The 109,713-nt window shown below is 68.6% G+C and carries 114 protein-coding genes, 1 tRNA gene and 1 pseudogene (1 of these 116 cut by a window edge); 62 read left to right on the forward strand and 54 right to left on the reverse strand.

Translation table 11 applies throughout. The features are described from left to right. From NO889_RS09975 to NO889_RS10000, 6 genes are all read left to right on the forward strand, one after another. Nucleotides 1-1,037, forward strand: partial view of a vWA domain-containing protein gene (locus NO889_RS09975; protein WP_256412104.1) — the 3' portion only. 763 nt of this gene lie to the left of the window's left edge; the window shows 1,037 of its 1,800 coding nt (coding positions 764-1,800); its start codon lies off the left edge, out of view; it ends in the stop codon at nt 1,035-1,037. Between the two features lie 326 nt (nt 1,038-1,363). Continuing rightward, nucleotides 1,364-2,158, forward strand: coding sequence for a hypothetical protein (locus tag NO889_RS09980; RefSeq protein ID WP_256412105.1), 795 nt, complete (start codon nt 1,364-1,366; stop codon nt 2,156-2,158). After that, on the forward strand, nt 2,155-3,663 hold the full coding sequence (locus NO889_RS09985) for a DUF7467 domain-containing protein (protein WP_256412106.1): 1,509 nt from the start codon (nt 2,155-2,157) through the stop codon (nt 3,661-3,663). The genes NO889_RS09980 and NO889_RS09985 overlap by 4 nt, the downstream gene beginning before the upstream one ends. Then, complete coding sequence (locus NO889_RS09990; protein ID WP_256412107.1) at nt 3,660-4,820, forward strand: signal peptidase I; 1,161 nt, start codon at nt 3,660-3,662, stop codon at nt 4,818-4,820. The genes NO889_RS09985 and NO889_RS09990 overlap by 4 nt, the downstream gene beginning before the upstream one ends. Next, nucleotides 4,817-5,905 carry a hypothetical protein gene (locus NO889_RS09995; protein ID WP_256412108.1) on the forward strand — a complete coding sequence of 363 codons (1,089 nt, stop codon included), beginning with the start codon at nt 4,817-4,819 and terminating at the stop codon, nt 5,903-5,905. Before NO889_RS09990 ends, NO889_RS09995 begins: the two co-directional genes overlap by 4 nt. After that, nucleotides 5,889-6,080 (forward strand): hypothetical protein, encoded by a 192-nt coding sequence (locus tag NO889_RS10000; protein ID WP_256412109.1) that lies wholly within the window; start codon nt 5,889-5,891, stop codon nt 6,078-6,080. Before NO889_RS09995 ends, NO889_RS10000 begins: the two co-directional genes overlap by 17 nt. 39 nt (nt 6,081-6,119) lie before the next feature. On the opposite strand, the gene NO889_RS10005 is transcribed toward NO889_RS10000, so the two are convergent. Both NO889_RS10005 and NO889_RS10010 read right to left on the reverse strand, forming a co-directional pair. Then, nucleotides 6,120-6,824: a 6-hydroxymethylpterin diphosphokinase MptE-like protein gene (locus tag NO889_RS10005; RefSeq protein ID WP_256412110.1), complete on the reverse strand. Its 705-nt coding sequence runs from the start codon at nt 6,822-6,824 to the stop codon at nt 6,120-6,122. A gap of 177 nt (nt 6,825-7,001) precedes the next feature. After that, entirely contained in the window at nt 7,002-8,207 is a 1,206-nt protein-coding gene (locus NO889_RS10010; protein ID WP_256412111.1) for a dihydropteroate synthase, read from the reverse strand. 467 nt (nt 8,208-8,674) lie between these two features. Between NO889_RS10010 and NO889_RS10015 the strand changes: the two genes are divergently transcribed. The 5 genes from NO889_RS10015 to NO889_RS10035 all read left to right on the forward strand — a co-directional run bounded on the left by NO889_RS10015 (nt 8,675) and on the right by NO889_RS10035 (nt 11,767). Continuing rightward, a complete protein-coding gene (locus NO889_RS10015) occupies nt 8,675-9,139 on the forward strand; it encodes an SHOCT domain-containing protein (RefSeq protein WP_256412112.1) in 465 nt (154 codons plus the stop codon). A 111-nt stretch (nt 9,140-9,250) separates the two neighbouring features. After that, nucleotides 9,251-9,862: a DUF8114 family protein gene (locus NO889_RS10020; protein ID WP_256412113.1), complete on the forward strand. Its 612-nt coding sequence runs from the start codon at nt 9,251-9,253 to the stop codon at nt 9,860-9,862. After that, complete coding sequence (locus NO889_RS10025) at nt 9,859-10,719, forward strand: RNA methyltransferase (RefSeq protein WP_256412114.1); 861 nt, start codon at nt 9,859-9,861, stop codon at nt 10,717-10,719. Before NO889_RS10020 ends, NO889_RS10025 begins: the two co-directional genes overlap by 4 nt. A 5-nt stretch (nt 10,720-10,724) precedes the next feature. Beyond that, complete coding sequence (locus NO889_RS10030) at nt 10,725-11,414, forward strand: AzlC family ABC transporter permease (protein WP_256412115.1); 690 nt, start codon at nt 10,725-10,727, stop codon at nt 11,412-11,414. Further along, nucleotides 11,411-11,767, forward strand: coding sequence for an AzlD domain-containing protein (locus NO889_RS10035; protein ID WP_256412116.1), 357 nt, complete (start codon nt 11,411-11,413; stop codon nt 11,765-11,767). Before NO889_RS10030 ends, NO889_RS10035 begins: the two co-directional genes overlap by 4 nt. 12 nt (nt 11,768-11,779) lie before the next feature. Here NO889_RS10035 and NO889_RS10040 read toward each other — a convergent pair whose 3' ends face one another. The 3 genes from NO889_RS10040 to NO889_RS10050 all read right to left on the reverse strand — a co-directional run bounded on the left by NO889_RS10040 (nt 11,780) and on the right by NO889_RS10050 (nt 14,547). Then, complete coding sequence (locus NO889_RS10040; protein ID WP_256412117.1) at nt 11,780-12,151, reverse strand: DUF8147 domain-containing protein; 372 nt, start codon at nt 12,149-12,151, stop codon at nt 11,780-11,782. A 48-nt stretch (nt 12,152-12,199) separates the two neighbouring features. Next, complete coding sequence (locus tag NO889_RS10045) at nt 12,200-12,553, reverse strand: DUF8066 domain-containing protein (protein ID WP_256412118.1); 354 nt, start codon at nt 12,551-12,553, stop codon at nt 12,200-12,202. 68 nt (nt 12,554-12,621) lie between these two features. Beyond that, the gene (locus tag NO889_RS10050; protein ID WP_256412218.1) at nt 12,622-14,547 is read right to left on the reverse strand and encodes an aldehyde ferredoxin oxidoreductase family protein; all 1,926 of its coding nucleotides are present in this window, start codon (nt 14,545-14,547) and stop codon (nt 12,622-12,624) included. A 292-nt stretch (nt 14,548-14,839) separates the two neighbouring features. On the opposite strand from NO889_RS10050, the gene NO889_RS10055 reads away from it, so the two are divergent. The 3 genes from NO889_RS10055 to NO889_RS10065 all read left to right on the forward strand — a co-directional run bounded on the left by NO889_RS10055 (nt 14,840) and on the right by NO889_RS10065 (nt 16,967). After that, a complete protein-coding gene (locus NO889_RS10055) occupies nt 14,840-15,343 on the forward strand; it encodes a VanZ family protein (RefSeq protein ID WP_256412119.1) in 504 nt (167 codons plus the stop codon). Next, the gene (locus tag NO889_RS10060; protein WP_256412120.1) at nt 15,325-15,783 is read left to right on the forward strand and encodes a DUF8162 family protein; all 459 of its coding nucleotides are present in this window, start codon (nt 15,325-15,327) and stop codon (nt 15,781-15,783) included. The genes NO889_RS10055 and NO889_RS10060 overlap by 19 nt, the downstream gene beginning before the upstream one ends. 89 nt (nt 15,784-15,872) lie before the next feature. Continuing rightward, nucleotides 15,873-16,967, forward strand: a complete 1,095-nt coding sequence (locus NO889_RS10065) for an archaeosine biosynthesis radical SAM protein RaSEA (RefSeq protein WP_256412121.1) — start codon at nt 15,873-15,875, stop codon at nt 16,965-16,967. A gap of 38 nt (nt 16,968-17,005) precedes the next feature. Here NO889_RS10065 and NO889_RS10070 read toward each other — a convergent pair whose 3' ends face one another. Beyond that, a complete protein-coding gene (locus NO889_RS10070) occupies nt 17,006-18,370 on the reverse strand; it encodes an MFS transporter (RefSeq protein ID WP_343217970.1) in 1,365 nt (454 codons plus the stop codon). Between the two features lie 207 nt (nt 18,371-18,577). Between NO889_RS10070 and NO889_RS10075 the strand changes: the two genes are divergently transcribed. From NO889_RS10075 to thiE, 11 genes are all read left to right on the forward strand, one after another. Further along, nucleotides 18,578-18,928 (forward strand): DUF2209 family protein, encoded by a 351-nt coding sequence (locus tag NO889_RS10075; protein ID WP_256412219.1) that lies wholly within the window; start codon nt 18,578-18,580, stop codon nt 18,926-18,928. Further along, on the forward strand, nt 18,925-20,295 hold the full coding sequence (gene hflX / locus NO889_RS10080) for a GTPase HflX (RefSeq protein ID WP_379787275.1): 1,371 nt from the start codon (nt 18,925-18,927) through the stop codon (nt 20,293-20,295). The genes NO889_RS10075 and hflX overlap by 4 nt, the downstream gene beginning before the upstream one ends. A 145-nt stretch (nt 20,296-20,440) precedes the next feature. Then, nucleotides 20,441-21,205 carry a response regulator gene (locus NO889_RS10085; protein ID WP_256412123.1) on the forward strand — a complete coding sequence of 255 codons (765 nt, stop codon included), beginning with the start codon at nt 20,441-20,443 and terminating at the stop codon, nt 21,203-21,205. 64 nt (nt 21,206-21,269) lie between these two features. Then, the gene (gene fen / locus NO889_RS10090; RefSeq protein ID WP_256412124.1) at nt 21,270-22,247 is read left to right on the forward strand and encodes a flap endonuclease-1; all 978 of its coding nucleotides are present in this window, start codon (nt 21,270-21,272) and stop codon (nt 22,245-22,247) included. Between the two features lie 164 nt (nt 22,248-22,411). Beyond that, entirely contained in the window at nt 22,412-23,308 is an 897-nt protein-coding gene (locus NO889_RS10095; protein WP_256412125.1) for a complex I NDUFA9 subunit family protein, read from the forward strand. 178 nt (nt 23,309-23,486) lie between these two features. After that, entirely contained in the window at nt 23,487-24,665 is a 1,179-nt protein-coding gene (locus tag NO889_RS10100) for a tubulin/FtsZ family protein (RefSeq protein ID WP_256412126.1), read from the forward strand. Nucleotides 24,666-24,676: 11 nt separating this feature from the next. Next, nucleotides 24,677-25,333: a 2-phospho-L-lactate guanylyltransferase gene (gene cofC, locus NO889_RS10105; protein WP_256412127.1), complete on the forward strand. Its 657-nt coding sequence runs from the start codon at nt 24,677-24,679 to the stop codon at nt 25,331-25,333. Between the two features lie 114 nt (nt 25,334-25,447). Continuing rightward, nucleotides 25,448-26,185 (forward strand): DUF6498-containing protein, encoded by a 738-nt coding sequence (locus NO889_RS10110; protein ID WP_256412128.1) that lies wholly within the window; start codon nt 25,448-25,450, stop codon nt 26,183-26,185. A 116-nt stretch (nt 26,186-26,301) separates the two neighbouring features. Further along, on the forward strand, nt 26,302-27,474 hold the full coding sequence (cofG, locus tag NO889_RS10115; RefSeq protein ID WP_256412129.1) for a 7,8-didemethyl-8-hydroxy-5-deazariboflavin synthase subunit CofG: 1,173 nt from the start codon (nt 26,302-26,304) through the stop codon (nt 27,472-27,474). Nucleotides 27,475-27,577: 103 nt separating this feature from the next. Beyond that, the gene (locus NO889_RS10120; protein WP_256412130.1) at nt 27,578-28,435 is read left to right on the forward strand and encodes a mechanosensitive ion channel family protein; all 858 of its coding nucleotides are present in this window, start codon (nt 27,578-27,580) and stop codon (nt 28,433-28,435) included. 91 nt (nt 28,436-28,526) lie between these two features. Then, entirely contained in the window at nt 28,527-29,162 is a 636-nt protein-coding gene (gene thiE, locus NO889_RS10125; RefSeq protein ID WP_256412131.1) for a thiamine phosphate synthase, read from the forward strand. 239 nt (nt 29,163-29,401) lie between these two features. Here the strand turns inward: thiE and NO889_RS10130 are convergent, their stop codons facing one another. Then, nucleotides 29,402-30,175 (reverse strand): SDR family oxidoreductase, encoded by a 774-nt coding sequence (locus tag NO889_RS10130; RefSeq protein ID WP_256412132.1) that lies wholly within the window; start codon nt 30,173-30,175, stop codon nt 29,402-29,404. An 88-nt stretch (nt 30,176-30,263) separates the two neighbouring features. On the opposite strand from NO889_RS10130, the gene NO889_RS10135 reads away from it, so the two are divergent. The 5 genes from NO889_RS10135 to NO889_RS10155 all read left to right on the forward strand — a co-directional run bounded on the left by NO889_RS10135 (nt 30,264) and on the right by NO889_RS10155 (nt 34,820). Further along, the gene (locus NO889_RS10135; protein ID WP_256412133.1) at nt 30,264-31,763 is read left to right on the forward strand and encodes a phytoene desaturase family protein; all 1,500 of its coding nucleotides are present in this window, start codon (nt 30,264-30,266) and stop codon (nt 31,761-31,763) included. A 5-nt stretch (nt 31,764-31,768) separates the two neighbouring features. Then, a complete protein-coding gene (locus NO889_RS10140) occupies nt 31,769-32,689 on the forward strand; it encodes a prenyltransferase (protein WP_256412134.1) in 921 nt (306 codons plus the stop codon). Continuing rightward, complete coding sequence (cruF, locus tag NO889_RS10145; RefSeq protein ID WP_256412135.1) at nt 32,686-33,567, forward strand: bisanhydrobacterioruberin hydratase; 882 nt, start codon at nt 32,686-32,688, stop codon at nt 33,565-33,567. Before NO889_RS10140 ends, cruF begins: the two co-directional genes overlap by 4 nt. Nucleotides 33,568-33,729: 162 nt before the next feature. Then, the gene (locus NO889_RS10150) at nt 33,730-34,287 is read left to right on the forward strand and encodes a diadenylate cyclase (RefSeq protein ID WP_256412136.1); all 558 of its coding nucleotides are present in this window, start codon (nt 33,730-33,732) and stop codon (nt 34,285-34,287) included. A 107-nt stretch (nt 34,288-34,394) separates the two neighbouring features. Next, nucleotides 34,395-34,820 (forward strand): universal stress protein, encoded by a 426-nt coding sequence (locus NO889_RS10155; RefSeq protein ID WP_256412137.1) that lies wholly within the window; start codon nt 34,395-34,397, stop codon nt 34,818-34,820. A gap of 353 nt (nt 34,821-35,173) precedes the next feature. On the opposite strand, the pseudogene NO889_RS10160 reads toward NO889_RS10155, so the two are convergent. The 3 genes and pseudogenes from NO889_RS10160 to NO889_RS10170 all read right to left on the reverse strand — a co-directional run. Beyond that, nucleotides 35,174-36,028: pseudogene (locus NO889_RS10160) on the reverse strand (SDR family oxidoreductase); the annotation flags it as partial. Continuing rightward, entirely contained in the window at nt 36,025-36,438 is a 414-nt protein-coding gene (locus NO889_RS10165; protein ID WP_256412138.1) for a DUF6069 family protein, read from the reverse strand. The gene NO889_RS10165 and the pseudogene NO889_RS10160, both read right to left, overlap by 4 nt. After that, nucleotides 36,435-37,145, reverse strand: a complete 711-nt coding sequence (locus NO889_RS10170) for an NAD(P)-dependent oxidoreductase (RefSeq protein WP_256412139.1) — start codon at nt 37,143-37,145, stop codon at nt 36,435-36,437. The genes NO889_RS10165 and NO889_RS10170 overlap by 4 nt, the downstream gene beginning before the upstream one ends. A 117-nt stretch (nt 37,146-37,262) precedes the next feature. Here NO889_RS10170 and NO889_RS10175 point away from each other — a divergent pair, with 117 nt between their 5' ends. The 4 genes from NO889_RS10175 to moaA all read left to right on the forward strand — a co-directional run bounded on the left by NO889_RS10175 (nt 37,263) and on the right by moaA (nt 40,742). Further along, nucleotides 37,263-37,670: a winged helix-turn-helix transcriptional regulator gene (locus tag NO889_RS10175; RefSeq protein ID WP_256412140.1), complete on the forward strand. Its 408-nt coding sequence runs from the start codon at nt 37,263-37,265 to the stop codon at nt 37,668-37,670. Between the two features lie 416 nt (nt 37,671-38,086). Next, nucleotides 38,087-38,872 (forward strand): MBL fold metallo-hydrolase, encoded by a 786-nt coding sequence (locus NO889_RS10180; RefSeq protein ID WP_256412141.1) that lies wholly within the window; start codon nt 38,087-38,089, stop codon nt 38,870-38,872. A 54-nt stretch (nt 38,873-38,926) separates the two neighbouring features. After that, a complete protein-coding gene (gene tenA / locus NO889_RS10185) occupies nt 38,927-39,670 on the forward strand; it encodes a thiaminase II (RefSeq protein ID WP_256412142.1) in 744 nt (247 codons plus the stop codon). Nucleotides 39,671-39,737: 67 nt separating this feature from the next. After that, entirely contained in the window at nt 39,738-40,742 is a 1,005-nt protein-coding gene (gene moaA, locus NO889_RS10190) for a GTP 3',8-cyclase MoaA (RefSeq protein ID WP_256412143.1), read from the forward strand. Between the two features lie 418 nt (nt 40,743-41,160). Here the strand turns inward: moaA and NO889_RS10195 are convergent, their stop codons facing one another. Further along, on the reverse strand, nt 41,161-41,865 hold the full coding sequence (locus tag NO889_RS10195) for an SDR family oxidoreductase (RefSeq protein ID WP_256412144.1): 705 nt from the start codon (nt 41,863-41,865) through the stop codon (nt 41,161-41,163). Nucleotides 41,866-42,035: 170 nt separating this feature from the next. Here NO889_RS10195 and NO889_RS10200 point away from each other — a divergent pair, with 170 nt between their 5' ends. Further along, nucleotides 42,036-43,079: a hypothetical protein gene (locus NO889_RS10200; RefSeq protein ID WP_256412145.1), complete on the forward strand. Its 1,044-nt coding sequence runs from the start codon at nt 42,036-42,038 to the stop codon at nt 43,077-43,079. A 155-nt stretch (nt 43,080-43,234) separates the two neighbouring features. On the opposite strand, the gene NO889_RS10205 is transcribed toward NO889_RS10200, so the two are convergent. Beyond that, nucleotides 43,235-43,627 (reverse strand): DUF1648 domain-containing protein, encoded by a 393-nt coding sequence (locus NO889_RS10205; RefSeq protein ID WP_256412146.1) that lies wholly within the window; start codon nt 43,625-43,627, stop codon nt 43,235-43,237. Between the two features lie 707 nt (nt 43,628-44,334). Between NO889_RS10205 and NO889_RS10210 the strand changes: the two genes are divergently transcribed. Next, entirely contained in the window at nt 44,335-44,817 is a 483-nt protein-coding gene (locus NO889_RS10210) for a hypothetical protein (RefSeq protein WP_256412147.1), read from the forward strand. Between the two features lie 15 nt (nt 44,818-44,832). On the opposite strand, the gene NO889_RS10215 is transcribed toward NO889_RS10210, so the two are convergent. The 4 genes from NO889_RS10215 to NO889_RS10230 all read right to left on the reverse strand — a co-directional run bounded on the left by NO889_RS10215 (nt 44,833) and on the right by NO889_RS10230 (nt 47,986). Continuing rightward, entirely contained in the window at nt 44,833-45,525 is a 693-nt protein-coding gene (locus NO889_RS10215; RefSeq protein WP_256412148.1) for a hypothetical protein, read from the reverse strand. Continuing rightward, nucleotides 45,525-46,511, reverse strand: a complete 987-nt coding sequence (locus tag NO889_RS10220) for a DUF8098 family protein (protein ID WP_256412149.1) — start codon at nt 46,509-46,511, stop codon at nt 45,525-45,527. The genes NO889_RS10215 and NO889_RS10220 overlap by 1 nt, the downstream gene beginning before the upstream one ends. A 348-nt stretch (nt 46,512-46,859) precedes the next feature. Continuing rightward, nucleotides 46,860-47,474, reverse strand: coding sequence for a DDE-type integrase/transposase/recombinase (locus NO889_RS10225; RefSeq protein WP_256412150.1), 615 nt, complete (start codon nt 47,472-47,474; stop codon nt 46,860-46,862). A 437-nt stretch (nt 47,475-47,911) separates the two neighbouring features. Further along, nucleotides 47,912-47,986, reverse strand: a tRNA-Arg gene (locus tag NO889_RS10230). 111 nt (nt 47,987-48,097) lie between these two features. On the opposite strand from NO889_RS10230, the gene NO889_RS10235 reads away from it, so the two are divergent. Together NO889_RS10235 and NO889_RS10240 are read left to right on the forward strand one after the other, a co-directional pair. After that, nucleotides 48,098-48,718 carry an AAA family ATPase gene (locus NO889_RS10235; RefSeq protein WP_256412151.1) on the forward strand — a complete coding sequence of 207 codons (621 nt, stop codon included), beginning with the start codon at nt 48,098-48,100 and terminating at the stop codon, nt 48,716-48,718. Continuing rightward, nucleotides 48,715-49,167, forward strand: coding sequence for an RNA-binding domain-containing protein (locus NO889_RS10240; RefSeq protein WP_256412152.1), 453 nt, complete (start codon nt 48,715-48,717; stop codon nt 49,165-49,167). The genes NO889_RS10235 and NO889_RS10240 overlap by 4 nt, the downstream gene beginning before the upstream one ends. 38 nt (nt 49,168-49,205) lie before the next feature. Here NO889_RS10240 and NO889_RS10245 read toward each other — a convergent pair whose 3' ends face one another. Together NO889_RS10245 and NO889_RS10250 are read right to left on the reverse strand one after the other, a co-directional pair. Further along, nucleotides 49,206-49,787: a DUF7978 family protein gene (locus NO889_RS10245; protein WP_256412153.1), complete on the reverse strand. Its 582-nt coding sequence runs from the start codon at nt 49,785-49,787 to the stop codon at nt 49,206-49,208. Nucleotides 49,788-49,885: 98 nt separating this feature from the next. Next, a complete protein-coding gene (locus NO889_RS10250) occupies nt 49,886-50,701 on the reverse strand; it encodes an endonuclease III domain-containing protein (protein ID WP_256412154.1) in 816 nt (271 codons plus the stop codon). Between the two features lie 133 nt (nt 50,702-50,834). Between NO889_RS10250 and NO889_RS10255 the strand changes: the two genes are divergently transcribed. The 3 genes from NO889_RS10255 to NO889_RS10265 all read left to right on the forward strand — a co-directional run bounded on the left by NO889_RS10255 (nt 50,835) and on the right by NO889_RS10265 (nt 52,693). After that, nucleotides 50,835-51,209 (forward strand): YlbF/YmcA family competence regulator, encoded by a 375-nt coding sequence (locus NO889_RS10255; protein WP_256412155.1) that lies wholly within the window; start codon nt 50,835-50,837, stop codon nt 51,207-51,209. A gap of 63 nt (nt 51,210-51,272) precedes the next feature. Then, complete coding sequence (locus NO889_RS10260) at nt 51,273-51,983, forward strand: MinD/ParA family ATP-binding protein (protein ID WP_256412156.1); 711 nt, start codon at nt 51,273-51,275, stop codon at nt 51,981-51,983. A gap of 83 nt (nt 51,984-52,066) precedes the next feature. Continuing rightward, nucleotides 52,067-52,693 (forward strand): RAD55 family ATPase, encoded by a 627-nt coding sequence (locus tag NO889_RS10265; protein WP_256412157.1) that lies wholly within the window; start codon nt 52,067-52,069, stop codon nt 52,691-52,693. 68 nt (nt 52,694-52,761) lie between these two features. Here the strand turns inward: NO889_RS10265 and NO889_RS10270 are convergent, their stop codons facing one another. Next, on the reverse strand, nt 52,762-53,019 hold the full coding sequence (locus tag NO889_RS10270; RefSeq protein WP_256412158.1) for a DUF8049 family protein: 258 nt from the start codon (nt 53,017-53,019) through the stop codon (nt 52,762-52,764). A gap of 104 nt (nt 53,020-53,123) precedes the next feature. Next, entirely contained in the window at nt 53,124-54,083 is a 960-nt protein-coding gene (locus NO889_RS10275; RefSeq protein WP_256412159.1) for an FKBP-type peptidyl-prolyl cis-trans isomerase, read from the reverse strand. A gap of 90 nt (nt 54,084-54,173) precedes the next feature. On the opposite strand from NO889_RS10275, the gene cyaB reads away from it, so the two are divergent. Continuing rightward, nucleotides 54,174-54,749 (forward strand): class IV adenylate cyclase, encoded by a 576-nt coding sequence (gene cyaB, locus NO889_RS10280; protein ID WP_256412160.1) that lies wholly within the window; start codon nt 54,174-54,176, stop codon nt 54,747-54,749. Here the strand turns inward: cyaB and NO889_RS10285 are convergent. Further along, nucleotides 54,746-55,312 carry a MaoC family dehydratase gene (locus NO889_RS10285; protein WP_256412161.1) on the reverse strand — a complete coding sequence of 189 codons (567 nt, stop codon included), beginning with the start codon at nt 55,310-55,312 and terminating at the stop codon, nt 54,746-54,748. The genes cyaB and NO889_RS10285 overlap by 4 nt on opposite strands. 78 nt (nt 55,313-55,390) lie before the next feature. Here NO889_RS10285 and NO889_RS10290 point away from each other — a divergent pair, with 78 nt between their 5' ends. Both NO889_RS10290 and NO889_RS10295 read left to right on the forward strand, forming a co-directional pair. After that, nucleotides 55,391-56,269 carry an HpcH/HpaI aldolase/citrate lyase family protein gene (locus NO889_RS10290; RefSeq protein WP_256412162.1) on the forward strand — a complete coding sequence of 293 codons (879 nt, stop codon included), beginning with the start codon at nt 55,391-55,393 and terminating at the stop codon, nt 56,267-56,269. A gap of 74 nt (nt 56,270-56,343) precedes the next feature. Then, nucleotides 56,344-57,597 (forward strand): Glu/Leu/Phe/Val family dehydrogenase, encoded by a 1,254-nt coding sequence (locus tag NO889_RS10295; RefSeq protein ID WP_256412163.1) that lies wholly within the window; start codon nt 56,344-56,346, stop codon nt 57,595-57,597. A gap of 33 nt (nt 57,598-57,630) precedes the next feature. Here NO889_RS10295 and NO889_RS10300 read toward each other — a convergent pair whose 3' ends face one another. The 6 genes from NO889_RS10300 to NO889_RS10325 form a co-directional block, all read right to left on the reverse strand. Next, complete coding sequence (locus NO889_RS10300) at nt 57,631-58,098, reverse strand: hypothetical protein (RefSeq protein ID WP_256412164.1); 468 nt, start codon at nt 58,096-58,098, stop codon at nt 57,631-57,633. 94 nt (nt 58,099-58,192) lie between these two features. Continuing rightward, on the reverse strand, nt 58,193-58,906 hold the full coding sequence (locus NO889_RS10305; protein ID WP_256412165.1) for a diphthine--ammonia ligase: 714 nt from the start codon (nt 58,904-58,906) through the stop codon (nt 58,193-58,195). 120 nt (nt 58,907-59,026) lie between these two features. Next, complete coding sequence (locus NO889_RS10310) at nt 59,027-59,596, reverse strand: DUF7110 family protein (protein WP_094534063.1); 570 nt, start codon at nt 59,594-59,596, stop codon at nt 59,027-59,029. A 147-nt stretch (nt 59,597-59,743) separates the two neighbouring features. Beyond that, nucleotides 59,744-60,088 (reverse strand): glutaredoxin family protein, encoded by a 345-nt coding sequence (locus NO889_RS10315; protein ID WP_256412166.1) that lies wholly within the window; start codon nt 60,086-60,088, stop codon nt 59,744-59,746. 79 nt (nt 60,089-60,167) lie between these two features. Further along, complete coding sequence (gene gfcR / locus NO889_RS10320; protein ID WP_256412167.1) at nt 60,168-60,800, reverse strand: transcriptional regulator GfcR; 633 nt, start codon at nt 60,798-60,800, stop codon at nt 60,168-60,170. Next, entirely contained in the window at nt 60,787-61,857 is a 1,071-nt protein-coding gene (locus NO889_RS10325) for a glucose 1-dehydrogenase (RefSeq protein ID WP_256412168.1), read from the reverse strand. The genes gfcR and NO889_RS10325 overlap by 14 nt, the downstream gene beginning before the upstream one ends. Nucleotides 61,858-61,985: 128 nt before the next feature. On the opposite strand from NO889_RS10325, the gene NO889_RS10330 reads away from it, so the two are divergent. Both NO889_RS10330 and NO889_RS10335 read left to right on the forward strand, forming a co-directional pair. Further along, a complete protein-coding gene (locus NO889_RS10330) occupies nt 61,986-62,759 on the forward strand; it encodes an NRDE family protein (RefSeq protein ID WP_256412169.1) in 774 nt (257 codons plus the stop codon). A 25-nt stretch (nt 62,760-62,784) separates the two neighbouring features. Then, nucleotides 62,785-63,138: a helix-turn-helix transcriptional regulator gene (locus NO889_RS10335; protein ID WP_256412170.1), complete on the forward strand. Its 354-nt coding sequence runs from the start codon at nt 62,785-62,787 to the stop codon at nt 63,136-63,138. Nucleotides 63,139-63,199: 61 nt separating this feature from the next. On the opposite strand, the gene NO889_RS10340 is transcribed toward NO889_RS10335, so the two are convergent. The 13 genes from NO889_RS10340 to NO889_RS10400 all read right to left on the reverse strand — a co-directional run bounded on the left by NO889_RS10340 (nt 63,200) and on the right by NO889_RS10400 (nt 78,012). Beyond that, complete coding sequence (locus NO889_RS10340) at nt 63,200-64,060, reverse strand: purine nucleoside permease (RefSeq protein WP_256412171.1); 861 nt, start codon at nt 64,058-64,060, stop codon at nt 63,200-63,202. 8 nt (nt 64,061-64,068) lie between these two features. Further along, nucleotides 64,069-65,847 (reverse strand): Na(+)/H(+) antiporter subunit D, encoded by a 1,779-nt coding sequence (locus tag NO889_RS10345; protein ID WP_256412172.1) that lies wholly within the window; start codon nt 65,845-65,847, stop codon nt 64,069-64,071. Then, nucleotides 65,844-67,916 carry a proton-conducting transporter transmembrane domain-containing protein gene (locus NO889_RS10350; protein WP_256412173.1) on the reverse strand — a complete coding sequence of 691 codons (2,073 nt, stop codon included), beginning with the start codon at nt 67,914-67,916 and terminating at the stop codon, nt 65,844-65,846. The genes NO889_RS10345 and NO889_RS10350 overlap by 4 nt, the downstream gene beginning before the upstream one ends. Next, nucleotides 67,913-69,493 carry a proton-conducting transporter transmembrane domain-containing protein gene (locus NO889_RS10355; protein ID WP_256412221.1) on the reverse strand — a complete coding sequence of 527 codons (1,581 nt, stop codon included), beginning with the start codon at nt 69,491-69,493 and terminating at the stop codon, nt 67,913-67,915. The genes NO889_RS10350 and NO889_RS10355 overlap by 4 nt, the downstream gene beginning before the upstream one ends. Further along, nucleotides 69,486-70,019: a cation:proton antiporter subunit C gene (locus NO889_RS10360; protein WP_256412174.1), complete on the reverse strand. Its 534-nt coding sequence runs from the start codon at nt 70,017-70,019 to the stop codon at nt 69,486-69,488. The genes NO889_RS10355 and NO889_RS10360 overlap by 8 nt, the downstream gene beginning before the upstream one ends. Next, the gene (locus NO889_RS10365; protein WP_256412175.1) at nt 70,016-70,711 is read right to left on the reverse strand and encodes an MnhB domain-containing protein; all 696 of its coding nucleotides are present in this window, start codon (nt 70,709-70,711) and stop codon (nt 70,016-70,018) included. Before NO889_RS10365 ends, NO889_RS10360 begins: the two co-directional genes overlap by 4 nt. Continuing rightward, a complete protein-coding gene (locus NO889_RS10370; RefSeq protein ID WP_256412177.1) occupies nt 70,708-71,274 on the reverse strand; it encodes a DUF4040 domain-containing protein in 567 nt (188 codons plus the stop codon). The genes NO889_RS10365 and NO889_RS10370 overlap by 4 nt, the downstream gene beginning before the upstream one ends. Then, nucleotides 71,271-71,597 carry a monovalent cation/H(+) antiporter subunit G gene (gene mnhG / locus NO889_RS10375; RefSeq protein ID WP_256412222.1) on the reverse strand — a complete coding sequence of 109 codons (327 nt, stop codon included), beginning with the start codon at nt 71,595-71,597 and terminating at the stop codon, nt 71,271-71,273. The genes NO889_RS10370 and mnhG overlap by 4 nt, the downstream gene beginning before the upstream one ends. Continuing rightward, nucleotides 71,597-71,902, reverse strand: a complete 306-nt coding sequence (locus tag NO889_RS10380) for a cation:proton antiporter (protein ID WP_256412178.1) — start codon at nt 71,900-71,902, stop codon at nt 71,597-71,599. Before NO889_RS10380 ends, mnhG begins: the two co-directional genes overlap by 1 nt. Further along, complete coding sequence (locus tag NO889_RS10385) at nt 71,899-73,095, reverse strand: monovalent cation/H+ antiporter subunit E (RefSeq protein ID WP_256412179.1); 1,197 nt, start codon at nt 73,093-73,095, stop codon at nt 71,899-71,901. The genes NO889_RS10380 and NO889_RS10385 overlap by 4 nt, the downstream gene beginning before the upstream one ends. Before the next feature lie 115 nt (nt 73,096-73,210). Then, on the reverse strand, nt 73,211-74,404 hold the full coding sequence (gene coaBC / locus NO889_RS10390) for a bifunctional phosphopantothenoylcysteine decarboxylase/phosphopantothenate--cysteine ligase CoaBC (protein WP_256412180.1): 1,194 nt from the start codon (nt 74,402-74,404) through the stop codon (nt 73,211-73,213). A gap of 48 nt (nt 74,405-74,452) precedes the next feature. Further along, on the reverse strand, nt 74,453-75,538 hold the full coding sequence (locus NO889_RS10395; protein ID WP_256412181.1) for a DNA topoisomerase IV subunit A: 1,086 nt from the start codon (nt 75,536-75,538) through the stop codon (nt 74,453-74,455). After that, nucleotides 75,535-78,012: a DNA topoisomerase VI subunit B gene (locus NO889_RS10400; protein WP_256412182.1), complete on the reverse strand. Its 2,478-nt coding sequence runs from the start codon at nt 78,010-78,012 to the stop codon at nt 75,535-75,537. Before NO889_RS10400 ends, NO889_RS10395 begins: the two co-directional genes overlap by 4 nt. 138 nt (nt 78,013-78,150) lie before the next feature. Here NO889_RS10400 and NO889_RS10405 point away from each other — a divergent pair, with 138 nt between their 5' ends. The 5 genes from NO889_RS10405 to NO889_RS10425 all read left to right on the forward strand — a co-directional run bounded on the left by NO889_RS10405 (nt 78,151) and on the right by NO889_RS10425 (nt 82,180). Further along, nucleotides 78,151-78,618, forward strand: a complete 468-nt coding sequence (locus NO889_RS10405) for a desampylase (RefSeq protein ID WP_256412183.1) — start codon at nt 78,151-78,153, stop codon at nt 78,616-78,618. Nucleotides 78,619-78,682: 64 nt separating this feature from the next. After that, the gene (locus NO889_RS10410; RefSeq protein ID WP_256412184.1) at nt 78,683-79,486 is read left to right on the forward strand and encodes a creatininase family protein; all 804 of its coding nucleotides are present in this window, start codon (nt 78,683-78,685) and stop codon (nt 79,484-79,486) included. A 520-nt stretch (nt 79,487-80,006) separates the two neighbouring features. Further along, nucleotides 80,007-80,951, forward strand: a complete 945-nt coding sequence (gene speB, locus NO889_RS10415) for an agmatinase (protein WP_303653118.1) — start codon at nt 80,007-80,009, stop codon at nt 80,949-80,951. A 94-nt stretch (nt 80,952-81,045) separates the two neighbouring features. Continuing rightward, nucleotides 81,046-81,747: a YqjF family protein gene (locus NO889_RS10420; RefSeq protein WP_256412186.1), complete on the forward strand. Its 702-nt coding sequence runs from the start codon at nt 81,046-81,048 to the stop codon at nt 81,745-81,747. Nucleotide 81,748: 1 nt separating this feature from the next. Then, nucleotides 81,749-82,180 (forward strand): thiol-disulfide oxidoreductase DCC family protein, encoded by a 432-nt coding sequence (locus tag NO889_RS10425; RefSeq protein ID WP_256412187.1) that lies wholly within the window; start codon nt 81,749-81,751, stop codon nt 82,178-82,180. 109 nt (nt 82,181-82,289) lie between these two features. Here the strand turns inward: NO889_RS10425 and NO889_RS10430 are convergent, their stop codons facing one another. Together NO889_RS10430 and NO889_RS10435 are read right to left on the reverse strand one after the other, a co-directional pair. After that, the gene (locus tag NO889_RS10430; protein ID WP_256412188.1) at nt 82,290-83,003 is read right to left on the reverse strand and encodes a type 1 glutamine amidotransferase; all 714 of its coding nucleotides are present in this window, start codon (nt 83,001-83,003) and stop codon (nt 82,290-82,292) included. A 36-nt stretch (nt 83,004-83,039) separates the two neighbouring features. Further along, nucleotides 83,040-83,633 carry a DJ-1/PfpI family protein gene (locus NO889_RS10435; protein WP_256412189.1) on the reverse strand — a complete coding sequence of 198 codons (594 nt, stop codon included), beginning with the start codon at nt 83,631-83,633 and terminating at the stop codon, nt 83,040-83,042. Nucleotides 83,634-83,896: 263 nt separating this feature from the next. Here NO889_RS10435 and NO889_RS10440 point away from each other — a divergent pair, with 263 nt between their 5' ends. Beyond that, nucleotides 83,897-84,943, forward strand: a complete 1,047-nt coding sequence (locus NO889_RS10440) for a hypothetical protein (RefSeq protein WP_256412190.1) — start codon at nt 83,897-83,899, stop codon at nt 84,941-84,943. Between the two features lie 55 nt (nt 84,944-84,998). Continuing rightward, nucleotides 84,999-85,988 (forward strand): oxidoreductase, encoded by a 990-nt coding sequence (locus tag NO889_RS10445; RefSeq protein WP_256412191.1) that lies wholly within the window; start codon nt 84,999-85,001, stop codon nt 85,986-85,988. A gap of 125 nt (nt 85,989-86,113) precedes the next feature. Here NO889_RS10445 and NO889_RS10450 read toward each other — a convergent pair whose 3' ends face one another. Continuing rightward, nucleotides 86,114-86,308, reverse strand: coding sequence for a cold-shock protein (locus tag NO889_RS10450; RefSeq protein WP_066415948.1), 195 nt, complete (start codon nt 86,306-86,308; stop codon nt 86,114-86,116). Nucleotides 86,309-86,421: 113 nt separating this feature from the next. Further along, on the reverse strand, nt 86,422-87,882 hold the full coding sequence (locus NO889_RS10455) for a M20/M25/M40 family metallo-hydrolase (protein WP_256412192.1): 1,461 nt from the start codon (nt 87,880-87,882) through the stop codon (nt 86,422-86,424). A gap of 185 nt (nt 87,883-88,067) precedes the next feature. Here NO889_RS10455 and NO889_RS10460 point away from each other — a divergent pair, with 185 nt between their 5' ends. Continuing rightward, nucleotides 88,068-89,516, forward strand: coding sequence for an MATE family efflux transporter (locus NO889_RS10460; protein WP_256412223.1), 1,449 nt, complete (start codon nt 88,068-88,070; stop codon nt 89,514-89,516). Between the two features lie 16 nt (nt 89,517-89,532). Here NO889_RS10460 and NO889_RS10465 read toward each other — a convergent pair whose 3' ends face one another. The 7 genes from NO889_RS10465 to acs (NO889_RS10495) form a co-directional block, all read right to left on the reverse strand. Then, nucleotides 89,533-89,790, reverse strand: a complete 258-nt coding sequence (locus tag NO889_RS10465) for a DUF8119 family protein (protein WP_256412193.1) — start codon at nt 89,788-89,790, stop codon at nt 89,533-89,535. A gap of 145 nt (nt 89,791-89,935) precedes the next feature. Then, on the reverse strand, nt 89,936-90,397 hold the full coding sequence (locus NO889_RS10470; protein ID WP_256412194.1) for a universal stress protein: 462 nt from the start codon (nt 90,395-90,397) through the stop codon (nt 89,936-89,938). Nucleotides 90,398-90,400: 3 nt separating this feature from the next. After that, a complete protein-coding gene (locus tag NO889_RS10475) occupies nt 90,401-92,155 on the reverse strand; it encodes a VC_2705 family sodium/solute symporter (RefSeq protein ID WP_256412195.1) in 1,755 nt (584 codons plus the stop codon). Beyond that, nucleotides 92,152-92,592 carry a DUF4212 domain-containing protein gene (locus NO889_RS10480; protein ID WP_256412196.1) on the reverse strand — a complete coding sequence of 147 codons (441 nt, stop codon included), beginning with the start codon at nt 92,590-92,592 and terminating at the stop codon, nt 92,152-92,154. The genes NO889_RS10475 and NO889_RS10480 overlap by 4 nt, the downstream gene beginning before the upstream one ends. A 111-nt stretch (nt 92,593-92,703) precedes the next feature. Further along, nucleotides 92,704-94,698 carry an acetate--CoA ligase gene (acs, locus tag NO889_RS10485; RefSeq protein WP_256412197.1) on the reverse strand — a complete coding sequence of 665 codons (1,995 nt, stop codon included), beginning with the start codon at nt 94,696-94,698 and terminating at the stop codon, nt 92,704-92,706. A gap of 103 nt (nt 94,699-94,801) precedes the next feature. After that, the gene (locus NO889_RS10490; protein WP_256412198.1) at nt 94,802-96,508 is read right to left on the reverse strand and encodes a bacterio-opsin activator domain-containing protein; all 1,707 of its coding nucleotides are present in this window, start codon (nt 96,506-96,508) and stop codon (nt 94,802-94,804) included. A gap of 168 nt (nt 96,509-96,676) precedes the next feature. Further along, the gene (gene acs, locus NO889_RS10495) at nt 96,677-98,635 is read right to left on the reverse strand and encodes an acetate--CoA ligase (protein WP_256412199.1); all 1,959 of its coding nucleotides are present in this window, start codon (nt 98,633-98,635) and stop codon (nt 96,677-96,679) included. A gap of 130 nt (nt 98,636-98,765) precedes the next feature. Here acs (NO889_RS10495) and NO889_RS10500 point away from each other — a divergent pair, with 130 nt between their 5' ends. Then, nucleotides 98,766-99,080 (forward strand): DUF7999 family protein, encoded by a 315-nt coding sequence (locus tag NO889_RS10500; RefSeq protein ID WP_321169285.1) that lies wholly within the window; start codon nt 98,766-98,768, stop codon nt 99,078-99,080. 44 nt (nt 99,081-99,124) lie between these two features. Here NO889_RS10500 and NO889_RS10505 read toward each other — a convergent pair whose 3' ends face one another. Continuing rightward, nucleotides 99,125-99,589, reverse strand: coding sequence for an MGMT family protein (locus NO889_RS10505; RefSeq protein WP_256412200.1), 465 nt, complete (start codon nt 99,587-99,589; stop codon nt 99,125-99,127). A gap of 125 nt (nt 99,590-99,714) precedes the next feature. Here NO889_RS10505 and trpC point away from each other — a divergent pair, with 125 nt between their 5' ends. The 4 genes from trpC (at nt 99,715) to NO889_RS10525 (ending at nt 103,670) form a co-directional block, all read left to right on the forward strand. After that, a complete protein-coding gene (gene trpC / locus NO889_RS10510; protein ID WP_256412201.1) occupies nt 99,715-100,575 on the forward strand; it encodes an indole-3-glycerol phosphate synthase in 861 nt (286 codons plus the stop codon). Continuing rightward, the gene (gene trpB, locus NO889_RS10515; RefSeq protein WP_256412202.1) at nt 100,572-101,876 is read left to right on the forward strand and encodes a tryptophan synthase subunit beta; all 1,305 of its coding nucleotides are present in this window, start codon (nt 100,572-100,574) and stop codon (nt 101,874-101,876) included. Before trpC ends, trpB begins: the two co-directional genes overlap by 4 nt. Continuing rightward, on the forward strand, nt 101,877-102,770 hold the full coding sequence (gene trpA, locus NO889_RS10520; RefSeq protein ID WP_256412203.1) for a tryptophan synthase subunit alpha: 894 nt from the start codon (nt 101,877-101,879) through the stop codon (nt 102,768-102,770). It abuts the gene before it with no gap. Nucleotides 102,771-102,878: 108 nt separating this feature from the next. Then, on the forward strand, nt 102,879-103,670 hold the full coding sequence (locus NO889_RS10525) for a 2-amino-3,7-dideoxy-D-threo-hept-6-ulosonate synthase (protein ID WP_256412204.1): 792 nt from the start codon (nt 102,879-102,881) through the stop codon (nt 103,668-103,670). A 13-nt stretch (nt 103,671-103,683) separates the two neighbouring features. On the opposite strand, the gene NO889_RS10530 is transcribed toward NO889_RS10525, so the two are convergent. Then, nucleotides 103,684-104,262: an NADPH-dependent FMN reductase gene (locus NO889_RS10530; RefSeq protein ID WP_256412205.1), complete on the reverse strand. Its 579-nt coding sequence runs from the start codon at nt 104,260-104,262 to the stop codon at nt 103,684-103,686. Nucleotides 104,263-104,415: 153 nt separating this feature from the next. On the opposite strand from NO889_RS10530, the gene NO889_RS10535 reads away from it, so the two are divergent. Both NO889_RS10535 and NO889_RS10540 read left to right on the forward strand, forming a co-directional pair. Further along, a complete protein-coding gene (locus NO889_RS10535; RefSeq protein WP_256412206.1) occupies nt 104,416-105,588 on the forward strand; it encodes a 3-dehydroquinate synthase II in 1,173 nt (390 codons plus the stop codon). A gap of 167 nt (nt 105,589-105,755) precedes the next feature. Beyond that, complete coding sequence (locus NO889_RS10540) at nt 105,756-106,832, forward strand: NAD(P)/FAD-dependent oxidoreductase (RefSeq protein WP_256412207.1); 1,077 nt, start codon at nt 105,756-105,758, stop codon at nt 106,830-106,832. A 35-nt stretch (nt 106,833-106,867) separates the two neighbouring features. Here the strand turns inward: NO889_RS10540 and NO889_RS10545 are convergent, their stop codons facing one another. Next, nucleotides 106,868-108,394 (reverse strand): carboxypeptidase M32, encoded by a 1,527-nt coding sequence (locus tag NO889_RS10545; RefSeq protein ID WP_256412208.1) that lies wholly within the window; start codon nt 108,392-108,394, stop codon nt 106,868-106,870. Between the two features lie 134 nt (nt 108,395-108,528). On the opposite strand from NO889_RS10545, the gene NO889_RS10550 reads away from it, so the two are divergent. Further along, on the forward strand, nt 108,529-109,641 hold the full coding sequence (locus NO889_RS10550) for an acyltransferase family protein (protein WP_256412209.1): 1,113 nt from the start codon (nt 108,529-108,531) through the stop codon (nt 109,639-109,641). Nucleotides 109,642-109,713: the final 72 nt, after the last annotated feature.

The raw sequence follows: 109,713 nt of genomic DNA on the forward strand, positions 1-109,713 counted from the left end.
CCGGCCCCGTCGACATCGCGGTCGTCGTTGACGTCTCGGGTTCGATGACCTACGAGATCGGCGATCCGGGCCCGGACAACGTCGTGGGCGACGGACAGGGTCCGAACTCGCGGATATACCAAGCGGTATCCGCGATCGAATCCCTCACTGACAACCTTCGAACGAACGTGAACGGATCCGGCGACGACGACAGGCTCGGAATCGTCCAGTTCGGCGGGATAGACGAGGAACTCCTCGCGCTCACGGATGCGAGTAGCACGTCAACCATCGACGGTGCCATCGACCAGATCGAGGCCTACCAGTACGGCGACGCTCCCCGAGCCGGGACGAACATCGGTGCGGGGCTCTACGGCGGTCGGCAGGTGCTCGAAGCGAGCAACTCCGGTCGTCGGAAGGTCATGATCGTCATCGGCGACGGTGCGCCCACGTGGACCTACCGGGACGGTTCCGACTTCCCGTCGTACTCCACCTGGCAGTCGTGGAGCGACTCCGACAAGGAGGCTGCGGCGGACGACGTCAGCGTCTCGAACGCACAGGACGACGTGGAGGACGTCGCCGACGAGATCAAAGACGAGACCGACGTCGTTATCTACGCGATCGGCTTCGGGCTGGAGGGCGTCCCGAACACGGCTCCCGCACGGCAGACCCTCGTCAACATCGCTTCGGAGGATACCAGTGGAACACAGCCGACGCTGTTCTTCGAGGCACCCGAGGAGATCGAACTGGTACAGATCTTCGCACAGATCGCACAGATCCTCTTCGGAGAGACGGTAATCGCCGACGGCACCCTCAGAGAGGTGCTTGAGACGCTCGCGGAGGGATATGCGCTGGACGCCAATCGATTCGGCGACGGTACGGCGTGTTATCCCGCCGGTCTGACGCGGTGTGTCGGCTTCGAGTGGTGGCTCCCGGCCGACGTCGGAAACGAGGTTCAGACGGATCTCGTGGAGTTCGATATCGACTTCCACGCCGAACAGTGCCGCCACAACGACGGCGAGACGAACCCGTTCGCCGGCGAGAACGCAGAACCCGTATAGCGACGCAACCGACCGCGGACAGCACGACCGTGCTGCCCGCCTCCCACTCGAAGCCCGTACGGGCGGTCGAGACGGCGGTTCGACTCCGTCGGTGGGATTCCCGTACCGGATCGCAACGGACGCGGCCGACGACGGGACTCGGAGACGGATCGACGGCGAGATCGGGGGAACGGCCTGCCTGACAGGCACACCCTGCCGGTCGTTCAATGGCCCAATCAACGCGGTTCGGTGTCCGAACCGTTTGGGTAGGAGACGCATACATACGTACCGAGGACGCGTGGAGACGATCGACGAACCGGCCGTCCGGAGCCGAAAACGAGACACGAATGACGAAACGAGACATACATCTGACTCGGCGGCAGGCACTCGCGGGCATCGGAGCCGTCGGCTTCGCCACCCTCGGGATGGCCGGAGGACGGTCCACGGGCAGCTGGGACCAGTACACGAGCTACACCTACGCGCAGTCGGACGTTCCGACCAACCTGCTCGTCGGCTGGCGGAGCAGATACAACGACCAGCTCGTCCGAGAGAGCCCGACCGACGAGGTCACCGAGGTCGACGAGATCGGTTCGCCGGTCCGCCTCATCGACCAGGAGAACGTCCTCCCGATGGATACGGGCTCCACGAGCGTCGGCCTCCGGATCGACGATCCGGGCGAGAACGTCCCGGACGGCGTCCGGGTGTGGATGAAGATCGACCCGGAGATCGGCTCCGACCCCGCGAGCCAGGCGCTCGCGGAACGGATCGACGTCTCCGTTCGCTACGACACCGGATTCCTCGGCGTCGGCGGCTGTGCCGGCGCGGAGAGCGTCGAGGACCTCCCGACCTTCGGCGACGGCATATTCGCCGGGACGCTCGCGGAGCTCGACGGCGACGACCTGACGGAGGGGATCGAGGTCGATCCCGGAATACTCGACAACGGCTGTCTGACTCCCGACGAGAGCCGCTGTCTCGCGTTCAACTGGGCGTTCCCGATCGGCGAGGGCGGCAACGCCGGGAAGGGCGGCTCCGTCGACTTCGACGTCCGATTCTACGCGGTCGACTGCGCGTGGGACGGCAACCCGTTCGAGGAATCGGTGCCGGACCGGGATGAATCGGCGGACTCGGAGGTGGCGGAATGACCGCCGACGGGAGCGGACGAAAGGGCCCCGGACCGGCCGACTTCAGTCGTCGTCGGCTCCTCGCGGGGCTCGGCGGACTGGGTGCGATCGGCGCCGCGAGCGGCGCGGGAACGTTCGCGTACCTCTCCGACGGGGAGACGCTGCCGCGCAACGAGATCGGTGCCGGCGAGGTCGCACTCGACGTGTCGTGTTCCGACTCGAACGGCAACTCGGGGTGTACCGTCTCGAACGGGACCGTGAGCTACGCGCCCGCGGAGCCGATCGACCGCGGCGACCGGGGGGACGTGACGTTCGACGTCTCCGTCCGGAGCAACCCGGCGAGGCTCTGGTTCGCGACGACCTGTCCCCCGACGCAGGACCCGCTCGGCGACGCACTGAAGGTATCGCTCAAGGTCGGCGACGACTCGGTGTTTCCGTCCGGGTCGCTCTCGGAGCTCCGCCGCGAGTTCGTGAACGGACTCCGGGCTGACGACCTCGACGGCGACGCGTGTCTCGATCCGGAGGGAGACGCTCTCGAGATCGAACTCGCCTGGGAGCTTCCCGAGGACGCGCCGGCCGCCGCGGCCGGGAAGACGACGGCGTTCGAGTTCCAACTCTACACCGAGCAGTGCCGGCACGTCTCAGAGGACGATGCTGACACCGGATCGAATCCCTACGCGGAGTTCGGACCGTGTGACGAACCCGAACCGGAGTGTGTGGACTGCGACGACGGCGGCAAGGCGGACGGGATCAACGGAAACGTCGACCTCAGCGACCCGAACGATATCTCGACGTGGTTGACGATCGACGAGGGTCCGCTCGCCGGCGACGCGTACCTCTTCGTCACCGAGGTCGACAAGGACGGCAACGAGGCCGTCGGCGTCAGATTCGAGCTCGTGGACGCGAACGGCGACCCGGCCGAACGGCTCTGTGAGGTCCGGATCAAGGGCGGAAACGACACGAAGACGTACCCGATCAAACCCCCGAGCAACGACACGGGTGAGATACTGTACTCGCCCGAAAATAACGGCGGGAATCTCGCCGGAATCAGCAACATCCAGATCGACGTCTGTGTGGACGAGGACGGCGAGAACGGCGATGACGACGACGATTCGGGCGACTGCGAGTGCGGCGGAAACGTCCGCTACCGCGACCTGACGTTCCGGTACGACGGCGAGTCCGACGCCACGATACGGGTCATCACGCAGCAGACGGGTGGCGGAAACGGGGTCGTGTTCGGGGACGCGACGATCGCGTCCGGTGGGACGTTCACCGCCGACGGCAGCGACGTCCCCCAAACGTGGGGGAACGTCGGAACGAGCCTCGGACAGAACACGACGATCGAGATCGTCGACGGCGGCGATGAAGGTGCCTCGGAGAGCGTGGAGATCCACACCAGCTGCTCCGAGGTCCTTACGATCGGAGACACGTTCGGCTCCGACGGATCCGGGGGAACGCTCTATGAACTCGTCGACGGGACGTTTACCGACGAAAACGCGCTCTGCGACTCGGAGGACCTACAATGAACTCACCTATCACGTTCAAACGATTTGCCAACCTGCTCGGGATCGCCCTGCTGATCGCGGTCGTCGCGCCCTTCGTGGTGTACGCGGTGCCGGCGGTCGTCGGGGCGGAGTACAGCTTCGTCGTCCTGACGGCGAGCATGACGCCCGCGATCGCCCCCGGCGACGTGGTCGTCGTCGACGAACGCGACCCGGCGGCGATCGGCGAGGGCGACGTGATCACGTTCGTCCGCGGCGAGAGCGAGGTGCCGGTGACCCACCGCGTGATCGGGGTGACGGAGACGGGCGGCGAGGTGGCCTTCGAGACGAAGGGCGACGCCAACGAGGACCCGGACTCGGCGCCGGTGCCCGCCTCCAACGTCCTCGGCGCGGTCGCGTTCTCGATCCCGTACATCGGGTACGTGATCCAGTTCGCCGACTCCTCGACGGGCTTCGTCCTGCTCGTCGTCGTGCCGTTCGCCCTGCTCGCGGTCTCGGAGCTCTGGAGCCTCTACCGCTCCCGGACCCGGAGCGGCGAGGACTCGACGGCGGCCGATCCGGACACGGTCGACGCCGACGCGGAGGCGACGGACGGGGAAGCGATGGACACGGAGACGACGGCCACGACCGCCGCGGCCGCGACCGAATCCGCCGAACCCGAGTCCGCCGCCGACGATCCGGGGTTCGTCGTGACGAATCGGACGGTGGAGGGGGCCGTCGGCGTCCTCCTGTTGTTCGTTCCGTACGCGGCGTACACGGCGTACACGCTCCAGACCGCCCTGACCATCGCGGTCGCGGTCGGAACGGGCATGACGCTCCTGATGGCCGGCGTGCTCCTCGTCACGGCCGGCGGCGGTGAGAGGTCGGCCGACGACGCGTCCCGTTCGGCGGACGACGACGGCGGAGATGGCGACGGTGGAGACGACGGAGACGGCAGGGACGACGGAGGTCTCGACGCCGATCGCGACGCCCCTACCGAGGGAGACGACGGCGGAGCGGCCGTCGACGACGACCGCGAGGACTTCGACGGCCACGAGGACGGTCACGTCGACGGACCGAGCGGAATCGACGACGGAAATCCGATGGGGATCTTCGAGCGGCCCGTGATCGCGTCCGCCACGGACGGGGGATCGGAGGCGATCGAGGAGGCCGCCGAGGTCGCCGACGAGGAGGGCCGATGACCCGACCCGCGTCGGTCGTGATGGTCGCCGCCCTCGTGTTACTCGCGGGATTCGGCGGCGGAGCCGGGACGCTCGCGGTGTTCTCCGACGAGGTCACCGTCCAGGGGAACTTCGCGAGCGTCGACGAGTTCGAGCAACTCGAATCCGAGGAGGCGGGCTCCACGGAGAACGGATCGACGACGAACGGCTCGTCGTTCGAGACCCAGGCGAACGAGAGCGACGACGAGAACGACACCAGCCGGGGCAACGGAAACGGGTCCGATCGGGGTGAAAAGAACGGCGTCGGCCAGGGCGACGGCGTCGGGATCACCCGAACCTCCGTCGATGAAGACGGTGAGACGCCCGAGACCGGCGGTGAGGACGGCGGAGACGGCGGTAAGAGCGTCGACGGCGACGACGCCGACGACGAACCGGCGAACGAGACGGACGCCGAGCCGAAATCCGACCAACCGACGAAGCCGGATAACGGCACGGAAAGCGACGAGAACGGCGACGTCGAGAACGGCGACGTCGAGAACGACGAAAAGACGGCCGGAAGCGACGACGGAGCCGCCGATGACGACGGCGAAGACGGACCCGAAGACGCTGACGACGCCGACGACAATGACTCCGACGACGCTGACGATGCCGACGAGAGCGGCGAAAACGACGAGAGCGACGGAGAGGACGCTGGCGACGAGACGGACGGCACCGACGACGCGCAGAACCCCGAAACCGAAGACGACTCCGACGAGACCGACGGCGGGGACGACGCGAACGGTGACGAGGAGACGACGGGTACCGAAGACGATGGAGCCGGAGAGACCGACACCACCGACGACGGTGACGAGAGCGGTGAGGACGAGAGCGGTGAGGACGAAACGGCGAAGTCCGAAGACGGGAACGACGGCGGCGACGGTGGAACCGACGATGGTGACGACGGCAACGACGACACTGACGACTCGGGCGAAGACGAAACCGACGACGGCACCAGCAACGGCGACGACACCGACGAGGACGAAAGCAGCGACGAGGACGAAAGCGGCGACGACACCGACGACGACACCGGCGACGAAACCGGAGGTGACGATGGGCGATCGACGTGAGAAGTGCTGCGTTCCGAAGGGTCGTCGAACCGCCTTTCGACGGCGGAACGGCCACCGACCCAGGCGACTGTCGTCGCTCGGGACGCGACCGTGGATCACGAAGCGTCGCGTGCTCCTGGCGCTTTTCGCCGGGCTCCTGGCGGTCTTCGGCTACGGACTCCTGTTCGAGTTCTGAGACGACTTTCGGCCCGAACGACTCACTGCTCGAGAGGGCTCACTCCTCGAGGAACGCGTCGAGCTCGCGACGGACCCGCCCGCGCCGGTCGGCGAGAACGGCGAACCGCTCGCCGCGGAGCCGCTCCAGCCAGCCCAGCAGCCGGGCTGCCCACTCCAGTTTTCGCGCCTTCATCGGGCCCACGTCCGGGTCGTCGAAGTCCCATCCCGGAAAGGTCAGCCGACCGGCACCCGCGTGGTCCGCGAGGAACGCGGCGCGGTCGCCGTCGGTGAATCCGCCGACGTTTCGGACCGGACCGGCGGGGGCCGCCTGGGTCGTCGTCAGGGTGTGATCGGCGTCGAACCGCGGGAGCCACTCGCGGACCGCGAGAACGTTGTCGCCGTGGGCGTGCGCCGCGACCGGCACGCCGCGCTCGGTCAACTCGACGGCGGTCTCCGGGTTCTTGTCGAGGTCGGTGACCAGACAGTCGACGGCCACGCCCGCCTCGAGGAGGATGTCCGCCGCCGTCGACGCGGCGACGACGACCTCGGCCTCGCGAGCGAGGCGGATCTCCGCGTCCTCGCGGAGACGCGGCGCGCCCCCCGCGACGGCGACGGTCCGCCCCGCCCAGTCGTCGAACCGGGAGAGGTCGAACGGCGTCGACAGCGTCGCTGCGACGTCGCGGGCCTCCTCGTCCGCGGCACGGGCGAACCCGAAGTCCGCCAGTATCGCCTCGTAGACGGGTTCGAAGGTCTCGAAGTTCACGGAGTCACCCTCGGCGTCGCGTCGAGCGGTCGAGGCTCCGGTCCGTCGGGACGGCGCTGCCGCTCGCGGTGGTGAATATGGTATGGGCCGAAGTGGCACAGAGTACCCCTACCCGCGTGCCCCTTCGGCGTCCGGTTGATGCGTTGTCCACACGGCGGCATAAACTTTCTCTTACTTCTAGGTGTCGCCGATCGCCGCGAGGGCGGCATCGAGCGCCTCCGAAACGCCGGAAGCGGCCGATACGACGGACGAGATCCCGTCGGCCGTGCCGACGAGGACGCCGTGGGTCCCCTCTCCGAGCGGATCGACGTCGCTCTCGTCGTGTTTGCCGTCGTCGCCGACCCCGCCGTCGTCACTTCCCCGACCGACCGCGAAGGCGGCGTCACACTCCGTCGTGGCCGCCCGGAGCGCGCCGACGGCCTCCCCCGGCAGTCCCGACAGCTGGTAGGTGTGGACGACGGTTTCGTCGGCGACGTCGCGGGGAGTACCGAGCCGGTCGAGGTGACGCTCGGCCTCGCGGACCGTGGTCACGTCGAGCTCCTCGACCGACACCCGGCCGTCGTGACTGTGACGGTTCCGGGCGAACGCCTCGCCGATCAGCGCCGCGTCCCGCGTCTCGGCCACGTCGTGGGTGCGGATCACGTGCGCGCCGCGCTCGACGGCCATCGAGGTGGCCGCGAGCGACACCGGGAGCGCTTCCTCGGTGCTTCGTCCCGCGATGGTCTTCAAGAAACTCTTGCGGTTGATCGAGACAAGAAGCGGGCGGCCGTAGCCGCGGAACTCCCGGAGCCGGCGGAACGTCTCGCGGTCGTCGGCGTGGGTCTTGGCCGCCGACCAGCCGCCGAAGGCGGGGTCGAGGATCGTCTTGTCGGTGAAGCCGTTCATCGAGAGCGCGTCGTATATCTCGTCGACGTCCTCGATCGCGCCCGGCCGCTCGAGATCCGGCGGCGAGGCCATCTTCGAGACGGCGGCGTCGTGGTCGCGACACACCCGCGGCATCTCCGGGTCGGCGAACCCGCAGACGTCGTTGACCATGTCGAAGCCGCGCGCGAGCGCCTCGTCGGCGACCTCGTGGTACCGCGTCTCGATCGACCAGACCGCGTCGCGGGAGGTCGACTCGAGCGTCTCGACCGCGACGTCGAGCCGCTCCAGTTCCTCCTCCGCGGAGAGCACGTCGAGGTCCTTGTTCGCTGATTCGAGCCCCACGTCGACGATGTCGGCCCCTTCGTCGATCAGATCCTCGTCGACGTACTCCGCCGCCTCTCCCGGATCGTCGTACACGCTCGGGTCGTACGGCGACTCCGCCGAGACGTTCAACACGCCCATGATCCGGGGCGGGTGGTCGTCGCCGATCCCGAGCCCCGCGGCGTCCACGTTTCGCATACCGGATCGAGGGGCGCGACTCTTAAATCCCGCCCGAAACCGGCGGGCGAGGGGACGGAGGACCCGCCGGAACGATCGTTCCGGTCGGCGCGCCTGCGAGCGCCCGGAAGGGCGCGAGCAGCCCGCGAGGGAGTCGGCCGGCCGGAGCAACGCGGAGGGCGGCCGACGAGGCTGGGGAGGCGTGAGGTGCGGCTGCGGTGCTGTGGGGTGGGACTCAAAGGGGCAGTCGCGAGGACGACGGCGGCCGAAGTAAGCACTGGAAGGAGTGAGCGGAGCGAACGACTGAAGCGCGCAGCGAGGCCCCCGAGTCCTCGCGACTGGGGCTTTGGAGACGTTCTCCGCAGTCACGTTTTCAGCAGCGTACAGCCGAAAGACTGCGGTTTCGGACGTGTTCATCGCGTCAACAACGACGCCCACCTACGGATCCGACGGCAGCGTTTTGTACGACTCCGGTGAAACGCGATAGTATGACCGACTCGTCCCCGCTCGAGCGCGCGAGGGAGAACGCGACCGAGATCGCCTCCACCGTGGTCACGGGCGTCTGGCTGGCCGCGCTCCTCCTCGAGTTCGAGTGGTGGCTCCCGCTCATGCTGTTCGGCTACGTCGTGGTCGTTCCGGTGGTCTCGGTACTCTTCGACGAGGAGGAAGAAGAGGAAACGGACGAATCGGCGGAGAGTGGACCCGAGGGACGAACCGCGCGTGAGAACACGCAGGCGCGGAAGACGGATCACACCGAGGACGCCGGCGAGGGCAACGCCGACGCGATCGACCGCCTCAGAACCCGATACGCCGAGGGCGACCTGACCGACGAGCAGTTCGAGCGCAAGCTGGACAAACTGCTGGAGACCGAAACACCCGAGGACGCTGCGGAGTGGCGGGAACGGAAGCAGGAACGCGACCGAGAGCACGCGCTCGACCGCGACCGATCCTGAGGACTCCGGAACCGCTCGATGCGAATTCTCGATCGACCGCGGATCCGCCGGGTATCGGAACCGCGGCCCCGGAAGGACGCGCTTTTATCCGCGCCGCGACAAGCCGTGGACATGGCGAAAGTGAGCATCGGCCTCCGCGGCTGGCGGTTCGACGAGGAGGAGATCATCTCCGAGGACGGGGAGTTGAAACCCCTCGAGGAGATCCCCGAGGAGCCGAGAGAGCGGCTCGTACGGCTCGTGGGACTCGTCGAGGAGCCGTGTGACGTCTGTTATCTCGAGTACGGCGAGGAGGAGGTTCACCGCAGCAGGGAGGCGGAGATCGTGTACGGCGAGCCGGGCGGGGAGGTCCTGCTCTGTGCCGAACACGAGCCCGACTTCATCTACTGGTTCCGCGAGGCCGGCGGCAGCGAGCACAAGGGGAGCCAGGAGTTCGGCGACCGGTTCCACGAGTGGGTCGCCGCCGGCAACGAGGCCCCCGACGGCTACGCGTCCGTCGAGCACGTCGAGGAGGACCCCGAGGGGCTCCCCGAACTCCCGGACCAACACGAGGTCCAGAAGCGACTCGAGGAGAACTTCGAGGGCGACCGGATCGACATCCGCGCGCTCGCCGGCGAGAAGTCGTCCGACCGGGGCGACGGGGACGCCGAGGACGACCGCCTCAGCGAGGAGGAGCTGGCCGACTCCGACGTCGACCTCTCGACGGAGTACCCATCGGACCGATGAGCGGGAGAGACGCGGGCGACGCGGGCGACGGGGGGAACGCGAGCGACGCCGATTCCGACTCCGCGGAACCGAAACCGGAGCCGTCGACCCGCCGGAAGCCGGTCGTGGTCGTCGTCGAGCCCGAGACGCCGGGCAACGTCGGCACCATCGCGCGGGCGATGAAGAACTTCGGCCTCCGCGACCTCAAGCTGGTCGATCCCCCCGAACTGGACGAGGACGGCGAGGCGTACGGCTTCGCCGGCCACGCCCGCGAGGACGTGCTCCCGAACGCAGACGAGGTGACCTTCGAGGAGGTCGTCGAGCGCTACCACACGGTCGGCACCACCGCGATCACCGGCGAGGACGACCGCAGCCACGAGCGGTGGCCGTTCAAGACGCCCGTCGAGCTGCGGGAGTCGCTCGCGACCGTCAACGCCCCGACCGCGATCGTCTTCGGCAGGGAGGGTCGGGGGCTCAACAACGAGGAGCTCTCGCGGCTCGACGAGGTGTGTTCGATCCCCGCGGCCGACGACTACCCCGTGCTCAACCTGGGACAGGCGGCGACGGTGCTCCTCTACGAGCTCCGCGACCTCACCGTGGAGGAGACGCAGCTCCCCGACACCGCGGTCACCCGCGCCCCCGAGGCCGACGTGGAGCGGCTCCACGACCTCTTCGGCGACTTCCTCTCGGCGACGGGCCAGCGCGAGCACCGCCGCGAGAAGAACGCGCTGTTGATGCGCCGGCTGCTCGGCCGCGCGCACCCGACCGAGCGGGAGGTCCACTCGCTCCTCGGAACCGTGCGGAAGGCGACGACGAAACTGGAACACGCCGACTACCTCGCCGCCAAACACGACGAGCCGACCTACCCCAGCGAATGACTCGCATGGACGGGGACGTGCTCCACGAGGACCTGGCGGCCGGCGTGCGCGACGTGACGCCGCTCATGTTGGGGATCGTCCCGTTCGCGCTCGTCGCCGGGATCGCCGCCGTCGACGCCGGGCTCACGCTCGCGGAGGCGGTCGGCCTGTCGGTGATCGTGTTCGCCGGCGCGTCACAGCTCGCCGCGATCGATCTCCTCGGGTCGAACGCGCCGCTCGCGGTCGTGATCGGCACCGCTGCCGTGATTAACCTCCGGATGATGATGTACTCGGCGTCGATCGCGCCGTACTTCGCCGACTACGCCCGCCGGACGCGGGCGGGCCTCGCGTACCTGCTCACCGACCAGGCGTACGCGCTCTCGATCGCCGAGTACGAGCGGAACGACGGCCGCAGTCGGTGGCGCTACTACCTCGGCGCGGCGGCGTCGCTGTGGATCGTCTGGCAGATCGGGACGGTCGTCGGCGTCGTCGTCGGCGCGGGCGTCCCCGACGCGTGGGGGCTTACCTTCGCCGTGCCGCTCGTGTTCCTCGCGCTGTTGGTCCCCGCGATGAAGGACCGACCGACGACGGCCGCGGGGATCGTCGGCGGTGCGGTCGCGGTCGTCGCCGCCGGACTCCCGCTCAACCTCGGACTGCTGGTCGGCGCGGTGTGCGGGATCGCCGCCGGGATGGCGACGGAGGTGACGGCGTCGTGACGGGCGGGATCGGCACCGTCGTCAGCGACCCGCGGGTCTGGGCGGCCATCCTCGTGATCGGAGCGCTCACCTACGGGATCCGGCTCTCGTTCATCCACCTGTTCGGCCGGATCGACGAGGTTCCGGCGCGCGTCAGGCGACCGCTTCGGTACGTCCCGCCCGCGGTGTTGGCGGCGCTCGTTCTCCCCGATCTGGTGACGGTGGGTCCCTCGCTCGCCGGGACGGTCGTCGACGAACGGTTGCTCGCCGGGGTCGTCGCCGGTGCGGTCGCGTGGCGAACGGAGAACGTGTTCGCGACCATCGCGGTCGGCATGGGTGCGCTGTGGCTGCTCCGGTTCGTCGTCCTCGCGTAACCCTCCTCGGTTTTACCCGGCGATCCGCTCCGGATATCGCCGGGCGAGCAGGAGGGCGGCGACGCCGCAGCCGACCGCGAATCCGACCGCGCTCGAAGCGCTCACGAACGGACGCGCCGGCGGGACGGCGTACGACACCGCGGCCGCGGCGAGCAGCGCGTAGCCGACCGCCGAGCCGCCGAGGAGGACGGGACGAAGGCCGGCCCGCCTCCAGAGGCGAACCCAGGTCGCGACCCCCGCGACCGCGCCGGCGACGACGCCGATCGGGAGCGCGACGATCGCGGAGAAGGCGATCCTCGCGGAGAGCAGCTCCGTGAGAAGCACGGTGACGACGAGGAACGTCGTCAGCGCGATTCCCAGCGTCGCGACGGGGCGTCCGGTCATACCGCCGGATTCGACGTGATCGGATATAAACCGACCCGCCGGGGCCGGCTATCGCTCGCGCTCCGTGGGACGGGTCGAGCCCACTCCGGCCGACGCGTTGCGAGCGTCGTCGTCGCGAGCACTGCGAGCGCCGCGGGCGCCCCGACCACCGGATTCCGTGCCGGCCTCGCGTTCCGTCGCCTCGGCGAACCGCTGGGCTGCGTCGGCGATCGAGTCGAGGACGGCGAACGTTCGGTACCAGAGGTACGCGCCGATCGTCAGGGATCCGGCGATCAGCACGGAGAGAAGCAGTTCCGCGACGATCAGGACGCCGTACACGAGCGCGAAGAGGCTCACGGCGGCGAGAACCGTCCCGACGCGGGTGCGCAGCGCCTCGGAGGGAGAGAGCGGGTCGTGGACCATGCCGGCGGCTACCGCGGCCGGCTACTTAAAAGATGAAGGCGGACGGTCCGGTCGTCCGGCCGGGGCGTTCAGTCGTCGGCGGGTGCCGCCGAGTCGCCGGCGGAGACGCCCGTGCCGGGACCGACGTCGATCCCGAGCTCGTCGAGCTTCTCGTCGGGGACGACGCCGTCGACCCAGCCGCGGTGTTCGTAGTACTCTTCCTTCATCAGGTCCAGTTCGGCGAGCTCGCCCTCGCTCGCGCCCTGGCCGGGGATCGCGTCGGGATGACCCTCCACGAACCGGCCGGGGAGGCTGTCGTCCTCGCCGTCGAAGCCCGCGAGGTTGTTGAAGTAGCGTTCGAGGTTGTAGATCCGCTCGCCCGCCTCGAACAGCTCGTCCTCCGTCACGTCGCGGCCGGTCATCCCGCTGTACTGGAGCACGTACTCCTCTATCCCCTCCGCGAACGCGTTGAACTTACAGATGTCGAAGGAGTCGGAGATCGCGTGGAGGTCCTGGAAGGTGGCGGTGAGCTCGCCTTTCCCCTCCCACTCGTAGGGATCGACCTTCTCCGGGATCCCGAGGATCTCCGCCGCGGGCGTGTAGCCCCGGAGGTGACACGCGCCGCGGTTCGAGGTGGCGAACGCGATCGCCATCCCCTTCATACAGCGCGGGTCGTACGCCGCGATGCTCTGGCCCTTGACCGAGAGCTTGTTGTCGTGGGCGTCCTTGCGCTCGCCGACGCGGTCGGGACCCTCCGCGAGGAGGTCGCCGAGCTCGGTGGAGCGGTTGCCGATCTCGTCGATGAGGTCGATCATGCGCTCGGAGTCGCCCCAGTCGATGCCGGCGTCGAGTTTCCCCTCCTCGGTCATCTCCATCGCCATCGCCATCGTGTTGCCGACCTCGATGGTGTCGACGCCCACGTCGTTACAGCGCTCGAGCATCAGGGCGATCTCGTCGCGGTCGGTGTGTCCGGAGTTCGGGCCGAGCGCCCACGCGGACTCGTACTCGTACGACTCCGTGCGGACGTTCATGTCCTGGCCCTTGTGGTGGAGTTGGACCTCGACCTCCTTCTTACACGCCACGGGACAGGAGTGACACGTCGGCTCGTCGACGAGGATGTTCTCGCGGACGTTCTCGCCGGAGACGCGCTCGGCGTCGACGTCTATCCCCTCGGTGCCGTTGTACGCCTCCGTGGAGGTGTACTTCGCGTTCTTCGTCGGCAGGCCGTCCATCTCCTCGGTCGCGTTCATCAGGACGTTGGTGCCGTACATCGAGAGCCCGCCCTCGTTGGGCGCGGTGACGTCGGACTCCCGGATGACCTCCATCGCCTGCTGGTACCCCTCCTTGAACGTCTCGGGGTCCGCCGGCTTCGGCATGTCGGTGCCGCTCTTCACGACGACCGCCTTCACTCCCTTCGAGCCCATCACCGCGCCGGTGCCGCCGCGGCCCGAGGCGCGGTCGTCCTCGTTCATCACGCAGGCGTAGCGGACGCCGTTCTCGCCGCCCTGTCCGATCGCCATCACCGAGAGGTTCTTGCCGACCGATCCCTCGACCTCCTCGCCGAGCTCGTCGATGGTGTCGTGGACGCCCTTCCCCCAGACGTGGGAGGCGTCGCGGACCTCCACGTCGCCGTCCTCGACGACGAGGTAGACGGGGTCGTCGCTCGCGCCGTCGAGCAGGATGCCGTCGAGCCCGCCCCACTTGAGCCGCGCGCCCGACCAGCCGCCGTGGTGCGAGTCGGTGACCGTCCCCGTCAGCGGGGACTTCGTCACCAGCGCGATCCGCCCGCTCATCACGGTCTGCGTGCCCGTCAGCGGACCGGTCATGAACGCCAGCCGGTTGTCCGGGCCCATCGGGTCGACGTCGGGGCCGGCGTCGAAGACGTACTTGACGCCCAGCCCGCGCGCGCCGATGTACTTCTCGGCGTCCTCGTCGTCGATCCCGCGGTACTCGACGGCCCCGTCTGTGAGATCGACCTGTGCAACTCGGTCCCTGTAGCCACCCATTTCAGTCATGTAATGCTCTATCATTATAGACGGCCCGCAGCGTGTTAGATGTTCACGTTATTTCGAAACCGATATCGATTACACCGAGATCGATCGGCGGGCCTCCCCGCGCTCGGGGGACGAGTGCGAGACTCGGGCCGCTCCCTCGACCTCGGGAGACCGATCGGAGCGAACGGTCGGCGAGACGTGACGTTCCCACGGCCGGTTTCGCCGCGGGATCGGTTCGTCGGACGCCACGGAACGCCGATCTCGCGGCGATCGGCTCCGAAGAGCTAACCGACCCGCGGTCGAACGAGTTCCCGTGAGTGACCCCGATCGCGACGGTTCGACCGCCGACGGAGCGGCCGATGGCGGAGCGGCCGCCGACGGATCGATCGGGCTCGAGGGCACTCGGGAGGGAGACCCGCCGCGAGCGCGCTGGCGACCCGCCGCCGCGTTCGCCGTCGTCGTGCTCGTCGCGTCCGTCCTCCCCGTGCCGGGGGGCGGAACCGGAGGGGAGGGGATCGGCCGGCTTGCCGCCGACGTGATCTCCCCGACGGACCCGTTCCATCTCGTCGGCTACGCGGTCCTCGCCGCGCTGTCGGCGCGCGCGACGGGTCGCGGCATCCGTGGGTCGCTCGCCGCCGCGACGGTCGCGGTTGCCTTCGGATTCGGCGTGGAACTGGTCCAGACGGCGATCCCCTGGCGGACGTTCGCGTGGCGGGACTCCCTCGTCAACGCGATCGGCGCGACGGCGGGCGTCGTCGTGGGATGGATATTTGGGCCGTCCCGACGAGACGCCGACGCATGGTCCCCACCGAACTGACCGTCCTCTCCGCGTTCGCCGCCGTCGTGTTGTTCGCCTGGTCGCCGCTTCTGGCCGTGGATCGGCTCCGCGCGCTGTTCGTCTGGCCGACGCGAACTCTCCTCGCGAACTACCTCGTCGTCGGGGCGGGCGTGGTCGTGATTCAGGTCCTGTCGTACTTCGGCGCCGTCCTCCTCGTCGCCGGCACCGGCTCCGTCACGGGGGGCGAGGCGGCCGGGATCGTCGCCGGCGTGGTCGCCGCGAACGTCCTCGTTCCGGGGCTGGCCGCGCTCGCGTGTCTGCGGCTCCTCCCCGAGCGCGGCGTCTGGTCGCCCGAGTCGCCCTCCGGTCTCGGCGGCCGCGTCGCGCTCGCGGTCGGCGTGGGCTGGTACGCCGTCGTCGCGTCGGCCACGTTCGTCGCCTTCGCGCTCGGGATCATGTTCGCGAACCTGCCGACGTGATCGCGAACCTGCCGACGTGACCGCTCGACGGTCACGCGACGCTCCGCCGTGACGACACGGCTTTACGCGCTCGGCCGCTTTCCCCGACAATGAGCCAACCGAGCCCCGAAGCCTACGAGCAGGGGCGCGGCATGGACGCGCACAACGCGGTCATGCGCGACATCCGCGCCGAGCGCTCGGAGACGTACGATCCGACGGAGCCGACCAGGGTCTGGATCGACGAGGACAACACCCCCGACGGGGTGGTGAACTCGCTCACGATCATCCTGAACACCGGCGGCTGCCGGTGGGCCCGCGCCGGCGGCTGTACCATGTGCGGCTACGTCGCCGAGTCCGTCGAGGGCGGCAGCGTGAGCCACGAGGACCTCACGACCCAGATCGAGGCCTGCTTGGAACACGAGCGCGAGAACGCCGAGGAGCCCGCCGAGCTGATCAAGATCTACACCTCCGGTTCCTTCCTCGACGAGCGCGAGGTCCCCGCGGAGACGAGACGGGCGATAGCCGAGACGTTCGCCGACCGCGAGCGGATCGTCGTCGAGTCGCTGCCGGACTTCGTCGACCGCGAGAAGGTCGGGGACTTCGCCGACCACGGGATCGCGACCGACGTGGCCGTCGGGCTCGAGACCGCGACCGACCGCGTCCGCCGCGACTGCGTGAACAAGTACTTCGACTTCGCCGACTTCGAGGACGCCTGCGCCGAGGCGGCCGCCGCCGACGCCGCGTTCGACGCCGACGTGGGCGTCAAGGCGTACCTCCTCCTGAAGCCGCCGTTCCTCGCGGAGCCGGAGGCCGCCGCGGACATGGTGGACTCGATCCGGCGCTGCGCCGCCGTCGACGGGTGTCACACCGTCTCGATGAACCCGACGAACGTCCAGCGGTACACGATGGTCGACGAGCTGTTCTTCGAGGGGGGCTACCGGCCGCCGTGGCTCTGGACGGTCGCGCACGTGCTCGAGGAGACCGCCGACGTCGACGCCATCGTCGTCTCCGACCCGGTCGGCCACGGCTCCGACCGGGGCGCGCACAACTGCGGCGAGTGCGACGACCGGGTCCAGACCGCGATCAAGGACTTCGACCGCCGGCAGGACCCGAGCGTCTTCGAGCAGGTCTCCTGTGCATGCGAGGACACCTGGGAGGTCGTCATGGCGGAGGAGACGAGCTACAACATGCCGCTGGCGCGGTAGGGGATCCGGAGACCCGTCCGGGCGGAGATCGCCCGAACTCACCCGTCGTCCGTCGGCGTCTCGGTCGACCGTGGCGGGTCGGACGGCGGCCCCTCGGCCGGGTCGGTCGCGGTCGTCGCGGAGTCGGCGTTCCGACGCGTCCATCGCCCGAGCAGGTGGACGAGGGCCGCGCCGACGAGCACCAGCGCGCCGGCGGCGGCGAATCCCCACGCGTAGCTCGTCGCGGCGAGTCGCCCCCCGATCACGCTCCCGACGGTCCCGGCGAGCGCGCTCAACGCGGCGTACACGCCGAGCGCCTCGCCGCGGACGGAGAGGGGCGCGAGCCGGGTCACGAGCGTCCCGGCCGTGACCGCGATCACCGCCCACGTGAGCCCGACGACCCCGAACACGACGGTCATACCGAGGTAGCCGAGCGCCGACACGCCGAGTGCGCCCCCGACGACGAAGACCAGCGGGAACGCGATCCCCCGCGCCGAGAGCCCCAGCACCTGGAGCGACATCGGGTCGCGCCGGCCGGAAGCCTCCCCGACCCGCTCGAAGACCGCCGCCGAGGCGACGCTGCTGACCAGGTAGAGGGCGAACGCGCCGTCCGAGCCGACGCCGATGTCGGTGAGATACGCCGGAAGCGGCGCGAAGAAGGCGGCGAAGCCGGTGAAACACAGCGTGATCGCGCCGAAGTAGAGCGCGAGCGTCGGGGTGAACCGCTCGGCGAGCCGCTCCGGGTGGAGCCGCCGGAAGTCCGCGCGTCCGACCGCGAGCGGGAACGTCGCCGCCCGGACGCTGAAGCGGTTCGCCCGCCTGAGGGCCCGCCGGAGCCGTCGGGGCGACACCTCGGCCGACTCGGCGTCGGCCGGGAGCCACCGGATCGAGGCGAGCAGTCCGCCGCCCGCGAGGGCGGCGAGCGCGAGGAGCAGACCCCCGATCCCGCTCGCGTCTCCGAGGCGGGTCGCCGCTCCCGTCCACGCCACGCCGAGCAGGAGCCCGAGCGCCCAGCCGGTCCCCTGGTACTCGTTCAACTCGCCGATCCGCGCGCTCCACTCCGCTTCGGGCGCGCCGGCGACCGCGAGCAGCGTGACGACCGGCGTGGCGGCCGCGAACGCGAACCAGACGACGCCGTTGACGGCGATCACGGCGGGGATCGACTCGAGGACGGGCAGGACCGCAAGCGAGACGACGAGCAGCGCGAGCGTGCCCAGCACGAGCCCCCGTCGCCGCCCCGTTCGGTCGGCGAGCCGACCGAAGACGAGCGCGCCGGGGACGCCGACGGCGGCGGCGACCGCGGCGAGCGTGCCGAGGGTGGCCGCCGATCCGCCGAGCTCGACGACGTACAGCGGGACGACGAGCGACGCCCCGCCGAAGGCGACCCCGGCGAGCCCCCACGCGTACAGCCACGACTTCGACATACGAACCATCACGCGGTCGAGGACACATAACTCGGGCGGGACGGACGGGGCGACGAGCGGGGAGGGGTGACGATCGGGGATCCGGACCGCTCGGGCGGGAACTTCAAGCCGAGGGGGAACCTACGCCACGTATGGTTCCAGGGCGCGCGGGCGGAACGCGCACAACCGGGGTGGACGGCGCCCGCCCCTGAGGTCGTCGGCGTCGACATCAGCGGCCGCCACGAGGAGGAGGGCGAGTACCTGATGGTCGCGGCCGCGGTCCACGCCATCGTCGACTCCAGCCGGATCCGCTCGGTCGAGGGGATCGGGTTCGCCAGCGTGCGGGAGGGGCCGACCCTCGAGGCGACGGTCGACCTCGTCGCCGAGGCGGTGGGGAACCTCCCCGAGCCGCCGGCGTGTCCGATCGTCTCCGAGCACGGGGAGTTCTACGAGGAGCCCGCGGAGCGGATCGGACTGAGCTTCCAGCCCGAGTTTAAATACGTCGAGAGCATAGGCGAACGCGAAACAGTGCAGGCCGCACATCACGCCGCGTACGCCGCTCGGGGGCTGCTCCTGTGACGGGGAGTCCCGACCGGCCTGGCCCGACGGATCGAGCGGACCGAGGAGCCGACGGCGGAGGGACCGGCGACCGCCGGGCGATCGTCGCGAAGCGCGTCGACGCCGGCGACGCCGACCTGACAGAGATCTCCCGGCTCGCGGAGGCCGCGGGCTACGAGGTCGTCGGCGGGCTCACCCAGACCCGCACCGAGGACGCCGCGTTCATGTTCGGCGAGGGGAAGGTCGCGGAGCTTCGCGACCTCGTCCGCGAGCGCGACGCCGACTGCGTCGTGATCGACAACGACGTGGGGCCCTACCAGACGTTCAATATCGGCGGAAAACTGCCAGAGGGCGTCGAGGTGATAGACCGGTTCACGCTCATCCTCGAGATCTTCGGCCAGCGCGCGGAGACGCGGAAGGCCCAGCTCCAGGTCGAGCTCGCGGAGCTGCGGTACGAGCTCCCGCGCGCGGAGGCGAAGGCCAGCCTGGCGAAACGCGACGAGCGCCCCGGCTTCATGGGGCTCGGCGAGTACGACGAGAGCGTCGAGCGCGACATCAAACGGCAGATCTCCGAGATCCGCGACGAGCTGGAGTCGATCGCGGAGAAGGAGCAGGCCCGCCGCGAGCAGCGCCGCGACTCCGGGTTCGACCTGGTCGCGCTCGCGGGCTACACCAACGCGGGGAAGTCGACGCTGATGCGGCAGCTGGCGGCCGAACTCGACGTCGACGAGAACGAGGACCGCCACCCGGACCTCGCCCGGACCGCCGAGTCGGAGGACATGCTCTTCACCACGCTCGGCACGACGACCCGCCGGGCGGAGATGGAGAAACGGGACGTACTGTTAACGGACACGGTCGGGTTCATCGCGGACCTTCCCCACTGGCTCGTGGAGTCGTTCGAGTCGACGCTCGACTCGGTGTACCGCGCGGACCTCGTCTTGCTCGTGGTGGACGCGAGCGAGCCGGTGCCGGAGATGCGCGAGAAGCTCGTCACGAGCCACGACACGCTGTACGAGCGCAACGAGGCCCCCATCGTCACCGTCTTCAACAAGATCGACCGGCTCGAGCCCGGCGAGCTGGCGGACAAGCGCGCCGCGCTCTCGGGGCTCGCGCCGGACCCGGTCGCCGTCTCGGCGCGGACGGGGGCGGGCGTCGCGGAGCTTCGCGACCGCGTGGAGGCCGAGCTCCCGGAGTGGGAGCGCGAGCGGCTGATGTTGCCCGTCTCCGACGACGCGATGAGCCTCGTCTCGTGGATCCACGACCACGCGTACGTCGACGAGGAGACGTACGCCGACGAGCACGTCACGCTCGCCTTCGAGGCCAAGCCGTCGATCGTCTCTCGCGCGCGTTCGAAGGCGGCGGAGCTGGCCCCGACCAGTTCGACGTAGTCGATCTCGTTCCCTCCGATCGCTCGGAACTCATCCGGCATCAGCGGTCGTCCGGAGCGGCGAGCACGCGACCTCTTCGATCGTCGTTCGTCACCTCGGAGGAGAGTACCACAACAACTAATTGCTCGTTATTCCATGCTACGCCATGCCGAGCCAGATCCGGGTCCTGTGCGTCGACGACGACCCGGACTTCGCGGGGCTGACGGCGACCTATCTCGAGTGCCGGAACGACCGGTTCGTCGTCGAGACGGCGACGAGTCCCGAACGGGGACTGGACCTGATCGAGGAGCGGCCGCCCGACTGCGTCGTCTCGGACTACGAGATGCCCGGCATGAACGGGATCGAGTTCCTGCGGGCCGTCCGCGAGGACCGTTCGGATCTGCCGTTCATCCTCTACACCGGAAAGGGCAGCGAGGAGGTGGCGAGCGACGCCATCTCGGCCGGCGTGACCGACTATCTCCGAAAGCAGTCCGGCACCCACCAGTACGCCGTCCTGGCCAACCGCGTGAGTAACGCCGTCGACCAGGCCCGCGCCGAGCGCCGACTCCGGGAGGAGCGCCGGCGGTTTCAGCTCCTGTTCGAACGGCTCACCCAGCCGACCGTCGAGGTCGAGTACGAGGACGACGAGCCGATCGTCAGACGCGTCAACCCCGCCTTCGAGGAGGTGTTCGGCTACGAGGCGACCGAGATCGTCGGCGACTCCCTCGACGCCTACATCGTTCCGCCGGGAAACGAGGAGGGGGCCTCGCGGATCAACCGGCGCGTTCAGGACGGCGGGGGCCTCGAATCGGTGGAGGTCGTGCGCCGCACGACGGAGGGGGAACGGGAGTTCCTCCTACAGAACGCGGTCTACGACGACGGCTCGGGCGGGTTCGCCATCTACACCCACGTGACCGGTCGGAAGCCGTGAACGGGTGGCGGCCCTCGCCGCCGGTCTCGACCGTTTAATACGCCGGAAACCGATCGGACGGGTAATGGGAAACGCGGACCTGCGCGACCTCGCGTCGATACGGGCGGTCGCCTTCGAGGAACTCGAGGGGAGCGTCGTCGCCGTCGACGCGCACAACTGGCTGTACCGCTACCTCACGACGACGGTGAAGTGGACGAGCGACGCCGCCTACACGACCGCCGACGGAGTCGAGGTCGCCAACCTGCTCGGGATCGTCCAGGGGCTCCCGAAGTTCTTCGAACACGATCTGACGCCGGTGATGGTGTTCGACGGCGACGTGACGGACCTGAAGGCGGACGAGGTGGCCGACCGCCGGGAGAAACGCGAGCGCGCCGAGGAGCGGCAGGCGGCCGCCGCGGAGCGCGGCGACGCCGTCGAGGCCGCCCGCCTCTCCGCGCGGACCCAGCGGCTCACCGACACGATCCAGGAGACCACTCGCGAGCTGTTCGCGCTCCTCGACGTGCCGGTCGTCGAGGCCCCCGCCGAGGGGGAGGCGCAGTGCGCCCACATGGCCGCGACGGGGAGCGTCGACCACGCCGGCAGCGAGGACTACGACACCCTACTCTTCGGCGCGCCGACGACGCTCCGCCAGCTGACGAGCAAGGGCGACCCGGAGCTGATGGACCTGGAGGCGACGCTCGAGGCGCTCGAACTCGACCGCGAGGGGCTCGTCGACGTCGCCATGCTGTGTGGCACCGACTTCAACGAGGGCGTTCGCGGCGTCGGGCCGAAGACGGCGGTGTCGGCGGTGAAAGAACACGGCGATCTGTGGGGCGTCCTCGCGGCGCGCGACGCCTCGATCCCCAACGCCGAGGCCGTCCGCGAGTTCTTCCTCGATCCGCCCGTTTCGGACGTCGATTTCGATTCGACGATCGAACCGGACGTCGAGGCCGCCCGATCGTACGTGGTCGACGAGTGGGGCGTCGACGCCGACGAGGTCGCCCGCGGCTTCGAGCGTATCCGGGAGTCCCAGGTCCAGACGGGACTGGATCGTTGGACGTGAGCGGGCGTCGTCTCCCCACGTCACGCCCGCCGAGCGTGTCCCGCCACACCGACGATCGTGATCCCTTCTCGTCGCACCGACGATCGTGATCCTCGTGGACACGTGTCGTCCGGGCGTCTGACGCCGCGGTAGGTTTACGTTCGTTCCTCGCCAATCGGGGGGATATGAAGGTCCTGGTAGCCGGCGGAACCGGTTTCATCGGGTCGTACCTCTGTCGCGCGCTCGCCGAGGGCGACCACGAGGTGACCGCGATGTCGCGGTCGCCAGCGGAGACCCCCGAGGGGGTCGACTCCGCCGTCGGCGACGTCACGGCGTACGACTCCATCGCGCCCGCGATCGAGGGCCACGACGCGGTGGTGAACCTCGTCGCGCTCTCGCCGCTCTTCGAGCCGAAAGGGGGCAACGTGATGCACGACCGGGTCCACCGTGCCGGGACCGAGAACCTCGTCCGGGCGGCCGAGGGGGCCGACGTCGATCGTTTCATTCAGATGAGCGCGCTCGGGGCCGATCCCGACGGCGACACCGCCTACATCCGCGCGAAGGGGCAAGCCGAGGCGATCGTCCGCGAGAGCGACCTCGAGTGGACGGTGTTTCGTCCCTCGGTCGTCTTCGGCGAGGGCGGCGAGTTCGTCTCGTTCACGAAGCGGCTCAAGGGGATGTTCGCGCCGGGCGTGCCCCTGTACCCTCTCCCCGGCGGGGGGAGGACGCGCTTCCAGCCGATCCACGTCGAGGACCTCGTCCCGATGCTCGCGGCCGCCCTCGAGTCCGACGAACACGTCGGGGAGGTGTACGAGGTGGGTGGCCCCGAGACGCTGACGCTTCGGGAGGTGACGAACCTCGTCTACGAGGCCGAGCGCAAGGGGGTCACGATCGTCCCGCTGCCGATGCCGCTGGCGCGACTCGGGCTCACGGTGTTGGGTGCCGTACCGGGGTTCCCGATGGGGGGAGACCAGTACCGGTCGCTGAAGTTCGACAACACGACCGCCGACAACGACGTGGACGCGTTCGGCGTCGACGAGTCGGAGATGACCACGCTCGCGGCGTATCTCGGCGTCGAATGACCGCGATCGTCCCCCCGAGCGTCGGGACCGCCGCCGGGGCGATCCCGCGACGATCGCCCGACCCGGCGGAGGCGTTCGGGGACCGGCGACCCGTGTGGATCTCAGGACTGGTAACGCCATCAGAAGCCTTATGGTCCAGATCCCACTCTGGTCGTTTCAAAGACGGAGGGAGTTCAATATGAAACTGGCAATGATCGGATTCGGACAGGCGGGTGGGAAAGTCGTCGACAAGTTCCTGGAGTACGACAAACGGACGGGTTCGGAGATCGTGCGCGCCGCCGCGGCGGTGAACACGGCCAAGGCCGACCTCATGGGGCTCGAACACGTCCCCGAGAGCCAGCGCGTGCTCATCGGACAGTCCCGCGTGAAGGGACACGGCGTCGGCGCGGACAACGAGCTCGGCGCGGAGATCGCCGAGGAGGACATCGACGAAGTACAGGGGGCGATCGACTCGATCCCGGTCCACGAGGTGGACGCGTTCCTCGTCGTGGCGGGACTCGGCGGCGGCACCGGATCGGGAGGTGCGCCGGTGCTCGCGAAACACTTGAAGCGGATCTACACGGAGCCCGTCTACGGGCTCGGCGTGCTTCCCGGCAGCGACGAGGGCGGCATCTACACCCTGAACGCGGCCCGGTCGTTCCAGACGTTCGTCCGCGAGGTCGACAACCTGATGGTGTTCGACAACGACGCCTGGCGGAAGACGGGCGAGTCCGTTCAGGGCGGCTACGAGGAGATCAACGAGGAGATCGTCCGACGCTTCGGGATCCTCTTCGGCGCGGGCGAGATCCAGCAGGGCCAGGAGGTCGCGGAGAGCGTCGTCGACTCCTCGGAGATCATCAACACGCTCTCGGGCGGCGGCGTCTCCACGGTCGGCTACGCCGAAGAGGAGGTCGAAGAGCGCAGCTCCGGCGGGCTCCTCTCGCGGCTCCGCAACGACGACGGCGGCGACGAGCTCGACAGCGCGCACACCACCAATCGGATCACGAGCCTCGTTCGCAAGGCGGCGCTCGGCCGGCTCACGCTCCCGTGTGAGATCGAGGGTGCGGAGCGCGCGCTGCTCGTGCTCGCGGGACCGCCCGAGTACCTCAACCGGAAGGGCATCGAGCGCGGCCGCAAGTGGCTCGAAGAGCAGACGGGCTCGATGGAGGTCCGCGGCGGCGACTACCCGTACCGCGGCGCGGGCTTCGTCGCCACCGTGATCCTGCTCGCGGGCGTCACGAACGTCCCGCGGATCAAGGAGCTCCAGGAGGTCGCCATCGAGGCGCAGGACAACCTCGACGAGATCCGCGAGGAGAGCGACGAGAACCTCGACAACCTCGTCAGCGACGACAGCGACGAGCTCGAGTCGCTGTTCTAGGCGACTGCCGAATGGAGGTCCTCGTCCCCTTCTCCGCCGACCGACCGAAATCGCGGCTCGCGGACGCCCTCTCTCCCTCCGAGCGGGCCGCGTTCGTGCGGACGATGCTCGCCGACGTGCTGGCGGCGATAGACGACGCCGGCGGCGATCCGCTGCTTCTCGCGACCGAGGCGTTCGACCCGACCGACGAGCCGACGGTCCCCCTCGATCCGCCGGTCGCCGTCGACGACCGACCCCTCACCGACGCGGTCAACGCCCTCCTCGCGGAGCGCCGACCGGGAGACGGGACCGACCCGGTCGCGATCGTGATGGCCGACCTCGCGATCGCGACCCCGGAGTCGTTTCGGGAACTGTTCGCGGTCGGCCGCGAGACGGGGGTCGCGATCGCCCCCGGTCGCGGCGGCGGCACGAACGCGCTCGTCGTCTCCCGCCCCGAGTTCCGGGTCGACTACCACGGCGCGTCGTACCTCGACCACCGCGAGATAGCGACGGATGCGGGGCTGAGCGTCGAGACCATCGACTCCCACCGGCTCGCGACCGACGTGGACGAGCCAGGCGACCTGGCGGAGGTGCTGATCCACGGCGAGGGCCGGGCGGCGACGTGGCTGCGCGAGACCGGCTTCGCGCTCGACGCGTCCGGCGGCCGAGTCGCGGCCGTCCGGAAGTGAGCGAACCGGCTCCGCCGAGACCGACTCCGAACGCGGAGGGCGGGCCACTGCGCGCCTCCACCGTTCACCGCCGATACTGACAAGTGAGCGAGGTCCCTGTCGTACGCTAGACGTATGCCGACGGAGGTCGAGGAGACGCTGTCGAACAGGCTCGGCGTCGCTCCGGACGACCTCTCCGTACTCGTCACGCACCTCTTTCTCGCCGTCGGAATCGCGTTCTTTCGCTGGGACCTCGGCGAGGTCGTACTGGTCTACCTGATCGACGTCGCCGTCACCGTCGTCCTGTTCGGAACCGTGGCGCTGTTCGCGGCACAGCCGGTCGACGGCGGCGAAGCCGAAAAGTGGCGAGAGGAGCCGACCCCGCTCGAGGTAGCTCCGTTCCTCCCGCCGCTGTACAAGCGAAACGTCGGGCTGGTCGCGAGCGAACTGTTCAGGGGAGGGTTCTTCTTCTGTTTCTTCGCCGCGATGGCGCTCTCGCTCTTCGAGTGGACGCTCTCGTCGGTGCTCTCGATGTCGGTCGGCGTCACGATACTCGCCGTCTGCGGCTCTCAGCTGGTGCGCGTCTGGCGTCAGTTCCTCACGGACGGGTCGTACCGGGACCGGTCGCCGGGGGACGCGATCGAGGTCGCCCTCCGTCCGATCGGCCGACTGGTCGTTATCGCGCTGTACGTGATCGCACCGATCACCGCCGCGCTCGGATTCACCTTGATCCTCCTGCTCGACGTGGAGTCGGTATCGGCCGTCCCGTACGGGGACAGGATCGTCCTGTTGGCGTACGTGGTCCCTATCGGAGCCGCCAGCGTGTGGCTGCGGAACGACCGGTTCGAGGTCGGGCTCCAGTACGAGAACTGACATCCCCCCCGCGCTGAAGCGCGAGGCTTTCTCCTCAACTCTCCGTAACCGGATTCGGTGTCGCCAAGGGATCCGCAACCGCGATCCTTTTTGAACGCCGACCGCGAGTGACGGCCGTGTTCGCCGGTGCCGACGAGTACGGGATCGACGTCGCGGTCGACGATCGGGCGGTCGAGCGGCTGCTCTCGGTCTCTCCCGCCGACGTCGACGCGGCCGAAGGACTCAGCTTCGCCCGGAACGTCTTCGTGCCGCTGACGACCGCCTGCCGGTACACCTGTACGTACTGTACCTACTACGACGTGCCGGGGGAGGCGTCGCTGCTCTCGCCCGAGGGAGTGCGGGAGCGGTGTCGGGTCGGCGCGGACGCGGGCTGTACGGAGGCGCTGTTCACCTTCGGCGACGAGCCGGACGAGCGCTACACGGCGATACACGAGCGGCTCGACGAGTGGGGGTTCGAGTCGATCCACGACTACCTCTACCGGGCCTGCGAGATCGCCTTGGAGGAGGGGCTGCTTCCGCACTCGAACCCCGGCGACCTCACGGAGGAAGGGTTCGCGAGGCTGCGCGAGGTGAACGCCTCGATGGGCGTGATGCTGGAGACGACCGCCGACGTCGACGCCCACAGCGGGGGCCGGCGGAAGACCCCCGGCCAGCGGCTGAACACGATCCGAGCGGCGGGTCGGCGGGGCGTCCCGTTCACGACCGGGATCCTCGTGGGCATCGGCGAGGGGTGGCGGGACCGCGCGGAGAGCCTGCTCGCGATCCGCGAGCTCCACGAGCGACACGGCCACGTCCAGGAGGTCATCGTCCAGAACGTCGTCCCGAACGAGCGGTCGGACTTCGCGAAGCCGGACCTGGAGACGATGCGGCGGGTCGTGGCGATGGCGCGGGCCGCGCTGCCGCCGGAAGTGTCGGTCCAGGTGCCGCCGAACCTCTCGCCCGCGGCCGACCTCGTCGACTGCGGGATCGACGACCTCGGCGGCGTCTCGCCCGTCACGGACGACTACATCAATCCCGAGTACGCCTGGCCCGACCTCGACGGGCTCCGGGCGGTCGCGGACGCCGGCGGGATTCCCCTCAGAGAACGGCTCCCCACCTACGCCAGGTACCTCCCCGAGGACGTTCGGCCGACCGGCGTCGAGCCGGCACCACCCCCGACGAACCGCGACGCGTGGATCCCGCCCGCGGTCCGCGACCGGATCCGCGACGACGACGTCCACGGGCGACGACTGGCGGCGGTCGCCCGCGGCGAGGGGCCGCTCGACCCCCGTCCGGCGCGCGGCGACTGAGGCCGCTCGCTCGCGGCGAGCGCGGTGGCGGACACCGATCCGGCGGGGATAAACAACTGCGCTGCCAGTACCTTCTTTAAATACCTCCCCGAATGGGTGGACGATGGTACCACTACAGTTCGGGCTGTCGGGGATCGCGGCGACGATCGCGGTGTTCCTGTTCGCCGCGTTCAAGTTCGTCGCCGGTTTCGTCGCCGTGTTGGTGCTCGGGAAGCTCGTCTTCGTTCCCGGCGTGGAGCGGGCGATCGCGTCCCGCGGACTGGACGAGGCGGTGAAGAGCCTGGGATCGAGCGTCGCGAACGCGGTCGTCTGGGTCGCGGCGGTCGCGATCGGGTTCACGCTCGCGGGGTACGGCGCGTTCCTCTCGGCGTTCGCCGTCTTCGGCGGCGCGATCGCGCTCGCGGTCGGCTTCGCCGCACAGGACCTCCTGGGGAACTTCGTCGCCGGGATCTTCATCCTGAAGGACAAGCCGTTCGAGGTCGGCGACTGGATCGAGTGGAACGGCAACGCGGGCCGCGTTGAGGACATCGACCTGCGCGTCTCGCGGGTCCGAACGTTCGACAACGAGCGGATCACGGTGCCGAACGGCGACCTCGCGAACAACGCCGTCACCAATCCGGTCGCCTACGAGACGCTCCGCCAGAAGTTCGTCTTCGGCATCGGCTACGACGACGACATCGCGCAGGCGACCGACATCGTCGTCGAGAAGGCGGAGGAACACGCGGAGATCCTCGACGACCCCGCACCGTCGGTTCGCGTGGTCGAGCTCGGCGACTCCGCCGTGGGACTCCAGTCGCGCTGGTGGATCGACGAGCCCGACCGCGGCGACTTCGTCCGGGTGCGCTCGGAGTACGTCACCGCGGTGAAGGAGGCCTTCGACGAGGCCGGCATCGACATGCCGTACGTCCACCGGCAGCTCACCGGCAGCGTCGAGGTCATCGAGTCCGTCGCGGACGAGTAACGCCGCGATCTCTCCCCCCGTCGGAGATCTGGCGTCCGTTCGGTCCGCCGGAACCCGACCGCTTTTCTGTGACCACTCGTACGTACCACTTGTGAATCCCTCGTCGTGGCGGACGTACCTCGTGACGGGAGCGGACCGCTCCGCGGGACGGACGACGCCGGAGATCGTCGCCGACGCGCTGGCCGGGGGGGTCGACGTCGTCCAGCTCCGCGAGAAGGGAACCGACGCGCGGAGCCGGTATCACCTCGGGCTGCGGCTCCGCGAGCTGACTGCGGATGCGGGCGTCCCGCTCGTCGTCAACGACCGGGTCGACCTCGCGGCGGCGATCGACGCCGACGGCGTCCACCTCGGGCAGTCGGACCTGCCGCCCGAGGTCGCCCGCGAGCAGTTTGGTCCCGACGCGGTCGTGGGCGTGTCGGCCTCGACGCCGGCGGAGGCGAGAGAGGCGGTCGACGCCGGCGCGGACTACCTCGGCGTCGGAGCGGTGTACGGGACGGACTCGAAGAAGGTACCCGACGAGCGCGACGGGATCGGCCCCGAGGGCGTCCGGGCGGTCGCCGACGCGGTCGACGTCCCTGCCATCGGGATCGGCGGGATCGACGCGGACAACGCGAGCGCGGTCGTCGAGGCGGGCGCGACGGGCGTGGCGGCCGTCTCGGCGATCACGGCCGCCGAGGACCCGCGGACGGCGACCGAGGAACTCCGGGAAGCGGTCGAACCCGAGTGAGGGACATCGAACGGTGGGTCCGGATCGACGGGCCTTCCGCGGTCGGGAACCGAGAGACTGAAGGTGAAAGTGGCGAACAGGCGGTGCGTGTCGGTCGAAGGGCGCGTCGGTCGTGGAACCGCGTCCCTCCGCTCCGAAACCGCGCGGGACCACACCGCACACCCGCGTTCCCCCGCGCGGCGGTCGAGCGTGTCACGCGACGGGGTGTGCCGGCATCCGATACGAGGTGACGCCAGAACCTACCGCGTCGCCTTCTTCCACTCGCGGAGCCCGATCCGCTCGCCGTCGACGTCCTCGGCGGGCGCGTCCGTGGCGGCCCAGACGAAGAGCGGTGCGACGCTGTCGGGGTCGCGGGCGCGCTCCATCCCCGTGAGATCGGTGGCGACGAGCCCCGGATCGACGACGCCGACCGTCGCGTCGAGGTCGGCGGCGAAGCCGCGGGCGACCGCCTCCGCCGCGGCCTTCGACACCGCGTACGCGCCCATCCCGGCTTTGGATTCGTGGGCGACCGACCCGGAGGGGACGAGGACGCGCGCGCCGTCGGCGAGGTGGGGGATCGCCTCGCGGACCGTGGCGAACACCCCGCGGGCGTTCGTCCGCATGGCGTCGTCGAACGCGCGGTAGGCGGTCCCGTCGATCGGCGACTCGCCCGGCACGCCGTGGAAGACGGCCGCGTTGGCGAGGACGACGTCGACGGGGCCGGCCTCGCGGGCCACGCGCTCGAAGAAGCGCTCGAGGTCGAACTCGTCGCGGACGTCGACGCGAGCGCCCCAGGCGGTGCCGTCGGAGTCGGCGTCGTCCGCCCCGCTCGCGTCCTCGTCACCGACCTCGGCGGCGTCGCCGGCGGCCGCTCCGTCCTCGCTCGCCTCTCCGTTCAACTCGGCGACCGTCCGGTCGACGGCCGCACCGTCGCGGCCGGAGACGGCGACGAACGCGCCCGCGTCGACGAACGCCCCGGCGACCGCCCGCCCGATCCCGCTCGTTGCCCCGGTGATCGCGACAGTCGGTTCCATCGAGAGTCGGTACGGGCGGCGGCGACTTAGTGGTATTCACCGCGGCCGTCGTGGTGGTATTTATACCGATCCCGTCCGAGGATCGGGTATGGACGCGGCCCCCGACATCGACGCCGTGGCCGACGAGTCCGTCGTCGTGATCGGCGGCGGCTTCGGCGGCCTCTCGACGGCCTGTTACCTCGCCGACGCCGGCGCGGACGTCACCCTCCTCGAGAAGAACGAACAGCTCGGCGGGCGCGCGAGCCGCCTCGAGGCCGAGGGGTTCCGCTTCGACATGGGTCCGTCGTGGTACCTGATGCCCGACGTCTTCGAGCGCTTCTTCGGCCACTTCGACCGCTCGCCCGAGGAGTACTACACGCTCACGCACCTCGACCCCCACTACCGGGTGTTCTGGAAGGACGGCGACCGGGTCGACGTGCTCCCGGACATGGAGCACAACCGGGAGCTGTTCGAGGCGTACGAGCCCGGCGCGGGCGACGCGCTCGACGCCTACCTCGAGGAGGCCGAGCGCACCTACGAGATCGGGATGGAGCACTTCGTCTACGAGGACCGCCCCCGCCTCCGCGACTACGTCGACCGCGACGTGCTGCGCTACTCGTGGGGGCTCTCGCTTTTAGGGAAGATGCAGGGACACGTCGAGGGGTACTTCGATCACCCGAAGCTCCAGCAGCTGATGCAGTACACGCTGGTGTTTCTGGGCGGGTCGCCGACGAACACGCCCGCGCTGTACAACCTGATGAGTCACGTCGATTTCAACATGGGCGTCTACTACCCCGACGGCGGGCTCGGCGCGGTCGTCGACGGGATCGTCGAGCTCGCCGAGGAGCTCGGCGTCGAGTTCGTGGTCGACGCGGAGGTCACGGGGATCGAGGGACGGTACGGCGCGTTCGCGGTCGACACCGCCGGCGGCGACCGGTATCTCGCCGATATCGTCGTCTCGAACGCGGACTACGCGCACACCGAACGGGAGCTGTTGCCGGAGCGGAAACGGCAGTACACGGAGGAGTACTGGGAGTCGCGGACGTACGCCCCCTCGGCGTTCCTCCTGTACCTCGGCGTCGAGGGCGACGTGCCGGAGCTGGCCCACCACACCCTGGTGTTGCCGACGCGGTGGGAGGAACACTTCGCGCAGATCTTCGACGATCCGGCGTGGCCCGACGACCCCGCCTACTACCTCTGTGTTCCCTCGAAGACCGACGAGACGGTCGCCCCCGACGGGCACAGCAACCTGTTCGCGCTCGTTCCCATCGCGCCCGGCCTGGAGGACACCCCGGAGCTCCGTGCGGAGTACCGCGATCTCGTGCTCGACGACGTCGCGGAGAACACGGGAACGGAACTCCGCGACCGGATCGTCTTCGAGGAGACGTTCTGCGTCGCGGACTTCGCCGACCGCTACAACAGCTACGACGGGAGCGCGCTCGGGCTCGCACACACTCTCCGACAGACGTCGCTGTTCCGGCCGCCGCACCGATCGACGGCGCTCGACGGGCTCTACTTCACCGGCGCGACCACGACGCCCGGCATCGGCGTCCCGATGTGTCTGATAAGCGGGGGACTGACCGCGGAACGGATCGCGGACACGATCTGAGAGCCGTGACCGGATCCGACGCCGCGGGCGACGAGGTCGGTGGCGGGACCGACCGCGACGAGGCGACCGCCGACCTCCCCGACCACCTCCGCTACCTGTTCGTGCTCTCGCGACCGCGCTTCTGGCTCTACCTCGCCGGCCCCGTCGCGGTCGGCGTCACCTACGGCATCGACGGGGTGGACGGGCTGTTCACGCCGACGACGGTCGCGCTCGCCGGCTACTTTCTCGTCCCGGCCAACGTGTTCCTCTACGGCGTCAACGACCTCTTCGACGCCGACGTCGACGAGCACAACCCGAAGAAGGACGACCGGGAGGCCCGCTGGCAGGGGAACCGGCTCGCGCTCGCCGCGGTGATCGCCGCCGCGCTCCTCGGGACCGGGACGTTCGCGCTCACGCCGCGGGTCGCGTGGCCCTTTTTGGCCGGCTTCTTCGTCCTCGCCGCGGGGTACAGCGCGCCGCCGTTGCGGTTCAAGACGACACCCTTCGCGGATTCGGTCTCGAACGGGCTCTATATCCTTCCGGGGGCGGCCGCGTACGCGACGGTCGCGGGGACGGTCCCGCCGACCGCGGCGCTCGCGGGCGCGTGGCTGTGGACGATGGGGATGCACACGTTCTCCGCGATCCCCGACGTCGAGCCCGACCGGGAGGCCGGGATCCGGACGACGGCGACGCTGCTCGGCGAATCGCGGACGTACGCGTACTGTCTCGCCTGCTGGGTCGCCGCCGCGGCCGCGTTCGCCGCGGTCGACCTCCGGTTCGGCGCGCTCCTCGGGGTATACCCCATCTTCGTGGCGTGGGTCGCGGTATCCGCCGTCTCCGTCGACCGCGCCTACTGGTGGTTCCCCGCACTCAACACCGCCGTCGGGACGCTGCTCGCGATGGGCGGGCTCTGGCGGGTCTACCCCGTCTGGGAGGTCCTCGGATGAGCGACGACGGCTCGTCGATGGTGACCGCCGACTCGGGGGGGGACACGTTCCGCGATCGACTCCCGGACACCCGCGGGGGCGTCGAGGCCCTTCTCGACGGACTCGTCCGCGAGAACCGCTTCACGATCGCCGTGTTGTTCCCGGCGGTCGGCGCGGTCACGCTCGTGGGGAGCGCGGAGGGGTGGGTCCCCGAGCCGTTCGCCTTCCACCCCTGGTTCGTGCTGTTCGGGGTCTGCGTGATGCGCTCGCCGCTCGTGGTCGGGATCCTCCCGCTCTTCGACCGGCGGGCGGCCGGCTGGCTCGGCGTCCTCGTCGCGTACACGTACGCCATCGAGGGCGTCGGGGTCGCGACCGGGTGGCCGTACGGCAGCTTCGAGTACGCGATCGACCTCGGCCCGATGCTCGGCGGGGTCCCGCTCGCGCTCCCGGTGTTCTTCATCCCGCTCGTGGTCAACGCCTACCTGCTCTGTCTGCTGCTCCTCGGCGGCCGGGCCTCGAACGCCGCGGTCCGACTGCTCGCCGTGAGCGCGACCGTGGTCGCGATGGACGTGGTGTTGGACCCCGGCGCGGTCGCCGTCGGCTTCTGGCGGTTCGGCGAGGGCGGCGCGTTCTACGGCGTCCCCCTCTCGAACTACGCGGGCTGGGTGCTGTCGGCGGTCGTCGCGGTGTTCACGCTGGATCGCGCGTTCGAGACGGACGCCGTCCGGGAGCGATTGGCGGGCTGCGAGTTCATGCTCGACGACATGGTGAGTTTCGTGATCCTCTGGGGCGGGATCAACGTCTGGTTCGGGAACCTCCTCCCCGCGCTCGTCGCGCTCGCGTTCGGTCTGGGACTCCTCGCGACGGACCGGTTCGACGCCGGCCTGTTGACGCCGTGAGGCGGGAGCGGTCGGGGCGGCGAGACCGGCTGACCCGACCGCTTCGGTCGGACCGAGGGGGCCGACCGCGGCGCCGACTCGAAACCCCTTATATGCGGGCCGCCCCTCCGGGAGATATGGAGACGGGCGTCGTCGACGAGACGGGTTTCGAACGAGGGACCGATGAGTAGCCTCGCGATCGAGTACGGCACCCACGAGCGCGTGCGGGAGGTGATAGACCGGCTGACGTTCTGTGTGGAACACGTGAGCGTCGGCTTCGGCGGCTGGGAGGACCCCCACGTGAAGGGGCCGGGACTGTACTTCGCGGTCGTCGCCGACCGCGAGTACGGGGCGTACGCGGACCCGATGGGCGACAACCGGTGGCCGCGGGACCGCTGTCGGTCCGTCTTCGAGGAGGACGCGTTCGTCGAGGCCGCGGAGTCGGTGAGCCTCGAGTGTGACGGCGGGATCGTCGTCGCCGTCGACGGCGAGTTCGAGTCGCAGATGGTCCGGTTCCGGGACCTCGGAACCAGAAGCGGCGAGACGGACCTCGTCGACGACATCGCCTACGAGCCGTGGATGGGGTCACGGCACATGAGCGCGATGGAGACATCGGTCCGACCCGAGGTGGTCGCCACGGTCACCCTGAGCGAGGAGACCGGTCGCGTGAGCGTGTTCAGAGACGGGGAGGCGGAGTCGTCGACGCACGAGGAGATCGGCGGCCCCTGGCGCGCGGAGTAGACGAACGAGCGGGCGGGCGGAGCGGGAACGCCTCGCGGGGCGTGCGGAACCCCAGCCGGTGGGGACTCGACCCCATTCTTATTCCCCTCCCCCGCGAACGGTCGCGTATGTACGACGACGTCCTGGTTCCGACCGACGGCAGCGAGGCGGTCGACCGCGCGCTCGATCACGCGATCCCGCTGGCGGCAGATCACGACGCGACCGTCCACGCGCTGTACGTCGTGGACCGCCGGGTGGCGAACGCGAGCTCGAGCGACCTCCACGACGAGGTGGTCGCGGATCTCGAGTCGCAGGGTGAGGCCGCCGTCGCGGCGGTCGCGGAGCGAGCCGAAGAGGCCGGGCTCGCCGTCGAGACCCACGTGCGTCACGGGACGCCCGACACCGAGATCGTCGGGTACGCGGAGGACGCCGGGATCGACGTGATCGTGATGAGCCCGGAGGGAAAGTCGCCTCGCGAGCGGATCCAGTCGCTCGGAAGCGTCTCCGACCGCGTCACCGACGACGCGACCGTCCCCGTGTTCCTGGTGAAGTAGATCGGCCTCGAACGGAATTCGCTCACTACAGGTGATCCACATACCGACACACAGAACGGATCAACCTACGTTGTGTCAGAAGCCCCGTGCGAGATACAGAGCGTGGGTGTAACGACGAGGTGACCGTCCTTCACCCAGTATCCAACCGGTGTAGTGTATTCGTTGCCAGTTCTCGACCCGATGAACGTCAACAACGGTATCGAATCACTCACAAGTGAGTGTAGCGGCGACCGCAACAGACGCGACATCACCGGATTGACGAGCTCGTAGGCGACGTCGGGGAGCGGGGGTCTCCGAGTTTCGACGTATCCACTCCCGGCGCTGTTCCCCGATGATCCCCGATGGGGCTGGGAGTCGCCGTGGAAGTCGTCCGCGTGGTCCTCGACGAACGCTCGCATTCCCCGAGGGCGTCGACCGAGGAGGTGCTGGCTGTCGTCGGTCACGCGCGTAGCTAATCCGAGGCGTACAGTGGTGTAGATACCACACATAAGTGCGATGAATCCGAGTGGCTTCCCTCGACGGTGCATCCGCCGTCCGAACGCTAGCAGGGACGGATCTGGATATCTGATGGGTCGATTTAGAACGTCGCTGAAGACGGCGGCGACCTCTTCATAGTCCAGCGCTTCGGGTCCCGTGAGATCGTAGGCTTGATTCGTGTGTCCGGACTCAGTCAACACGATCGCTGCTGTCTCACCGATATCCCGCGCGTCGACGAAACTGGTCTCCCCGTTCCCGGCTGGCACGAAGATCTCGCCATATTCAACGATATCTCCACGATGGACTTCGAGGAGGTTCTGCATGAAAAACGACGCCCGGAGCAGCGTATACTCCATATCTGTCGCCGTGATTCGCTTCTCGATCCAGTGGTGAGGGACGAGGACGTTCTTTTCTGCACCGAGCGTCGAAAGGTAGGCAATACGGGCGACACCCACCCGATCCGCAGCCTCGACGAACGCTCCGATCTCCGATTTGTCCACGACCGGTGGTCGAACGAGGAAGACGCCATCGACATCCGTCAGCGCACGACCCCAGGTTTCCGGCTTCGTGAAGTCGAACTCGATCAGTTCTCCTGCGTCCGCGATCTCGTTCGAGACAGTCTCGGGGTCACGAACCCCGATCTTGATCGTGACGTCGCGGTCTGAAAGGGCGGTGACGACATGCTGACCGACGGTTCCAGTTGCCCCGGTAACGAGTATCAACTCCGTCACTGTTCGGCCCTCCAAGAGACGAGCACCCAGACCGACACCGCTGCGACGACGACGTGCATTGCCATGAGGACGACGACGGCAAGCGGGGTCGCAGCTGGATCGATCGCGAGCAACGCAACGTCGGGGACGAACGAGAGGAGTAACACGCCAGCGGCTAGCCGTACGAACGTCCGGTCAGCACTACTGACGTACCGATCGAGAAGCCAGTAGACCACCGTCGCTCCGCCTGCGCCGAGTGCCGACAGAAACGCAACGGGCGGGATAGTCAACGGGCGGAACGCTGGGGCGATGCCGAGCGCGTCCACGCCAAGCACGAGTACCGCGTTAGCGAGTACAGCGAGCACGGCAGCAAGCCCTCCCCGCACCGGTACGGAAGGTGACCGGGTCGCAGTGTGTTCGGCGCCCGTCATACGTCTGCGACCTTCGGCATTTCGTGGACGTACAGGTTGCCTTCGAGACAGTCGAGGATGAACTCGGCCACGTTCGCCCGCGCAGCGGTGTCACGCATGCCGAGCGAGAGGTCCGTCCCGTGGTGGAACTCGCCCGTATGGGCGTTTTCGGTGAGACGTGGGGCACGTACGACAGTCCACCGAGTGTCGCTGTCTTTGATGAGTTCGACCTGATCACGAGCGTCTTCGAGGACTGACCGCGCTAGCAGTTTCAACAGTACACCCATCATCCGTCCGCCGAGATTCACCGATTCGCCCTCCTCGCGGATGCCCGCACCGACCAGCGTCACGAAGCGCGCGCGGCGGCGGAGCCGTCCCGGACTGTGGCGGTCGGCGTCGCCGACCGCCCTCTCGACACCGTGTCGGTTCATCGCCGCCAGCATGTGTCGGCCGGCTTCCGTCAGTAGGTGGTCCGGCCCCTCTGAACTCTGCGCGAGAACGCTGACGACGGCATCGACGGGGTCGCCGTCGCCAACGATAGCGCGTTCGACGCCCTCACCACTGTATGCGTCACCTTCGACTACGATGACTCGGTCATCGTTCCGAACTGCGGGTGAGAGGCCGGTCATATCCCGAACGAAGGCGACCACTTCGTGTCCGCGTTCGACTGCCTGTTCGACGAGTGGTCGGCCGGTTCGTCCGGTCGCACCGAATACTGCGATTCGCATACGCGGAGTAGCATCCTGGAAAGGATATACTTGTAACTTCGAAGTTTCGAAGTATTAGGCCTCGAACCGCCTCACAGCCAAAGATACAAATCCACAAGTAGCGATATTCAGACACCCATGGCTGGACCGGGCGATCCACCGGACGTTCCCGAGTTGAGCGCGGGATTGTCCCGTGAGGAAGCGATCGCGCTTCGCGAATCGTTCGATCCTGAGGAACGGGAACGCATCGGTCACACCGTCGCAGAACTGCTCGATCTCCTCGGGAAGGCCCACACGATGGCGGTTCTGAGCGCATTCGCATTCACCGAGGGACCGCTTCGATTCAGCGACCTCGAAACCGAACTCAACGTCGCGCCGAACACCCTCTCGACGCGGTTACGGGATTTGACGGAAGCAGGGCTACTCGACCGTGAGGCCTACGACGAGGTCCCGCCTCGCGTGGAATACACACCGACTGAGAAGGCGGAATCGCTGTTCCCCGTGTTCGCCCATCTTCACCACTGGGCGGTCGAGTACGAACTCTAACGTCGATTTCTGTAGCAACATCCAAACTTCGAAGGTCATCACCGGAATCAGAGGGAGCGGCTGAACTGTCCCGAAACGAGAGGTCCGGTAGAGAGGAAACGCCTACCGACGCTGGATCCCCGACCGCGGTCAATGTCGATGGGTTCGAACTCGTCTACTCGGACGGGACTGTCGCCGTTCGAGGGATAGTCATGGCCGTCCCCGAAGGGGAGTTCTACATATGCGCGTTGTATCTCGCACGATCATCGGAACACCTCTTTGAGCTGGTAGAGCCCTCGGCGCTCAATACACACACGCGATATACGGCCCGATCCATCGACTCGTTCCCGAAACCGAACGCCGGCGGACCGACCGGATCGACTCCCGCCGGCCGGGCGGTCGGTAACTTACTTGCGGTCGGCAACGTAGGATCCGGCATGGAACTCACCGTCCTCGGCAGCGGGAGCGCGATGCCGGTTCCCGAGCGGGTCCAGTCCGGGTACCTTCTGAAGGACTCGGGGGGCGACGGCGCGGATCGAAGCCTGCTCGTCGACTGCGGCAGCGGCGTGCTCCACCGGCTCGCCGACACCGACCCCGGCTACGAGGGGGTCTCGACCGTCCTCTTGACCCACCACCACCTCGACCACGTCGCCGCGCTCCTCCCGCTCGTGAAGGCGCGGTGGCTCGCGGGCGAGGGGCACCTGGAGGTCGTCGGCCCGACCGGGACCAAGGCGCTCGTCGACGGCCTGCTCGACGTCCACGACTACCTCGACGGGCGGATCGACCTCGTGCTCCGGGAGGTGCCGGCCGGCCGCGCGTTCACGGCGGGCGGGTTCGACGTCGTCGGCCGGGAGACGCGCCACTCGATGTCGTGTCTCGCGTACCGGTTCTCGCCGCCGAGCCGGGACGACGACCCCGCCGAGGGGCCGCTCACCCTCTCGGGTGACTCCGAGGCGTTCGCGGGGCTCGCGCACTTCGCGGACGGCAGCGACGTGCTCGTCCACGACTGCTCGTTCCCCGACGGGACCGACGTCTCGAACCACCCGACGCCGGCGTCGCTCGGGGAGTCGCTCGCGGACGTCGACGTCGGGACGCTGCTGCTCTCACACCTCTATCCGCACACCGGCGGGCGCGAGGCGGAGATGGAAGCGAGCGTCCGGGAGGCGGGCTTCGACGGCGACGTGCGGGTCGCCGCCGACGGGCTCCGAGTCCGGATCCCGTGAGTGATTATCTAGTAATACCACAGGGTTAATACCACCGCGTCGGGAGGCGATCCCATGGCCTTCACCGACGACCTCCTGGACGCGGGGTCGGAGATCTGGACGGCACAGTTCGAGCACCCGTTCGTGTGCGAACTCGCGACCGGCGACCTCGCGGACGCCGCGTTCCGCCGGTGGCTCGAACAGGACTACCGGTACCTCTTCGATTACGCCAGGGCGTACGCGGTCGCCGGCGCGAAAGCGCGCGAGGAGGCCGCGATGGCGACGCTGCTCGGCGGAGCGGACGCGGTGTTGAACGAGGAGCTCGACCTCCATCGATCCTTCGCGGCCGAGTACGGCGTCACGGAGGACGACCTCCGGGAGACGGCGAAGGCCCCGACCTGCGAGGCGTACACGAACTTCCTCGTCCGGACGGCACACGACCGGCCGGTTCCCGTCGCCGTCGCCGCGCTGTTCCCGTGTATGAAGGGGTACCTCGACGTGGCCGACCACATGGCGGACCTCGCCGAGGGCGACCACCGATACACCCCGTTCATCGAGACGTACACGAGCGATGGGTTCCGCGCCGAGACCGCCTCGATGCGCGACCTCCTCGACGGGTACGCCGAGTCGTATCCCGGCCGCCGCGACGCGATGCGCGAGGCGTTCCTCACGAGCGCCCGCCTCGAGTCGGCGTTCTGGGAGATGGCGTACGCCGGCGAGACGTGGTCGGCTCGCGAGTCGACCGGTCGCGCCGACGGTCGCGGCGGCGACGACGACGGCCGCGCCGTCGATCACGATCTCGATCGCGACGACGCGTAACGTCTGGGAGTTACGTATCGCCCGGATCGACCCGGATGTTTAAACGTTCGTGCGGGTATCTGGTGGTATGGCCGAGCCGCTCGCGGACGACTTCGGACGGGAGGTGACGGGCGTTCGGGTCTCGCTCACCGACCGGTGTAACTTCGACTGTATCTACTGTCACAACGAGGGACTCGGCGACACGCGCGGCCCGATGGAGCCCAGCGAGGACGAGATGAGCGCCGACGACGTGGTTCGCTTCCTGGAGGTCGTGGAGGGATACGGCGTCGACTCGGTGAAGTTCACCGGCGGCGAGCCCATGCTGCGGCAGGACCTCGAGGAGATCATCGAGCGCACCCCCGACTCGATGGAGGTGTCGATGACGACGAACGGGACGTTCCTGCCGGGGCGCGCCGAGGACCTGAAAGCGGCGGGACTCGACCGCGTCAACGTCTCGCAGGACGCGCTCGATCCCGACGACTTCGCGGCGGTGACGAAGTCGGGCGCGTACGAGCGAGTGCTCGAGGGCGTCAAGGCCGCCGTCGACGCCGGGCTCGACCCGGTGAAGCTCAACATGGTGGTGTTCACCCACACCGCGGGCTACGTCGAGGAGATGGTCGACCACGTCGCCGAAAACGAAGGACTCCAGCTCCAACTCATCGAGTACATGCCGGAGCTCACGGGCAAACCGGAGTGGAACGTCGACATCGGACGCGTCCACGACTGGCTCGCCGGGAAGGCGGACCGGGTCGAGCGCCGCGAGATGCACGACCGGAAGCGGTACTTCGTCGGCGAGGACGCGCCCGGCGAGGGCGGCGGGATGGTCGAGATCGTCGACCCCGTCGAGAACGAGGAGTTCTGTGCCAACTGCGGCCGCGTCCGCGTCACCCACGAGGGGTACCTGAAGGGGTGTCTCAACCGCAACGACGACCTCCGGTCGATGGGCGAGATGAGCCGCGCGGAGATCGCCGAGACGTTCGAGGCGGTCGTCGCCAACCGCGTTCCCTACTACGGCGAGTACCTGATCGAGAACGACGACGGCGAGTACGAGATCAACGAGGAGTACCTCGGGACGCCGAGCGTCGCTGACTGAGGCTTTCCTGCCGGCACGGATCGTTTCCGCTACGATACGGTGCGGTGGCGCGCCGGTGAGCGGGTGCGTCAGCACCCGCGAACCGCCCGCGAGGGAGTTGCGAGCGCGAGAGCGCGAGCAACGAGGCTGGGGAGGCGTGAGGTGCGGTCGCGGTGCGGCGGGTGGGACTCAAAGGGGCAGTTGCGAGGACGAAGCACGGCGCAGCAAGGACCGGAGGAGCGAACGAAGTGAGCGACGAGGACCGCAACAAGCCGCGCGAGTCGTCGCAACTGGGGCTTTGGAGGTGTTCGTCGAAGTCACGTTTCCTGCCTTACATCTCGAGCGGCCGGGGATTTGAAAACGCCTACTGCGCCAGCGACGACACGCTCTCGACTGGGTCGTTAACGAGACCGATCCCCCGCGATCCGCACTCGATCGCCTACACCGACGACGTGATCCCGCCGTCGACGCGGAGGTTCTGGCCGGTGACGTAGCTCGACTCCTCCGAGAGCAGGTACGCGACCGCGTCCGCGATCTCCTCGGTTCGCGCGGCCCGCCCCATCGGGATCTCCGCCTTCGTCTCCTCGTCGACGTCGTAGCTGTCCGCGAAGCCTGGCAGGACGCTGTTCATGCGGATCCCCGCCGACGCGTACCGGTCGGCGTACAGCTTCGTGTAGCTTCCGAGGCCGGCCCGCAACACGGAGGAGACGGGAAAGTCCGGCGAGGGCTCGAACGCCGAGAACGTCGAGACGTTCACGATCGCCCCCTCGCCCTGGTCCTCCATGATGGGCGTGACCAGCCGGGCCATCCGGATCGTGTTCAGCAACACCAGGTCCATCCCCTCGTACCACTCCTCGTCGGAGATGTCGAGGAGGTCGCCGGAGGGCGGATGACCCGTGTTGTTCACTACGGCGTCGACCCGGCCGTAGCGCTCGTGGGTCGTCCCCACGAGCGCCGTCAGGTCGTCAGGTTCGGTGACCGAGCCCTCGAAGCCGTCGCCGCCGAGGTCGTTCGCGACGTCGACCGCGCTTCCGGAGGGAGAGAGCAACACCGGGAGGTACCCGTCGTCGCTCAGCCGCCGCGCGCAGGCCTCGCCGATGCCGCTTCCCGCCGCCGTCACGATCGCGACCGGGGTGTCTTCCATACGAGCGATGTCGCAGGTACGGGCATAAGACCACCGGCGCGTTCGGGGTCGGTCCGCCCGACGAGTACGGAACTCGACGAGTACGGAACTCGCGCTCGCGGACGGATGCAGAGACAAGTCGCCGTTTGAGCCATACCAACGTCTTTACTCGGCCCGGACGCTCCCCACGTATGGCACGGCAGTCGACGACCAGACGACGATTGTTAGGTGTCGGTTGCGTGAGCGCGGCAGTCGCGGCCGCGGGCTGTCTCGGTTCGTTCGATTCCGTCGGGGACGGGGCCGGCGAAACCGACGGATCCGGCGATCGCTCGCTCCGTCTCTCGCTGTCTCCCCGGGACGATACGCTCCGGGAGCGATACGTGATCGACGTCGCCGACCTCGCCGACGCCCGCCCACCGGACGCCGAGGAGGCCTTCCGGACGACGCTCGAGGGGTCGACGTACACGACGCAGTACCGGACCCCGTTCTTCTCCACTCCCGACGACCCCACGTACGTCAGGGAGGAGGGAACCTACTACTGGCTCGGGTCGGTCGTGATCGACGAGGCCGTCGAGACCCGTCCCGTCCTCAGACTTCGGGACGGAACCCGCATCGACGACGACGCTACCGACGCCGACACCACCGAGACCGACGCGGTCGCGGCCGAGGATCTTCCCGAAGGCGACCGGCGGGCCGTCCGGATCGCACACATGGCCGCCCGCGCCCGCGGCGACGAGGGCGGCGTCCCGTGGGGGCTGGTACAGCGCGGCGGCTACGTGTACCGCTCCGAGGAGGCCGTCGAAACGAGCCGGGTCCTGTCCGATGACGGTCCCGACCGCGTCGTCTACCGCGAGACGGCGTACGCGGTCGACGTCGCCGAAGAGCGGTTCTACGAGTCGGTCCATCGCGCGACCGTCGAGTCCGTCGCGACGAGTCCCGAACGAATGGAGGCGATCCTCCGGGCCAAATTCGTCGACGCGCGGATCGACCGCGACGCGCTCTCCACGGAGGAAACGGGGGTCATCCGGTCGGCCCGCGGAGAGGGATACGACGAGACGCATCCGTACTCCGACGCGTACCGGGGTGTGTTGACGGCGCTTCACGAGCGTGCCTACCTCGACGGAAACGTCGAGAAGGACGCCTTCGACGACGCCGAACACGGCTCGGGGACGGTGCTGTACGGCGACGAGTACTACGAGTATCGACTGCGGTTCACGTCCTCGTCCGCGGCGTAGAGCGGGACACCGTGGCTTCGGAAAGGAACGGACACAGCGGAATTCGTCGGTTCGGTGGCTCCCAGCGTAGATTCGAGAGTCATCTATCGGGAGGACGTCGCTACGGTGTTTTGTCTGTTTCCGGTCGGACGCCGATCGTCGCGACGCAGCGACCGCTATCTCCTCTGGACCCAGACCGACACGGCCACCATCCCGCCAGCCAGCCCCAGCGTGATCGGGACGATGGAAACGTCGTACCCGAGGTTCGCCCCGAACACTATCACCTGAACGACGAGAAGCATGAGCATCGCCAGCGATCCGACGATCCGCTCGCCGATGTCGATGCTCGAGGCCTCGAACAGCACGCTCATGAACACGACGACTGCCGGCATCGCCAAGACCGCGATCGGTTTCGCGACGACGTTGTCCGGCTCGCCGGCGGCGTTCCAGTGGATCGCCATCTGGTCCGGTAGGGCCGCGTAGAGGGCGACGCCGAGGGCCAACAGCACACCGGTAATGAGGGCGGCGACAGCCCGCTGTCGGGGCAAGAATCGTACAAGGGCGTTCATGTCAGCTGGCGATAGTTCGGACTGACAAATAGGTTTCCGGCCTTGGTTCGTTCTTGGGACGCGTTCGCAATTGACGAGTCCAGTGCTCGCAAGCGAGATGAACGGGGAAATTCTGTGTACGTGAAGGATGAACGTCGCGTGCTGGGCGGTCAGCGAGTAGTCGAATCACGTGATCTTCTGGCGGTATCAGACCGTATTCTCTTTTTTCTCCGGTCAGGTTGAGAACGAGACCTCCCAGCACATTCCCTGGAGCAAGTTCCACGGTCGGCACGTCAACTCCGGCAACTCTCTTTTTAACTATCAGGAAACCTTGATAAAAGCCACTATTATTAATTTGGACCTAGCATCACAGGATATAGATGACACTTACGAAGATAGTTAAGCAAAAGAAATGTTTAAGAAGTTACCTGACCTCTCTGACGAGGTCGATTATGTTATTAGCGGAGAGCCACTTAATCAGATGACCAACGCGGACAAACGTATTCTATTTATTCCGTATCCTAGATTAATCCACACTCTGTCGACAATTGCGGAGAACATTGATGTTCCCCGTCAAACCGTCTCTAAGCGACTCAGTACGCTACAAGCCGCTGAGTTTGTGGAAAAGATTTCTCGTGGAAAATATAAAATCACTCGGAGGGTCAATTCGTTGTATCTGGAGATCCGGAAGTGTGCCAAGGTGATCAGATTTAATCATAATATAGACAATGTTTGATAGTAGTTTTGAATTGATCCAGGCCACCATCCTGATTTCTGGTGCTGACCTTTCTACAGCAGTAGTAGCTTCGATTGTTGGTGCAGTAGTGGCAGGGATTATAAGCGCGGTGATTAACGGTATGTCATTATTAGCTCAGTACCAAATAAATGAAAAGAATCAAAAGAATATCGTTAAAAGAAGATGGAAGCGAGAAACAATCAAAACTTTGCGCGAATTAGAGAGAGTGGTTCTCAACTTTGATCCATCTGACTCCCCAGAAAATGATATTGAAATAATTGATAACTTGGTCAGCGAGATCGAGGATCAGAAGGGAGTGATTCCAGACAAATTCGATAATATTGAGTCAGATTTAACAGAGATTACCCTTGCTAATGAACGGAGGGGTTCTGATGATTATTATGACTCCATGTTTGAATATCGATCAGAGCTGCTCCAAAAAGTCCAAGATACTTTGGATAATTTTAATCATTAGCTAAATTGAATACATTCATGATACAGTATTCATAATATCCTCCGGTGATAAAATCTCATAAGAAGAATTATTCATTTTATCCTCAATATCCGATTTTTCACGATATATTACTCCATTCTGCGGAGTGAGTAAGTATTTTTTATCGCCACCTGACCAAGCATAGGCGTCCAATAGTATCTCTATAACTTCCTCATCTTCTATAATCTGGCTTATCGACGTTTCAAATATAAGTGGATCATGTGCTGACGAAGTATATCTAGACGAAACCAGCAGATCCAATTCGCGTTGTGCTTTAATAGATTGTGTTAAATTATTACTTAAATACCGCCTGAATTCTCGTATTCCGAGGTCCCGTACGTCCGATTTCAAGTTTCCAACATCTGGCAGATACTCTGGATCAATATTTAAATCATCCACCAACTCTGAATGGGTTAATGTATCTGAGACAAATTCATTTAACGCGTCTTCATCAGAAAGATCCTGAAGAAGTTCGGACGCTCTATTACATAGGTGCTCTAACAGCATCTGAATATTTGCTAATCCGTTTGTCACCCTTTCCCAGCACGACTTACGAATTACAATATTTACACCGAACTCATTGAGCTCGCGTAATACTCTTCTCGTTAGATCACACTCAGAAATATGTGTTCTACAAAAATCTAAACCAACGTATTGGTCGATAAGTATTGAACTATCGACTTCAGACATTACGAACTTCTGAAGGCAGCATCTTGAAGGCTTTTGATTGAATTAGTAGCCTCAGGACTTGTCGACCTAACTGTTTCATAGTCTGCCCTTAAGTTGTGTTCCTTAAGACTCGTGTTCCAGCCTTTGAGTTGAGTTTTCCAGGATGGCTTGTCCGCATTCAAGATATTCTGTCCGGAGCGATTAAACGATTCAAGACTATCTCCTGGCCCCTCCGCACGATCAAGAGATATCGTCATGCCAATCCACGGCAACACATATTCATGATAGACGACACGAGATTGACGTATCGTATCCACCTCATCTTCGGTTAATTCAGACCGCTCTTCAATTTTCATCAGGGATTCATCTAATAGAGTCAGATATTCACGAACATGACTCCCGATATCGTCTTCAATTTGGTCGTTCTGTCTGATCTGATACTGAAGATCTATTGAGGAGTCTTTGAATTGATCGTAGTTACTGCCGATATTATTGATAAATTCCTCTTGAGAGAGATGTTCTATTTGCTCAAGTACCTCAATAATGTTGGTGCTAGCCAGATATATGCCAGTATATGGCTCGGGATTCCACTCTTCGTAATTGTCTGTTAAGAAGGTAAAAATATCTTTATTAAATGTTTCTCGGAGATCAAGACCGAGAAGATGGTCTATCAGATCCTCCTCAGTTACAGCTACCTTTTCAGGACTCGGGACATATGCTTTTTTGCTGCTAGCTTGTACGTTGAGTGATTTTGGCCGAAGACGGTCGTATGGCTCAAATTGCCCGTATTTGTACCACGTCCTGACAATCGGTAGATCGAACGCTTTGATAGCAGAGTATGCAATCTTTTTAATTTTGATATTGTCTGGGTAGAACCCTCGGACTCCCGTATACTCAGACGGGATGGTGAGCTCGACACCCTCTTTGTGGAGTGCTGTCTCTAAGGACCGCTTCAGTAGCTCAACCGAAGTGCTCTCCTTATCGCTAATTTGAATTGGGATTTCCATTACTGAATCCAAGGCCGTATTTTAATTCTGTGGGCGGATTTCTCGTATAGTGTCTGTCAGTATTCGGGCCAATAGGTTAATATACACCGGTTGTGTTCTTTTGGAATGAAATGTAATAAACATATATTACACAGGATGTCTCAAAGTTATTTTGATTTCCAGTAGATGAAGATAGTAATTATTGGTGCTAACTTAATCAGCTATGACTTATGTCCGGACACAGGCTCTACTAGAACTTTGGTGCTTCGGTGGGCCCAAATGTTCTGCTCCATTTGCCTGTACCAAATACCATTCCAACATATATCGTACACGGATTCTCTCTTCTTAATTACTCGAAGGGTGTCAAGGTTAGATGATGGCATTGTGGAGAGCTGCGAAGGCTTTGACCCAGCAGTCTACTGATTTCCAGGAGCTATGGTGGGGGAACCGGCTATAGAAGAGCCTGGTTCGGTACTTGAGAAGGTCGAACCAGGCTTCGACCAGAGACCGTTCCCCCCACGTTTCACGGCGTGGGTCACAGAGATCGAGGTCATCGAGTGCCCAGTTGTACCATGGTCCACGATCTACGAGAACAACTGATTCACCACGACACCGCTTGAGAGCTTGTTTGACGAACAGCAAGGCGTCGAGGTCAGATCGGCCGGGAGAAACCTCGATGTGGATGACTTCGAACGTCTCCACATCGACTGCTGCCCAGACGTAGACCTCGGTCTCTTCGACTTTCAGCTTGGTCTCATCGATAGCGACGGTCGAATGGTAGTCGGGATCTGGATCGAAGAGGTGCGCCAACCGGTGATACCACTGGCGCACGGCCTCGTATGAGCGCCCGGCTACCCGCTCAACGCGCCGGTATGAGAGACCGGCGTGATACAAAAACGCTGCTTCGACACGCTGTTCGGTCGGCGTATCCTCACGCGAAAATACTTCTTGATCGCGTGCTTTCGCAACCACGCGGTCGAGCATCTTCGAGTCACCAACTCACCCTTGCTCGGCCGCACTCTTCACGCTAAGGTTGACACCCTTATTAACCAACTTTTATCAAGTTGGTCGACTGGGATTTCATCTGGATCAGATAGTTGATTTGAGGGAGAAACCCGTTCATATTGGTTTTTTTACTGTTTAGAATTGATCAGTTCAGTTCATACATCAGAAAATCAGACTATTTGAGTTCCAATTATCTACAAGCAGATCAAAAAATCAACTCTTCAGTTCTGTTCAAACAATTCCTCACCGTGGGATTCGAACCGAAATCAGACGTGCTCGCTCACCGCTCGCGGCTTCGCCGCTCACTTGTCGAGGTGCTCGCTGCGTTCGCACCTCGCACCGCTCGCTGTGCGCGACTGATAGGGTTCGAATTCCCTGCGTGCCGGTTCGCTCGCCGCTTCGCTTCTCGCAGATAGCGGGCACGGTGGGATTCGAACCCACGACCGTCGGATTAGAAGTCCGACGCTCTATCCTGGCTGAGCTACGTGCCCTCGCCCCGACTATCCGGGCGGGCGGGTAAAAACCGTCGTGGTTCGCGCCGCCACGCGGGCACCGACCCCGCAACAGCAAGCCTAAGTCCGCGACGCCGGTAGCTCCCGGTAATGAACGTCATCGGAACCGTCGGCCTCCCCGGCAGCGGCAAGGGCGAGGCGGCGACCGTCGCCGAGGCGGTCGGCGTCCCGGTCGTCGTCATGGGCGACGTCATCCGCGAGGAGTGTCGCGAGCGGGGGCTCGACCCGGCCGAACACCACGGGCGGATCGCCGGCGTCCTCCGCGAGGAGGAGGGCGACGACGCGATCGCCGCCCGGACGATCCCCAGGATCCGCGAGGCGGCCACAGAGAGCGACGCCGACGCCGTCCTCGTCGACGGCCTCCGCTCGACCGTCGAACTCGAGCGCTTCCGCGAGGCGTTCGGCGACGGCTTCACGCTCGTGGCGATCCACGCGCCCTTCGAACTCCGCGCCGAGCGCCTGGGCGACCGCGGCCGCGACGACTCCGACTCCGATCTGGAGGCGCTCCGCGAGCGCGACGAGCGCGAGATCGACCTCGGACTCGACGAGACGCTGGAGCGCGCCGACGTCGAGATCGACAACACCGGAACGCTCGAGGCGTTCCGCGAGCGCGTCCGCGAGGTGATCGGGGTCGACGGCGACGGTGACGAGGAGGCGGCCGGCGAACCGACCGATCCGGACGCCGAGCCCGCGGGCGGTGGTCGCCCGTGATCTACAGCGTCGACGTCCGGATCGTCGCGCTGGTCAACGACACCGAGGTGACCGACCGCGTCGCCGACGCGGTACGGAACGTGTTTCCCGACGCCGAGCCGACCCACGAGGACGGCCGCCTCGTCGCGGAGACGCACACTCTCGACGCCTTCTCCGACGTGCTCCACGAACAGGAGATCCTCGACACCGCCCGCCGGGTGTTCCTGCGCAACTCGACGGACGAGGGCTTCTCGTTCGCGTTGAAGAAGCAGGCGGCCTTCGAGGGGACGGTCAACTTCGCCGTCGGCGACCCCGACGAGCTCGGCGACGTCGACGTCGAGGTGCGCGTCCGCGAACCCGACGTCGAGTCGTTCATCGACTACGTCGCGCCCGAGACCGACGAGGGCCGGCCCGTCGACCCCGTTCGGGAGTACGGCGACCGGTTCGACCCCGAGAACGGGGCGTACTGATTCCCGACCGAGGCCGCAGCTTTGCTCTTCGGTTCCCGCTATCCGTCCGCGAGGAGCGACGCGACCGCGCCGCCGACCGCGCCGAAGACCGCGGGATAGACGATCCCCGCGAGCAGGCCGGCCGTCGGAAGGATCGGCGCGATGGCCCCGTCGCCGATCGAGTAGCCGAAGACCAGAACCCCCGCGAGCGCGATCGGGAGGTAGCCGGCGACGACGAACCCGCCGGCGCGGGCCCCCTCGATCGGCTCGGTGACGCCCGCGATCCGCCCGGCGAGGAGGCCGGCGACGAGCAGGAGGAGGGGCGGAACGAGGTACATCGCCGCGAGCGAGCCGGCGTCCGACTCGGCGATGAAGTTCACCACTTGCGTCCCGCCGAGCGGGGTCGGCACCTCCGTGGAGACGAAGTGCGCGTTGTAGAACACCCATCCCACCGCCTTCCACGCCGGGATCGGATCGCCGCCGATCAGGTCGGCGACGAAGTTGATCCCGCGAAGCGACTCGCCGACCCGTCCGCGCTGGGTCACGAACACGACCAGGTAGCCGAGGAGGTACGCCGCAACGCCGCCGGTCGCGCCGACGGCGAGGTCACGCGTCGCGTCCGAACGGCCAGTGGTCGACATACCCACCGGTCGTCGCGGCGCCGTAAGTGCTTGGTGGGCGAGGACCGCTCCAACCCGCCGCTCTCTCGGTCGATCGCCCTCAGGTCCCGGCCGGGGGCTCAGTCGTCGCCGGCGACGACCGCCTCTGCGGGGTCGACGACGGTGCCGTCGAACTCGTCGACGCCGACCCGGTCACACAGGTCGTACAGCGGGCACGCCTCGGGGTCGTCCAGACACGCCGGCTCGCGCGCGGTACAGTACTCCCGTCCGAACTGGATCATCGCGGTGTGGCCGAAGCCGCACTTCTCGGGTGGGACCTGGGCTTCGATCGCCTCGCGGACGTCCTCGTGATCGGCGTCGGGCGGCGCCAACCCCATCCGCCGGGCGATCCGATGGACGTGGGTGTCGACCGGGAAGACCCCGCCGCGACCGCCAGCGAAGAGCAGGACGCAGTCCGCCGTCTTCGGCCCGACCCCGTCGACGGAGAGCAGCGTCTCGCGGACCTCGCTCGGGTCGCCCTCGGCGACGAACCGGTCGAACGCCTCAGTAGAGCCGAACTCCCGGAGCGCCCACGCGGCCGCCTCGCCGATGACCTCCGACTTCCGGTTGTACAGCCCCGCGGAGGCGATCGTCTCGGCGAGCTCGTCGCGGTCGGCGTCCGCGAGCGTCTCGGCCAGTCGAGCGGCGGGCCCGTACCGCTCCATCAGCGAGTCGTGTGCGGGCTGGCTCGCCTGGTCGGAGGTGTTCTGTGAGAGGATCGTCCGCACGAGGCACTCGAAGCCGTCGCGGCCGCCGTACGCCTTCCGCCAGTACAGCTCGCCGAGCTCGTCGACGACCGCCTCGGCGCGGGAGTCGCCGTCGCCGGGCGCGAACTCGTCGGGCTCGCCGCCGCCGTCCGGACCGCCGCTGATGTTCTCCGCCGGCTCGTCGGGCATAACCGGACGTTGGACGCGATCGGTCAAAAGTCTCGTGTCCGTGCCGGACCGGGAGCTGGTCCCGGATCGGTCCGACGGGCGTGCGATCCGCCCCCTTCGGCAGGTTGAAACCGATCGCCCCGTAACGGAAACCATGAGCGTCGAACAGGCCCCCATCGAGGAGCTCGGTCGCGAACTCGGCGAGCGGATCGCCGCCACCCCCGAATACGAGCGCTTCGAGGAGGCACGCGAGGCGGTTCAACGCGACGAGGACGTCCAGGAACGCATCGACGAGTTCGAGCAGATTCGCGCCGAGTTCATGCAGGCGCGCCAGACCGGCGACGCGACGCAGTCGGACCTCCACCGCGTCCAGAACGCCCAGGAGGAACTCCACTCCATGCCCACCATGACCGAGTTCCTCGATGCCCAAGACGAGCTCTCCGAGCGCCTCGAGGCGGTAAACGAGGCGATCTCCGAGCCGCTCGCGGTCGACTTCGGCGGGGAGGCCGGCGGCTGCTGTCAGGACTGAGTCCGACCGGCAAGTTCCCTCTCCGACCGGCTTTTTATCCCGAATAGCGACGCACTCCGTCGCGTGATAGCCGTCGCCGGCGGAAAGGGCGGAAGCGGAAAGACGACGACGACCGTCGGTCTCGCGCGAGCGCTCTCGCGGCGCGGCGCGCCGGTCGTCGTCGCGGACGCGGACTGGGACCTCCCGAACCTGGTGGAGCTGGCGGACGAGACCGGCGAGCCGGTCGCGACGCCGGATGCGAGCCCGGCTCGAGGAGCGCCCGTCTCGGATGACCGTCCGACGGTCACGCGGGTCGCACGGGGGGAACGTCCGGTCCCGGTCGATCGCCGCGTCCCGGTCGTACTCGACGCGCCGGATCGGCCGAGCGAACACGACGCGGCGACCGTCCTCGCCGATCTCGACGACGTGGTCCCCGAGGACACCCCGCTTCTCCTCGACTGCCCCGCGGGAGCGTCACCGGACGTGGCGGCCCCGCTTCGCGCGGCCGACCGATGTGTCTTGGTGACGCCGCTTCACCGTCCGGCGCTCCGCGACGCGGCGAAGACCGCGGCGGTCGCTCGACGGCTCGACTGTCCGCTCCTCGGGATCGTCGTCACCCGCGCGGAGTCGGTTCCCGACGCCGTCTCCGACCTGTTCGGCTGTCCGGTGCTCGGCCGAGTCCCGCCGAAGTCCCCCGTGCCGCTCGCGGACGCGTCGGTCGAGACGGCGTACGACGCGGCCGCGGCGGCGCTCGTGGAGACGTACGGCGGCGGCGAGCGGTGGCGGATCGCGTGAATCGACGACGACGCGGGGCGTCGGGTCGTCGTCGCGCCGCCGCCACCGACAGAGCCAAACGTCCACGCGAGTCAGTTGCGCGCATGGAGCGGCTGCCGACCGGGATCCCGGTGTTGGACAGGGAGCTCGACGGCGGGCTCCCCGCCGGGAGCGTGGTGGCGTTGACGGCCGACCCGGCCAGCCAGTCAGAACTGTTCTTGAACACCTTCGCGAGCGTCCGGGAGACGCTGTATCTCACGACCGTTCGGTCGGCCGAGGCGGTCGAGAGCGGCCTCTCCGCGTCGTCCGTCGAGATCGGCGACCCCGTCGTCGAGGCCGTCGACGGCGAGGATCCGATCGCGGACGCGCGCGGATTCCTTCCCTCCGTTCCGGACGAGGGAACGGTGATCGTCGACTCCGCGGAGCCGCTGGAGGCCGCGTCCCCACTCAGCTATCGATCGCTGCTTTCGGACCTCGGCGATCGGATCGAGGAGACGGACGCGACGGCCGTGATCCACGCGCTCGAGACCGGCGGCGAGCGGTCCCGAAACCGCGTCGTCACGGAGCAGGTCGCGGACGTCGTCTTCGACCTCCGGACCGTGGTCACGGGGACCGCCATCGAGAACCGCCTCGCGGTACCGAAGTTCCGTGGCGGGGCGGCCCTCGAGGAGCCGGTCAAGCTCAAGCTCACCGACACCGTCTCCGTCGATACGAGCCGCGACATCGCGTGACGGGCGTCGCCGACGGCGGGTTCGTGTGGGGGGAGCCGCCGATCGCGGAGTCTGGACGGCCGAACCGATCAGACCGCCCCGACCGCGAGCACGGCGACACCGACGGCCACCGCGAGGGCCGCCCAGTTCGGCGGCGTGTCGACCGATCCGTACGGTCCTCCCTTGCGCGTGAAGAGGTACGCGAGATAGACGGCGAGCGGCGCGAGCGACGGCAGCGTTCCGACCGTGACCCCCGAGACGAAGCTCGAGAGGAGGGCGACGGCGACGGTCGAGAGGCCCGCGCTGGCCGCGACGACGACGTCCTCGCGTGCCCGTTCGATCTCCATACGCGAGCGTGGACGCGGGAGTACCCAAAAGGATCGGTTCGTTCCGCGGGTCAGTCCGAAGACAGGCCGTCGGGTCTATCGGGGCCGACGACGCCGACGGGTCGTTACTCCTCGTCGAGCTCGTCGTCCAGTTCGTCGGCGATCTCGTCGGCGTCCACGTCGATGTCCTCCAACGCCTCCTCGATGTCGCCGGCACCCGCGCCGCCCATGCCGCCCATCATGCCGCCGAGCCCGCCCATGCCGCCGCCCTCGATGACCTCCTCGACGACGACGCGGTCGAGGTCGAGACGGCCCATGAGGTCCTGGGCGATCTGCTGTTTCTGGAACATCCACTGCTGGTTCATCTGCATCGCCTGAGTCGCCGTGACGTAGAGGACGTCCTTTTCGACCTCCTCGGTCTCGACGACCTCCTCGCCGTCGTCGTCCTCGGTGACGCTCTCCTCCTCCTCGACGACGGTCTCGATCCGGACCTCGGGGGCGTCCTGGAGGTACATCCCGAGCATGCCGGCGGCCTTCTCCTCGCGGTCCTCGATGACCTCGAGCACCTCGTACTCGTACTCGAGGTCCTCGCCGGCCAGCGGGTGGTTGAAGTCGACGCGGGCGCGGCCGCCGATGATCGTCTCGAGGTGGCCCTGCCGGTTGTCGATCTGGACCTGCGCGCCGGGGTAGCGACTGTCCTCGGGGATCTTGTCGGCCTTGACCGTCTCGACCTCGTCGGGGTCGTACTCGCCGAAGGCGTCGTCTGCGGGGACGTCGACGGTTCCCTCGTCGCCGACGGACTTGCCGATCAGCTCCTCCTCGACGGACGGGAAGACGTGGCCGGCGCCGAGGGCGACGATCCGGGGCTCGAACTCGTACTCCTCGGTGTCGATCTCGGCCTCCTCGGCGACGTCCTCGTCGGTCGTGTCGATGACGTCGCCGTCGTCGGCCGTCCGGATGGTGTAGGCGAGTCGAACGAAGTCGCCGTCGGCGAGTCCGGCGTCCTCGGTCTCCGGTTCGGCGTCCGTTCCGGCGTCGGCCTCTTCGGCGCTCTCGGCCGCGTCCGCCTGCTCCTGATCGCTCATAGCGGAACATCACCCGTTACACTCTTAAGGCGCACGGTTCGGGTCGGAACGTCCCGTCGACCTTTTGACGGCCGCCGCCGACGCGGACGTATGTACGAGGTCGAGATCAAGGTCCCGGCGGACCTCGAGACGGTCCGGGATCGGCTCCGCGAACTCGACGCCGACCCCGGCGAGACCCGCCGACAGCGGGACGTCTACTACGACGCGCCCCACCGTGAGTTCGCCGAGACCGACGAGGCGCTTCGGATCCGCCGGGAGGCGGTGATCGGGGGATCGGGCTCGGGCGGCGGAACGGCGACCGGCGGGGAGTCGATCCGGCTCACCTACAAGGGGCCCCTTCTGGACGACGGGTCGAAGACCCGCACGGAGTACGAGACGGGCGCGGACGACGGCGAGGAGCTCGCGGGGATCCTCGACGGACTCGGATTCGAGCCCGCCGCGACCGTCGAGAAGCGTCGGGAGTACTGGCGGTTCGAGGGGTTCACCGTCGCGCTCGACGCCGTCGACCGGGTCGGAGCCTTCGTGGAGATCGAACGGGAGATCGACGCCGAAGGGGCGATCGATTCGACCCGAGAGGCCGCGATCGAGACGCTCGCGAAACTGGGACTCGACGCGGACGACCAGGTTCGTACGTCGTACCTCGGATTGCTGCTCGCGGCCGACTAGGACTCGACGCCCTCCGCGTCGCCGTCGCTCCCCTCGGGCCGTTTCAACGAGAGCGCGGTCCGCTCGAACGAGCAGACGAGAACGTCGTCGTTCGCGTCGTCAGTACCGCCGTCGCCGGTGTCGTCGACGTCGTCGTCGTTCGCGTCGTCGCCGGTGGCATCACCCCCGCCTCCCACCTTGAACGCCTCGACGCGCATGGTGACGACCCCGCGTTCGCCGTCGCTCGTCTCGCGTTTGTCGACCACCGTCGACCGCGCCCGGATCGTGTCGCCGTGAAAGACGGGATTCGGGTGGTCCACGTCGTCGTACGAGAGGTTGGCGACGATCGTCCCGTCGGTCGTCTCGGGGATCGAGAGGCCGACCGCCAGCGACATGGTGTAGAGCCCGTTGACGAGCCGTTCGCCGAACCGGGTGTCGGCAGCGAACGCCGAATCGAGGTGGAGCGGCTGTTGGTTCATCGTCATGTCACAGAAGCGTTGGTTATCGGCCTCGCTCACCGTCCGCCGTCGCCGGTGGTCGATGGTCTCGCCGACCTCGAACTCCTCGTAGTAGCGTCCCGTCATGTCGAACCCCTCCACGGGCGTTCACATATCGCTGTCGACCGCGACCGATTTAATGCGTCCCGGCGAGGAGCGGTCGACATGCCCCGACGAAGCCTCCTGTTCTCGCCGGGCGACCGACCGGAGCTGATGCGGAAGGCGGCCGAAACGGACGCCGACGTCCTGTGTTTCGACCTGGAGGACGCGGTCGCGCCGGCCCGAAAGGACGGGGCCCGCGAGGCGGTGCGATCGGTCCTCTCGGACCCCGCCTTCGAGCCCGACGCGGAGGTGTGCGTGCGACTGACCGTCGACGACACCCAGGCCGATCTCGACGCGATCGTCGGCGGAGGCGGCGGGTCAAACGAGAGAGATACGTTCCGCCTCGACGCGGTCATGCTCCCCAAGGTCGAGGGAGCCGCCGAGATCGGCCGGGTCGCCGACCTGTGTGCGGCCCGCGGGCTCGACCCGGTCGTGTTCGCGCTCGTCGAGACCGCCGAGGGCGTTCTCGCGGCTCGAGAGATCGCGGGGGCGGCGGCGACGACGGCGCTGGTCTTCGGGGCGGAGGACCTCGCCGCCGACATCGGTGCGACGCGGACCGCCGAGGGGACGGAGGTGCTCTACGCCCGCGAGCACGCCGTCCTCACGGCCAGCGCAGCCGGCGTCGACGCGCTCGACACCGTCCACACCGACTTCACCGACGAGGCGGGCCTCCGCGAGGAGACCGAGTTCGCGGCCACGCTCGGCTACGACGGCAAGCTGGCGATCCATCCCGACCAGGTCGGCCCGATCAACGAGGCGTTCACACCGGGGGCCGACGAGATCGAGTGGGCGAAGGCGGTTCTCGACGCTCGCGAGGCCGCGGACCGGGCGGACCGTGGCGTCTTCGAGGTCGACGGCGAGATGATCGACGCGCCGCTCGTCGCGCAGGCGGAGCGCGTGCTCGAGCGCGCCGAGGCGGCGGGACTCCGATCCGATGGCTGACCGCTGATTCCGCCCGCAATCGCGATTTCGACCGCGGTCGCCACCGTTAACTCACGCGATAGGGACGTTCGGGTATGAGCGACGAGGCGAACCCCTACGAGAGCCTGAAAGAACAGATCGACGACGCGGCGGCGTATCTCGACGCCGACGACGGGGTTCTCACTCGCCTGAAGAATCCCGAGCGAGTGTTGGAGACGAACCTGACGTTCGAGCGCGACGACGGCTCGCTGGAGACCGTGCGCGCCTATCGCTCGCAGTTCAACGGAGACCGCGGCCCCTACAAGGGCGGGATACGGTATCACCCCGGCGTCACCCGCGACGAGGTGAAGGCGCTCTCCGGCTGGATGGCGTACAAGTGCGCCGTCGTCGACGTTCCTTACGGCGGCGGGAAGGGGGGAATCGCGATCGATCCGGCAGACTACTCGGCCGACGAGCTGGAGCGGCTGACCCGGAGCTTCGCGACCGAACTTCGCCCCCTCATCGGCGAGGACCGGGACGTCCCCGCGCCCGACGTGAACACCGGCCAGCGGGAGATGAACTGGATCAAGGACACCTACGAGACGCTGGAGAACACGACCGCGCCCGGCGTGATCACGGGCAAGGCGCTCGATTCGGGCGGCAGCGAGGGGCGCGTCGAGGCAACCGGTCGATCGACGATGCTCGCGGCCCGAGAGACGTTCGATTGGCTCGACCGCGACGTCGAGAACGCGACCGTCGCGGTCCAGGGCTACGGCAACGCCGGGTCGATCGCGGCCGCCCTCCTCGAGGACCTCGGGGCGGACGTCGTCGCCGCCTCCGACTCGAGCGGCGGGATCTACGACCCGGACGGGCTCGACGCCCGCGGCGTCAAAGACCACAAGGCCGAGACGGGGTCGGTTTCGGGATACGGCGACGCGGCGGCGATCACGAACGAGGAGCTGTTGACCCTCGACGTCGATCTCCTCGTGCCCGCCGCCCTCGAGAACGCCGTCGACGCCGACCTCGCGGCGGACGTCGAGGCGGACGTGATCGTCGAGGCGGCGAACGGACCGCTGACGCCGGGTGCGGACGACGTGCTCACCGAGCGCGGGACGTGGGTCGTCCCCGACGTGTTCGCGAACGCGGGCGGCGTCACCGTCTCGTACTTCGAGTGGGTCCAGAACCGCCAGCGGTTCCACTGGACCGAGGAACGCGTCAACGAGGAGCTCGAACGCACGATCACCGGGGCCTTCGACGGGATCGTCGAGACGTACGAGGGGGAGGACCTCCCGAACCTCCGGACCGCAGCGTACGTCGTCGCGATCCGCCGGGTGGTGAACGCTTACGAGCAGGGCGGGAACTGGCCCTGAAGGGATCGCGACGCGGTTCGAGCCGACCCGCGGTCACACGTCGAAGAGTCGGTCGGCGTCCTCGCTCTGTCTCCGATAGATCCCGCGTCCCTTGAGCCGCGGGACCGGGTGGGTGTGAAGCGTCTCGCTTTCGAGGTCGTACAGCAACGGGAACACGTTCGTCCGGCGCTGGGCGACGGTGTAGGAAGTGGCGGTCGAGACGAGGTCGTCGCCGGGGGAAGCGACCGCGAACGCGACGTACCCTATCGGCGTCGCGGAGTCCGTCCCGTCGCTCAGTTCGGCGATCAGCTCCCGGAACCGGTCGGCGGCGGCGACGACGTCCTCGGCGTCGTCGTCGGTCGCGTCCACGACCGTGGCGAAAACGGAGACGTGCCCCACCGTGGGGTCCTCCTCGCGTACCCTCCAGAGCCGGTCGAAGCCGTCGGCCTCCCGGTCGACGACGTCGAATCCGTGTTTCCGTCGGTTCGCAGCGACCGCCTCGCGGTACCGGTCGACGTTCATGTCGTCGATGACGGAGCCACGTAATAAAAAATAGCACACTCGGGCGGCGGATCGTCGCCGGCCCTCGGGGGTCCGACTGGTTTCCGAACCGGAGCTACGCGAGCGTCGCGTCCGTCACCTCGATGTGGCCGCGGTCGCCCTCCCAGACGGTGTCATACGAGAGGTCGATCCGGCGGTCCATGTGGGGACCGTCGATCACGTACGTCTCGAACTCCCCGCCCTCGCCGAGCGGGTGGACGCCGTACTCCGCCCGGAGTTCGCGCAGCTCCGCGAGTGCGTCCGCGTCGTAGCGCCGACCGAGCCACGACTCGTCGAGGCCGTAGGCGGCCACCTGAACGATCCGGATCTCGAAGCCGGCTTCGAACATCGCCTCGGCGAGTTCGACCGGATCCTCGCCCCACAGCGGTGCGAAGAGGTCGATCCCGAGGCGGTCGCACATCCCCCGGATCCGGCTGGTCTGGAACTCGCTCTCGACGGCTCCGGCGGTGACGCCCGTGATATCCATCCCGTCCGTCGCGGCCAACGCGCGGAGCGCGCCCTCCATCGGCTCCAGTTCGGCGTCGCCCTGGGCGGCCGCGTCGTCGACGTCGTCGGCCCCGAAGTCGGCGGGCTCGACCTCGACGAGGTCGATGCCGACGCTCTCGGCGGCGAGTTCCGCGAGGTGCGTCGCCGGCGTGTGGTACATGTAGGAGTCGCCGGCGGGGTGGACGGTGAGGAGCCGCGAGACGTCCAGCCCCTCCTCGAGCGCGCGGTACAGCGCCCACGAGGAGTCCTTCCCGCCGGAAAAGAGGCTCACCCAGTCGGTCATATCCCGAGTCGAACGTCCGCGGGTAAAGCGTCAGCGGTCCGCAGTCGACCGAGTCGTGCGGTCGGCGTCGCCACTACGGCTCCGGTCGTTGCCTCGAGAACCGCCACCGCGCCGCCCGACTCAGTCCGAGATGAACTCGTTGTCGCGCCAGTTCACGCCGCCGTCGCCGTCGCCGGCACCCTGCGGGCTCTCGACGACCTCGATGCTCGCGGGGCGGGACTCGCCCTCGACGATCCGGGTCGCCTCGAGGTCGCCGTCGGCCTCCGTGATGGCCGTGAGCGTCCCCTTCTCGGCGCGCGTGGCGAGCTCGCGGAGCACTAAGAACATCGGGTACTGGAGCGCGGTGTTCTGGAGGACGGTCTCGCGGTCGCCCTTGAAACACGCGAACTCGACGAGCTCGGAGGGGATCTCCTCCTCCTCGTCGTCCATCCACTGCGGGCCGCCCGCGCGCGGGGGCTCCTCCTCGTAGACGCGCGTCTCCGTCACCGACGCCTTCAGCTGGGCGGTCGGCGTGTACTTGCTGATCGACTCGTCGTCGGACAGGGCCTTGATGATGAGTGTGTTGTTTCGACGCGTGATGTCGATGTCGTCGATCTCCGCGGGGAGGTCGGGGTCTTCGTCGAAGTACGCCTCTACGTCTTCGAGTGGCAGTTCGAGCGTCGAATGAAGTCGGAACACGCGGCCTGTCATTGTTTACTGGGGTGGGTGTGGGTCGGACCGGGTCGTCGCGACGCGGACGGTAAACGACTGCACCTACCCCGTCTAGGTGACGTAGGCTTATATGGCCTACTCTTCAGGAGACAGGGAGAAGGAGACCGATTCCGGCCGACGGCGCGACTACTCGACGCCGAGCTCCGCGGCCAGCTCGCCGCGCTCCTCGAGCTCCGCGAGCACGTCGCTGCCGCCGACGAACTCGCCGTCGACGAACGTCTGTGGGATCGTCTCCCAGCCGCTGTGGTCGGCGAGCGCCTCGCGGTAGGCCGGAAGCGCGGGCAGGACGTCGACCGTCTCGAACTCCTCGACGTGGCCGGAGATCAGCTCGATCGCCCGCTGTGAGTAGCCGCACTGCGGCATCAGGCGGTTCCCCTTCATGAAGAGCACCACGTCGTTGTCGGCTATCGCCTCGTCGACTCGCTCGCGCACCGCGTCCGGGTCCACGTCGCTTTCGGGCTGGAACGTCATGGCCTCCGATAGGCGACGACGAGTCAAAGGGGTTGCGGCCGGCTCGCTCCCGTTCGGCGCGGAACCGACGTCGAGCGTCTCACTCGCGGTCGACGCTGACGACGTCGACGAGCGAGTAGACCGGGACGTCGTCGATCTCGTCGTATCCGACCTTGTCGACGAGCACGACGCACGCGACCGGCTCGCCGCCGTGTTCGCGGATCGCGTCGATCGACTCGCGCATCGTGGTCCCAGAGGTGACGATGTCGTCGACGACGTAGCAGTCGCGGTCGCGGATCGCGGCGAAGTTCCGGGAGAACCCGCCGCCGTGGTCGGCGATGTCGCCCTCCTCCCACTGGTGTTTCGCGGGGGCGTACGTCCCGAGGTCCGTGTCGAGCTCACGGGCGACCGCGGTCGCGAGCGGCGCGCCCGCCTTCTCGATGCCGACCGTGAGATCGACCGCCTCTCCCTCCTTCACCAACAGATCCGCCATCGCCTTCGCGGCGTAGGTGAGCCGCGTCGAGTCGCGGCCGAGCGCGGACCAGTCCACGTGGATGTCGGCGGTCGTGTCGGTGTCGGTCTGCGCCGCGCTCTCGTCGTTGCCGCCGGCGCGCTCGACGAGCCAGCTCGCCGTCTCTCGCGAGACGTTCAGCTCGTCTGCGATCTCGCCCTTCGAGAGCCCGTGGTCGGCGAGCTCGGCCGCGCTGTCGATCAGGTCGTCAACGTTCTTCATACGCGGCGAATTCGACCGCCGTTTTAATAGTCGTGTCGTCATCCACGAAGGCGGCCTCGAACGACTCGAGCGGATGGACGCCGGTAACGAGATCCGAGAGGAACGCCTCGGAGAGTCCCGACAGCGACTCGACGGCCGCCTCGAAGTGTTCGTACCCGGAGTTGACGCTGCCCACGAGCGCCTTGTTGTGTAAGACGAGCTCGCGGTGGATCCGCCCGCCGTCGATCTCGAACGTCCAGTCGCCGGGCACGCCGAGCAGCGCCGCGACCCCGTTGGGGGCGAGCGCCTCCACCGCCTCGAAGGCGTGAGGCGCGTGGCCGGTCGCCTCGTAGACGAAGTCCATCGGCTCGTGTGCGTCCGGAACGTCCGAGACGTCCGTCTCGTTCGAGTTCACGTACGTCGCCCCGAGCGATTCGATGACGTCGATCGTCGGGTCGGGGCGCTCGCGGCGGCCGAGACAGTAGATCCGGTCGAACTCCGCGTCCAGCATCGCGACGGTGAGCAGCCCGAGCGACCCGTTCCCCAACACGAGCGCCGAGTCGGGCTCCCAGTGGAACGTCGACCGGCTCGCGAACGCGTGTTCGACCGCCTTCTCCGTGATCGAGACGGGCTCGACGAGGAAGCCCCACTCGGCGAGTTCGGGGGGGACCTCAACGAGGAACTCCGCGGGGCTCGTGAAGTACTCGGCCATGAAGCCGTGTGCGCCCACGATCCCCCGCTCGTGATACTCGCCGTCCGGGGCCATGTCCGGCTCGCCGCGCGCGAAGTACTCGTTCGCGCCGTTCGGGGGGCGACGGACCGTCGGGACGACCACGTCGCCGGCCTCGAAAGGCGTGTCGTTCGGGTCCTCGACGACGCCGACCGCCTCGTGTCCGAGGACGATGTGGTCCTCGCCGTCGGGCCGTCCGCCGTAGCCCCCGGCGACGACCTCGTGGTCGGTCCCGTCGACGCCCACGCGGAGCGTGCGGACGAGCGCCTCGCCCGCCGCCGGCTCCGGGCGCGGCTTCTCGATCACGACCGGTTCGGTCCCGTCCTCGTACACGGCGATCGCCTTCATACGCGAACCGAGGATCCCCGTCACCAAAAGATTTCTTTTGTCCCGAGTAAACCTGATCACCGTCGATCGTTCCGGCCGGTCGCCCTCGCGGCGGCGACTTTTTGGTTCGTCCGCCCCCACTGCGGACCGTGTGTACGCTCACGCTCGCCTGGCGCGTCTTCCCGGAAGTCCCGGTCGCGCTGGCCGCCAACCGCGACGAGTCGCTCTCCCGCGTCTCGGAGCCGCCGTCCCTCCGCGGGGACGAACGGCGGTTCCTCGCGCCGCGCGACGCCGAGGCCGGCGGCACCTGGATCGGGATGAACGACGCCGGCGTCGTCGTCGCCGTCACGAACCGGTGGCTCGAGGACGGCCGCGAGGGGGACCGCTCGCGCGGCCTGCTCGTCGAGGACTGTCTGCGCGAACCGTCCGCGGAGGCGGCCGCCCGCGCGGTCGAACGGGAGGTCACCGACCGCGAGTACGACGGGTTCAACCTCGCCGTGGCCGCCGACGCGGCGGCTTTCCTCCTCTCGTACGACGGCGGACTGGCCGTCACCCGCCTCGATCCGGGAGTCCACGTCGTCGGCAACGTCGGCGGCGTGGTCAACGGCGAGGCGCGGTTCGCGATACCGGACCGGCGCGCGGACTTCGGCGCGGAGCGCGCGGCGAGCGTCCGTCGGATCGCGAGCGCGCTCGTCCCGGAGCCCGGCGAGTCCGGCGACGGGTGGCTCGACCGCGCGAGCGACGTCCTCGCCGACCACGCGTACGGCGCGTGTCTCCACGGCGACGGCTACGGGACGCGTTCGTTCACTCGGATCCGGACCGGATCCGACCCGGCGATGGCGTTCGCCGACGGTCCGCCCTGCGAGACGGCGACGGAGTCGATCGCGGTTCCGGCGGACTTCCGGACGGAAAGCCAGTTTTAAGCGACTCGCCGGCGCCTGTGTGGGTATGAGCGTGTCCGAACTCGAGTCCGATCTGTCGGCGGACGAGCGCGCCGGTCTCGAGCTCATCCGCGAGACCGGCGGGATCCATCAGAGCGACTTCTGGAAGCAGCTCGACGTCTCCTCGCGGAAGGGGAGCCGCATCGCGGAGGCCCTCCAGGAGTCCGGGCTGATCCAGCGCGAGAACACGGTGTACGACGGCCACAACACCTACTACCTCGAGCCGGCTCCGCGGGACCTCGACTTCTCGCTCCTGATGGCCGGCGACATGCTCTCGCCGTTCATCGGCGAGGAGGAGATCGATCCGCAGTCCGACGCGTTCTCGCAGTGGCTGATGAACCTCGCCTACGAGGAGTACTGAGCCGCCCCCGGTTCTCTCCCGTTCTCGTCGCTTCCGCCGTTTCACGCCGCTCCCGCAGCCCTCACACTCGCCGGTCGTCGACGACCGCCCGCGCGACCCGCACCGCGTTCGCGAGCCCCGTCTCGAGTCCCGCTTCGGTGAGCGACGCCTCGAACGACTCGCGCGATGACTCGCCCGGCGCCGGCCTGTCGTGGTTCGAGATCCCGCGGACGCTGAGGTAGCGATCCGCGAGCCCGAACCGGCGGAGCGCCGCGACCGTCCCGGCGTCCTCCATCTCGGTCGCGCGGTACGGCCCCCGGTCGAGCGCCTCGAGGAATCCGGACACGTGCTCGGCGACGGTCCGACCGTGCCACAGCTCGTCGGCACAGACGTTGGTCCCGACGGTCACGGTCGGTTCCGACTCTTCCCCGATGCTCTCGAGGGCGACGCCGGCGGCCAGGTCGGCCGCGTCCGAGACGAGGCCGGGATCGAGATCGAAGACGCCCTGGCCCTCCGTGTAGGGGTCGGGCGCGATCGGTACGTCTCCGCCGTCGCTCCCGTCGTCCTCGCAGTCCCCGTCGTCGGGGTCGAACCGACACTTGTCGTCCCAGTCGACGATCTCGTCGGCGATCACCACCGACCCGATCGGGAGGTCGGGCGGCGCTCCGGCGATCCCGACCGAGAGGACGAGCGCGTCGGAGAGATCGACCGCGTCGCCGGCACGGAGCGCGGCGGTCGTCGTCGCCGCCGCGGCCTTGCCGATCCCCGTGGGAACGACGCCGAGCCCGTCCGCGTCGTGATACAGCGGCGCGAGCGTCCCCGGCACGTCGACCCGCTCCGAGAGGTCATAGGCGTCGTGCCACGGTTCGGTCTCGCCCGCGGCGGGAAGCGGGTCGAGCTCCTCGAACGCCGGCAACACGAGCGCGTCCAGCGCGACTGGCATCGATCCGTTCACCCCAGGAGCAGCGCGAACAGAGCGACGGCCGCCGTGAGCGTCAACAACAGCACGCTCCGACCGATCCCGGCCCGGATCTCGGCGTCGACGCCGGCGTTCGCGAGCAGCTGCCGCGGGTTCATCGCGACCCACTTCGCGCCCCCGACGACCCGCATCGTCGCCCGATCGACCGCGGCCCACGCCTCGGTGACGCCCCACACCGACCAGCGCCCGGCGTAGAAGGCGGCCGGGAACAGGATCGCGTCGACGTCGCGCATGTGGTGTGCGAGCCAGCCGAGCGGCCGCTTCAGCGCGAAGAAGCCGACGAAGCCGGCGACCAGCAGCGCGGCGCTCTCGGTTAGGTGGCTCCGGCTGTACGGTTTGAAGTAGACCTCCTCGCTGAGGATGAGGTCAGTGAAGGGCATCAGCTCGATCAGCTGGGCGTAGAAGACGCCGAAGAAGACGCACGCCCCCGCGGCCAGCGCCATCCCCGCGGTCTGGAACGCGGTGGCGTCGTCCGGCGACAGCGTCGCCGACCCGTGGAAGAAGACGTAGTAGCCGAGCTTGATGAACGACATGAACGTCCCCACGCCGCCGAGGACGAGTAGCCACCAGAGCAGTCCGGCGTCCAGAAGCAGCGTGTAGTCGTGGATCTCGTGGGCGGAGTCGAGCACCATCCCCTTCGAGATGAACCCGTTGAAGCCGGGCACGGCCGTAATGGAGGCCGCGCCGACGACGTAGACGAGGAAGGTGACCGGCATCACCCGCCAGAGACCCCCCATCTCGCGGATGTCCTCCACGCCGGTCCGGTAGACCACGACGCCGACCGCCATGAACAGCAGGCTCTTGTAGAGGACGTTGTTGAAGAGGTGCGCGAAGCCGCCGACCACCGCGAACTCGCCGACGGCGGTCGCGAGCCCGAACCCGGCGAGCATGTAGCCGAGCTGCGCCTGGATGTGGTACGACAGCAGGCGTCTCGGGTCGTACTGGAGCAGCGCGAAGAAGGCCCCGTACACCGCCATGAACCCGCCGAGGTACGCGAGCCACATGCCGCCCTCGGGGAACGCGCGGTACATCACGTACGCCGCGGTCTTCGTCGTGAACACCGAGAGGAACACCGACGCCGCGACGTGCGGGCGCGGGTAGGTGTCCGGCAGCCAGGAGTGGAGGAAGATGAACCCGCAGTTGATCCCGATCCCGATCGCGGCCAGCACGGTCGCGGCCGGATGGATCCCGGCGGTCGCCGAGAAGAGGACCGTCCCGGCGTTCGCGAAGTGGACGACGACGGCCGCGAGCAGGATCGTCCCGCCGGTGGCGTGAAACAGCGCGTACCGGTAGCCGGCCCGCACCGCCGCGCCGCCGTGCTGCCAGACGAGAAGCGTCGAGGTGACGGCCATCAGCTCCCAGAAGAAGACCAGGGTGAGCCAGTCGCCGGCGTAGATCGTCCCCACCGTGGTGGCGACGTAGATCAGCGCGAGCGACGTGACCCACCGCGGCGCGTCGCTGCCGTACGCGTACAGCACCGCCGCCGTCGCGAGGAAGCCGACGACGACGCCCATCAGAAGCGAGAACGGATCGACGTTGAAGAAGACCACGTCGAACCCGAGGAACGTCGTCGCGAGGTGCGCGCCCGTCCCGCCGTCGCCGAGCAGGACCGCCTGCGCGAAGACGAACGCGGTCGCTACCGCACCCAGCGCGTGTCCGGGCGCGCGCGGAAGCGCGAGCACGAGCAGCGACGCGACGGCGACGACGAGGTACGGCGGGATCGCGGTCAGCGCCGCGGTCGCGCCCGTCATGGCCGGGCCACCTCCTCGGGGAGCCGCGTGTCGACGATGAGCTCGATCAGCTCCAGGAAGCCCATCTCGTAGGGGATCACGCCGAGCAGTACCGCGAGCGCCATCGCGGTCAGGATCGGCGCGAGCGTGAACCACGTGGACTCGCTCCCCCGGAGCGCGTCGATCCCGCGCAGGTGCTCCCAGCCGCCCGGCGGCGGGCCGCCGTGGTGGTCGTCGCGATCGGCCCCGTGGCCGTCGTGGTCGGAGTCACGGTCGACGGCCGCGGGATCGTCGCCGTCGGCCGCGTCGGCGGATGCGTCCGTCGTCTCCGTCGGATCCGCCGCCCCGCGCCCGACTCCGAACGGCACGTCGGCGTCGGAGGGACGCTGGTCGACCGCGTAGTCGCCGGTGTCGACCCGCTCTGCCGGCTCCGAGAAGTCGCGCTCGCTCGTGTTGAAATCGGGCCGGACGACGCCCTCCTCGTCGGTCGGCAGGTCGTCGAGTTCGGCGTCGGGGATGTCGGAGTCGTCCGGAACGCCGGCGTCGTCGGCCGCCGATCCCTCGCTCTCGTCGCCCTCGGCGCTCTCGACGACCTCGTCGACCGCGTCCTCCTCGGACGCGTCGTCACCTTCGCGTCCCCCGTCGGTCGCCGCCAGCGTCGACCGCGACTCGCCGCCCATCGCGAAGTCGACGAGCGGCTTCGCGTCGTGGGCCTCCTCGGCCTCGAAGAAGGCGGTGTAGATGACCGGCCAGAAGTACGCGACGTTGAGAACGCCGGAGAGCAGCAGCGCTCCGGCGAGATAGTAGGCGACCGGCGTGAACGTCGCACCCATCCGGACCCCGCCGATCAGCATGTAGTACTTGCTCACGAACCCGGCGAGAAGCGGGATCCCGGCCATGCCGAGCGAGGCGACGGTGAACGCCCCCATCGTCAGCGGCATCCGCTTCCCGATCCCCGCCATCTCCGAGATGTAGTCGGTGTGCGTCGAGACGTGGAGGTTCCCCGCACAGAAGAACAGGGTGAGCTTCATGAACGCGTGCGCCGGGATGTGTAACAGCGCCCCCACGAGCCCGTACCAGCCGAACAGCCCGAGCCCGAGGACGATGTAGCTCAACTGACTCACCGTCGAGTAGGCGAGCCGCTGTTTCAGGTGGTCCTTCCGTAAGGCGATGAGCGAGGCGGCGGTCAGCGTGACCGCGCCGATCGTCGAGAGCACGAGCCCGGCCGTGAAGCCGAACGGTAACGAGAGGTCGAAGACGAGCTCCGGGCCGAACACGTCGAGGACGACCCGCGAGACGCCGAACGCGCCGGACTTGACGACCGCGACCGCGTGGAGCAGTCCGGAGACGGGCGTCGGCGCGACCATCGCCTCGGGGAGCCACTGGTGAAGCGGCATGATCCCCGCCTTCACGCCGAACCCGATCGCGAGGAGGAAGAAGGCGAGCATCGCCAGGCCGGGGTCGGCGCTCGCAAGCTCCTCGATGCCGCCGGCGGTGAACGCGACGGTCCCGGTCAGCCAGTACACCATGACCGTGCCGGCGAGGACGAGCACGCCGCCGCCGAACATCGTGTACGCGAGGTACTTCCGGCCGGCCGAGCGCGCCTCCGGCGTCTCGTCGTGCGCGACGAGCGGGTACGTCGCGATCGACAACAGCTCGTAGAAGACGAAGATCGTCACGAGGTTGCCCGCGAACGCGATCCCCATCGTCGCCGACAGCGACACGGCGAACGCGGCGAAGTAGCGCGTCTGGTTGGCCTCGTCGAGCCCGCGCATGTAGCCGATGCTATAAAACGAGGTGATTATCCAGAGGCCGGACGCGAGAAAGGCGAACAGCATCCCGAGCGCGTCCGCGCGCAACACGAGCGCGATGTCCGGGAGGAGCTCGACGATCGTCCACTCGAAGGCGGCTCCCTCGAGCACGCGCGGCAGCATCGAGGCGACGATCCCGAACTTCGCGACCGCCGCGAGGATCGTCCACCCCTCGCGGACGTTCGGCGAGCGGTACGACGCGACGACGAGCACGGCCGCGACGAGCGAGACGAGGACGGCGAACAGCGGACGTGGGTCCTGTACGATGGCTTCGGTCATGCGAACACCTCCGAGAGGTACGGGTCGAGGAGCGTCTCGAACCCGGCCCCCGCGAAGCCGAGTCCGACCGCGACGAGCGCGGCGACGACGAGGACGACGAGCGGCGCGGTCGGGACGGTTCCGGGAACCGTGGCGTCACCGCTGCCGCCGTCGGCGACCGCGGTGCCGGCGTCACGGTCCGACCCGTCGGCGTAGCCGGCGTGACCGGCGGCACCACCGTGTTCCGCGTCCTCGCGGTCGACGCCGGCGAAGTAGAGCCGCTCAATCACGCGGGCGACGTACGCCAGCGTGAACAGCGTGCTGGCGAGGATCACGGCGGCGATGCCGACCCCGACGACACCGCCCGTCGCGCCGGCGGAGCGGACCGCGCCGAGCGCGATGTACCACTTGCCGAGAAAGCCGATCGACGGGGGTATGCCGACGAGCGCGAGGCCGAGCACGGCGAGCGCGCCCGACGCGAACGGGGCGTCGCGAGCGAGGCTCGCGAGGTCCTCGACGCGGCGCGCGCCGTAGCCCGCGGCCAGCAGCGCGAGCCCGCAGAAGAGCCCGAACTTCAACAGGCCGTGGCCGACGAGGTGGACGATCCCCCCCAGCAGCGCCGTCTCGTCGGCGATCCCGACGGCGGCGACGATCATCCCGAACTGCGCGACCGAGGAGTACGCGAACATCCGTTTGAGGTCCGACTGCATGACCGCGAGCGCCGACCCCGCGAGGATCGAGACGCCGGCGACGAGGAGGATCCCCGTCACGATGGCGTCGTTGGCGGCGAGGAAGTCGACGGTGAACACGGAGTAGCTCACCCGGATCAGCGCGTAGGCGCTGGCGGTCGACACCAGCGCGGCGACGAGCGTCGTCACGGCGTCCGGCGCGCGCTGGTAGGCGTCCGGCTGCCAGGTGTGGACCGGGAACAGCGCGATCTTCAGCGCGAAGCCGACCGCGATGAAGGCGAATCCCGCCTGGACGAGCGGGTCGGTGTAGCTCGCCCGCTCGACGATCTGGACGCTCACGTCGGCCATGTTCAGCGTCCCCGTCGCGAGGAAGACGTAGCCGACGCCGACGAGGTACAGCGACGCGCCGACGGTCCCCACGACGAGGTACTTCAGCGAGGCGTACGCGCTCGCGCCCGACCGATCGGCGGCGATGAGCGCGTACGTCGTCAACCCGACGATCTCGAGGAAGACGAACAGGTTGAACAGGTCGCCCGTGAGCGAGACGCCCGCCAGCCCGCCGGCGAGCAGGAGATAGGCGCTGTGGAAGGCGTTCCCGCGCGGACCGATCGCCCGAGAGAGGACGAGCGTGGCCGCCGAGACGAGCGAGACGAGGAGGAACACCGCCGCCGACAGCTCGTCGGCGACGAGCTCGATCCCGATCGGCGGCGCGAAGCCGCCCAGCTCGTGGTCGAACGGCCCGCCGGTGTACACCTCGACCGCGACCGCGACCGCGGAGCCGACCAGTCCGAGCGTCGCGACCGCCGCGACCGGCCAGCCGACGTCGTCGTATCGCAGTCCGAGCGCGATCGGCAGCGTCGCCGCCACGATGGGGACGGCGATCGACAGCGGCAACAGCACGTCAGTCATCGCGTTCCCCTCCATTGCCGCTCGACTCCTCGCCGGGAAGGCCCGGACTCGCGGGCAGCGACCCCTCCTCGCGCAGCAGCTCGCGGAGCGTGTCGACCCGGAGCGTCCCGTACTCGTCGTAGATCCGGATACACAGTGCGAGCGCCACCGCGGTGAGGCTCACGCCGACGACGATGGCCGTGAGCACGAGCACGTGCGGGAGGGGGCTGACGTACGGCCCGCCCCCGCCCCCCGACGGGACGATGGGGATCGCCCCGCCGTCGACGTACGCCGAGGCGATGAACAGCAGGAAGATGGCCGTCTGGAACAGGTTGAGTCCGATCACTTTCTTCACGAGGTTGGGGTTGGCGATCATCATGTAGAGCCCGATACAGAGAAGCAGCGCGAACACCAGGTACGCGTGCCGCGTCCCGAGGACGTCAAGCGCCGACTGCGCGGGGAGCGCGGTCGGCGGGACGACCGCGGCGGTCGCGCTCGCGGCCGACCGGACGGCCCCGGCGGCGAGCGCGGTCGACGCCGCCGTCATCGCGACCCCCCGTCCGTCGCTGAGCGACCGGCCGAGCCGCCGTCACGGTCGACTTCGCCGGTCTCGTCGGCCCCGCCGGCTCCGCCCGTTTCGCCGGCTTCGCCGTCGGTCGACTCCTCGTCCCCTTCCGAATCGAGGTAACCGCGCTCCCCGATGGGCGATCCGGAGCCCTCGCCGTTGAACCCGCGCGCGAGCACGAAGAACAGCCCGACGAGCACGCCGCTCACGATGGGTGCGATGCCGACGATCTCCACGGCCTCCATCCCGTACTTCACGGGGTCGAGGAACGGGATCGGGAGGAGGTCGTACTGGAGGAACGCGCCGCCGCGGGCGACCGGCACCAGTCCGAGTCCGGCGAACACGAGCGTCCCGCCGACCGCGAGCGCGACGACGACCGTGTTGGCGAGCCACTGCCGGGTGGACTCGATGCCGAACGCGAAGGCGATCATGAACACGACCGCCGCCGCGATCGCGCCGCCCTGGAAGCCGCCGCCGGGCGAGCCGCCGCCGTGGAAGGTGACGAACAGCCCGTAGGTGAACGCGAACGGGGCGACGACCTTCACGGTGGACATGATCACCTGGCTCTCCGTGTACGGCGGCCCCTGCCGCGTCTCCGCGTCGAGGCGACCAGCGCTCGCGCGAGCGGGCTCGTCGGCGGGGTCGCTCGCCTCGCCGCCGGAGGCGTCGCTCATGCGAACACCTCCCGTCGGAGGACGATGAGCGCGGCGATCCCGGCCGCGAAGACGACGACCGCCTCGCCGAAGGTGTCGAACCCGCGGAACGCCGCCAACACCGCCATCACGGTGTTCTCGACGCCGGTCTGAGCGTACGTCTCGGCGAGGTACCACTGGCTGACGTCGGGGTTCCCCCACACCGGCGCGTCGGGCGACCCGACCGCGGGGACGTCGACCATCGTGACCGCGAGCCCGGCGAACAGCAGGCCGACCGCGCCCGCCGCCGGGTAGTTCACCGACTCGAAGGCGGCCTCGTGGTCGATCCGGGTGGTCTTCGCGAGCGTGAGAAGCAACAGCACCGTCGTCACGCCCGCCGAGACCGCCGCCTCCGTCAGCGCCACGTCGGGCGCGCGGTAGAAGGTGTACAGCGCGGCCATCCCGAGGCTGTACGCTCCGAAGATGATGACCGCGGCGAGCACGTCGCGGGCGAACGCGGTCGCCAGCGCCGTGAGGACGACGAAGACGAAGAGGCTCGCCTCGATCGCGGAGATCCCGGCGACGACGGGGGTCGCGCCCGTCATCGGCGCTCGTCCCCCTCCGTCCACGGCACGATCCCCTCCTCGAAGGCGGCGCGCGCGATGGCGTGTGCCGCCGTCGGGTTCGTCACGAAGATGAAGAACAACAGGAGCACGGTCTTGAAGCCCGCGCCGTCCCAGCCGGCCGCGAGCGCGACCGCCGCGAGCGTGAACCCCGCGCCGAGCGTGTCCGCCTGCGAGGCGGTGTGCGCCCGCGAGTAGACGTCGGGCAGCCGGAGCACGCCGGTCATCGACACGAAGGTGAAAAAGAGCCCGCAGAGGCCGAAGACGACGATCAGCGCGAGCCTGACGGGGGCGATCGCGTCGATCACAGGACCCCACCCCGCTCGACGGTGAACTTCGAGATGGCGATGGCCATCAGGAAGTTCAACAGCGCGTACACCAACGCGATGTCGAGGAACGTCGGCTCCCCGAGCGCCGCCCCGAGGATCGCGAGGATCACCACGGTGTTGGTCCCGAGCACGTTGACCGCGAGCACGCGGTCCTGCATCGTCGGCCCCTTCACCGCCCGGTAGAGCATCCCGATCGCGAGGACGACGAAGCCGGCGGCTACGACGAGCAGGAAGTCCTCCACGGCGTAGCCGGCCGCGAGGGGCGCGTCGACGACGCTCATTCCGCCGTCACCTCTCCGTCGGCCGTGTCGGAATCGTCGTCACGGTCGTTCGCGGCCGACGAGGCCGCGGAGGGGTCCTCCCGCTCCGAGCCGCCGTCGGCGCGCGCGCCGGGGTACTCCTCGGTCGCGTCCGGTCCCTGGAAGATCCCGACGTCGTCGCGCTCGCGGGGCGTCGGCAGCCGCGCGGCCTCCCGGCCGTAGAAGACGAACCGGGTCCACCGCTCCAGCGACCCGTCGAAGAGCCCGTCGCGGGCCCACGGGATGAGCGAGTGGACGTAGAGGTTCCCGTCGCGCGCCCGGACGGTGAGAGTGCCGGGCGTCAGCGTGATCGAGTTCGCGAGCGTGGTCACCGGGAGCCCGCTGCCGACGATCACGCGGACCCGGTTGAGCGTCGGCTCGATCGGCATCCGCGGGTCGAGGATCACCCGCGCGACGACCACGTTGGACTTGAGTATCTCGAAGAGGAGGGCGGGGACGTACACCGCGCCGCGGAGCAGCCGCATCGGCGTCCGCGCCAGCGACGGGTCCGCGTCGAGGCTGACTCGCGAGAGCGTGACCGCGACGATCGTCGCGCTCGCGACGCCGGTCACGACGTCGAACGGGTAGAAGGGATCGCCGAGCGCGAGGTAGAAGGCGAGCGACAGCCCGAAGATCGCCGCGAACCGGATCCCGGTCGCCTCCTTGCGGAGTCGTTCTCGGCGGGTCGGCCGGGCGACCGGCGCCTCGCGGACGACGAGGTCGGTCCGCGAGAGCGCGAACTCGAGCGACTGGAGCAGCGTCGTGTTCCCCACGGGGGTGTACTCCGGGTCCAACACGACATGTTCGATCCCGTGATCGTCGGCGTACGCGACGAGCTCGCGGACGTAGTCGTCCGCGCCGAAGAGGTACTCGTCGCCGCCGACGACCGTGGTGGCGACCGCCACGTCGCCGACGTCGACGTCGTCGACGTCCGCGAGGTCGGCCTCCGCCCACGTCGACACGCGTTCGAGGAGTCGATCGACGCTCGCCTCGCGGTCGAACGCCTCCGGATCGCCCTCGCGCCAGGTGGCGAAGACGACGAAGTGGATCGCGGAGAACTCGCCGTCGGCCGCGGACTCGACGAGGTGCGTGACCGTCGCGCGCAGCGTCGGCGTCGACTCGATGGGGACGACGACGGAACCGCCCTTCGGACCGAGGCCTCCGCCGTCAGCCACCGGATTCACCTCCCGTGGCGTCGGGGATGGCCGTCTGGCTACACATGGATATGTCTACCCGAGGCGTGGCCCTACCGCCCCAAAACAGTTTGTATCCCGGTCGGATCGCTCCGGGTCAGGTCGGCCGATCCGATCGGCTCTCGCCGTCGCGTTCGAGGACCGCCGCCAGCCGCTCCGCGATCCGGCCGGCGACGACGTCTTTCGTCCCGGACACCGGCTCCGGATCCGCGCCCTCCGCGCCGACGAGCAGGACGCGCGTCCGGTCGTCGCCCATCACGCTCGCGTCGTTGGCGACGACGAACGCGAGCCCGACGCGGTCGCGGATGCGTTCGGCCTCCGCGACCATCGCCGCGTCGTCGCCGGACGTCTCGGCTTTGAACCCCACGAGCGGGAGGTCCGGGTGCGCCTCCCGGACCGAGTCGAGCAGCTTCGGCGTCGGTCGCAGGTCGACGGAGAGGGGGGACCCCGACCGGATCTTCTCGTCGACGGCGTCGGCGGTGAAATCGGAGATGGCCGCCGCCGACACCAGCGCGTCCGCGGTCGCGGCCGCCTGCCGGCAGGCGGCGATCATCTCGTCGGCGGTCTCGACCGCGACGACGTCGGCGTAGGGGACCTCGGGGCCGTCCTGGACGAGCGTCACGTCCGCCCCGCGGACGTAACACGCGCGGGCGACCGCCCGCCCCGTCTTGCCGGACGCCCGGTTGGTTATGATTCGGATCGGGTCGATCCGCTCCTTGGTCGCGCCCGCGGTGACGACGACGTGCGCCCCCGAGAGGACGTCCGGCGTCGTCGCGCGAGCGACCTCCGTGAGGACCGTCGACTCCGCGGCGATCTTGGCTTTCCCCTCCTCCACCCGCGGGTCGGCGAACGTCACGCCCCACGCCGCGAGCCGGTCGAGCGCCTCCAGCACGCCCGGATGGTCGTACATCGGCTCGTGCATCGCCGGGGCCATCACGACGGGCACGCCCGCGCCGAGCGCCGTGGTCGCGCAGGTGGTCACCGGCGTGTCGTCGACGGCGGCCGCGACCTTTCCGGCGGTGTTGGCGGTCGCCGGGGCCAGGAGGAGGACGTCCGCCCAGCCGTCGCGCCCGCAGAGCTCGACGTGCTCGACGTCGCCGGTGATCTCGGTGACGACGGGCTCGTCGGTGGCGAAGTCGACCGCCCACGGGTGGACGATGTTCGTCGCGGCCGGCGTCATCACCGCACGGACGCTCGCGCCGTGGCGGCGAAGCTCGTGGGCGAGCTCGACCACCTTCACCGCCGCGATGCTGCCCGAGACGCCCAGCCCGACGTTGACCCCCGCTAACATTACCGGGCGTTCCCGCCCCGGCGGCTTATAAGGTTGCGTTCGGCGGCGTCACGCCACGCCCATCTCCTCGAGCCGCTCGGGGAGGTACGTCTCGGTGACGAAGTCGAGGCCGCGGCTCGCGAGCGACTGCTGTTCGGACTTCTTGCCGACGTCGAGCTGGAGCTCGATCTGCTCCTCCCAGTAGTCCGTCTGGAACCGCGGGTCCTCGAGCTCCGACTCGAGGGCGTTGACGTCGGAGTCCGAGAGCGGGTCCGACGGGAGGTCGTACTCCACGATGTCGGCCGGCTGGATCCCGACGAACCGCGCCTCCGGCGTCGCGAGGTACTTCGAGAGGTGCGCCGACTTGATCGACCCGTACGCGACGGAGCCGAAGATCCGGTACGACCAGGGGTCGCCGTCGGTGAAGACGACCACGGGTAAATCGAGCTCGTCGCGGAAGCGCTTCGTCAGCCGGCGCGTGGCGCGGGCCGGCTGTCCGCCCAGGTGGACGATCAGCGCGTCGTACGCCTCGTCGAAGCCGTTCTCGACGAGCCGGTCGCGCATCCCGCCGGTCTCGACGCAGAGGACGAACTCGGCGTCGTTCTCGAGGAACTCGATGGTGTCCGGGTTGTTGGGGATCTGGTAGCCGCCCTGCCCGACGTCGAGCTGGCAGTGGATGTCGCGGTCGCCGCGGTTGGTCTGCTCGCGGAGCCGCAGCGGGCCCATCACCTTCGCGCCCGACTCCTCCGGACGCATGTGGAAGTCCTCGCGGGTCGCGCCCGTGACGATCTCGAGGTCCTCGACGAGGTCGTTCGACTCGTCCTGGCTGTTGAACTGCGCCTCGTCGTTGTCCCACGACTCGGAGAGGTAGTACAGCTCACGCAGCGTCGAGGAGCGGTCCTCGTCGAGCTGGTCCGCGAGGAACTCGATGGTGAAGGCGGCCTTCAACAGCTTGCGCGCGCCGTTGACGGAGTTCGCGCTCCGGACCGACGTGCGGTCGCCGTACGTCCACACCCCGCTCTCCTCGTCGTACTCGATGTTGCTTTTCGTCCGGGTCGGCAGCTCCATCTCCGGGATCCGCCCGGCCGCGAACTGGTCGTAGAAGTCGGCGGCCAGGTCGATGAGCTGGTCTCGTGCGTCCGTGTTCGTCGTCATTCGTTCACCGTGAGTTTCTCCGTCTCGACGCCGCCGACACTGATCTCGAAGTCGGCGTCGCCGTCGACGCTGTATGTCAGTTCCCGCTCGTCGCCCGAGGCCACCTCGGGCTTCCACTGGACGAACCACTCGCCGTCCATGTCCACGACCGTCCCCGCGGAGAGGTCGGTCGGCTCGGCCGAGACGATGTCCGTGATCTCCAACTCCTCGTTCACGTCCGAGTGGTTCTCGACGACGAGCCGGACCGTGCCGTCCTCGCGTTCGCGCTCGACGCTGACGTTGTTCATGATACGGGCCAGCGCGCCGTCGATGTCGGGCCGCGGCCGGCCGGTCACCTCCGAGACCTTGTCGGCCATCTCCGGGAGGATCCGGCCGAGAACGTCCCGTTTCTCCCGGCGCTGTTGCATCGAGCGCCGTCTGTTGAGGTACGACTTCAGCTCGCGGGCCGCCTCCCGGACCGCGAGCTCGATCTCGTCTTCGATCGCGGGGACGTTCGCGATCGCGTCCTTCGACTCGCTCGTGAACGGGACGTTCGTGGACGCGACGTGGATCGATATCACCGCCGGCCCGTTGGGCATCCCCGAGCCGCCGGGCTGGTCGAGCCCGTAGTTGCGCCACCCGATGGTGCGGATCACGTCGGTGGTCGCACACGCGCCGCGCTGGTAGACGAGCGGGACCCGGTTCGCGAACCGCAGGAGCTCGACGGAGCCCTCCGCGGGGATCTCCCCGCCGTAGGCGATCCCGGCCTCGACGATGAACGGGTCGCCGCCGTGGACCTCGGCGTCGCGGGTCGCCGCCGCGTAGAAGTCGGCGTCGTACTCCTTGCGGAGCCCGGCCTCGACGAGTTCCGCCGTGATCGGCGCGAGACAGTCCGTCGGCGGCGCGAGGATGTCCGTGCCGCGCATCGCCTCGAGGAGGTCGGCCGCAGCGTCGCGGTTCCCCGCCACCGCCCGCACCTTCGGCGGGTCGTCGGGGACGGTCCGCGCGTGCGACCAGACCGCCTCGGCGACGTTCTCGCGGGCGGTCTCGCCGAACGTCGCGTCGTGCTGGTCGGCGACGAAACCCGCCGCGTCCGCGACGAGCCGGTCGAGGTCGTCGCGGGCGATCCGGAACGCGTCGCCGTCGAGATCCGCGATCCGGAACGCGAGCGCCTCCGCCATCGCCCTGACCGCCCCGTCGTCCTTCCGCGTCGAGGTGGCCCCGTCGACGAGCGCGTAGAGGTCGGCCACGATCGGCGAGTCGGCGGCGGCGTCCGCATCGTCCGGATCCGCGGCGTTCGAGGCCGCGCCGTCGTCGCCGACGCCGGCGATCACCCGCCACGCGGCCGCCGTCGCGTTCTCACGGACCGTCGAGCCGAACGTGCGGCCGGTGTCGTCCTCGACGCCGTCCGCGACGTTCCCGACGATCGTCTCGAGCTCCGAGCGGGAGAGGCGGTCGTTGTCGGCCACCGTCTCCGCGACCCCCTCCGCGAAGGCGCTCGTCGCGGCCGCGCCCTTGTTGGCGACGGCCGCCTCGACCGCGTCCGCGACGTCGTCGTTCGTCGCGCCCGCCACCGTCGACCGGGCCGACGGCGGCGACCAGGACAGCTCCCGGCCGAAGTGCCGGTCGCGGAACGCGTCGATGACCGAGTCGGCGGTCTTCTTGCCGACCCGCGTGAACTCCTCCTGGAGGAACCCGGAGACCGAGTACGACTCCGTCGCCTCCAGCATCTTGATGAGCGCGCCAAGCTCGACGCCGTGCGGGTGCGGACGGATCTCCTCGGTCTCCGCCGGCAGCTCGTCGGTCGCGCGCTCGAACTTCCAGGGCTCCTCGAGCCCCGGCTCCCGCAGCTCGATCCGGGCGTGCGGGTTGACGACCGCGGTGTGTTTCACGTAGTCGTGGAGCTGCGAGCGCGCCCGCATGTTCGCCTCCATCTCCAGTTCGATCCGCGTGCCGTGCGGGCGGTCCCAGGAGGTGGTCTCGTCGACGCTGATCTCGGGCTCGTTCGTGTCGGTGTCGATGATCAGCTCGAAGTACTGCGCCTCCGACTGCCCCTTCGGGCGCGACGTGATCCGCGCGGGCTGGCCGGACGTGAGCTGGGAGTAGAGCACCGCCGCCGAGATGCCGATCCCCTGTTGTCCGCGGTTCTGCTCCCGCTTGTGAAACCGCGAGCCGTACAGGAGTTTCCCGAAGACCTTCGGGAGCTGTTCTTTGGTGATGCCCGGTCCGTTGTCCTCGATCACGAGTCGGTAGTAGTCGCCGACCTCCGTGATCTCGACGTAGACGTCGGGGAGGATCCCGGCCTCCTCGGTCGCGTCGAGGGCGTTGTCGACCGCCTCCTTGACGGCGGTGACGAGCCCGCGAGCGCCCGAGTCGAACCCGAGCATGTGTTTGTTCTTCTCGAAGAACTCGGCGATGGAGATCTCGCGCTGGCTCTCGGCCAGCTCCTCCGCGATCCCCTCGTCCTCGCCGAGGCTCGACTGGAAGGACGTCATTCGGTGCCCCTACCTTTCGCCGATGGGGATAAAAACGAACCGGCAGCGAGGTGAAAGTGGAGATCCGGTCGATCCGGGACCGCTCGGGTCGAACGCGGCGGGGAGAGGTTTATCGTCCGGTCCGTCGTGATACCGACCGTGATCGAGTTCACCCGCGGGGCCTACGACGCGGTCGTCGACCACGCGGTCCGCGGCGACGACGCGGAGGTCTGCGGCGTGCTGGCGGGGAAACGGGTCGGCGAACGCGAGACCGACCGCGAGCGCGACGCCGACCACGAGCGGAGCCTCGTCACCGAGGTCCGCCCCGCCGAGAACGTCGCGGAGACGCCGGAGACCCGGTACCGGATCGATCCCGAGGAGGCGGTCGCGATCGTCGAGTCGCTCGAGAGCGACGGGCGCGAGGTGGTCGGCTTCTACCACTCGCACCCCGCGGGACCGGCGCGGCCGAGCGAGACGGACGTCGCGCGGGCGACGTGGGTCGGGTACTCCTACGCCGTCTGCGCACTGGACGGCCACCCGTTCGTCGGATCGTGGCGGTGGCGCGGAACGGACGAGGGGTTCGAACGGGAGGTCGTCGCCGTTCGGAGCGGGCGACCGGGCGAGTGACGGCGAGATGCGGCTCGAGACGAGCTCCCGCATGCTATAAGTGCCCGTTGCGCAAGGGTCGCGCATGGCGTCTCAACACATCGGAACCGCCCGGTCCGACTGGGCCAGCAAGACGTACGAGGAGGTCGAGAGCGTCGCCGACGCGGACGGGTCGATCCTGATCGTTCCGATCGGGAGCGTCGAACAGCACGGCCACCACCTGCCGGTCGCGACCGACACGATCCTCGTCGACGCCGTGGCCCACCTCGCCGCCGAACGCGTCGAGGCGGACGTGCCGCTCCTCGTCACGCCGCCGTTCTGGTCCGGCTTCTCGCCGCACCACATGTCCTTCGGCGGAACGATCACGCTCGATTTCGACGCGATGCTCGAGGCGATAGAGAACGTCGCGGCGAGCGCGCTCAAGAACGGCTTCGACGCGCTCCTGTTGTTGAACGGCCACGGCGGGAACCGGTCGCTGATCTCCGCCGCGACCAGCACGATCGGCGAGGAACACGACGACGTGGAGGTCCTCGGACTGACGTACTTCTCGCTCGCCGCCCGCTTCGTCGCGGAGATCCGCGAGAGCGAACTCGGCGGCATGGCACACGGCGGCGAGTTCGAGACGTCGCTGATGCAACACCTGCGGCCCGACCTCGTCAAGGAGGACCGGATCGAGGGTTCGATGCTCGACGAGCCGTACGAACTCGGGATCCGGGACCTCGTCGAGGGCGGGCCGCTCGCCGTCTACCGCGAGTTCGAGGAGTACTCACACACCGGCGCGATCGGCGCGCCGGAGCTCGCCACCCCGGAGAAGGGAGAGGAGATCTACGAGCGACTCGGCGACGAGATGGAGAGGCTACTTCGGGAGGTCCACGAGCGGAACGCGTAGGCGCCCTCGCGGGACGTGGCTGGCTCCGACGCGGAGCGACTCGTCGAAGGGAAGAACGGCCGACCGACTCGGATCGAGAGGCTGCGGTTCGCGGTCTTCGCCTCGTCGGCGTCGACGCCACCTCCCCGAACCGACCGGCTTGACGTCGATCGAGGGACCGGCTTGACGTCGATCGAGGGACCGTCTCTCGGCTCGCTGTTCGCACGGATCGGCCGTCACCGCCGCGGGATACACGATCGTGCCGGGGCAGGGTCGAACGGAGTCGAGGGCTCCCGTCGCCATCGACGTCGGGAGAGTACTTTTACTTCCCGGAGGATGCCACTACCGAACGGAGCCGATCGTCTCCGAGTCATCGAATGACCACACACACATTCCATCCGATCGAAGAAGTCGACGCGAACGACGCCGACGGCGACGCGAGCGCCGTCGAACCCTCCACGGGCGAGGTGGGCGGCGCGTGACCGATCCGACGAACAGGACCGCGGCGTTCCGGGAGTCGACGCCCGGTGCGGACGTCGAGATGGCGTACGCCGGGCTCGATACGTTCCTCAAGGGCGAGCCGCGTGACCCGGACGACCTCGACGACGTCGACGTCGCGGTCTTCGGCGTCCCCTACGACGGCGCGGTCTCCAACCGGCCGGGCGCGCGGTACGGACCCGGCACGATCCGCGAGGCGAGCGCGTGGTGGGCGTACCTCTCCGAGTACAAGGGCGCGCTGACGAACATGCGGACCGGCGAGCAGGTCGACTTCGACGCGTTCACGGTCGCGGACGTCGGCGACGCCCCCGTCTTCCCGATGGACCACGAGGCGACCGCCGAGAGCGTCACCGCGCACGCCGCGACGCTCGCCGCGCGGGCGTTCCCCGTGATGCTCGGCGGCGACCACTACTGTACGTTCCCGGCCTTTCGCGGCTTCCTGGAGGGGGCCGACCACGAGCGCGTGGGGTTCGTCCAGATCGACGCCCACACCGACACGGTCTCGGAGAGCCCCGTCTTCGGCACCGACTTCCACGGGTCGAGCACCGCCCGGATCGCTGAGCTCCCCGGCGTCGACTACGACTCGGTCAGCCAGGTCGGGATCCGCGGCTACGAGTCGCCCGACTTCTTCGAGTTCGCCGAGGAGACCGGCCTGAACCTGTTCACGATGCGCGACGTCGAGGAGCGCGGGATCGGTCCCGTCGTCGCCGACGCGGTCGAGGCCGCCGCCCAAGAGACCGACGCGGTGTACGTCACCTTCGATATCGACGCCGTCGATCCGGGGTTCGCGCCCGGAACGGGAACCCCGTGTCCGGGCGGGTTGACCTCGGGACAGGCGCTGGAGACGATGGAGGTACTCGGCGCGCACGACGCGGTCGGGGCCGTCGACCTGATGGAGGTCGCGCCGCGGTACGACGCGACCGAGGGGACGGAGCGGCTCGCCGCGTACCTCCTCGTCACGTTCCTCGAGCGGAAGTTCGCCCGCTGAGACGGGGTCGAGCGCCGATCGCGGAGGTGAAAGCGACCGCCGACCGCCGGGGGCGGAGCCGAAGGTATTTTTCCCCGCGTCTCGGAGTTCGACCATGGTTCTCCCGTTGGAGATGGGGTGGCGACACCTGCTGTTCGAGAGCTGGCCGGTCGACGCGGACCGGCTGGACGACCACCTTCCCGAGGGATTCGAGCCCGACGTTCGCGACGGCTCGGCGTGGCTCTCCGTGATCCCCTTCACCAACGTCGACGTGCGCCCGAAGGGGCTCCCGCGCCCGCTCGGCGTGCGGCTCCCGGAGGTGAACGTCCGGACGTACGTCACCCGCGACGGCGTGCCGAGCGTCTACTTCTTCAGCCTCGACGCGCAGGGGCTCGCGAGCGTCGCCGGCGCGCGGCTGTTCCACCACCTCCCCTACTACTACGCCCGGATCTCGCTCGCGTGGACCGACGGCCGGGTCGCCTTCGAGAGCCGCCGGCGACACCCCGGCGACCGCCCCGCCCGGTACGAGGCGAGCTACTGGCCGGCCGGCGAGCCGTTCGCGGCCGACGACGACCCGCTCGCCGAGTTCCTCGTCGAGCGCTACCGCTTCTACACCGAGGCGCCCGACGGGTCGGTCCGGCACACCGACGTGCGCCACGATCCGTGGACGCTGTACCCCGCGGAGGCGAGCGTCGGGACGGACACGCTGCTCCGTGCTAACGGGTTCCGGCGGCCCGAGGCGGAGCCCGTGCGCTACTACAGTCCCGGAGTCGACGTCACCGCCTCGCGGAGCGAGCGATCGGCGGAGGTGAACTGAAATGGCCGCGGAACCCGACAGCGTCCCCGACCCGCCCGAGACGCCGGTCGTCCTGTTCGACGGCGTCTGTAACCTCTGTAACGGGGTCATCCAGTTCCTGATCCCGCGGGACCCCGAGGGGCGGCTGAAGTACGCCGCGCTCCAGTCGGAGCCGGGGCAGGCGCTGTTGGAGCGTCACGACTTCCCCACCGAGGAGTTCGACTCGTTCGTTCTCGTGGAGGGTGAGACGACCTACACCAAGTCCGGGGCCGCGATCCGGATCGCGGAGATCCTCGGGTGGCCCTACCGGATCGCGGGGGTCGGGCGGGCGATCCCGCGACCGATCCGCGACAGACTGTACGAGTTCGTCGCGGACAACCGGTACGACTGGTTCGGGCGGAAGGATCAGTGTATGATCCCCGACGAGGACGTGAGCGACCGGTTCCTCTCGTGACGTCCTCCCCGCGCTGAAGCGCGAGGCTTTCTCCTCAACTCTCCGTAAAGAACACCTCGATCGAACCTCCCGCGGGCAAAATCTCGAACTCGCCGCGTACCGTAGCCGCTCACTCCGCGGTCTCGACCGCACCGGCCGTCTCGGCGACCTCGCCGCCCTCATCCGTCTCGGCCACGAGCCGCTTGAAGTTCTCGAAGACGCGCCCCGGCGTGACGTCCGCGAAGGAGAACTCCCGCTCGTCCCAGTCGCCCGCCTCCCGGATCGCCTCGCGGTGTTCGGCGTCGATCTCCGGATGAAACTGGACGGTCCACAGCGGCGCGGTCCGGTGGCGGGTGCCGAATATCCGGGCATGATCGGCCGACGCGATGACTTCCAGTCCGTCGCCGAGTTCGGTGACTGCGTCGCCGTGGAGGGCGACGACGACCGGGGCGACCCCGTCGAAGAGCGGGTCGTGGCCCAGGTCGGACTCGACGAGCGCGTGGGTCGTGTCGACCCGTTCGACGGTCCCGCCGAGCGCCGAGTTCACGACCTGATGCCCGAAACAGACGCCGAGGGTGGGGATCCTTCGCTCGACGAGCTCGCGGACGAATTTCTCCTCCTCGGCGATCCACGGCCGGTCCTCGGCCTCGTAGACGCCCGCGGTGCTCCCGGTGAGGACGACGCCCTCGGCCTCCTCTATCGGGACGCGCTCGCCCGCGACGAAGTCCACCTCCGTGGCGTCGGGGAACCACGACGCCAGCGCGTCGCAGTGGTACTCCCGGTCGGGGTTCGGCTCGTTTCGGACGACGAACAGGTTCGGGCAGTCGGCGCGGGTGGAGCTCATGGATGTCGGGTATCGGAGCCGCGGGGGCTTAAATCGTCAGTCGTCCGCGGCCACCGCGGGGTCGCCGTGCGTTATCTCGTCGCCGAGGAGGTCCATGAACTCCGCGAGCCACTCGGGGTGGTCCGGCCACGCCTGGCCCGTGACGAGGTTGCCGTCGCGGACGACGCCGTCGACCCACGAGCAGCCCGCAGCCTCGACCTCGGGACGGACCGCGGGGTAGGCGGTCATCTCGTAGCCGCCGAGGACGCCCGCGGCCGCGAGGATCTGCGGACCGTGACACAGCGCCGCAACGGGCTTGTCCGCCTCGAAGAAGTGTCTCACCGCGTCGAGCACCTCCTCGTGGGTCCGGAGGTACTCCGGCGCGCGCCCGCCGGGAACGACGAGCGCGTCGTACTCCGCGGGGTCGATTTCCTCCATCGCGGCGGTCACCTCGAAGTCGTGGCCGCGCTCTTCGAGATACGTCTGATCCCCGCGGAAGTCGTGGATCGCCGTCTTGATCCGGTCGCCCGCCGCCTTGTCCGGACACACCGCGTCGACGCGGTGGCCCACCGCCTGGAGCGTCTGGAACGGAACCATGATCTCGTAGTCCTCCCCGAAGTCGCCGACGATCATCAGGATATCCTTCGTCATCGTGCGTCGACGATACGTCGGGTACCATCATAAATCTTTAACGAACGATCCTGCATGTCGGCCGTGCCGCCGCCACCGACGAACGGGGTATGAACGCCGAGACGGGACGCCGGGCGGTCGAAACCGACGAAAGCCGCCGACGCCGGTCGTTTCGTACCGATGAACTATGTTCTCATCCGATACGTTCATATGGTTTCGGGAGATCGATGTATGTTGTACGGTAACTAGGTACGCGTCCACAACCGGGCCGACAACGGGGGACCATGAACGAGGACCGCACGAACGACGCGTCTGATCGACAGCGAACCACCGGACGGCGGAGCTTCGTTCGCGCCACGGTCGCCGGAACCGCCCTCGTGGGGGGGTCGGGCGTGGTCGCGGGGAAACCGGGACGTTCGGGGAACGTCCCAGGTGAAAAGGGCGGCGGAAACGGAAACGGCACCGGCGGCGGGAAGGGATTTCCCCCGAACGGAACCACCGAGTACGGCGACAGCGTCGGTCTCGGCGACGGCGAGGTTCGCACCTTCACGACGGAGACGCCGTCGGGGAACCCGAAGTACCACGGCGTCGAGTTCGATCGGTCGGCGCTGGACGGGCTGCCGAGCGCCGACGATCTGGGCGCGGCCATCGACGGCGAGACCGACGGGTACGACGACAAGTACGGCGAGGCCGGCGAGGCGCTCGTGGTCCACCGCAGGAGCTCCCTCGAGTTCTTCGTCCCGTTCCCGGACGCCGAGGAGACGCCGTTCACCTTCCTCGGTCTCAACTGGAACCCCGAAGGACACCCCGGCGGGAAGGGGGCGTGGTCGAAGCCGCACTTCGACGTCCACTTCCACACGCTCGAGACGGACGTGATAGACCCGATCGAAGGTCCGAAACTGCCTCCGTACGACGAGATTCCGGACGAGAGGATCCCCGAGGGGTACAACCGGTCGCCGCCGCCGCTGGCCGACGAGCGCTACATCACCGACATGGGCGAGCACCTCGCGCCGGGCGACGCCCCGGAACTTCCCGACGGGCCGGACGACGACGCCGACCCCGACGCGTTCACGAACACGCTCATCCAGGGGTTCGTGGGCGTCGACGAGGGTGGTGACGATCTCGGGGACGTCCCCCGGCTGGCGTTCATCGAACCGATGATCACGCGGGAATTCCTGCGCGACCACTCGGGAACCGAGAACGACACCGTTCCGCAGCCGGAGGAGTACCCGTACGACGAACCGACCCACCATCCGACCGGCTACGCCGTCCGCGACGTGCCCGCGAGGGACGCGGTGGTCGTGACGATCCGGGAGTTCGAGGCGGTCTGACTTCCTCCCGGTATCTCGCCGACAAGTTTCTTTCCGTGGCCCCCCTCGATCGTCCATGACCGACTGGACCCCCGCGGACATGCCCGACCTCGAGGGAACGACGGTGGTCGTGACCGGGGCCAACAGCGGCCTCGGTCTCGAGGGAACGCGCGCGTTCGCCCGGAAGGGCGCGACCGTCGTGATGGCGTGTCGGAGCGTCGACCGCGGCGAACGGGCGGCGGCGGCGGTCCGGGAGTCGGCGGCGTCGACCGACCCCGATCCCGACCTCGACGTCCGCGAGTGCGACCTGGCGTCGCTCGACTCGATCCGGTCGTTCGCCGAGGGGCTCGCCGCCGACTACGACGGAGTCGACGTGCTCTGTAACAACGCCGGCGTGATGGCGATCCCGCGGAGCGAGACCGAGGACGGCTTCGAGACGCAGTTCGGCGTCAACCACCTGGGGCACTTCGCGCTGACCGGCCGGCTGTTCGACCTCCTTCTCGCGGCCGACGGGGTCGACGACGCCGCCCGCGTCGTGACGCAGTCGTCGGGGGCCCACGAGCAGGGCGAGATGGACTTCGCCGACCTCAACTGGGAGGAGTCGTACGGGAAGTGGCGGGCGTACGGCCGGAGCAAGCTCGCGAACCTGCTTTTCGCCTACGAGCTCCAGCGCCGGATCGACGCGGCCGGGATCCTCGGCGTCCGAAGCGTCGCCTGCCACCCCGGATACGCCGACACCGACCTCCAGATGCGCACCGCCCGCGAGAGCGGAAACCCGCTCTTGACGGTCGGGATGCGGCTCGCGAACGCCGTGCTCGGCCAGGACGCCGCGGTCGGGGCGGAGCCGATGCTGTACGCCGCGACCGCCGACGTCGACGGGGGCGCGTACGTCGAGCCGAGCGGATTCATGAACATGCGTGGTCACCCGACGGTCGGGCGGTCGAACGACGCCTCCTACGACCGCGCGGACGCCCGCCGGCTCTGGGAGTACTCCGTCGAGGCGACGGACGTGACGTTCCCGTTCGGGGAGAAAAACGAGGCCGTGGACGACGCCGCCGACGTCTGAGTCCGTTCCGGGATCGTCGCCCGAATCCGCCGGCACCGCAGACGACCGGGCGGCGCAACCGCTGGCGAGCGTGATATACGCAGGACGCGTTTCGCGGGCTGTCCGAGCGGTCGTCGTACCGCCGCTTACAGTCGAGTGAGGTTCTTCGCGCGCGGACCCTTCTCCGCCTCCTCGATGTCGAACTCTACCTCCTGGCCTTCCTCGAGGTCCGGGCCGCCGACGTCTTCCATGTGGAAGAACACGTCCTCGTCAGCGTCGTCAGTCTCGATGAATCCGTAACCGCCGGTGTCGTTGAAGAAGTCGACCTTGCCTGTCGCCATCGCGACCGTATAGAGGCGGAACCGGACAATAAGTGTTTGGTGTCTCAAACGGTATTCGCGGTTCATACCGGACTCGACGGCCGTATCGTCCGATCCGGGGGCGGCGATCCGCTCTACGCGTCTCGACCGAGCGACCTGATCACCCGCGCGCTCGTCCGGATCCCGTTCTCGAAGCAGTCGACGTCGAGATGCTCGTTCGGCGAGTGGTTCCCCTGGTCGTGGTTGGCGTACGGGACGACGAGCACGGGCACGTCCGCCAGCGCCTCCACCTCGCGGAAGTAGGCGGCCGGCAGGCTTCCGCCCAACACGGGCAGTTCGATCACGTCCTCGCCCCACACCGCCCCCAAGGCCTCCCGGACCGGCTCAGCCATCGGCGTGTCCACCGGCGTCTTCATCGGCGGGAAGGTGCCGTGTTTCGCCACCTCGATCCGCGGCTCGCGCTCTCGGAGGTGGGCGCTGACCGCCTCGAAGACCGCGTCGGGGTCCTGGTTCGGGACGAGCCGGAAGTCGAGCTTCGCCGACGCCGTCGCCGGCAGGACGGTCTTCATCCCCTCGCCCTGGTATCCGCCCGAGAGCCCGTTCACCGTCATGCTCGGGCGGGTCAACAGCCGCTCGTAGTAGGGATCGTCGGTGACGAACCGGTCGACGTCCAGCTCCTCGCGGATCGCCTCGCTGTCGTCCGGAATCCGTGCCACGAGCTCGCGGTCCGCGTCGGTGATCGCGGTTCCGTCGTGGAACCCGTCGACGGCGATCCCGTCGCCGTCGTCCGCGCGCATCGACGCGAGGACCTCGACGAGCCGGTTCGTCGCGCTCGGCACCGGACCGCCGAAGTTCCCGGAGTGGAGGTCCGTGTTCGCGGTCCGCAGGTCGACCTGTATCGAGAGCACGCCGCGGTTGCCGTACATCAGCGTCGGCACGCCCCTCCGAACCCCGTCGTCGCCCGCGACCGCGTGGCGCGGCCCGTCGGCGACGTACACGAGATCGACGTCGGCGAGTTCGGCCGGCTGCCCCTCGAGGTACTCGCGGAGGCCGGCGCTCCCGCTCTCCTCGCCGCCCTCGACGAGCAGCTTCACCGTGGCATCCGGGAACGCGTCGGCGGCGAGGAGGGCGTCGACCGCGAAGGCGTGGGCCGCGAACTGGCCCTTGTTGTCGCCCGCGCCGCGGGCGTAGATGGAGCCGTCGCGGATCGTCGGCTCGAACGCGGGCGACTCCCACGCGTCCACGTCGCCCGGCGGCTGAACGTCGTAGTGGCCGTAAAACAGGACCGTCGGCGCGTCGTCACCGTCGATCGCCTCCTCTCCGTCGCCGTCACGTCCCTCGTCGCCGGGGCCCCGCTCCGCGTAGACGACCGGATACCGATCCGTCTCGATCCGCCCAGCGTCGAGCCCGGAGCTCTCGAGGACGTCGACCACGAGATCGGCGGCGACGTCCATCCCCTCGCCAGTCGTCGAGACGCTGGGCTGTGAGAGCAGTTCGAAGAGGCGTTCGCGATACGTCTCGACCCGTTCGTCCACCGCCGCCGCGAGCGCGTCGTCCGCGCTCGATTCCCCGCCGTCCGCACGGTTCTCGTCCATATCGGCCCCGACGGGAGGGCGGGCCCTCGTCCTTGTGGTCGCGGCACCCGTCTCCGGGAGGTAAGCGAGGCCTCGGTCGCTACGCTCCCTCGGCCTCGCTTACCGCCGCCTCCCGAAAGATTAGGTCCGGAGGGGCCCTGGCTCCGGACGGGATCCCCGTGGGAAACGACGACGCCAGGGTCGACATGACGACGGGCGCCATCTCCCCGAAGCTGTTCGACCTCGCGTGGCCGCTGGTGCTCGGCAACCTCCTCCAGACGCTGTACAACCTCGCGGACATGTTCTGGGTGGGGCGCGTGAGCACCGACGCCGTCGCCGCCGTCTCGCTCATGTTCCCCCTGTCGTGGCTGTTCGTCTCCACCGCGATGGGCCTCACCGCCGCGACGATCGCGTTGGTCTCCCAACACGTCGGCGCGGGCGAGGACCGCCGGGCCGACGAGATCGTCGGCCAGACCGTGTTGCTGGCGGTCGCCGTCTCCGTCGTCTTAGCGCTCGTCGGCTTCGCGGCGCGCCACCGGCTGCTCTACTGGATCGGCGCGCGCGACGCGGTGTTCACGGAGTCGCTCGCGTACATCGAGGTGATCTTCCTCACGCTGCCGCTCACGTTCCTCTTCTTCGCGTTCCGGGCGTCACTTCAGGGCGCGGGCGACACCCGAACCGCGATGTGGCTCGTCGCCATCTCCGCCGCGCTCAACATCGTCATCGACCCCGTCTTCATCCTCGGCTGGGGGCCGGTCCCCGCCCTGGGCACCCGCGGGGCCGCGATCGCGACGTTCATCGCCCGCCTGTTCGCGACCGCCATCGGGATCTGGATCCTGATCCGCGGCGACTGGGGCGTGAAGCTGTACGTCCGGGACCTCCTCCCGAACCCGGAAGTCCTCCGGAAGCTGATCGACGTGGGGTATCCGGGGACGCTCGACGGGTGGGCCCGGTCGTTCGCGGCGGTCGCGATGGCGGCGCTCGTCGCGCGGTTCGGCCCGGCGGCCACCGCGGCGTACGGCATCGGCGTCCGGCTGATGTCGATCTCGTGGGGCGTCGCCGGCGCGGTCGGGCAGGCGACCGCGACCGGCGTGGGACAGAACCTCGGCGCGCGAACCCCCGAACGCGCGGCCGCCGTCGCACGCGCGGCCACCGCGGGAACGATGGGACTGCTCGCGGTCGCCGGCGGCCTCGTCTGGACCTTCCCCGGCGTCGCGATGGGCGTCTTCGTCGACGACCCGGCGACGATCACGGAGGGTATCGGCTTCCTGCGCATCGTCGCGCTCTCGTGGACCTTCTTCGGCGGGCTGATGGTGATCCAGGGCGGGTTCCGCGGTGCGGGCCACACCAAGGCCGCGATGGCGCTGTCGCTGCTCTCGCGGTGGATCCTCCGGATCCCGGTCGCCGCGCTGTTGGCGTTCGGGACCGTAAGCGTCACCCTCGGCGGGTTCGCGGTCGGCCCCCTCGCCGTCCCCGCGATCGACCTCGGCTACACGGGACTCGGCTGGGGCGTCGAGGGGCTCTGGTGGGCGTACACGACGGCCGCTGTCGTCTCGTTCCTCCTCGGCGCGGCGTGGTTCCGGCGGGGAACGTGGACGGAGGGCGTGATAGACGGCTCGCCCGACGAGCCGGTCGTCGAGCCCGGCGACGACTGATCGGGGGATCGAGGACTCACTGGCCCCGTTTCGCGATCGCGAGCGACGCGAGGAAGCCGAAGTACGCCGGTATGCCGCCGATCATCGCCAGGTAGAACGCCCACTGCGGTGCCCCGACGAAGACGTGATCGAACAGCAGCGAGACGGCCGTCACCCACGCGACCGCGAACACGAGGTCCTGGAACATGCCGGTCCGGTTCTCGCTGGCGTGCGATCTGAGGCGGTCGACGAGGCTCTCCTCGTCCGGGTCGTCGATCGGGTCGGTTCCTGTCATGGGTGAGCGTGTCGGTCGGGGTACGTCGGTGTTCCGGAAGCGAAACGCGTCGGCGGCGGGAAACGCGTCGGCGGCGGGAAACTCGTCGGCGACGAGAAACGGATCGACGCCCGGACGCGGGGCGAGATCCGCCCCGGTCGCGGTTTCAGTCCTCCTCGAGGTAGTCGACGACGAGGACGGGGACGTGCGTCGAGCGCAGGGTGCGTTCGGTGACGCTGCCGAGGAGCGCGCGCCGGACCCCGGCGCGGCCGTGGCTCCCCATAACGACGAGGTCCATCCCGTTGTCCTCGGCGTAGTCTGCGATCACCTTGTGCGGGCGGCCGCCGGAGACGTGTTCGACGACGGTAACGCCGCGGTCGGCTCCACGTCCGGCGACCACGCCGGTCGCCTCGTCCGCCCGCTCTTTCAGCTCCTCCATCTCGTCGAACCGGCCCTGTTTGAGCCGGTCGACCTGCTCGGTTCCGAGGCTGTAGTTCACGGAGTCGATGTCGACCACGTACAGCGCGTGGACCTCGGCGTCGTACTTCTCCGCGAGGTCGAGCGCGTGGTCGACGGCGGCCTCCGCGACGTCGCTTCCGTCCGTGGGAATGAGGATGCGTTCGTACATGGATCACTCCTCCGTGGCCGCGTCGTCAGCGCGGTCCGCGTCGGCGGTCGCGTCGTCCACTGTTCGGCCACCGTCGGTCGCCACCTCCTCGCCGCCGTCGGCGACGACGTCCTCGGCGGTCTCCTGTTGGCCCATCGGCTCGGGGCTGTGACACTGCCGGACGATCCGCTTCGTTTCGATCGACGGCTCGTCGGTCGCCATCGAGACGACGATGGTGACCGCGAACACGACCGGAAGCGTGATCAGCGCCGAGCCGATCGCGGGCATCCACGTCGCCAGCCCCGCCGACAGCGGCGCCTCGAGCGAGCCGATGTAGGTCGGCACGATCTGGTTGAACATCGGGATCGACCAGAGGGTCAGCCCGGTCGTCATGCCGGCGAGCGCTCCCTGCCGGTTGGCGTTCTCCCACCACATGCCGAGGAAGAACATCGGGAACAGGACGGAGCCGGCGAGCGAGAACGCGTATCCCACGAGCGCCGCGATCGACGACGCGGGATCGAGCGCGGCCAGCGTGGTCAACGCGCCCAGCGCGACGATCGAGAGGCGGCCGACGAGGATCTGCTGGCGCTGCGTCGCGTCCTCGTTGATGATGTTCGTGTAGATGTCGTGGCTGATCGCCGACGAGCCGGCGATGAACAGCCCGGCGACCGTCGCGATGGCCGCCGCGATACCGCCCGCGGCGACGATGCCGACGAACCAGTCCGGCAGCCCCGACAGCTGCGCCGCCAGCACGACGATGACCTCGCTGGCCGCGCTCGACATTCCGGGGTCACCGTACGTCGCCCCGACGTTCTGGCTGTAGAGGTCGGTACCGAACGCCGCGAACGCCGGGGCGCTCCAGTAGAGGATACAGATGAAAAAGAGCCCCCAGACGGTCGACCAGCGGGCCGTCCGCTCGCTTTCGACCGTGTAGAACCGGACGAGCACGTGCGGGAGCCCGCAGGTGCCGACGATGAGCGAGAACGTCGTCGCGACCCAGAGGTAGTAGCTCGACGAGGCGAACGGCTCGGAGAACTCGCTGCCGAGCTCGCTGATCAGCATTCCGTACTCGAGCTGGGGCAGCACCGTCGAGTAGCCGTTCGTGTAGCCGACGACGAACAGGCCGACGACGAACGCCAGGATGAGGATGACGTACTGGACCGCCTGGTTCTTCGTCGCGCCCAGCATGCCGGACAGCGTCAGGTAGCCGACGGTGACGACCATCATCGCGACGACCATCACCTGGTACCCGTCCAGACCGGGGATGAGCCCCCCGTAATCGCCGAAGATGTACAGGCCGACGAGCGCCATCCCCTTCGCCTGGCCGATGGCGTAGACGAAGCCGATGAGGAACGTCGTCACCGCCGCGATGGCGCGCGCGGTGTCGGAGTTGAATCGATCGCCGACGAAGTCCGGAGCCGTGTACTTCCCGAACCGGCGCAACTGCGCGGCGAGGAAGATGAGCAGGATGAAGTACCCCGTCGTCCAGCCGACGACGAACACGAGCCCGTAGAACCCCGCGAGCGCGATCGACGCCGCCATGCCGAGGTAGGAGGCGGCCGACATCCAGTTCGCCCCGATCGCCATCCCGTTCTCGACGTTCCCGATGGACCGGCCGGCGACCCACATGTCGTCGGTGTCGGCGACGCGGAAGACGAAGCCGATCGTGAGGAACAGTCCCAGCATCCCGATCACGAGGATCGCCGGCCCCAGCTTGAACGAGATGTCGAGCGCCTCCGGGAGGAGGGACTCCTGTAGGAGAACCGATCCGCCCGTCATTCGTCGGACCCTCCGTCTGCCGCCGCGACCTCTGCACCGCGCTCAGTCTCCGTGGGGGTGCCGTGATCGATGCCGTACTTCTCGTCGAGCGCGTCCCGCTTGCGCGAGTACCAGAACGAGAGGATCAGCGCGCTGGTCGGGGCGCCGAACGCGACGAGGAAGTAGTGGAGCGGGAACCCCAAGATCGGAATCTGGCTCGTCATCGGGCCGGGAGCGATCCGCGTCAGCGTCACGGGCCCCCAGATCGCGAGGACCCACACGGCGAATCCCGTCCAGACGATGCGGAGGTGATCGCGCATGTACGGCGTGCTCGGGTCGAGGATGTTCACCTCCGAGCCGAGGTAGTCGGTTTCCTGATGTGCCTGTGCGGCTCCGGTCGCGACGCCGCCGTCCGTCTCGGCCGCGTTCGCTCGATCGTGCGTGTCGTTGTCTGTCATGACGTGGTCCGTTCGGTCTCCGCGGATGGTCGTCGTGAATCGGTGATCGGTCGTCGGTGAGTCTCGATCGCGAACCGGTCCGGTACGTCCGACCCGGACCGGGGAGGGCGCTCAGTCGTCGCTCGCCTTCGCTTGGATCTCCTCGACGATCTCGGGGTTACGAAGCGTGCTGGTGTTGCCGATCGCCTCGCCGTCGGCGATGTTTTCGAGCAGGCGTCGCATGATCTTCCCGGACCGGGTCTTCGGGAGGTCGGGGCTGAACACGATCCGCTCGGGACGGGCGATCGGGCCGATCGCGTCCTCGACGCCCGCGACGATCCGCTCGCGGAGGTCGTCGTTCCCCTCGTAGCCGTCCTCCGTGATCACGTACGCGTAGACGGCCTCGCCCTTGATCTCGTGGTTGCCGCCGACGACGGCGGCCTCGGCGACGCCCTCGACGCCGACGATCGCCGACTCGATCTCCATCGTCCCGAGCCGGTGGCCGGAGACGTTGATCACGTCGTCGACGCGGCCGAGAACCGTGATGTAGCCGTCCTCGTCGATCTTCGCGCCGTCCTCGGGGAAGTACACCCAGTCCTCGGAGTCATTCGAGTCCGTGTCGGAGTACTCCGCCCAGTACTCCTGGATGAACCGCTCGTCGTTGTTGTACAGCGTCCGGAGCATCCCCGGCCACGGCTTCTGGACGGTGAGGTAGCCGGCCTGGCCGGGCTCGATCTCCTCGCCCGCCGTGTCGAGGATCTTCACGTCGAGGCCGGGGAGCGGCGGCCCGGCGGAGCCGGGTTTCATGTCCTTGACGCCAGGGAGCGTAGTGATCATCATCCCGCCGGTCTCGGTCTGCCACCAAGTGTCGACGACCGGACACTCCTCGTCGCCGATGTGCTTGTAGTACCACTTCCACGCGCGGGGGTTGATCGGCTCGCCGACGGTCCCGAGCAGCCGAAGGCTCGAGAGGTCGTGGCGGTCGGGGTACTCCGTGCCCCACTTCATGAACGCGCGGATCGCCGTCGGCGCGGTGTACAGCTGAGTCGCCTCGTACTCCTCGATTATCTCCCAGAGGCGGTCGCGATCGGGGTGATCCGGCGTCCCCTCGTACATCATCGTCGTCGTGCCGAGCGCGAGCGGCCCGTACACGATATAAGAGTGACCCGTGATCCAGCCGATGTCGGCCGAACAGAAGTAGGTGTCCTCGGGCTTGATGTCGAGGACCGCCTGCGAGGTCCACGAGACCCACGAGAGGTAGCCGCCCGTCGTGTGTTTCACCCCCTTCGGCTTGCCGGTCGTCCCGGAGGTGTACATCAAAAAGAGCATGTCCTCGGCGTCCCGCGTCACGGGCTCGACCTCGGCGCCGGCGTGCGCTTCGACGAGCGCGCCGTAATCGACCTGATCGTCCCCGAGGTCGTGGCCGAAGTCGTCGTCGTTGGAGCCGAGCCGATCGACGACGACGGTCGTCGTCCCGTGATCGACGTCCGCGAGTCCCTCGTTGGCCTTCTCGAGGTGGTCGAGCGGGTCGCCACGACGGTAGTAGCCATCACACGTGACGAGGTACTCCGAGTCCGCCGAGTTCATCCGCGTCGCGAGCGCCTCCGCGGAGAACCCCGCGAAGACGACGCTGTGGGGTGCGCCGATGCGTGCGCACGCCAGCATCGCGACCGGCAGCTCCGGGATCATCGGCATGTACATCGTGACGACGTCGTCCTCCTCGACGCCCAGCTCCCGCAGCGCGGCCGCGAACTCGTTGACCTCGCGGTGGAGCTCCTCGTAGGTGTACGTGCGGTCCTCCTCGTCGACCGGCTCGCCGACCCACTCGATGGCGGCCTCGTCGCCGCGCTCGTCGAGGTGTCGGTCGAGGCAGTTCGCCGAGGCGTTCAGCTCCCCGTCCGTGAACCACTCGTAGAACGGTGGGTCGTCGTCGTCGAGCACGCGGTCGTACTCCGTCTCCCAATCGAGGAGGCCGGCCGCGCCCTCCCAACACTCCGGCCAGTTCTCCTCGAACTCCTCGTAGATATCGGGATCGCTCACGTTGGCCCCCGATACGAAGGAGTCGGACGGCTCGAACACCTCCTGTTCCTGTAGCCGTGCTTCCAGTTGTCCGTCGTCCTCTGTCATGGATACGATCGTATACACCGAACACCCCTACATAAACAACCACGCTAAATAGGAAAAATCGTGAAGGATACGGTCGGGATCGGCGCGTCGATATCGCGATCGTTCACGGGCGATCCCGTGCGTCACGCTCCTCGAAGAGCGTCTCGAGCAGGGCCCGCTCCGCCTTCCGGAGGTGATTGTGGAACGTCGGCGAGGAGACGTCCATCGCGTCCGCGACCTCCTCGGCCGTGCTGCCGCGCGGCCAGTCGAAGTAGCCGCTGTGGTACGCCGCGGACAGCGTCGCCCACTGGCGGTCGGTGAGCCGGTCGACCACCTCCTCGTGTACCGCCGACTCGGTCCGGGGCGAGCGCGCGACCGACTCCTTGCTCACGAGCCGCGCGTCGGGGAACGCCTCCCGGAGGTCGTCGGCGATCGGCCGCACGTCGGTCCCGTCCGGGAGGTCGGCGACGACCCGCACGCGACCCTCCTCGGCGATCGCCTCCCGGACGGTCGCGCCGTGCCCCGTGAGCGCGCGGACGATCGACCCGCCGGTCGCTCGGGCCGACACCGCACAGCCGTCCTCGCGCGTCTCGATCACGCGAAGCTCGGAGACGCCGTCCGCGGCGTCGACCGCGTCCGCGACCGCCTGCGGACCCGCTCCGGTCACGGAGAGGTACCACCGCGAGGTCGACTCCGACACCGCGACCGTCGACTCGAGCTCGATCCGACAGTCGAGCGCGGCGCTCGTGGACGCGAGGAACGCGGCCGCCGCCGCGGTGTGGAACTCGACCTCGATGACCGCGTCGGAGTGGAGCAGGTCCCGCCAGCGCCCGGCCGTGACCGTCAGGCCGAGACAGCGGCCGAGCGCCTCGGCCTCGCGGCGCTCCGCCGGGCGCGCCGGCGCGCCGTCCGGGAGGAGCCACAGCGTTCCGTGTGTCGTCTCCCGATGACCGATCGCGACCGAGAGCCAGCGGTCGTCCTCGACGGCCCCCTCCGGTTCCTCCAGCCCCCCGGCGGCCGACGACCGCCGGATCCGCGCCTCCCGCCACCGATCGGTCTCGACGATCCGATCGACGACCGTCCCGAAGGCGGCCTCCCGCCCCGGAGCCTCGGCCACCGCCTCGAACGCGCTCACGAGCGAGAGCGTCGAGTCGGCGGAGTCGCCGTCGCGATCGGTCTCCTCGCGGTCGTCGTCCTCGCCGACGGCGGACTCCGAGGGACCGCGTCCCTCGTCGGCGACGGCCGCGGCGATGGCGTCGCCGTCGAGCGGATCGAGATGCGCGTCGAGCGCGTCCATCGTCTCCCAGCCGCCGGCTTCGCGGACGACGTGCGGGCCGACGCCGCGATCGACGAGGAGCCGCCGGGCGAAGGTCCCTCGGAGGGTCCGCGGCGTGACCGACGACAGCGTCGGGTCGTCGCGACGCTTCCGCGCCCGCTCCGCGGTCTCGGCCACCAACATCTGGACGCGACGGGGCGAGACGCCGACGAACGGGTCGTCGGGCTCGAGGCCCTCGCTCTCCGCGTATCGGCGGAGGTCAGCCGCGAGCGACGCCGGCACGACCGTCTCGCGATCGATCGGGACGTCGTCGGCCGGCGTCGCGGCTCCCGTTTCCGCGGTCCCCGGCTCCGCGGACCCCTCCGCCGCCGGCACCGCGAGGAGGAACGTCTCCCGAGCAGCCGGCGACTCGCCGAGGTCACACGGCCGAACGCGCGGGATCTCGGCGGTCCGGAGGCCAGCTTCCCCCGCCAGCCGGACGACGATCGCGGCGCGGTACGTCTCCGCTGCCGTCACGAGCGCGTCGTACGAGCCGGCGGGGAGAGCCTCGCCCATCGTTTCGTATTCGTTCAAAAACCCGAAACGTAATTCTTGTGATGAACCGCCGGCTTCGGCGGAACGGACTCACCTTGCCCGCGGAATCGGCCCGACCCGGTCGACCGTCCCCTCATTCTCGGCCGTTTGGCTCGTAAGACGTTTCGGATTTCGGATCGAACGCGAAACTCATTCGCGGCGGACGGTCGATTCGATCTCCCCGACGACCTCGGGGTTTCGCAGCGCGCTCACGTCGCCGAACTCCTCGCCGCGGGCGATGTCCTCCAGCAGCCGGCGCATGATCTTCCCCGAGCGGGTCTTCGGGAGTTCGGGAGTGAAGACGATCCGGTCGGGGCGGGCCACCTCGGCGACGACGCCGGCGACCTCCGCCGCGATCGCCTCCCGCAGATCGGGGTCGGGATCGACGTCGCCACGGGTGGTCACGTACGCCACGACCCCGCCGTCGTCGTCGCCGACGACCGCCGCCTCGGTGACGCCGTCGACGGCGACGATCACGGACTCCAGCTCGGCGGTGTTGAACCGGTGGGCCCGGACGTTGATCACGTCGTCGACGCGACCCAGGATCGTCACGTAGCCGTCCTCGTCGACGCTCGCGCCGTCGCCGGTACGGTAGCGCCAGCCGTCCTCGCCCTCGACCCAGTACTCCCGTCGATAGCGCTCCTCGCCCTCGCGCAGCCCGCGGAGCATGCCGGGCCACGGCGACGCGATCGCGAGGTAGCCCGTCTCGCCCGGCTCGACGGGGTCGCCGTCGCGGTCGACGACGCGGGCGTCGATTCCCGGCAGCGGCGGGCCGACCTTGCCGGGCTTCATCGGCGTGACGCCCGGCAGCGTCGCGAGCGCGATCGCGCCCGTCTCCGTCTGCCACCAGGTGTCGACGACGGGCGCGTCGCCCCCGCCGACGTGCTCGCGGTACCACCGCCACGCCTTCGGCGTGATCGACTCGCCGACGGTCCCGAGAAGGCGGATCGACGAGAGGTCGTGGGCGGCGGGGTACTCCGCGCCCCACTTCATGAACGAGCGGATCGCGGTGGGGGAGGTGTAGAAGACGCTGACCGCGTTGCGCTCGATCAGGTCCCACACGCGGTCGCGATCGGGGTAGTCGGGCGACCCCTCGTAGAGGACCGTCGTCGTCCCCGTCGCGAGCGGCCCGTACACCCCGTAGGAGTGGCCCGTGATCCAGCCGATGTCGGCGGCACACCAGTAGGTGTCGTCGGGGCGCACGTCGAGGACGTTCCGGGTCGTCCACGCGACGTGCGCGAGGTAGCCGCCGGTGGCGTGCTCGACGCCCTTCGGCCGGCCGGTGGTCCCCGAGGTGTACATCACGAACAGCAGGTCGGTCGCGTCGCGGGCGACCGGCTCGACCGTCTCGCCCTCGTGGGCGTCGACCAGCGACCCGTAGTCGTGCTCGTCCGCGGCGAGCGGCGTCTCGAGGGCGTCGCCGAGACGGTCGACGACGACCGTCGCCTCGAGGTCGGCGTCGGCCCGGATCCGGGCGTTGTCGGCGCGCGACTTCTGGTTGAAGGCGTCCTCCCGGCGGTAGTAGCCGTCGCAGGTGATCAGGTACGCCGAGTCGGCGGCGTCGATCCGCGTCGCGAGCGCCTCCGCGGAGAGCCCGGCGAAGACGACGTTGTGCGGCGCGCCGATACGGGCGCACGCCAGCATCGCGACCGGCAGCTCCGGGATCATCGGGAGGTAGATCGTGACCACGTCGCCCTCGCCGACGCCCAGCTCCCGCAGGCCCGCCGCGGCGGCGTTCACCTCGCGGTGGAGGTCCGCGTAGGTGTACGACCGTCGTTCGCCGCGCTTGCCGAACCACCGGATCGCGAGCTGGTTGCGCCGGTCCGCGAGGTGCCGGTCGAGGCAGTTGGCCGCGGCGTTGAGCCGGCCGTCGGGGAACCACTCGTAGAAGGGCGGATCGTCGTCGTCGAGCACCGTCTCGGGGTAGCGGTCCCACTCGAGGAGGTCGGCGGCCGCCCGCCACGCGTCGGGCCAGTCGGCCGCGAACGAGTCGTACACGTCCGGATCGGCGACGGCGGCCGACTCGCGGAACGCCTCCGGCGGATCGATGGCCTCCTCGTCGCCGGACGCGCCCCCCGCGTGCCGGCCGTCGGCCCCGGCGTCGTCCATGGGTGTACTCCAGACCGGAGGACCGTATACTTTGTCCGACCGCTCGCCGGGCGCCCCTCGACCCGCTCGTGTATCCCGTTTGCTTTCGTCCCCAACATTTATTGCCGGAAGTTGAGCATGTTAACACGTGATGGCACGGAGCGATAGATACGTCGTCGTTAGGGCACAGAACGACCACGACGCGATGACCGTCCGGGACGCCGACCGGAACGGTACGTACCACGTGGTCGAGTGCGACGGCGAGGAGCTGGAGACGCTCCTCGACGCGGTGGAGCCCGGTGACGTGGTCCGGCTCGCTCTACGCCGGGTCGGCCGCCGGGGGAACGCCTGGTGCGCGGAGGAGGCGGAGCCGGCCGGCGGCGAGCGCGGTGACTCAGTCCTCAACGGGGAGGAGACGGATCGGGTCGCCGAGGGGGAGGAGGCGGATCCGGCCGTCGGGTGTTGAGGAGACGCCTTCGCGGCGGATTCGGATCCCTCGGCGCGTTGGAACTACAGTCCCTCGACGCGCCGAAGCGACTCGCGGACGTCCGCGGGTGTCGCGTACGGGCCGCCCTCCACGCGGTGGTCCGGGAGAAAGAGGGGGATCGGGTTCTCGCGCAGGGCCCCCGTCACCAGATCGAGGTCCTCGGCGTCGTCGTCGTCGAGTCCGGCCAGCCGCGTGAGCCGGCTCACCGACGCCGACTCCCCGTACGGCACCTCGCGGAGGGCGTCGAGGACGCGCCGCCGGTCGGTGGGGACGGTGAGCCCCACCTCGACGTCGCCGAGCGTCTCCCGGTCGCCCCGGAGGTACGCTCCCACCCGGTCGAGGACGTCGTGGTCGCCGTCCGCGTCGTCCGGGACCTTCTCCGGGAACGACACCGCGATCACTCGCCCGCCGGCGAAGCCGACCTCGACCGCCCGCCCGATCGCATCGTACTCGCGCGCGAAGACGCCGGAAGTACCGCTCGTGGCCATACGCCCCGGTGTGTCCCCGCGATTGATAAACCGACCGAGGGACCGGTCGGGCGGAGGGCGTCCTCGCCGTCAATGACCCCGCCCCCGCAAGCCTTATGTACAGATACGTTCATTAGTGTACAGTAATGGACGATACAGCGGAGTTGGATCCGGCGGTACGGTCGATCCTCGCCGCGGCCCGCGAGCGGGCTGGGGCGGGCGGGCGAGACGGGGGAGAGAGCGGCGGGGAACGGACGGAGGACGGCGAGCCGGTCGATTCGGACCGCGTCGCCGTCGACCCCCGCGACCTGCGCGACGCCTTCGAGCGCGCGGAGGCCGACGGCCGCGTCCCCGTGATCGCGGAGGTCAAGCCGACGAGTCCGACCACGGAGGGGACCCGCGAGGACGACCCGGTCGAGCTGGCCGAGTCGATGGTCGCCGGCGGCGCGACCGCGCTGAGCGTGCTCACGGAGCCGGAGCACTTCGGCGGGAGCACGGAGACGCTCGAGCGCGTGCGCGCGGCGGTCGACGTGCCGGTCCTCCGCAAGGACTTCGTCGTGGCGGAGTCGCAGCTGGACGCCGTCGAGAGCGACGTCGTCCTGCTCATCGCCCGGTTCGTCGGCGACGACCTCGCCGACCTGCTCGCGGCCGCCCGCGACCGGGGCTTCCAGGTCCTCGTGGAGGTCCACGACCGTGAGGAGCTCGCCGCCGCGGTCGACGCCGGCGCGACGATCATCGGCGTGAACAACCGCGACCTCGCGAGACTCGAGGTCGATCTCTCCACCGTCGAGTCGGTCGCGCCGGCGGTCCCCGACGACGCGACGCTGATCGCCGAGAGCGGGATCGCCTCCCCCGCGGACGTCCGCCGGATGCGGGCGGCCGGCGCGGACGCGCTCCTCGTCGGCAGCGCGATCATGGACGGCGACGTCGAGGCGAACACCCGAGAGCTGACCCGAGCGGAAACCGACACTCACTCCACCGACGACGCCCCGGAGACACGTATATGAGCGAGACCGAGTCCACGACGAACGACGCACCGGAGCCCTCGCGGCGACCGGGCCGCGAGCGCGGCCGCGACGACGGGAAGTTCGGCCGCTACGGCGGTCAGTACGTCCCGGAGGCGCTGATGCCCGCGATCGAGGAGCTGACCGACGCCTACGAGCGGTACGTCCTGAACAACGAGGACGGGTTCATGGACGAGTTCCGCGAGCGGCTCGCGGACTTCGGCGGCCGGCCGACGCCGCTTCAGCGCGCCGACCGGCTCTCCGAGCGCTACGACCGGGACGTGTACCTCAAACGCGAGGACCTGCTCCACGGCGGCGCACACAAGCTGAACAACGCCCTCGGTCAGGTGCTTCTCGCGAAGTACATGGGGAAGGAACGGATCGTCGCGGAGACGGGCGCGGGCCAGCACGGCACCGCGACCGCGATGGCGGCCGCCCACCTCGACGTGCCCTGTGAGATCTACATGGGCGAGCGCGACATCAACCGCCAGCGCCCCAACGTCTTCCGGATGAAGCTCAACGGTGCGGAGGTGAACCCCGTCACCGCCGGCCGCGGCACGCTGAAGGAGGCCATCTCGGAGACGATGCGCGACTGGGCGACCACCGTCGAGAACACCCACTACGTGATCGGCAGCGTCGTCGGCCCCCACCCGTTCCCGGTGATGGTCCGGGACTTCCAGGCGGTCATCTCCGAGGAGGCGCGCGCGCAGTCGATCGAGAGGGCGGGCGAGCTCCCGACCGACGTGGTCGCCTGCGCGGGCGGCGGCTCCAACACGATGGGGTCGTTCGCGGGATTCGTCGACGACGAGGCGGTCGCGCTCCACGCGATCGAGGCCGGCGGCTCCACGCTGGAGGTCGACGAGGAGACGGGCGTCGCGCCCAACTCCGCGTCGCTTTACGCCGGCGAGGAGGGCGTGCTCCACGGCGCGCGCACGAAGCTGCTCCAGGACTCCCACGGCCAGATCATGGAGAGCCACTCCGTCTCCTCCGGACTGGATTACGCCGGGGTCGGGCCCGAGCTCGCGTACCTCGTCGACGAGGGGCGGGTCACGCCGGTCGCGGTCGACGACGACGCCGCGCTCGAGGGGTTCCACCGGCTCTCGAACACCGAGGGGATCATCCCGGCGTTAGAGACCGCCCACGCGTTCGGCTACCTCGAGGAGCACGCCGACGACCTCGGCGAGCGCGTGGTCGTGACCGTCTCCGGCCGCGGCGACAAGGACCTCGACGCCGCCATCGAGGAGACGGACAAGCGCGACATCGAAGGCGCGCCCGACATGTCGATGTTCACGGGGGGGATCTGAATGCCCACAACCGGCAACAGCGAGGCCATCGCCGCCGCGTTCGCGGACGGCCCGGCTTACGTCCCGTACCTCGCCGTCGGCGACCCCGACTACGAGTCGTCGCTCGCCTACGTCGAGGCGCTCGACCGCGGCGGGGCCGACGTGATCGAACTCGGGCTCCCCTTCTCCGAGCCGATCGCCGAGGGACCGACGATCCAGGGCGCCGTCGTGCGCTCGCTTTCGGCCGGGATGACGCCCGACCGCTTCTTCGAGTTCGTCGAGGAGCTCGACGTCGACGCGCCGCTCGTCTGTATGACCTACTACAACCTGATCTACCAGTACGGCAGCGAGGCGCGAAGCGCCTCGGAATCGAGCGGCGACGCCGCGAGCGACGGCCCCCGCGCCTTCGTCGAGAAGGCGGCCGAGGTCGGCTTGGAGGGGTTCGTCGTCCCCGACCTCCCCGCCGAGGAGGCCGACCCGCTGCGGGAGGCCTGCGACGAGTTCGGGCTGGACCTCGTCTTCATCGTCGCCCCGACCACGAAGGGCGAGCGGCTCGAGCGCATCATGAGCCGGGTCTCTGGGTACGTCTACGTCCAGGCGCGGCTCGGGACGACGGGCGCGAAAAGCGACGTGGCAGACAGCACGACCGAGAGCCTCGACCGGCTCCGCGGGTACGACGTGCCGAAGGCGGTCGGCTTCGGCATCTCGACGGGCGAGCACGCCGAGCGGATCGTCGCGGGCGGCGCGGACGGGATCATCGTCGGCTCCGCGCTCGTCGACATCGTCGCCGACGGCGTCGAGAACGACCTCGCGACCGAGGCGGTCGCCGATCGGCTCGAGTCGCTCTCGCGGGAGCTGAAGGCGGGCGCCGAGCGCGGCTACGCGGCGCGGACGAAGGCGGCGGAGTCGCGCTGAGCGGGACGACGGAATCGAACCGAACGGGGCGGCGGATCAAGCGGATACGTCCCGGAACGAAACCGACTTACCTCCCTTTGACACAGGGTCACATAAGACCGATCCACAATGACAGCAGGACTCTCGGCACGACTCGACCGGATCTCGACGAACGATCGCTACCTCATCGTCCCGATGGACCACGGGATCACGATGGGCGCGGTGAAGGGACTCGTCGACATCGAGTCGACGATAGACGGCGTCACGAAGGGCGGCGCGGACGCGGTGCTCACCCAGCGGGGGATCGCCCCGCGCGTCCACGACAACAAGAACGGCGCGGGCTACATCGTCCACGTCAACGCCTCGACGACGATCGGCCCGGACGAACAGGACAAACGTGTCACCGCGAGCGCGGAGGCGGCGGTCCGCGCCGGCGCGGACGCGGTCTCGTTCCACATCAACGTCGGCTCCGACCACGAGCCCGAGCAGATCGAGGAGCTCGCGGAGCTCACGGAGGACGCCTCGCGGCTCGGGCTCCCGGTGCTCGCGATGGCGTACGCGCGCGGACCGGGCGTCGACAGCGCCGACCCCGAGTCGCTCGGGCACGCCGTCCGGCTCGCCGAGGAGCTCGGCGCGGACGTGGTGAAGACCGGCTACTCAGGCGACGGCGACTCCTTCGGGCGCGTCACCGAGTCCACCCGGCTCCCCGTCGTCATCGCCGGCGGCTCGAAGGGGACGGATCGTGAAACCGTCGAGATGGTGCGCGGCGCGATGGACGGCGGCGCGGCCGGCGTCTCGATGGGGCGGTCGATCTTCCAGCACGACGACCCCGAGGGGATCGCGAGCGCGGTGTCGGCGGTCGTCCACGACGACGCCGACGTGGAGGCGGCGCTCGAGGCCGGCGGGTTCCTCGAGGCGTAGTCGGGAGCCCGGCTCACTCGGCGCCGACGTTCTGTCCGCCCTCGAAGGAGCCCGGATCGGGCTCGATGTCCGCGTACTGGACCGCCCGGCGGCCGAGCGTGAGCGTCCGTCGGTCGAGCCCCTCGTCGGCGAACTCGCCGTCCTCGAACTGCTCGCTCGCGTGGGGGATCGCGACCTGATGGGGGATCACCCACGCGTTGAGCGCCCGACAGACCGACCGGAGGTGGTCGAGCGCGGTGACGGGGAACCCGCCGCCGGCGACCGCCAGCAGGCCGACGGTCTCGTCCTCGAACTCGTCGAACCCGCAGTAGTCGATCGCCGTCTTGAGCGGCGAGGAGTACGAACCGTGGTACATCGGCGTGCCGAGGAGGACGGAGTCCGCCTCCCGTACCCGTCGGGTGAACGCCTCGGCGTCGCCCGCCTCGTCGCGGTCGGCGTCGAACGGCGGGAGGTCGTACTCCCGGAGGTCGAGCAGTTCGCCGCTCCCGCCCGCCTCGCGAACGCCGTCGAGCGCGCGACGGAGGCCCGTTCGAGTGTGGCTCGTCTCCCGAAGACTTCCGGGGATCGCGACGACACGTGGTGAGTCGGCCATGGACGCCCGAACGGCGGCCGCGCACTAATACGGTCGCCCGAGATCCCCCCACCCGTGCCCCGGTCGCCCGTAGGTGCCGGAGCCGAGCCGAGTCCCGCGTCCGCGCATGTCCCTTCCGCAGTTTTCAAGCACCGTCCCCGTGAGGTTCCAGTAATGACACGCACGGTCTGGGTCAAAGCCGACGGCGCGGTCGGCGACTGGGAGGCGCGGAAGCGACGGATCACGGCCGCCATCGAGGCGGGGGTCGACTGGGTGCTCGTCGACGAGGCGGACGTCGCGCGCGTCAGGGAGCTCGGCGACGTGAACGTGGCGGCGTTCCTCGCGGACGCCGACGTCGTCGACGGCGACGACGAGCAGGCGGAGGCGGACGCCTACTTCGTCGGGAAGGGCGGCGAGGGCGACGGCACCATCGACCTCCCGGAGGACTTCTCCGGCTCGGCCGACCTCACGACGCTGCGCCGGCGCGACGACCGCGCGCAGGGCGCGTACGTCCGCGTGCTCGGCACCGAGTACGAGGCGTTCGCCGAGGAGGCCGCGGAGGCGGCCGACTTCACCGTTATCGTCGGCGAGGACTGGTCGATCATTCCCCTCGAGAACCTGATCGCGCGGGTCGGCGAGGAGACCCACCTGATCGCTGGCGCGACGACCGCCGCCGAGGCGCGAACCGCCTTCGAGACGCTCGAGATCGGTGCGGACGGCGTCCTCATCGACTCGGACTCGCCCGACGAGATCCGCGGCGCGGTCGAGGCCCGCGACGCGGCCGACCGCGAGACGCTCGAGTTGCGGTACGCCGAGGTGACCGCGGTCGAGGCCACCGGCATGGCCGACCGCGTCTGTATCGACACCGGGTCGCTGATGGACGACGCGGAGGGGATGCTGGTCGGGTCGATGTCGCGCGGGCTCTTCTTCGTCCACGCGGAGACCGCGGAGTCGCCGTACGTCGAGTCGCGCCCGTTCCGCGTGAACGCGGGCGCCGTCCACGCGTACGTGCGCAACCCCGACGGCGGGACGAACTACCTCGCGGAGCTGTCGAGCGGCGACGAGGTCCAGGTCGTCGACACGGAGGGGCACACCCGCGAGGCGATCGTCGGCCGCGTGAAGATCGAGAAGCGCCCGATGTTCCGAGTCCAGGCGGAGCTCGAGACCGACGACGGCGTCGACCGGATCGAGACGCTGATCCAGAACGCCGAGACGGTGAAGGTCGCCACGAGCGAGGGACGCAAGGCGGTCACCGACCTCGAGGCCGGCGACGAGGCGCTCGTCTACTACGAGGACGTCGCGCGCCACTTCGGCGAGGCCGTCGAGGAGAGCATCATCGAGAAGTGAGCCGACGGAACAACCGGTAATTACGGGCCCTCGATCGCGGCGCGGATCGCCGACGCGCACGGAGAGGGGGTCACGGCTGGCGAGAGCGACGGCGGCGGGGCACGCTTCGGTATCGCCTTCTGACCTCGACAACGGTTATCCCTCCACGGCCGTACTCTCACACGTCCATGACCACCATCGGCATCATCGGGGCGGGCGCGGCCGCGGCCGCGGCGACGCACGTCCTCGACTCGGCCGTCCCGGACGCGCAGGTGACCGTCCTCGAGAAGTCGGGCGGACTCTGTGGTCGAGCCGCGACCCGGCGAAACGACGAGCGGGACCTCGTGTACGATTACGGCGCGAACTACCTCAAATCCGACGACGCGCGCGTCGTCGATCTCGTGACCGAGGTCCTCGACGACGAGGGGATGGTCGAGGTGACGGAGCCGGTCCACACGTTCGAGGAGTCGGGCGAGGTGTCGTCCGGCCGCGACGCCGACGAACACAAGTGGAGCTACCGCATGGGACTCACCCAGATCGCGAAGCGTCTCTTCGGCGGGACCGACGCGACGATCCATCGACGAACCCGCGTCGAGACGATCCGGCGGGAGGAGAGGGACGACCGCGACTCTGCTTGGACCCTCGTCGACACCGACGGCGACTCGTGGGGGCCCTTCGACGTCCTCCTCGTGAACCCGCCGGCCCCCCAGAGCGCCGAGCTCCTCTCCGACGCCGAGTGGGACTCACCGGTCCGCGAGTCGCTCCGGGCGGCCGCCGCCGACGTCCCCTACCGCGCCGTCTGGACCGCGGTCCTCCACTATCCATTCGCGCTCGACCGGCCCTACTACGGGCTCGTGAACACGGACAAGGAACACGAGGTCGGCTGGATCTCCCGCGAGGAGTGTAAGGCCGGTCACGTCCCCGACGGCGAGTCGCTGCTCGTCGTCCAGGCGGGCGGCGAGTGGTCCGCGGAGCGCTACGACGTCGACCCCGCCGACAACGTCGCGGAACTCGCCGGCCACGCCGCCGAGATCGTCGGCGACGACCGTCTCCTCGATCCCGACTGGACGGACCACCAGGGGTGGCGCTACGCGATCCCGGAGGGGGAGATCGACCGCGATCCGGCGGACGGGGAGGACCCGGTCGACGCCGCGGCGCGCGAGGGGCTGTACGTCCTCGGCGACTGGGTCGCCGGCGAGGGCCGGCTCCACGCCGCGCTCGCGAACGGGCTCGACGTCGGCGAGCGGGTCGCTCGCGAGGTCTGAATCCGGGCGACGAACGGGAACCGGGCCGTGGCCCGCTAGAGGTCGTACAGCTCGCCGTACTTTCCCTCGACGTACGCGAGGAACGCGTCCGCGGAGAAGTCCTCGCCGGTCGCGCGCCTCACCAGCTCGTTCGTCTCGTAGCGGGAGCCGTGGCGGTGGACGTTCTCGCCGAGCCACCCGTGGAGCCGGTCGAAGTCGCCGTCGGCGATCGATCCCTCCAGATCGTCGATCTCGCTCTCGGCCGCGGCGTACAGCTGTGCCGCCATGACGGAGCCGAGCGAGTACGTCGGGAAGTAGCCGAAGTTGCCGTGGCTCCAGTGGATGTCCTGGAGACACCCCTCCGCGTCCGTCTCGGGGCGGATCCCGAGGTACTGCTCGTACTTGTCGTTCCACGTTTCGGGCACGTCCTCGACCGCGAGGTCGCCGCGGACCAGGTCGCGTTCGATCTCAAATCGGACGACGATGTGAAGGTGGTAGGTGAGTTCGTCGGCCTCGACGCGGATGAGGTTGTCCTCGTACACCTGGTTTACGGCCTCGTAGGCGTCCTCGACGGTCGCGTCCGCGGTCTCCGGGAAGCGTTCCTCGAACGTCGGCAAGAAGAGCTCCCAGAACGCCCGGCTCCGGCCGACGTGGTTCTCCCAGAGCCGCGACTGTGACTCGTGGACCGAGAGGTCGCGCGACTCGCCGAGCGGCGTCCCCCAGTGCTCCTGGGGAAGTCCGAGGTTGTACTGGGCGTGGCCGAACTCGTGGATCGTCGACCCCACCGCGGCGAGCGGGTCGGACGCGTCGAACCGCGTCGTCACCCGGCAGTCGAACTGGTTGCCGGACGTGAACGGGTGCGAGGAGACGTCGAGCCGGCCGCGCTCGAAGTCGTAGCCGACGAGCTCCAGGGCGTCGCGCGCGAGCGCCTCCTGGTCGTCCGTCGGGAAGGTCCCCCGGAAGGTGTCGACGGCGAGGTCTCGGTCGGACGCGCGGATCGCGTCGATCATCGGGACGAGCGCCTCCCGCAACTCCTCGAGGATCCCCTCCGCGCGCTCGATGGAGAGGCACGGCTCGTACTCCTCGAAGAGCACCTCGTAGGGGTCCCGGTCGGGGTCGACGTGGTCGGCGTACTCGCGTTTGAGCTCGACCTGTCGCTCCAGGTGCGGGGCGAACGCCTCGAAGTCGTCCTCGGCTCGTGCCTCCTCCCAGGCCGCGAGCGCCTCCGAGCTCGCCTCGGAGATCCGCTCGACGAGTTCGACGGGGACGGCGTCGGCGCGCTCGTGTTCCCGGCGGATCTCGCGGACGACCGCGGACTCCTCGTCCGTCAGGTCGGCGTCCGCGAGCTCCGCGAGGAGGGCGGCGGTCTCGTCGTCGGTCAGCATGTCGTGGCGGACCGACGAGAGCGCGGAGAGCTGCTTCGATCGGGCGGGGGTACCGCCCTCGGGCATCATCACCTGCTGGTCCCAGCCGAGCACGCCGGCCGCGCTGCCGACGGCGTTCCAGCGTTTCGCGCGCTCGAGGAGGGCGTCGTACGCGTCCGGGGCGTCGGACCCGTCGTCGGATGCGGCTTCCGTTGCCATACCGCGTGGAACGGTCGGGTACGTTAAGAAGGACCCGCTCGCGGAACCGCACGCCCACCACGGTTCCGCGCCGCTCCGGCGGCTCGGACCGCGGAGTGGAAACGGTCATTACCGCTCGATACTGAGGGCCGGCGATGACCGATCGCGTCCACAGCATCGACGCCATGCGCATCGTTGCGGTGGTGCTCGTCGTGGCGATCCACACGGATCCCTTTCAGGGGCTCGGGACCGCCGGAAACGCAGTCAACTTCGCGATAAAGACGACGGCGCGGTTCGCCGTGCCGTTCTTCTTCCTCGTCTCGGGGTACTTCTTCGCGAGGAAGACGGTCGACCGAGACCCGCGGACGTACCTCCTCCGGCGGACCGTCGCGCTCGGATCGCTGTACGCGTTCGGGCTCGCACTCGCCGCGCCGGCGTTCTTCGGCGGTCGGCTGGCGACCGACGTGGCGACCGGCCGCCCGGTGGTCCGCGCCGGCGCGGCGCGGATCGCCGCGTTCCTGGACCCGATCGAGCTTCTGTACTACGGCACCTCCGTCTCGGAGGTCCTCTGGTTCCTCCCGGCGCTCCTGTTCTCGCTCGCGTTCGTCGCGGCGTTCGCGGCGATCGGGCGGCCGCGCGTCGGTCTGGCGGTCGCGCTGTGTCTCCACGTCGTCGGCCTGCTTGGGACGAGCTACACGATGTTCGTCGACGTGCCATTCGAGGTCCGCGACGGACTCTTCTTCGGCTTCTTCTACGTGAGCCTGGGGTACGCGATCGCCCGCCACGGATGGAATCCGTCGCGGGACCGGAGCGGGATCCTGCTGGCTCTCGTCGCCTGTTTCGTCGTCCTCCAGATCGTCGAGTTCTCCCTGCTCGGCTACCCGCTTCGCGGCGAATCGTTCGGTTCGTACGTCTTCGCGCCGAGCTTCGGAGTCACCACGGCGTTTCTCACCCTCTCGCTGTTCCTGTTCCTGCTGTCGCGGCCGACGCTCGGGGCCGGCACGCCGCTCCCCTCCTGGGGCGTGTACGCCGTGGGGATCTACGTCACGCATCCCGTCGTTCTCGCCGCGATCCGGGGGCTCCGCGACGCGCTCGCGGCGGCCGGCTGGGAGACGGTCGCCGCGGCGTTCTGGCACGTCGGCGGAACGCCGTCGACGGTGGCCGGTGCGCTCGGCGTCTACCTGCTCGCCCACCGACTCCGGATCGTCGAGATCGGCGGGAGCCACTTCCCCGGTGTCCCCCTCCTCGCGTCGCGCCGGTCGCGGTGAGACGCTGACGTCGACGACTCGGGCGACGGTCCGACACCAGCGACTCCGGGAGCGAGAGCTATTTGGCGCCGG

Source organism: Halorubrum rubrum (genome assembly GCF_024494685.1).
Classification (GTDB): Archaea; Halobacteriota; Halobacteria; order Halobacteriales; family Haloferacaceae; genus Halorubrum; species Halorubrum rubrum.

Excerpts from the sequence above, each read along its gene's own strand:
- NO889_RS09980 (WP_256412105.1), top strand. The coding sequence starts at position 1,364 with ATGACGAAACGAGACATACATCTGACTCGGCGGCAGGCACTCGCGGGC.
- NO889_RS09985 (WP_256412106.1), top strand. The coding sequence starts at position 2,155 with ATGACCGCCGACGGGAGCGGACGAAAGGGCCCCGGACCGGCCGACTTC.
- NO889_RS09990 (WP_256412107.1), top strand. The coding sequence starts at position 3,660 with ATGAACTCACCTATCACGTTCAAACGATTTGCCAACCTGCTCGGGATC.
- NO889_RS09995 (WP_256412108.1), top strand. The coding sequence starts at position 4,817 with ATGACCCGACCCGCGTCGGTCGTGATGGTCGCCGCCCTCGTGTTACTC.
- NO889_RS10000 (WP_256412109.1), top strand. The coding sequence starts at position 5,889 with ATGGGCGATCGACGTGAGAAGTGCTGCGTTCCGAAGGGTCGTCGAACC.
- NO889_RS10010 (WP_256412111.1), bottom strand. The coding sequence starts at position 8,207 with ATGCGAAACGTGGACGCCGCGGGGCTCGGGATCGGCGACGACCACCCG.
- NO889_RS10015 (WP_256412112.1), top strand. The coding sequence starts at position 8,675 with ATGACCGACTCGTCCCCGCTCGAGCGCGCGAGGGAGAACGCGACCGAG.
- NO889_RS10020 (WP_256412113.1), top strand. The coding sequence starts at position 9,251 with ATGGCGAAAGTGAGCATCGGCCTCCGCGGCTGGCGGTTCGACGAGGAG.
- NO889_RS10025 (WP_256412114.1), top strand. The coding sequence starts at position 9,859 with ATGAGCGGGAGAGACGCGGGCGACGCGGGCGACGGGGGGAACGCGAGC.
- NO889_RS10030 (WP_256412115.1), top strand. The coding sequence starts at position 10,725 with ATGGACGGGGACGTGCTCCACGAGGACCTGGCGGCCGGCGTGCGCGAC.
- NO889_RS10040 (WP_256412117.1), bottom strand. The coding sequence starts at position 12,151 with ATGACCGGACGCCCCGTCGCGACGCTGGGAATCGCGCTGACGACGTTC.
- NO889_RS10045 (WP_256412118.1), bottom strand. The coding sequence starts at position 12,553 with ATGGTCCACGACCCGCTCTCTCCCTCCGAGGCGCTGCGCACCCGCGTC.
- NO889_RS10050 (WP_256412218.1), bottom strand. The coding sequence starts at position 14,547 with ATGACTGAAATGGGTGGCTACAGGGACCGAGTTGCACAGGTCGATCTC.
- NO889_RS10060 (WP_256412120.1), top strand. The coding sequence starts at position 15,325 with ATGGTCCCCACCGAACTGACCGTCCTCTCCGCGTTCGCCGCCGTCGTG.
- NO889_RS10065 (WP_256412121.1), top strand. The coding sequence starts at position 15,873 with ATGAGCCAACCGAGCCCCGAAGCCTACGAGCAGGGGCGCGGCATGGAC.
- NO889_RS10070 (WP_343217970.1), bottom strand. The coding sequence starts at position 18,370 with ATGTCGAAGTCGTGGCTGTACGCGTGGGGGCTCGCCGGGGTCGCCTTC.
- NO889_RS10085 (WP_256412123.1), top strand. The coding sequence starts at position 20,441 with ATGCCGAGCCAGATCCGGGTCCTGTGCGTCGACGACGACCCGGACTTC.
- fen (WP_256412124.1), top strand. The coding sequence starts at position 21,270 with ATGGGAAACGCGGACCTGCGCGACCTCGCGTCGATACGGGCGGTCGCC.
- NO889_RS10095 (WP_256412125.1), top strand. The coding sequence starts at position 22,412 with ATGAAGGTCCTGGTAGCCGGCGGAACCGGTTTCATCGGGTCGTACCTC.
- NO889_RS10100 (WP_256412126.1), top strand. The coding sequence starts at position 23,487 with ATGAAACTGGCAATGATCGGATTCGGACAGGCGGGTGGGAAAGTCGTC.
- cofC (WP_256412127.1), top strand. The coding sequence starts at position 24,677 with ATGGAGGTCCTCGTCCCCTTCTCCGCCGACCGACCGAAATCGCGGCTC.
- NO889_RS10110 (WP_256412128.1), top strand. The coding sequence starts at position 25,448 with ATGCCGACGGAGGTCGAGGAGACGCTGTCGAACAGGCTCGGCGTCGCT.
- NO889_RS10120 (WP_256412130.1), top strand. The coding sequence starts at position 27,578 with ATGGTACCACTACAGTTCGGGCTGTCGGGGATCGCGGCGACGATCGCG.
- NO889_RS10130 (WP_256412132.1), bottom strand. The coding sequence starts at position 30,175 with ATGGAACCGACTGTCGCGATCACCGGGGCAACGAGCGGGATCGGGCGG.
- NO889_RS10135 (WP_256412133.1), top strand. The coding sequence starts at position 30,264 with ATGGACGCGGCCCCCGACATCGACGCCGTGGCCGACGAGTCCGTCGTC.
- cruF (WP_256412135.1), top strand. The coding sequence starts at position 32,686 with ATGAGCGACGACGGCTCGTCGATGGTGACCGCCGACTCGGGGGGGGAC.
- NO889_RS10150 (WP_256412136.1), top strand. The coding sequence starts at position 33,730 with ATGAGTAGCCTCGCGATCGAGTACGGCACCCACGAGCGCGTGCGGGAG.
- NO889_RS10155 (WP_256412137.1), top strand. The coding sequence starts at position 34,395 with ATGTACGACGACGTCCTGGTTCCGACCGACGGCAGCGAGGCGGTCGAC.
- NO889_RS10165 (WP_256412138.1), bottom strand. The coding sequence starts at position 36,438 with ATGACGGGCGCCGAACACACTGCGACCCGGTCACCTTCCGTACCGGTG.
- NO889_RS10170 (WP_256412139.1), bottom strand. The coding sequence starts at position 37,145 with ATGCGAATCGCAGTATTCGGTGCGACCGGACGAACCGGCCGACCACTC.
- NO889_RS10175 (WP_256412140.1), top strand. The coding sequence starts at position 37,263 with ATGGCTGGACCGGGCGATCCACCGGACGTTCCCGAGTTGAGCGCGGGA.
- NO889_RS10180 (WP_256412141.1), top strand. The coding sequence starts at position 38,087 with ATGGAACTCACCGTCCTCGGCAGCGGGAGCGCGATGCCGGTTCCCGAG.
- tenA (WP_256412142.1), top strand. The coding sequence starts at position 38,927 with ATGGCCTTCACCGACGACCTCCTGGACGCGGGGTCGGAGATCTGGACG.
- moaA (WP_256412143.1), top strand. The coding sequence starts at position 39,738 with ATGGCCGAGCCGCTCGCGGACGACTTCGGACGGGAGGTGACGGGCGTT.
- NO889_RS10195 (WP_256412144.1), bottom strand. The coding sequence starts at position 41,865 with ATGGAAGACACCCCGGTCGCGATCGTGACGGCGGCGGGAAGCGGCATC.
- NO889_RS10200 (WP_256412145.1), top strand. The coding sequence starts at position 42,036 with ATGGCACGGCAGTCGACGACCAGACGACGATTGTTAGGTGTCGGTTGC.
- NO889_RS10205 (WP_256412146.1), bottom strand. The coding sequence starts at position 43,627 with ATGAACGCCCTTGTACGATTCTTGCCCCGACAGCGGGCTGTCGCCGCC.
- NO889_RS10210 (WP_256412147.1), top strand. The coding sequence starts at position 44,335 with ATGTTTGATAGTAGTTTTGAATTGATCCAGGCCACCATCCTGATTTCT.
- NO889_RS10215 (WP_256412148.1), bottom strand. The coding sequence starts at position 45,525 with ATGTCTGAAGTCGATAGTTCAATACTTATCGACCAATACGTTGGTTTA.
- NO889_RS10220 (WP_256412149.1), bottom strand. The coding sequence starts at position 46,511 with ATGGAAATCCCAATTCAAATTAGCGATAAGGAGAGCACTTCGGTTGAG.
- NO889_RS10225 (WP_256412150.1), bottom strand. The coding sequence starts at position 47,474 with ATGCTCGACCGCGTGGTTGCGAAAGCACGCGATCAAGAAGTATTTTCG.
- NO889_RS10235 (WP_256412151.1), top strand. The coding sequence starts at position 48,098 with ATGAACGTCATCGGAACCGTCGGCCTCCCCGGCAGCGGCAAGGGCGAG.
- NO889_RS10245 (WP_256412153.1), bottom strand. The coding sequence starts at position 49,787 with ATGTCGACCACTGGCCGTTCGGACGCGACGCGTGACCTCGCCGTCGGC.
- NO889_RS10250 (WP_256412154.1), bottom strand. The coding sequence starts at position 50,701 with ATGCCCGACGAGCCGGCGGAGAACATCAGCGGCGGTCCGGACGGCGGC.
- NO889_RS10255 (WP_256412155.1), top strand. The coding sequence starts at position 50,835 with ATGAGCGTCGAACAGGCCCCCATCGAGGAGCTCGGTCGCGAACTCGGC.
- NO889_RS10265 (WP_256412157.1), top strand. The coding sequence starts at position 52,067 with ATGGAGCGGCTGCCGACCGGGATCCCGGTGTTGGACAGGGAGCTCGAC.
- NO889_RS10270 (WP_256412158.1), bottom strand. The coding sequence starts at position 53,019 with ATGGAGATCGAACGGGCACGCGAGGACGTCGTCGTCGCGGCCAGCGCG.
- NO889_RS10275 (WP_256412159.1), bottom strand. The coding sequence starts at position 54,083 with ATGAGCGATCAGGAGCAGGCGGACGCGGCCGAGAGCGCCGAAGAGGCC.
- cyaB (WP_256412160.1), top strand. The coding sequence starts at position 54,174 with ATGTACGAGGTCGAGATCAAGGTCCCGGCGGACCTCGAGACGGTCCGG.
- NO889_RS10285 (WP_256412161.1), bottom strand. The coding sequence starts at position 55,312 with ATGACGGGACGCTACTACGAGGAGTTCGAGGTCGGCGAGACCATCGAC.
- NO889_RS10290 (WP_256412162.1), top strand. The coding sequence starts at position 55,391 with ATGCCCCGACGAAGCCTCCTGTTCTCGCCGGGCGACCGACCGGAGCTG.
- NO889_RS10295 (WP_256412163.1), top strand. The coding sequence starts at position 56,344 with ATGAGCGACGAGGCGAACCCCTACGAGAGCCTGAAAGAACAGATCGAC.
- NO889_RS10300 (WP_256412164.1), bottom strand. The coding sequence starts at position 58,098 with ATGAACGTCGACCGGTACCGCGAGGCGGTCGCTGCGAACCGACGGAAA.
- NO889_RS10305 (WP_256412165.1), bottom strand. The coding sequence starts at position 58,906 with ATGACCGACTGGGTGAGCCTCTTTTCCGGCGGGAAGGACTCCTCGTGG.
- NO889_RS10310 (WP_094534063.1), bottom strand. The coding sequence starts at position 59,596 with ATGACAGGCCGCGTGTTCCGACTTCATTCGACGCTCGAACTGCCACTC.
- NO889_RS10315 (WP_256412166.1), bottom strand. The coding sequence starts at position 60,088 with ATGACGTTCCAGCCCGAAAGCGACGTGGACCCGGACGCGGTGCGCGAG.
- gfcR (WP_256412167.1), bottom strand. The coding sequence starts at position 60,800 with ATGAAGAACGTTGACGACCTGATCGACAGCGCGGCCGAGCTCGCCGAC.
- NO889_RS10325 (WP_256412168.1), bottom strand. The coding sequence starts at position 61,857 with ATGAAGGCGATCGCCGTGTACGAGGACGGGACCGAACCGGTCGTGATC.
- NO889_RS10335 (WP_256412170.1), top strand. The coding sequence starts at position 62,785 with ATGAGCGTGTCCGAACTCGAGTCCGATCTGTCGGCGGACGAGCGCGCC.
- NO889_RS10340 (WP_256412171.1), bottom strand. The coding sequence starts at position 64,060 with ATGCCAGTCGCGCTGGACGCGCTCGTGTTGCCGGCGTTCGAGGAGCTC.
- NO889_RS10345 (WP_256412172.1), bottom strand. The coding sequence starts at position 65,847 with ATGACGGGCGCGACCGCGGCGCTGACCGCGATCCCGCCGTACCTCGTC.
- NO889_RS10350 (WP_256412173.1), bottom strand. The coding sequence starts at position 67,916 with ATGACCGAAGCCATCGTACAGGACCCACGTCCGCTGTTCGCCGTCCTC.
- NO889_RS10355 (WP_256412221.1), bottom strand. The coding sequence starts at position 69,493 with ATGACTGACGTGCTGTTGCCGCTGTCGATCGCCGTCCCCATCGTGGCG.
- NO889_RS10360 (WP_256412174.1), bottom strand. The coding sequence starts at position 70,019 with ATGACGGCGGCGTCGACCGCGCTCGCCGCCGGGGCCGTCCGGTCGGCC.
- NO889_RS10365 (WP_256412175.1), bottom strand. The coding sequence starts at position 70,711 with ATGAGCGACGCCTCCGGCGGCGAGGCGAGCGACCCCGCCGACGAGCCC.
- NO889_RS10370 (WP_256412177.1), bottom strand. The coding sequence starts at position 71,274 with ATGACGGGCGCGACCCCCGTCGTCGCCGGGATCTCCGCGATCGAGGCG.
- NO889_RS10380 (WP_256412178.1), bottom strand. The coding sequence starts at position 71,902 with ATGAGCGTCGTCGACGCGCCCCTCGCGGCCGGCTACGCCGTGGAGGAC.
- coaBC (WP_256412180.1), bottom strand. The coding sequence starts at position 74,404 with ATGTTAGCGGGGGTCAACGTCGGGCTGGGCGTCTCGGGCAGCATCGCG.
- NO889_RS10395 (WP_256412181.1), bottom strand. The coding sequence starts at position 75,538 with ATGACGACGAACACGGACGCACGAGACCAGCTCATCGACCTGGCCGCC.
- NO889_RS10400 (WP_256412182.1), bottom strand. The coding sequence starts at position 78,012 with ATGACGTCCTTCCAGTCGAGCCTCGGCGAGGACGAGGGGATCGCGGAG.
- NO889_RS10410 (WP_256412184.1), top strand. The coding sequence starts at position 78,683 with ATGGCGTCTCAACACATCGGAACCGCCCGGTCCGACTGGGCCAGCAAG.
- speB (WP_303653118.1), top strand. The coding sequence starts at position 80,007 with ATGGCGTACGCCGGGCTCGATACGTTCCTCAAGGGCGAGCCGCGTGAC.
- NO889_RS10420 (WP_256412186.1), top strand. The coding sequence starts at position 81,046 with ATGGTTCTCCCGTTGGAGATGGGGTGGCGACACCTGCTGTTCGAGAGC.
- NO889_RS10425 (WP_256412187.1), top strand. The coding sequence starts at position 81,749 with ATGGCCGCGGAACCCGACAGCGTCCCCGACCCGCCCGAGACGCCGGTC.
- NO889_RS10430 (WP_256412188.1), bottom strand. The coding sequence starts at position 83,003 with ATGAGCTCCACCCGCGCCGACTGCCCGAACCTGTTCGTCGTCCGAAAC.
- NO889_RS10435 (WP_256412189.1), bottom strand. The coding sequence starts at position 83,633 with ATGACGAAGGATATCCTGATGATCGTCGGCGACTTCGGGGAGGACTAC.
- NO889_RS10440 (WP_256412190.1), top strand. The coding sequence starts at position 83,897 with ATGAACGAGGACCGCACGAACGACGCGTCTGATCGACAGCGAACCACC.
- NO889_RS10445 (WP_256412191.1), top strand. The coding sequence starts at position 84,999 with ATGACCGACTGGACCCCCGCGGACATGCCCGACCTCGAGGGAACGACG.
- NO889_RS10450 (WP_066415948.1), bottom strand. The coding sequence starts at position 86,308 with ATGGCGACAGGCAAGGTCGACTTCTTCAACGACACCGGCGGTTACGGA.
- NO889_RS10455 (WP_256412192.1), bottom strand. The coding sequence starts at position 87,882 with ATGGACGAGAACCGTGCGGACGGCGGGGAATCGAGCGCGGACGACGCG.
- NO889_RS10460 (WP_256412223.1), top strand. The coding sequence starts at position 88,068 with ATGACGACGGGCGCCATCTCCCCGAAGCTGTTCGACCTCGCGTGGCCG.
- NO889_RS10465 (WP_256412193.1), bottom strand. The coding sequence starts at position 89,790 with ATGACAGGAACCGACCCGATCGACGACCCGGACGAGGAGAGCCTCGTC.
- NO889_RS10470 (WP_256412194.1), bottom strand. The coding sequence starts at position 90,397 with ATGTACGAACGCATCCTCATTCCCACGGACGGAAGCGACGTCGCGGAG.
- NO889_RS10475 (WP_256412195.1), bottom strand. The coding sequence starts at position 92,155 with ATGACGGGCGGATCGGTTCTCCTACAGGAGTCCCTCCTCCCGGAGGCG.
- NO889_RS10480 (WP_256412196.1), bottom strand. The coding sequence starts at position 92,592 with ATGACAGACAACGACACGCACGATCGAGCGAACGCGGCCGAGACGGAC.
- acs (WP_256412197.1), bottom strand. The coding sequence starts at position 94,698 with ATGACAGAGGACGACGGACAACTGGAAGCACGGCTACAGGAACAGGAG.
- NO889_RS10490 (WP_256412198.1), bottom strand. The coding sequence starts at position 96,508 with ATGGGCGAGGCTCTCCCCGCCGGCTCGTACGACGCGCTCGTGACGGCA.
- acs (WP_256412199.1), bottom strand. The coding sequence starts at position 98,635 with ATGGACGACGCCGGGGCCGACGGCCGGCACGCGGGGGGCGCGTCCGGC.
- NO889_RS10500 (WP_321169285.1), top strand. The coding sequence starts at position 98,766 with ATGGCACGGAGCGATAGATACGTCGTCGTTAGGGCACAGAACGACCAC.
- NO889_RS10505 (WP_256412200.1), bottom strand. The coding sequence starts at position 99,589 with ATGGCCACGAGCGGTACTTCCGGCGTCTTCGCGCGCGAGTACGATGCG.
- trpC (WP_256412201.1), top strand. The coding sequence starts at position 99,715 with ATGGACGATACAGCGGAGTTGGATCCGGCGGTACGGTCGATCCTCGCC.
- trpB (WP_256412202.1), top strand. The coding sequence starts at position 100,572 with ATGAGCGAGACCGAGTCCACGACGAACGACGCACCGGAGCCCTCGCGG.
- trpA (WP_256412203.1), top strand. The coding sequence starts at position 101,877 with ATGCCCACAACCGGCAACAGCGAGGCCATCGCCGCCGCGTTCGCGGAC.
- NO889_RS10525 (WP_256412204.1), top strand. The coding sequence starts at position 102,879 with ATGACAGCAGGACTCTCGGCACGACTCGACCGGATCTCGACGAACGAT.
- NO889_RS10530 (WP_256412205.1), bottom strand. The coding sequence starts at position 104,262 with ATGGCCGACTCACCACGTGTCGTCGCGATCCCCGGAAGTCTTCGGGAG.
- NO889_RS10535 (WP_256412206.1), top strand. The coding sequence starts at position 104,416 with ATGACACGCACGGTCTGGGTCAAAGCCGACGGCGCGGTCGGCGACTGG.
- NO889_RS10540 (WP_256412207.1), top strand. The coding sequence starts at position 105,756 with ATGACCACCATCGGCATCATCGGGGCGGGCGCGGCCGCGGCCGCGGCG.
- NO889_RS10545 (WP_256412208.1), bottom strand. The coding sequence starts at position 108,394 with ATGGCAACGGAAGCCGCATCCGACGACGGGTCCGACGCCCCGGACGCG.
- NO889_RS10550 (WP_256412209.1), top strand. The coding sequence starts at position 108,529 with ATGACCGATCGCGTCCACAGCATCGACGCCATGCGCATCGTTGCGGTG.